At 58.6% G+C, this 115343-nt stretch carries 90 protein-coding genes (2 of these 90 running past the window's edge); 50 read left to right on the top strand and 40 right to left on the bottom strand.

What is annotated here, in order from left to right:
* Together Mal65_RS24330 and Mal65_RS24325 are read left to right on the top strand one after the other, a co-directional pair.
* Positions 1-610 carry the 3' portion of an Ig-like domain-containing protein gene (locus Mal65_RS24330; protein ID WP_145303808.1) on the top strand. Its footprint begins 542 nt before the window's first position, so only the last 610 of its 1152 coding nucleotides appear in the window; the start codon falls outside the window, past its left edge; its stop codon occupies positions 608-610.
* A 713-nt stretch (positions 611-1323) separates the two neighbouring features.
* Positions 1324-1728: a hypothetical protein gene (locus tag Mal65_RS24325; RefSeq protein ID WP_145303805.1), complete on the top strand. Its 405-nt coding sequence runs from the start codon at positions 1324-1326 to the stop codon at positions 1726-1728.
* Here Mal65_RS24325 and Mal65_RS24320 read toward each other — a convergent pair.
* A protein-coding gene (locus Mal65_RS24320; protein WP_145303803.1) for an IS3 family transposase occupies positions 1723-2909 on the bottom strand; the annotation gives its coding sequence in 2 pieces (ribosomal slippage) (positions 1723-2639 and positions 2639-2909; 1188 coding nt in all). The two genes, Mal65_RS24325 and Mal65_RS24320, sit on opposite strands and share 6 nt — an antisense overlap.
* Before the next feature lie 565 nt (positions 2910-3474).
* On the opposite strand from Mal65_RS24320, the gene Mal65_RS24315 reads away from it, so the two are divergent.
* Entirely contained in the window at positions 3475-3669 is a 195-nt protein-coding gene (locus tag Mal65_RS24315) for a hypothetical protein (RefSeq protein ID WP_145303801.1), read from the top strand.
* A 180-nt stretch (positions 3670-3849) separates the two neighbouring features.
* On the opposite strand, the gene ruvC is transcribed toward Mal65_RS24315, so the two are convergent.
* Both ruvC and cysS read right to left on the bottom strand, forming a co-directional pair.
* Positions 3850-4353 carry a crossover junction endodeoxyribonuclease RuvC gene (gene ruvC, locus Mal65_RS24310; protein WP_196784416.1) on the bottom strand — a complete coding sequence of 168 codons (504 nt, stop codon included), beginning with the start codon at positions 4351-4353 and terminating at the stop codon, positions 3850-3852.
* 15 nt (positions 4354-4368) lie between these two features.
* Positions 4369-5964, bottom strand: a complete 1596-nt coding sequence (gene cysS / locus Mal65_RS24305) for a cysteine--tRNA ligase (protein WP_145303798.1) — start codon at positions 5962-5964, stop codon at positions 4369-4371.
* Positions 5965-6234: 270 nt separating this feature from the next.
* On the opposite strand from cysS, the gene Mal65_RS27255 reads away from it, so the two are divergent.
* From Mal65_RS27255 to Mal65_RS24290, 4 genes are all read left to right on the top strand, one after another.
* Entirely contained in the window at positions 6235-8922 is a 2688-nt protein-coding gene (locus Mal65_RS27255; RefSeq protein WP_231131239.1) for a hypothetical protein, read from the top strand.
* A gap of 97 nt (positions 8923-9019) precedes the next feature.
* Complete coding sequence (locus Mal65_RS24300) at positions 9020-10060, top strand: ABC transporter ATP-binding protein (protein WP_231131238.1); 1041 nt, start codon at positions 9020-9022, stop codon at positions 10058-10060.
* The gene (locus Mal65_RS24295) at positions 10060-11742 is read left to right on the top strand and encodes an ABC transporter permease (protein ID WP_145303795.1); all 1683 of its coding nucleotides are present in this window, start codon (positions 10060-10062) and stop codon (positions 11740-11742) included. The genes Mal65_RS24300 and Mal65_RS24295 overlap by 1 nt, the downstream gene beginning before the upstream one ends.
* Positions 11743-11747: 5 nt before the next feature.
* On the top strand, positions 11748-13628 hold the full coding sequence (locus Mal65_RS24290; protein ID WP_145303792.1) for a HEAT repeat domain-containing protein: 1881 nt from the start codon (positions 11748-11750) through the stop codon (positions 13626-13628).
* Here Mal65_RS24290 and ispF read toward each other — a convergent pair.
* The gene (gene ispF, locus Mal65_RS24285) at positions 13617-14120 is read right to left on the bottom strand and encodes a 2-C-methyl-D-erythritol 2,4-cyclodiphosphate synthase (protein ID WP_145303790.1); all 504 of its coding nucleotides are present in this window, start codon (positions 14118-14120) and stop codon (positions 13617-13619) included. The genes Mal65_RS24290 and ispF overlap by 12 nt on opposite strands.
* Positions 14121-14331: 211 nt before the next feature.
* On the opposite strand from ispF, the gene Mal65_RS24280 reads away from it, so the two are divergent.
* On the top strand, positions 14332-15318 hold the full coding sequence (locus Mal65_RS24280; protein ID WP_145303787.1) for an ABC transporter ATP-binding protein: 987 nt from the start codon (positions 14332-14334) through the stop codon (positions 15316-15318).
* 54 nt (positions 15319-15372) lie between these two features.
* Positions 15373-17223 (top strand): ATP-binding cassette domain-containing protein, encoded by a 1851-nt coding sequence (locus Mal65_RS24275; protein WP_145303784.1) that lies wholly within the window; start codon positions 15373-15375, stop codon positions 17221-17223.
* Here Mal65_RS24275 and Mal65_RS24270 read toward each other — a convergent pair.
* The 5 genes from Mal65_RS24270 to Mal65_RS24250 form a co-directional block, all read right to left on the bottom strand.
* Positions 17196-18692 carry a hypothetical protein gene (locus Mal65_RS24270; protein WP_145303781.1) on the bottom strand — a complete coding sequence of 499 codons (1497 nt, stop codon included), beginning with the start codon at positions 18690-18692 and terminating at the stop codon, positions 17196-17198. The two genes, Mal65_RS24275 and Mal65_RS24270, sit on opposite strands and share 28 nt — an antisense overlap.
* A gap of 149 nt (positions 18693-18841) precedes the next feature.
* The gene (locus tag Mal65_RS24265) at positions 18842-22366 is read right to left on the bottom strand and encodes an efflux RND transporter permease subunit (RefSeq protein ID WP_145303778.1); all 3525 of its coding nucleotides are present in this window, start codon (positions 22364-22366) and stop codon (positions 18842-18844) included.
* A 72-nt stretch (positions 22367-22438) separates the two neighbouring features.
* Positions 22439-23749 (bottom strand): efflux RND transporter periplasmic adaptor subunit, encoded by a 1311-nt coding sequence (locus Mal65_RS24260; protein ID WP_145303775.1) that lies wholly within the window; start codon positions 23747-23749, stop codon positions 22439-22441.
* A 248-nt stretch (positions 23750-23997) separates the two neighbouring features.
* Positions 23998-25824: a Gfo/Idh/MocA family protein gene (locus tag Mal65_RS24255; RefSeq protein ID WP_145303773.1), complete on the bottom strand. Its 1827-nt coding sequence runs from the start codon at positions 25822-25824 to the stop codon at positions 23998-24000.
* 152 nt (positions 25825-25976) lie between these two features.
* Positions 25977-26915, bottom strand: coding sequence for a TQO small subunit DoxD (locus tag Mal65_RS24250; protein WP_145303770.1), 939 nt, complete (start codon positions 26913-26915; stop codon positions 25977-25979).
* Positions 26916-27391: 476 nt separating this feature from the next.
* Here Mal65_RS24250 and Mal65_RS24245 point away from each other — a divergent pair, with 476 nt between their 5' ends.
* The 17 genes from Mal65_RS24245 to proS all read left to right on the top strand — a co-directional run bounded on the left by Mal65_RS24245 (position 27392) and on the right by proS (position 46590).
* Complete coding sequence (locus Mal65_RS24245; protein WP_145303767.1) at positions 27392-30202, top strand: hypothetical protein; 2811 nt, start codon at positions 27392-27394, stop codon at positions 30200-30202.
* 76 nt (positions 30203-30278) lie between these two features.
* Positions 30279-30764 carry a hypothetical protein gene (locus Mal65_RS24240; protein WP_145303765.1) on the top strand — a complete coding sequence of 162 codons (486 nt, stop codon included), beginning with the start codon at positions 30279-30281 and terminating at the stop codon, positions 30762-30764.
* A 209-nt stretch (positions 30765-30973) separates the two neighbouring features.
* On the top strand, positions 30974-31939 hold the full coding sequence (locus Mal65_RS24235) for a hypothetical protein (protein ID WP_145303762.1): 966 nt from the start codon (positions 30974-30976) through the stop codon (positions 31937-31939).
* 155 nt (positions 31940-32094) lie between these two features.
* Positions 32095-32541, top strand: a complete 447-nt coding sequence (locus Mal65_RS24230) for a histidine kinase (protein WP_145303759.1) — start codon at positions 32095-32097, stop codon at positions 32539-32541.
* 42 nt (positions 32542-32583) lie between these two features.
* Positions 32584-32988: a flagellar basal body rod protein FlgB gene (locus Mal65_RS24225; RefSeq protein ID WP_145303756.1), complete on the top strand. Its 405-nt coding sequence runs from the start codon at positions 32584-32586 to the stop codon at positions 32986-32988.
* Between the two features lie 37 nt (positions 32989-33025).
* On the top strand, positions 33026-33448 hold the full coding sequence (gene flgC / locus Mal65_RS24220) for a flagellar basal body rod protein FlgC (protein WP_145303753.1): 423 nt from the start codon (positions 33026-33028) through the stop codon (positions 33446-33448).
* A gap of 51 nt (positions 33449-33499) precedes the next feature.
* Positions 33500-33802 carry a flagellar hook-basal body complex protein FliE gene (gene fliE / locus Mal65_RS24215; protein WP_145303750.1) on the top strand — a complete coding sequence of 101 codons (303 nt, stop codon included), beginning with the start codon at positions 33500-33502 and terminating at the stop codon, positions 33800-33802.
* Positions 33803-33874: 72 nt separating this feature from the next.
* Positions 33875-35509, top strand: coding sequence for a beta-cystathionase (locus Mal65_RS24210; RefSeq protein ID WP_145303748.1), 1635 nt, complete (start codon positions 33875-33877; stop codon positions 35507-35509).
* Between the two features lie 147 nt (positions 35510-35656).
* On the top strand, positions 35657-36760 hold the full coding sequence (locus Mal65_RS24205) for a FliG C-terminal domain-containing protein (protein ID WP_145303746.1): 1104 nt from the start codon (positions 35657-35659) through the stop codon (positions 36758-36760).
* 97 nt (positions 36761-36857) lie between these two features.
* Positions 36858-37544, top strand: coding sequence for a FliH/SctL family protein (locus Mal65_RS24200; RefSeq protein ID WP_145303743.1), 687 nt, complete (start codon positions 36858-36860; stop codon positions 37542-37544).
* Complete coding sequence (locus Mal65_RS24195) at positions 37541-38932, top strand: FliI/YscN family ATPase (protein WP_145303740.1); 1392 nt, start codon at positions 37541-37543, stop codon at positions 38930-38932. The genes Mal65_RS24200 and Mal65_RS24195 overlap by 4 nt, the downstream gene beginning before the upstream one ends.
* A 56-nt stretch (positions 38933-38988) precedes the next feature.
* On the top strand, positions 38989-39474 hold the full coding sequence (fliJ, locus tag Mal65_RS24190) for a flagellar export protein FliJ (protein WP_145303738.1): 486 nt from the start codon (positions 38989-38991) through the stop codon (positions 39472-39474).
* Between the two features lie 19 nt (positions 39475-39493).
* The gene (locus Mal65_RS24185; RefSeq protein ID WP_196784415.1) at positions 39494-40144 is read left to right on the top strand and encodes a hypothetical protein; all 651 of its coding nucleotides are present in this window, start codon (positions 39494-39496) and stop codon (positions 40142-40144) included.
* A gap of 78 nt (positions 40145-40222) precedes the next feature.
* Entirely contained in the window at positions 40223-41800 is a 1578-nt protein-coding gene (locus Mal65_RS24175) for a flagellar hook-length control protein FliK (protein WP_165701503.1), read from the top strand.
* Between the two features lie 158 nt (positions 41801-41958).
* Positions 41959-42405: a flagellar hook assembly protein FlgD gene (locus Mal65_RS24170; RefSeq protein WP_145303729.1), complete on the top strand. Its 447-nt coding sequence runs from the start codon at positions 41959-41961 to the stop codon at positions 42403-42405.
* Between the two features lie 101 nt (positions 42406-42506).
* Positions 42507-44945 carry a flagellar hook-basal body complex protein gene (locus Mal65_RS24165; RefSeq protein WP_145303726.1) on the top strand — a complete coding sequence of 813 codons (2439 nt, stop codon included), beginning with the start codon at positions 42507-42509 and terminating at the stop codon, positions 44943-44945.
* 142 nt (positions 44946-45087) lie between these two features.
* Positions 45088-46590, top strand: coding sequence for a proline--tRNA ligase (gene proS / locus Mal65_RS24160; RefSeq protein WP_145303723.1), 1503 nt, complete (start codon positions 45088-45090; stop codon positions 46588-46590).
* A gap of 25 nt (positions 46591-46615) precedes the next feature.
* On the opposite strand, the gene Mal65_RS24155 is transcribed toward proS, so the two are convergent.
* Complete coding sequence (locus Mal65_RS24155; protein ID WP_145303720.1) at positions 46616-47449, bottom strand: amidohydrolase family protein; 834 nt, start codon at positions 47447-47449, stop codon at positions 46616-46618.
* 175 nt (positions 47450-47624) lie between these two features.
* On the opposite strand from Mal65_RS24155, the gene lpxK reads away from it, so the two are divergent.
* Entirely contained in the window at positions 47625-48695 is a 1071-nt protein-coding gene (gene lpxK / locus Mal65_RS24150) for a tetraacyldisaccharide 4'-kinase (protein WP_145303717.1), read from the top strand.
* A 48-nt stretch (positions 48696-48743) separates the two neighbouring features.
* On the opposite strand, the gene Mal65_RS24145 is transcribed toward lpxK, so the two are convergent.
* Positions 48744-48944 carry a hypothetical protein gene (locus Mal65_RS24145; protein WP_145303714.1) on the bottom strand — a complete coding sequence of 67 codons (201 nt, stop codon included), beginning with the start codon at positions 48942-48944 and terminating at the stop codon, positions 48744-48746.
* Between the two features lie 47 nt (positions 48945-48991).
* Between Mal65_RS24145 and Mal65_RS26725 the strand changes: the two genes are divergently transcribed.
* The 6 genes from Mal65_RS26725 (at position 48992) to Mal65_RS24120 (ending at position 54497) form a co-directional block, all read left to right on the top strand.
* Complete coding sequence (locus Mal65_RS26725) at positions 48992-49129, top strand: hypothetical protein (RefSeq protein ID WP_165701502.1); 138 nt, start codon at positions 48992-48994, stop codon at positions 49127-49129.
* 175 nt (positions 49130-49304) lie between these two features.
* Complete coding sequence (locus Mal65_RS24140; RefSeq protein WP_145303711.1) at positions 49305-49709, top strand: hypothetical protein; 405 nt, start codon at positions 49305-49307, stop codon at positions 49707-49709.
* A 121-nt stretch (positions 49710-49830) separates the two neighbouring features.
* The gene (locus tag Mal65_RS24135; RefSeq protein WP_196784414.1) at positions 49831-50898 is read left to right on the top strand and encodes a hypothetical protein; all 1068 of its coding nucleotides are present in this window, start codon (positions 49831-49833) and stop codon (positions 50896-50898) included.
* Positions 50899-50983: 85 nt separating this feature from the next.
* A complete protein-coding gene (locus Mal65_RS24130) occupies positions 50984-51226 on the top strand; it encodes a hypothetical protein (RefSeq protein ID WP_145303708.1) in 243 nt (80 codons plus the stop codon).
* A 36-nt stretch (positions 51227-51262) separates the two neighbouring features.
* Positions 51263-52168: a tyrosine recombinase XerC gene (gene xerC, locus Mal65_RS24125; RefSeq protein ID WP_145303706.1), complete on the top strand. Its 906-nt coding sequence runs from the start codon at positions 51263-51265 to the stop codon at positions 52166-52168.
* A gap of 154 nt (positions 52169-52322) precedes the next feature.
* The gene (locus Mal65_RS24120) at positions 52323-54497 is read left to right on the top strand and encodes an FAD-dependent oxidoreductase (RefSeq protein ID WP_231131237.1); all 2175 of its coding nucleotides are present in this window, start codon (positions 52323-52325) and stop codon (positions 54495-54497) included.
* A gap of 1 nt (position 54498) precedes the next feature.
* On the opposite strand, the gene Mal65_RS24115 is transcribed toward Mal65_RS24120, so the two are convergent.
* From Mal65_RS24115 to Mal65_RS27045, 4 genes are all read right to left on the bottom strand, one after another.
* Complete coding sequence (locus tag Mal65_RS24115; RefSeq protein ID WP_145303703.1) at positions 54499-55179, bottom strand: TIGR04283 family arsenosugar biosynthesis glycosyltransferase; 681 nt, start codon at positions 55177-55179, stop codon at positions 54499-54501.
* 51 nt (positions 55180-55230) lie between these two features.
* Complete coding sequence (locus Mal65_RS24110; protein WP_145303700.1) at positions 55231-56370, bottom strand: LptF/LptG family permease; 1140 nt, start codon at positions 56368-56370, stop codon at positions 55231-55233.
* Between the two features lie 120 nt (positions 56371-56490).
* Positions 56491-57264 carry a 2-phosphosulfolactate phosphatase gene (locus Mal65_RS24105; protein ID WP_165701501.1) on the bottom strand — a complete coding sequence of 258 codons (774 nt, stop codon included), beginning with the start codon at positions 57262-57264 and terminating at the stop codon, positions 56491-56493.
* Positions 57265-57273: 9 nt separating this feature from the next.
* Positions 57274-57483: a zinc ribbon domain-containing protein gene (locus Mal65_RS27045; RefSeq protein ID WP_231131236.1), complete on the bottom strand. Its 210-nt coding sequence runs from the start codon at positions 57481-57483 to the stop codon at positions 57274-57276.
* Positions 57484-57547: 64 nt separating this feature from the next.
* Between Mal65_RS27045 and Mal65_RS24095 the strand changes: the two genes are divergently transcribed.
* The 6 genes from Mal65_RS24095 to Mal65_RS24070 all read left to right on the top strand — a co-directional run bounded on the left by Mal65_RS24095 (position 57548) and on the right by Mal65_RS24070 (position 66535).
* Positions 57548-58720: a leucine-rich repeat domain-containing protein gene (locus Mal65_RS24095; protein WP_165700972.1), complete on the top strand. Its 1173-nt coding sequence runs from the start codon at positions 57548-57550 to the stop codon at positions 58718-58720.
* Positions 58720-61611: an ATP-dependent DNA helicase RecQ gene (locus tag Mal65_RS24090; protein ID WP_145303689.1), complete on the top strand. Its 2892-nt coding sequence runs from the start codon at positions 58720-58722 to the stop codon at positions 61609-61611. The genes Mal65_RS24095 and Mal65_RS24090 overlap by 1 nt, the downstream gene beginning before the upstream one ends.
* A gap of 188 nt (positions 61612-61799) precedes the next feature.
* Positions 61800-63839: an ATP-dependent zinc metalloprotease FtsH gene (gene ftsH, locus Mal65_RS24085; protein WP_145303687.1), complete on the top strand. Its 2040-nt coding sequence runs from the start codon at positions 61800-61802 to the stop codon at positions 63837-63839.
* A gap of 42 nt (positions 63840-63881) precedes the next feature.
* A complete protein-coding gene (gene rsgA, locus Mal65_RS24080) occupies positions 63882-65027 on the top strand; it encodes a ribosome small subunit-dependent GTPase A (protein ID WP_145303684.1) in 1146 nt (381 codons plus the stop codon).
* Positions 65024-65281: a hypothetical protein gene (locus Mal65_RS24075; RefSeq protein ID WP_145303681.1), complete on the top strand. Its 258-nt coding sequence runs from the start codon at positions 65024-65026 to the stop codon at positions 65279-65281. Before rsgA ends, Mal65_RS24075 begins: the two co-directional genes overlap by 4 nt.
* Before the next feature lie 111 nt (positions 65282-65392).
* On the top strand, positions 65393-66535 hold the full coding sequence (locus Mal65_RS24070; RefSeq protein ID WP_145303678.1) for a lactonase family protein: 1143 nt from the start codon (positions 65393-65395) through the stop codon (positions 66533-66535).
* A gap of 13 nt (positions 66536-66548) precedes the next feature.
* Here Mal65_RS24070 and dnaE read toward each other — a convergent pair whose 3' ends face one another.
* The 3 genes from dnaE to Mal65_RS24055 all read right to left on the bottom strand — a co-directional run bounded on the left by dnaE (position 66549) and on the right by Mal65_RS24055 (position 72017).
* Positions 66549-70097 carry a DNA polymerase III subunit alpha gene (gene dnaE / locus Mal65_RS24065; RefSeq protein ID WP_145303676.1) on the bottom strand — a complete coding sequence of 1183 codons (3549 nt, stop codon included), beginning with the start codon at positions 70095-70097 and terminating at the stop codon, positions 66549-66551.
* A 388-nt stretch (positions 70098-70485) separates the two neighbouring features.
* Positions 70486-71637 carry a DUF1559 domain-containing protein gene (locus Mal65_RS24060; RefSeq protein WP_145303673.1) on the bottom strand — a complete coding sequence of 384 codons (1152 nt, stop codon included), beginning with the start codon at positions 71635-71637 and terminating at the stop codon, positions 70486-70488.
* 161 nt (positions 71638-71798) lie between these two features.
* Positions 71799-72017 carry a hypothetical protein gene (locus tag Mal65_RS24055; protein ID WP_145303670.1) on the bottom strand — a complete coding sequence of 73 codons (219 nt, stop codon included), beginning with the start codon at positions 72015-72017 and terminating at the stop codon, positions 71799-71801.
* Positions 72018-72312: 295 nt separating this feature from the next.
* On the opposite strand from Mal65_RS24055, the gene Mal65_RS24050 reads away from it, so the two are divergent.
* Complete coding sequence (locus tag Mal65_RS24050; protein WP_145303667.1) at positions 72313-73068, top strand: tetratricopeptide repeat protein; 756 nt, start codon at positions 72313-72315, stop codon at positions 73066-73068.
* A gap of 71 nt (positions 73069-73139) precedes the next feature.
* Here Mal65_RS24050 and acnA read toward each other — a convergent pair whose 3' ends face one another.
* Positions 73140-75848, bottom strand: a complete 2709-nt coding sequence (gene acnA, locus Mal65_RS24045) for an aconitate hydratase AcnA (RefSeq protein WP_145303664.1) — start codon at positions 75846-75848, stop codon at positions 73140-73142.
* A gap of 355 nt (positions 75849-76203) precedes the next feature.
* Between acnA and Mal65_RS24040 the strand changes: the two genes are divergently transcribed.
* On the top strand, positions 76204-76980 hold the full coding sequence (locus Mal65_RS24040) for a hypothetical protein (protein ID WP_145303661.1): 777 nt from the start codon (positions 76204-76206) through the stop codon (positions 76978-76980).
* Between the two features lie 35 nt (positions 76981-77015).
* Here the strand turns inward: Mal65_RS24040 and Mal65_RS24035 are convergent, their stop codons facing one another.
* The 6 genes from Mal65_RS24035 to Mal65_RS27040 form a co-directional block, all read right to left on the bottom strand.
* Entirely contained in the window at positions 77016-78140 is a 1125-nt protein-coding gene (locus Mal65_RS24035) for a glycosyltransferase (RefSeq protein ID WP_145303659.1), read from the bottom strand.
* 1 nt (position 78141) lies between these two features.
* Positions 78142-79011 (bottom strand): dihydropteroate synthase, encoded by an 870-nt coding sequence (gene folP / locus Mal65_RS24030; protein ID WP_231131235.1) that lies wholly within the window; start codon positions 79009-79011, stop codon positions 78142-78144.
* A gap of 39 nt (positions 79012-79050) precedes the next feature.
* On the bottom strand, positions 79051-79542 hold the full coding sequence (gene lptE, locus Mal65_RS24025; protein ID WP_145303656.1) for an LPS assembly lipoprotein LptE: 492 nt from the start codon (positions 79540-79542) through the stop codon (positions 79051-79053).
* A 98-nt stretch (positions 79543-79640) separates the two neighbouring features.
* Positions 79641-80972 carry a tetratricopeptide repeat protein gene (locus tag Mal65_RS24020; protein WP_165701500.1) on the bottom strand — a complete coding sequence of 444 codons (1332 nt, stop codon included), beginning with the start codon at positions 80970-80972 and terminating at the stop codon, positions 79641-79643.
* The gene (gene recO, locus Mal65_RS24015; RefSeq protein WP_145303653.1) at positions 80969-81751 is read right to left on the bottom strand and encodes a DNA repair protein RecO; all 783 of its coding nucleotides are present in this window, start codon (positions 81749-81751) and stop codon (positions 80969-80971) included. The genes Mal65_RS24020 and recO overlap by 4 nt, the downstream gene beginning before the upstream one ends.
* Positions 81752-81754: 3 nt before the next feature.
* A complete protein-coding gene (locus Mal65_RS27040) occupies positions 81755-82315 on the bottom strand; it encodes a hypothetical protein (protein WP_196784413.1) in 561 nt (186 codons plus the stop codon).
* Between Mal65_RS27040 and Mal65_RS24005 the strand changes: the two genes are divergently transcribed.
* A complete protein-coding gene (locus Mal65_RS24005) occupies positions 82302-85262 on the top strand; it encodes a DUF11 domain-containing protein (protein WP_165701499.1) in 2961 nt (986 codons plus the stop codon). The two genes, Mal65_RS27040 and Mal65_RS24005, sit on opposite strands and share 14 nt — an antisense overlap.
* 88 nt (positions 85263-85350) lie before the next feature.
* Here Mal65_RS24005 and Mal65_RS24000 read toward each other — a convergent pair whose 3' ends face one another.
* A complete protein-coding gene (locus Mal65_RS24000) occupies positions 85351-86532 on the bottom strand; it encodes a ribonuclease D (protein ID WP_145303645.1) in 1182 nt (393 codons plus the stop codon).
* 209 nt (positions 86533-86741) lie between these two features.
* Here Mal65_RS24000 and Mal65_RS23995 point away from each other — a divergent pair, with 209 nt between their 5' ends.
* Entirely contained in the window at positions 86742-87521 is a 780-nt protein-coding gene (locus Mal65_RS23995; RefSeq protein WP_145303643.1) for a (5-formylfuran-3-yl)methyl phosphate synthase, read from the top strand.
* 28 nt (positions 87522-87549) lie between these two features.
* On the opposite strand, the gene Mal65_RS23990 is transcribed toward Mal65_RS23995, so the two are convergent.
* Positions 87550-87777, bottom strand: coding sequence for a hypothetical protein (locus tag Mal65_RS23990; protein ID WP_145303641.1), 228 nt, complete (start codon positions 87775-87777; stop codon positions 87550-87552).
* 519 nt (positions 87778-88296) lie between these two features.
* On the opposite strand from Mal65_RS23990, the gene Mal65_RS23985 reads away from it, so the two are divergent.
* A complete protein-coding gene (locus Mal65_RS23985) occupies positions 88297-88704 on the top strand; it encodes a hypothetical protein (protein WP_196784412.1) in 408 nt (135 codons plus the stop codon).
* Positions 88705-88761: 57 nt separating this feature from the next.
* Here the strand turns inward: Mal65_RS23985 and Mal65_RS23980 are convergent, their stop codons facing one another.
* The 6 genes from Mal65_RS23980 to Mal65_RS23955 all read right to left on the bottom strand — a co-directional run bounded on the left by Mal65_RS23980 (position 88762) and on the right by Mal65_RS23955 (position 98824).
* Complete coding sequence (locus Mal65_RS23980; protein WP_145303638.1) at positions 88762-89589, bottom strand: sugar phosphate isomerase/epimerase family protein; 828 nt, start codon at positions 89587-89589, stop codon at positions 88762-88764.
* Positions 89590-89814: 225 nt separating this feature from the next.
* Positions 89815-93936 (bottom strand): hypothetical protein, encoded by a 4122-nt coding sequence (locus Mal65_RS23975; protein WP_145303637.1) that lies wholly within the window; start codon positions 93934-93936, stop codon positions 89815-89817.
* Positions 93937-94060: 124 nt separating this feature from the next.
* Positions 94061-94300 (bottom strand): hypothetical protein, encoded by a 240-nt coding sequence (locus tag Mal65_RS23970; RefSeq protein WP_145303634.1) that lies wholly within the window; start codon positions 94298-94300, stop codon positions 94061-94063.
* Between the two features lie 402 nt (positions 94301-94702).
* Positions 94703-96382, bottom strand: coding sequence for an energy-dependent translational throttle protein EttA (gene ettA, locus Mal65_RS23965; RefSeq protein WP_145303631.1), 1680 nt, complete (start codon positions 96380-96382; stop codon positions 94703-94705).
* A 147-nt stretch (positions 96383-96529) separates the two neighbouring features.
* Positions 96530-98125, bottom strand: coding sequence for a glutamine-hydrolyzing GMP synthase (guaA, locus tag Mal65_RS23960; protein ID WP_145303628.1), 1596 nt, complete (start codon positions 98123-98125; stop codon positions 96530-96532).
* A 108-nt stretch (positions 98126-98233) separates the two neighbouring features.
* Complete coding sequence (locus Mal65_RS23955; RefSeq protein WP_145303626.1) at positions 98234-98824, bottom strand: RNA polymerase sigma factor; 591 nt, start codon at positions 98822-98824, stop codon at positions 98234-98236.
* 471 nt (positions 98825-99295) lie between these two features.
* Here Mal65_RS23955 and Mal65_RS23950 point away from each other — a divergent pair, with 471 nt between their 5' ends.
* Entirely contained in the window at positions 99296-101557 is a 2262-nt protein-coding gene (locus Mal65_RS23950; RefSeq protein WP_145303623.1) for a sensor domain-containing diguanylate cyclase/phosphohydrolase, read from the top strand.
* A 160-nt stretch (positions 101558-101717) separates the two neighbouring features.
* Positions 101718-102341: a superoxide dismutase gene (locus Mal65_RS23945; protein ID WP_145303620.1), complete on the top strand. Its 624-nt coding sequence runs from the start codon at positions 101718-101720 to the stop codon at positions 102339-102341.
* 92 nt (positions 102342-102433) lie between these two features.
* Here the strand turns inward: Mal65_RS23945 and Mal65_RS23940 are convergent, their stop codons facing one another.
* Together Mal65_RS23940 and Mal65_RS23935 are read right to left on the bottom strand one after the other, a co-directional pair.
* The gene (locus Mal65_RS23940) at positions 102434-104665 is read right to left on the bottom strand and encodes an NADP-dependent isocitrate dehydrogenase (RefSeq protein WP_145303617.1); all 2232 of its coding nucleotides are present in this window, start codon (positions 104663-104665) and stop codon (positions 102434-102436) included.
* Between the two features lie 195 nt (positions 104666-104860).
* A complete protein-coding gene (locus tag Mal65_RS23935) occupies positions 104861-106660 on the bottom strand; it encodes a 30S ribosomal protein S1 (protein ID WP_145303614.1) in 1800 nt (599 codons plus the stop codon).
* Between the two features lie 377 nt (positions 106661-107037).
* Between Mal65_RS23935 and rpiB the strand changes: the two genes are divergently transcribed.
* Positions 107038-107511, top strand: coding sequence for a ribose 5-phosphate isomerase B (gene rpiB, locus Mal65_RS23930; RefSeq protein WP_145303611.1), 474 nt, complete (start codon positions 107038-107040; stop codon positions 107509-107511).
* 39 nt (positions 107512-107550) lie between these two features.
* Here rpiB and Mal65_RS23925 read toward each other — a convergent pair whose 3' ends face one another.
* Both Mal65_RS23925 and Mal65_RS23920 read right to left on the bottom strand, forming a co-directional pair.
* Positions 107551-107988: an AP2/ERF family transcription factor gene (locus Mal65_RS23925; protein ID WP_145303609.1), complete on the bottom strand. Its 438-nt coding sequence runs from the start codon at positions 107986-107988 to the stop codon at positions 107551-107553.
* A gap of 379 nt (positions 107989-108367) precedes the next feature.
* The gene (locus tag Mal65_RS23920) at positions 108368-109372 is read right to left on the bottom strand and encodes a hypothetical protein (RefSeq protein WP_145303606.1); all 1005 of its coding nucleotides are present in this window, start codon (positions 109370-109372) and stop codon (positions 108368-108370) included.
* Positions 109373-109704: 332 nt separating this feature from the next.
* Between Mal65_RS23920 and Mal65_RS23915 the strand changes: the two genes are divergently transcribed.
* Positions 109705-110283, top strand: coding sequence for a hypothetical protein (locus Mal65_RS23915; protein WP_145303605.1), 579 nt, complete (start codon positions 109705-109707; stop codon positions 110281-110283).
* Between the two features lie 130 nt (positions 110284-110413).
* On the opposite strand, the gene Mal65_RS23910 is transcribed toward Mal65_RS23915, so the two are convergent.
* Positions 110414-111613: a S1 family peptidase gene (locus Mal65_RS23910; protein ID WP_145303602.1), complete on the bottom strand. Its 1200-nt coding sequence runs from the start codon at positions 111611-111613 to the stop codon at positions 110414-110416.
* Between the two features lie 155 nt (positions 111614-111768).
* A complete protein-coding gene (locus Mal65_RS23905; protein WP_145303599.1) occupies positions 111769-112386 on the bottom strand; it encodes a hypothetical protein in 618 nt (205 codons plus the stop codon).
* 392 nt (positions 112387-112778) lie between these two features.
* On the opposite strand from Mal65_RS23905, the gene Mal65_RS23900 reads away from it, so the two are divergent.
* A complete protein-coding gene (locus Mal65_RS23900; protein ID WP_165701498.1) occupies positions 112779-113159 on the top strand; it encodes a hypothetical protein in 381 nt (126 codons plus the stop codon).
* A gap of 160 nt (positions 113160-113319) precedes the next feature.
* Positions 113320-114216, top strand: a complete 897-nt coding sequence (locus Mal65_RS23895; RefSeq protein ID WP_145303596.1) for a hypothetical protein — start codon at positions 113320-113322, stop codon at positions 114214-114216.
* 129 nt (positions 114217-114345) lie between these two features.
* On the opposite strand, the gene Mal65_RS23890 is transcribed toward Mal65_RS23895, so the two are convergent.
* On the bottom strand, positions 114346-115343 hold the 3' portion of the coding sequence (locus Mal65_RS23890) for a chorismate synthase (protein WP_145303593.1). It continues 253 nt past the right edge of the window; only the last 998 of its 1251 coding nucleotides appear in the window; the start codon falls outside the window, past its right edge; the stop codon is at positions 114346-114348.

Genomic DNA, 115343 nt, shown 5'->3' with positions numbered 1-115343 from the left:
GGAATTGTCGTTCTTCGCCGACCGTTCGTCGGTTGTGGATCTTATCGATTTCGGATTCGCTAGAAAAACGGACTCCACTGACCAGATAGACGTCAGCATCGACGAACACGAAAAAAAGCTTCGGTTGAAGATTCCGGAGTCGGTTCTTCAGCGAGGCGCTGTGTTTAATGAGCTATTCATCAAGAACATCGAAACGGGGCACATCAGCACTTTGCCTGTCACCATAAGCAAGAGGTCGGCAATCTCCAAATTTCCGAAAAAGCTAAGGTTCATTCGGCATGGTGATGAGACGGCGAACCAAGACGACATCGTATCGGCCGCTGTGATGGTGCTCGATCTCAACCAAAAACAATCCGCCGAAGAAGGAGGGCCAGCATTGTTGAAAGTAAGTTATTGTGATCAGCCTTTAAAAACAGTGATTGTAGGCCGAAACGGGCAGTTGACTCATTACAGCGTTGATTTGCCTATGGAATTGGTGCGATCTGCGCCGGCAGACAGACGGTTTGAATGTCGCTGTGAGATCAGCGGCGTCAAAAACAGAAGGGTAGTGACGCTACCTGTTTCTCAGGACGTGGTTCGGTATATTTCGGAAGTAGAAGGGGATTTGTGATGCGTTGTTTTCTTTTTTTGCTAGTGTCTCTAATGCTTGTGGCTTGCGGTCACTCTGCGGTAGCGCAGTGTTATGTCGTTGAATACGAGGACTGTGAGGACTGGGTTGATGAAGACCAAGGGTGTGAGCAAACCGAGTGTGAGGATGTCTACGGCTATTTTGGTGAACGGTATAGGTGTCCCGAAAATACTGTCGGAATAGAGGTCTGGTACAATGACTTTCAGTTTCCGAACGACATCTTGAGTACTTCCAATCCCAATGTGGGACGAGATGACTGGCAAAGCAAGCAGTCTCCATCTAGCGGCGTGTATTGTGCGTTAATTTATGATTGCGATACGTTGTCTGGCTGCTATCAGATTGATGGCCTGGTGTGCCAGAATGGTACTCAAAGCAACTATATCTACATGTCGGATATTGAGCTTGTCGGAGCTCTATGTGACTCCGGTGGTCCGCTGTGATAAGTAGGCCCAGTTAGTCGAGGTGATGACGGTGTTGGTTGCGTTTCATGTTCAAGTTTTTGAAAGATGTTTGTGCACATCAGTCGTCACTAGTGTCGAATCGTATGGGACGTGCGGACGAAGTTAAGGTAATTGAGAGAGATCGCTTGGCATTCTGAAACGTTGCTACACGCGTGTCTTGTGCTGGCAATTGGTGTGTGTTTTGTGTCATTCTCGATGCGATAACGGTGCGTATTGACGATGTTGTGCGTTCCGTTGGCCTGGAGCGTCGATGAGAAGCCTAGTTGGCTTTCGTTCAGTCGATATGCTGAGGGTAAAAAAGCAAAGTTCTGGTATCTGCTGCTGGGGTGTAAGATGAGGTTCGCTTTATTTGCTTTGTTCGTACTGGGGGTGTGTTGTGCATCGGTTGCGACGGCACAGGACGAAGCTGGTGCGAGATTGGAGGCTCAAGGGTACTTTGATGCCGTCGCCATTCGGATGGCGAATTTTCAAGAATATGACTTGCTGGTACGAGTCGATAACTCCATCGTCGTCAACGATGTGGTTGCACCAGTGTCGACCACCCGATGGCGAATTCGGATGGACAAAGATGAAAACTTTTGCTGCTTCGTTGCGTTGGAGGAAAGTGGAATGCCCCCATTTCCTGATCCACGGTTATGAGAGTACGGGTTGGTTAAACGATTCCACAGTGGGCTGCTTCCGCGAAGGGAGCGCAGCGAACGAAGCGGAAGTAGCCCACTGTGAAGCAAAATCCGCTGGGGCCATTCCACCGATGCCGCTGTGCGGACGTCGATGGTTGTACGTTTGACGCCATGACTCAATGATCGACTGTGCCTCGGACAAGCTGCTGAACAGCTCGCACGATAAACACTCATCGCGAAGCCTGCTGTGGAAGCTTTCGACGTTGCCGTTCTGCCAGGGACTGCCCGGTTCGATGTAGGAAGTCCCCACCTCAATGAAGTCCAGAAAGGAGCGGACCGCCTTGCTGATGAACTCCGGGCCATTGTCGCTGCGGATGAACGACGGGATGCCGCGGCTGACGAATAAGTCGCTCAACAGCGCCACCAAATCGTCGCCGGTGAACTTTCGACCCACTTCCAGTGCAATGCACTCACGAGTGAACTCGTCGATCAGAGAGAGGATCTTCAACGAGCGACCGTCTTCGGTTCGATCAAAGATGAAGTCGACCGACCAAACGTGATTGGGGTACTCGGCCGATCGACGAATGACGCCGCCTTCGGAGTTGCCCAATCGTCGCTTTTTCGCCTTTTTGACCGGCACCTTGAGACCTTGTTGTTTCCAGAGTCGGTGGATCCGTTTGAAGTTTACACACCAGCCTTCCTGCCGCAAAAGACGAGTGATGCGTCGATAGCCATAGCGAGGAAACTCGCCGACGAGTTCCAGTATTCGAGCAATCAGACGTGGTTCGTCTTCTTTGGTGTTTGGCCGGTATCGTTGGCTACTGCGCGATTGGCCGAGCGTCCTGCAAGCCCGACGCTCCGAGACGCCGAAGCAACTCTGCAACTTGCAGGCTGCTTCACGGCGACGCGTCGGGCTTAGAAGTTTCCCTCGGCGATCACCTTGAGCATTCGCTTATCGAGTTCTGCTTCGGCCAGCAGTTCTTTGAGCTTCTGGTTCTCGATTTCGAGTTCGCGAAGCCGTCGAGCCTCATCGGACTTCATGCCGCCGTACTGCTTCTTCCATCGCATCCAGGTCGATTCAACAATCCCAAGCTTCTGGTACACCTCCGCCAGGCTCTTGCCGGCGGCCAACATGGCTTCACCCTCGGCGATCGCCTTGACGATCTGTTCGGGCTTACGTCGCTTTCGTGCTTGTTTCATCTCGAGAGTCTCCTTGGCCGTTATTGGCCGGTACACTCTCATAACTCATGGACCAGTTTTTGGGGAGCACGCCAAAAGTGTTGATCCAGAGAGTGCGATGGTCGGGAAGCTCGACAAGATGAAGCTGGGGTGGAAAGCGACCATTGTTGACGGCACGGAATTGCGGACGCAGATCGCAGGAAGAGGGCGAGGATCGCAAGCGTATCGGGATTTCGACGAGGCTTTGAGTCACGCGAGGTGTCCGAATCTGAGCTTCATCGGAACGGGAGATTTTTTGTCGACATGCCTGGATTCGAAACGGTATCGCCTGCGTTTGGGGCGAGCTTTCGGCACGGCTACCAAGTTGCGTGTTTCTTCGTCACCGGCAGAATCGCAATGCAACATCAACGTGGTTTTTCAAAATGCAAAAAGCATTGAATCTCATCTTTGGCAGTTCGGATTGCATTCCCTGTCTCCTGAACGATACATCACGCGAATGAGTCGGCCGGGAAATCGCAAGACCAGAGTCATGTTTGACCAACGTCTTGATTGGGAGAATCATTCGGCATTGGGTTGGGTCCCCGTCATGTCTGAATCCACGGAAGAGATTCACTTGAAGTCAGAGGGAGAAGACGGACAGCGAAAGTACACACTTGCGAAGAAACTTAGCGATGCGCAGCTCTATTGGAAAAAGCCCGATAACTACACGGACTTGGCCGAGTTTCGAAAGATGGAGTTTTCGTTCGCGGAGATTCAAAAACTCGTCGACGCCAAGGAGTGATCGTGAACTTGAACGCTCTGTTTCAGCGGTGAATGTCGCCAGGGTCGGAGGCGAGATTCGGCACGAAAGCCAAGTCGGATGTTGTGGTCAAGGGAAAACCTGGCGTGGAGGTTTTCCGGTCGGGAGGGTGTGGAGGATGGTAGCTGATCTTCGGAATCCATCCTTCTTTTCTAGGTTCCCTTAACGTTCGGCCAACGACCCTGAACCCAGATAGTGACCACACAGCGACAAGGCCATGGCATCGGCGACGTCAGCCGGTTCGGGCACCGCGGTCAGGTTCAATTGAAGTTTGACGGCTTGTTGGATCTGTGATTTTGGTGCGCGACCGTTGCCCGTGATCACCTTCTTCACCCGTGTGGGTTCAAAGTGCGTGACGGGAATCCCCGCTTGGCTGGCGGCCAAACAGATCACGCCGCGGGCATGTCCCATCAGGATGGCGGTGCGTGGGCGTTCATAGTGTGAAAACAGCTGTTCCAGTGCCATCAAGTCGACGCGATGGGCCTGCAGCACTTCCGAGACACCGGCGTGCAATTCGGCCAGCCGCGTTTCCATCGGGTCACGTTGGCGGCTGCGGATCACGCCGGCTTCGCACAGGCGCATGGTGGCCCCGTCCAATCGCCGGATGACCGCATAACCGGTGGTGTTCAGCCCGGGGTCGATCCCCAGAATCAGCTTGCCATCCATGTCGGCGCCGCGGGGTTATTTCTTTTCCCAGGTCGTGCCGTCTTTGCTGTCCAGCAAAGCGACGCCGATTTCGCCCAGGCGGTCACGGATCGCGTCGCCCATCGCATAATCTTTGTTCGCGCGGGCTTCCTTGCGTAGGTCGATCAGCAGCCCGATGACGTGGTCCAACAGTTCGGCGTCACCGTCGTCGCCGCCTGCCGACGCGGCGACGGGTTTCAGGAACAGGCCCAGGACGGAGGTCAGTTCACGCAGCACGGTTGCCGCGGATGTCAGCGTTTCCAAGGCGGGGCTTGCCGGTGCGGCCGTGCCCAGTTTTTGAGTGTCGATGTGACGGTTCAGCAACCGCAGCAGATCGAACAACTGGCTGATCGCGGCGCCGGTGTTGAAGTCATCGTCCATCGCGGCCAGATATTTCGACCGCAACTGGGCGACGTCTTTCAACAGTGCATCGTCTTTGGGATTGGCGACACCGCCATCGAAGCGGGTTCGGGCGGCGGGCAGATCATAGAACGATGATCCGGTGATTTGTTCATAGCGATCAAAGAAGCGGTAGAAGCCTTCCAATGCCGTGCCGGCTTCTTGCAGCCCGTCTTCGCCGAAGACGATCGTGCTGCGGTAGTGCGTTCGCAACAGGAAGAATCGAATGCGTTCGCCGGTGTGGCGTCGGATCAATTCGGCCAGCCCGCCGGCGCCTTTGCTGCGGCTGATCTTGCCCTGTGCATCATCGGCGGTGGATTCACGATCGCTGCGTCCGCCGACTTTGCCTTTTTCGCCGGCCCGCATCAGGCCGTTGTGCATCCAGTACTTCACCATCGGTGCGCCGTGACAGCAACTGCTTTGGGCGCGTTCGTTTTCGTGGTGGGGGAAGACCAAGTCCAAGCCACCACCGTGGATGTCAAAGGTTTCGCCCAGGATTTCGTGGCTCATCGCCGAACATTCGATGTGCCATCCCGGTCGGCCGGCGCCCCACGGGCTATCCCAACTGGGTTCGTCCGATTTGGCGGACTTCCAAAGGGCGAAGTCGCCGGGGGACCGTTTCTTGGCGGCGGCATCACCGCCTTCGCCTTGCTGGCTGTCGACGCTGCGGTTGGACAGCTGGCCGTAACTGGGGTCTTTCATGACGTCAAAGAAGACGTCGCCGTCGACGGCATAGGCGTGCCCTTTCGCTTCCAACGTTTGAATGAAAGCGATGATTTGCGGCATGTGGTCGGTGGCGCGTGGCAGATGATTGATTTGGTTGACGCCCAGTTCTTTCAAGTTCGCCAGATAATCGGCGGTCATTTCCACCGCGATCTGGCTCATCGGGATCCCGCGTTCCCGGCTTTTGGCGATCAGTTTGTCATCGACATCGGTGATGTTGACGACCCAGGTCACGTCGTAACCGCTGTAGGTCAAAAAACGTTTGACGCAGTCAAAGATCACCGGACCGACCATGTGGCCGATGTGGGCTTCGGCATAGACGGTCGGGCCGCACAGGTACATACCGACGCTGGGCGGACGCAGCGGCTGGAACGCTTCCTTGGTCTTGCTCAGCGTGTTGTAGATGCGGATTTCGGGCTTCTCGGCGGGCGTCGTCGGGGTCGAAGCGTCGCTGGCGGTCGCAGTGCTCATCGAAAACGGTCTTCCAGGGCGTCCGTGGTCTGTACGTTCGTTTTTGGCGAAGTGAAGTTTTGCGGATTATAGGGGCGTTTGGCTGATCTGGAGAGGCCGATTCTGGGGGGAAAAACGGCGGCGGTCTCTCCGGGCAGCACAGGGAATTCTGCGACTCCTTTGAACATCGCCCTCGGGCGTTGGGTTATCGTGGCCCATCGATTCGGGCCACCACGCACAGGATGTCGATGCAACGCCCGTCCGCTTGTCCGCCTTGCCGATCGGTCTGTCATGCCGGGATTCCGTCTTCAGCGTTTTGCGTGTTTGATCCGCCCGGCGTCCGTTTGCTTGGTCGCAATCGTGATCGCGGGGATGGTTCGGGGCGATTCGGACGTCGATCCGTCCCGCGTTCCCGATTCGTTCGAGGCGGTCAATGAAAGCGGCGGTTTGAAGTTGGCTCCGGTGACCGCCACATCACCCACGCCACCGATGCCGGGCCATTGGTGGCCGATGCCCGTTTTGATCAGCAATTCGGCGCCAAAGGCCAAGACGGCCATCGTGACGGTTCGTCTGATCGGACATGGTGACGTCACCTATCGATTGGTGCGGCGTATCGAATCCGGATTCACCGCCCGCGACGAAGTGTGGGTGCAATTGCCCGATCTGGCCGGTGGCACTCATGTCAATCTTTCGATCGCCTTGGCCGAAGTCGTCGACGGCGTCGAAGTCCCGCTGAAGCATGATTCCCAGCGGGCGGTTCAAGACCTGCGTCTGTTGTTAAGCCAAGACATCGTTGCGACGGCGGTGTTGGCCAAGCTGGCACCGAAACCGGCCGAGGACTGGCAGTGGCGACGGGACCAGTTGGATCATGAATACAACCTGATGATCGCCTGTCGTGAATTGGACCAGCAAAGCCGCTTGGTCTTGGACCTGGAACGTTTGCCCAGAGATTTTCGTCGCTGGGATGCGATCGACAACTTGTTCATTCATGACGCTTCGGGACTGAACGATCCTCATGGCGTCGCCGTGTTGCGTCGCTGGCTGGCCGATGGTGGAAAGGCGTGGGTGTCCCTGGACCGCATCAGCGTGCCGGCGATAGCACCATTGATTGGTGATCTGTGGCAGGCCACCGACATGGGAACGGTCCAGCGGAACGATTTTGACTTTCGCACCAAACTGCGGCCCGACATGGACACGCATCCGCTGCGGGTTCAGCGTTACCATCCGATGACCCTGCGCAAGATTCATCAATCCGGCGGCGAAGTCACGCATTGGATCGATGATTGGCCGGCGGCCGTTCGGGTCCGTGTGGGACGGGGCGAAGTTTGGCTGACGATGGCCGACGCATCCGCCTGGTATGAACCGTATCCACCAAACTACGACATCGCGTACAACCCGCCGTTTCAGCCCAACGCCGCAGCGATTCCCATCGTCAGTCTGTTTCAACAGCCACGCAATCGTCAGCCACCGCCGTCGGTTTCGCCCACGGCCGCCGCGATCCACGTCGGTTACCCGGTGGCATCGCGGTGGGCGGTCTTGGCATCGCTGGCAACGTTCATCGTTGGTGGTTGGTGTGTGACCCGTTACTGGGCCCGCCAGGGGGTTGCCGAGCGATCGTTGTGGAGCCTGCCGCTGACGGCGGTGATCGCCAGCGCACCGCTGGCAATCGCGTCGATGTCGATGCGGAAAAGCGTGCCGGACACCTTAGCACATGCTCAGTTCGCGATGCTGCAACCGGACCGCGACCAAGCCATCGTGGATCAATCCAGTGTGCTGTACTTTCGCGACGGCGGCAGCGTGGATCGGGCGGTCGACGGCGACGAAAGTTTGCGGCCGTTCAGCGACCAGTCGACACAGTCGCCGGTGGTTTGGACCGACATGACGCACCAACGCCGGCTAAGCATCGCCGATTGGCCGACCGGTCTGCAGTCGATCGGTGCCAGTCTTTCGATCTCGGCCGGATCCGGCCAAGCAATCGGAAAGCTGACCCGGCGGGGCCTGGAAATTCGCTTGCCCGATGGCTTGCCGGGCCCCGGTGATGACGCCGCCATTGTCTTGCCGCCCGCTCGGGTGCATGCATTGGTTCGTGATGCGGAAGCGGACGACGTTTGGGTGTTGCCCGCCGATGCGGACGCCCCGCAGCAGTTCCGACTGGCATCGGGATTGCTGAATCAGACTCAGCAGAGTCACCAAGAAACTTACCGAACGCTGATCCGCGAGCGTGATCGGACCATTTTCGGCGACGGTGAAACGCCACGCATCACGCCGCTGGTGCTGGCTTGGACGCCGCCGTGGGAACAACCGATGAACGACGGCGTCGACGCTAGGATCACCGGCGAAGCTTTGTGTGCGATGTCGATGCGGTGGTTGCCCGCGTCGCCGGGCGATCAGGTGCGGTTGCCGCCATCGACAATCAAGGTCGAATCCGTCGAATCGGGATGGGGCACATCGCTTACGAAAATCATGGCCGACGGTGAAAGCCATGCGCCCGAAGAAGATCCGATGACTTGGCAACTGCGTTGGCAAATCCCAAGGGTTGTGCTGCCGTTGGATCTGACATCAGCACAATTCCATATGGACCTCGATGCACCGATGCGTGACGTGACAGTGACGATGTTGGATCCCGATGGAAAACGAAAACAAATTGCAAAACTGGATTCACCCAGCGGCATGGTGAAGATCGATGTCGGGGCCGGCGACTTGGTTTACCATCCCGGTGTCGGCGAACTGCGTTTGGAATTCGACGTGTCACCCGCCAAGCATCCACCGTCGAACGACGAACCCGATGCCCTGCCTGGCAATGCCGTCATCGGCGACGATTCGGCCGGCGAAGACGACCCGGCTTGGCAGATCCGCCGACCGCAGTGGTGGCTGCGGGGTGTCGTCCAGGATTCCGGCACGCGGGGCGATCCTGAGACACGATCACAATCAGGACTCGAAACGAAACCTGCCGACGCGATCAGCGACGACGCTCGGTGACGCCGTTGCTGTCAGCCCCATTCGACTGGCCCGGACGACCGCAAGCGTCTTGCCCAGCAGAAAACGATTCACTTGCTTTTCAAATGAAGGTCACCCATTGAATTCGACAACACAGGCGGTTGCGCCGGAGCCGGCGGGAGTGCACGCCGCCGGGAGTTCGGCGGTCGTCCAAACGGATGAATTGACCAAGCGTTTTGGTGACTTTGTGGCCCTGGATCGACTTTCGATCTCCGTGGACCGCGGACAAATCCTGGGCTTCATTGGTCCCAACGGTGCTGGCAAGACGACCACGATTCGTATCTTGGTGGGGCTTTCCAAACCCACGTCGGGACACGCCACGATTTCGGGCATCGATTGCACCGGGCAATCAAAAAAGATCAAACGCGCCGTCGGCTACATGCCTGATAAATTCGGCGTGTACGACAACATGCGTGTCCGTGAATACTTGGACTTCTTTGCCGCGGTCTATGGGTTGCCGCCACGCCAACGGAAGCAACGCATCGCCGAGGTGATGGACACGACCAACTGCACCTACATGCAGGACAAATTCGTCGAATCGCTTAGCCATGGCATGCAACAACGCGTGGGGATCGCGCGAATCATGTTGCACGATCCCGAGGTCCTGATCTTGGACGAACCGGCCAACGGCTTGGATCCACAAGCGCGAATCGAGATGCGCGAGATTCTGTTGAACTTGGCCGCGATGGGGAAAACGCTGATCGTGACCAGCCACATTTTGCCCGAACTGTCACGCATCTGTAACACCGTGGCGATCCTGACCGGTGGGAAGTTGCGAGCGTTCGGGTCACTGGATTCGGTGATGAAGGAATTGTGTCCGCGGCAAACCTTCGAAGTCCAGTTGCTGGACCAGGCCCAGGCACAACAGGCGGCCGATTGGATCGAAGGATGGAAAGACGACGACGAAATCGTCACGGTCATGCCCGGTCAATCTTTGATGCGTTTGGAAACGAACCGTACTGAACGAGCATTGGCGGATTTGTTGCGAGAACTGATCACCCGCGACATCCACGTGGCCCAGTTCCGCGAAGTCCCCAGCGATTTGGAAGATGCATTCGTCAGCGTGACACGCGCGGGCGATGATGATTCGGCGGCTGACGATGCAAAGGCGGCCAGCTGATGTTGGGTGGACCGGTGTTGGTTCGCGAAGTTCGCGGACAATTTCGTTCGGGAAAGACCTTGGCAGCGGCGATGGCGATCGCGTTTTTTACCGGCGGTCTGGTCCTGCTGCGTTGGCCATCGGCCGGATCAGCCGACATGATGAGCCAACGTTCGTTCGAAGTGTTTCGTCCGTTGGCGTATGCGATGTTGACGGCAACCTTATTGGCCGTGCCCGCGTTTCCGGCAACCTCCATCGTTCGCGAATGGCGTCAGGGAACATTGGCGATGCTGTTGCATTCACCGATTCGTGTGGCGGACATCTATTTTGGCAAGTTTTGGGCCAACGTCGTGGTGGCGGTCGTATTGTTGACCGCCACGTTGCCGGCGTTAACCGCCAGCTACGCGATGGGCGGCGTTTCGCTGGTCCAGCACATCGCACCGTTGTTGGCGACGTTGTTCGGCGTCGTGGTGTTGTATACGGCGGTGTCGTTGTGGATCAGCAGTCGGACCCGGACCAGCGATGCAAGTCTGCGCGGCAGTTATGCGGCCATGGTGTTGATCGCCATCGGATCGGTGATCATCGGTGCCGTGTTGTCCCGTCTGCCCGGGACGATCGGTACGATCGGCTGGTGGATTCGTTCGATCAGTCCGATCCCGTTGATCGGCCAGATTGTCGGCGACCGGTATGCGGTCGGTGCGATGGACGTGTCGGTGGGCGACGCGACCGGGACGATTGCCAGCGTGGTCGTGCGATACTTGGTTTTGTGTCTGGCCGGTGCGGCGGTGTTTTCGTTGTTGACGATTTTGCGTTTGGGATCGTCGGCGGTCGATCGATCGCGGGCGACGGGGACCGTGACCGATGATCAATCGCGGTGGGTTCGCATCATTCGACGATTCGCTTTCTTGGTGGATCCCAATCGACGCAGCAGCGGGATTCCCCGGTGGCTGAATCCGGTGATGGTCAAAGAATTTCGCACCCGCCGATTCGGCCGTATGCACTGGTTGTTGCGATTGGTTTCGGTGTGCGCCGTGCTGTCGATGACGTTGGCCGTGGTGGCCACCACGGGAACGGTCAGTTGGGGCGTCGAAAGGGTGGCCACCGTCATGGTGATCGTCCAGATGGCGTTGCTGGTATTGATCGGCCCCAGTTTGGCCAGCAGCCAGATTGCCGGCGAACTGGAAAGTGGCGGCTGGGACATCTTGCGCACCACGCCGATGTCGATGGTGCGGATCCTTAGCGGGAAGGTCTTCAGTGTGGTTTGGACGTTGCTGTTGATTTTGATGGCGACGTTGCCCGGCTACCTGGTGATGATCATGATCCAGCCCACGCTGGTGCCACAGGTTCAGCGTGTTTTGGTCTGTCTGGGAATCACCGCGTTGGTGGTCTTGTCGATCAGCCTTTGCGTCAGTGCGATGAATCGTCGGACCGCCACCGCGACGGCGATCAATTACTTGGTCTTGCTGTTGGTCTTTGCCGGAACGTTGTTGGTTTGGTCGGCGCAAGACCGTCCGTTCGGACACGGATTTGTCCAAGCCGTCCTTTCGATCAATCCGGCGGCCGCGGCGTTGGCAGAAATTCAAACACCCGGGTTTGAGGATTATCAATTGGTCCCCACGGCGTGGATCGTTGGACTTGGTGTGACCGTGATCGCCGGCGGTTTGGTTTGGCTCCGGTGCGTCCGTTTGACACGTATGGATTAACGGTAATGAAGATGATCGCAAAGCGGCAGGGCAACCCCCTGTCCGCCATGCTTTGGATTCCGTTGGCCGGATGGATCGTGTCGGCGGTTGTTTTTTCGCGGTCTTTGCCAGCGCAGGATGATGTGTCGGCATCCGTCGCGGAGGTCACGTTTGATGTGTTGAATGATTTGCCGGTCCAAGTCCCTTTGCCCGTACCCGATTATCCGAACACGCGTTCGTTTCCCGATGACGCCGTTCTGGACCAGTGGGATCAGTTGCCGGCTGAACAGCGTGAAAGTTTGCGACAGCGGATGTTGCAGGTCATTCGCGAAGAAGAATACCTGGGGCTGCAGGATCCGGAACGGGGCCAGTGGTTGCCAGCGTCGGTGACGCGTTTGGCCCTTCGACGCGCGGCGGCGAACCGGACGCATTCGCTGGCCCAACGCCAATGGATGGGCATCGCGATGCACGGTGCGTTGGATCAGACACAAGCCACGCAAATGTGGGAAATCGCGGTCAAAGATCCCTACCTTTCCAGTCAAGCACAACAGAAACTGATTCAAACCGGCCAGTCTTGCGCAAGGTCCCACTGGCGCAGCGTTTTAGATTCGAATGACAGTCCGCCGGGACACGTCGTGGTAGCGCTGCAGGGCATTGCCGCCCTTGGGGTGTCTGATGATGCACGGCGAATCCGTCCTTGGCTGGATCGAAAACAGCCGGATGCGGTTCGCTTGCAGGCGGCAACTGCGCTGGCGGCGGTGCAACCGAACGGACATACCGATCGTGTCGATCTGCTGTTGGATCCGCAGCTTGGGGCGGGAACCGTCGTTGACCAGAACGTCGCGGCACTATTGTTGCGCGGCGATGCGTCGGAGGGAGCGGCCCGACAGCGTCGCCAAATTTTCGATGCCGATGTTCGTGGGGCTTCGACCATCGCATTGCAAGGCATGGCGGATCACGAAACCGACGTTGCCAGACAGTTGGCTGCCGATGCGATCGCGTTCCATCAAGACGGCGGTCGGCGTGAGACTGATTTGCGTCGGCTGTGTCTGCGACTGTTGCGTGATCCGGTGGATGAATCATCGATCAGTGCCGTTGTATCGGCTCTGGCCGATCCGGTGCCGCAAATCCGGCAGGACGCATTGCGACATTTGGTCGATACCGCATCTGACGAAAATTGGCGATCGAGCATTATCGATGCGTTATCGCAGCAGTTGCAATCACCACACTGGCAGGCGGCCGAACAATCGATTTTGGGACTGGTCAGCTTGGGGCACCGACCCGCGGTTGCCCAATACATCATGCTGCTGGAACATCCGGTACCCAGTGTCTACGTCACCGCGGCGTGGGCGATCAAACAGTCCGGCGGCAGCGATTCGGACTGTCAGCAAGTTGCCGCGTACATGGATGCGTTTCGCCAGAAAATGCTGCCGCAATCCGCAGCCCAATACCCTTATGACCAAGACCGCAGCAAGCAATTGTCACAGTTGGCCGAAGTTTTCGGACAGCATCGTTACGAGCCGGGAACGGATTTGTTGTTGTTTTTCGTTCGACGCGGCTATCACCCGATGGTCCGGGCGTCGTCGATGTGGGCGTTGGGGAAAATCTATGAAGACCAACCGGTCCCCGACGCGGTGATGGCACAGGTCCGACAATCGATGGCCCAAATTCGTGCCGTCGACCCCGACCATCCCTTGATGATTTTTGCATCGGCGGTGACCGTCGGCCGTTTGCGGGATCAACAGTCTTTACCGTTGGTCGAGTTCGGTGTGGGCGAAATCTGGCAGCGCGTCCCCATCGATGCCGCGTGTCGCTGGGCGATTGAGCGAATCAAGAGCGAACCAGAATCCATTAGTATCCGGCAACCGACGATACCCGATGCGAATGATGCCGATTCAGCCGACTGATGTTCGTGTTTGGATCATGACGACGCAGCGGGCTGCGATTGCCGCGCCCTGACCGATCACGCCCACGGTTTCCCCCGTCTTCGCTTTCAAGCCCACTCCGTCGGTCGGCAAGTCCAGCATGCGTCCGATGGTCTGACGCAGATCATCGATGTGCGGCGCCATTTTGGGGCGTTCGGCCAAAATCACCGCATCGATGTTGACCAATTCGTAGCCGGCCGATCGGACCCGATGCATTGCTTCGGCGACAAAATCGGCGCTGTTGCGTCCACGATTTTCCGTGCCGTTGTCGGGAAACAAGCGTCCAATGTCCGGCGCGGCCACCGAGCCCAGCAATGCATCGGTGATCGCGTGCAACAGGACGTCCGCATCGCTGTGGCCGATCGCGTGGACTTCCGCGGGAATGTCCATTCCGCCGATCCGCAGGGGGCCGCCGTTGCCCAGTCGGTGGCTGTCATATCCCAAACCGACGCGAAACGGGGGGCGGGGGCTCATGGGGGGACCGTGATTGCGGATCGTGGACAAGAAACAGGGGGGCGGACGTTCCGGGCGTCGCGATGGCGAATCGACGATCGGTGGGGAACATGATAAAGAAATGGCCATTGAATCGTCAGTCGGGCGTCATTGTTGACCCCCTTTGCCGCAATCCATCCTGACGGTCCGGCCGTCGTCCACCGGATCTCCAACACAAGTTGCCAGCCCGCCAATGCCCATCATCGAAGTCTCGGGACTGACGAAATCGTACCGCGTTTATCGCAAACGCGAGGGGCTGCGCGAAAGCATGAAAGGGCTGTTCCGCCGCGAGTACACGGAAGTCGAAGCGGTCCGCGGGATCGACTTGACGGTCCCCCAGGGCGAGTTCGTTGCCTTTCTGGGACCAAACGGTGCGGGCAAGACAACGACGCTGAAGTTGCTAAGCGGTGTGATCAATCCAACGTCCGGTACGGCAACGGTCATGGGCCACGTCCCATGGAAACGCGAAAACGATTATCGGCGACGCTTCGCTTTGGTCATGGGCCAAAAGAATCAGCTGTGGTGGGATTTGCCGGCCCAAGAATCCTATCGGCTTCATCAACAGATCTATGGCATCCCCGACGACCAATTCCGAACCACGTTGGATGAATTGACCGAATTGTTGGACGTTCGTCGTTTGCTGGGGAATCCCGTTCGGGAACTTTCGCTGGGCGAACGGATGAAGATGGAATTGATCGCCGCCTTGTTGCACAGCCCCGAAGTGTTGTTTCTGGATGAACCGACGATCGGTCTGGACGTCATCGCCCAACACAACATTCAACAGTTCTTGCGGTTCTATCAAGAGAAACGCAAGATCACGATTCTATTGACCAGTCACTACATGAAGGACGTCGCGGCGCTTTGCAAGCGGGTCGTGGTGATCGCCAAGGGAACCATTCAATATGATGGTTCGCTGTCCGGCATCATTGACAAATTCAGCGGGCGAAAGATCGTGACGCTGCAGTTCCCCGAAGGCCACCAGCCGACGATGTTGTCCAAATTTGGCGAGGTCTTGGATTGCAATTGGCCCAAGGTGCGATTGCGAATGCCGCGGGCCGAAGTCCCCAAGGTGCTGGCCCAGGCCTTGGCCGAACATCCGGTGGAGGACGTCGCGGTGGAAGACCCGCCATTGGAAGACGTCATTGCCGGCCTATTTCGCGAATCGATGGACCAAGAATAGTCCGTCCCAGTTCGTCTTCTTTCGACTATCGACGCTTACCGACCGATCGCGTTCATGGCATTACTTTCCTTTGCGGATCTTTCCATCGGATACCGAGGCCCCTTGTTGCTGGACCAGGTGTCCGCACGCATCGAAGCGGACCAGCGGATCGGACTGCTGGGACGCAACGGCGCCGGAAAAACCACGTTGCTGAAGATTCTGGAAGGATCGGTCACACCCGATTCGGGCGATATCATGCGTCAGCCGAATTTGAAAGTCACTCGGTTGGTTCAAGACGTCCCATCACAATTGCGGGGCACCGTCCACGATGTGGTCGTTGATCGCGTCCGCCAGGAATTGAAGCAGGCCGATGCCGGGGTTGATGCCTGGGACGGGGAAAATCAGTGGCGGTGGGAACATGAAATCGAACGCACGTTGACCGAAACCCAACTGGATGGCCAACAGGAATTTGCGACGCTGTCCAGCGGGATGAAACGTCGTGTTTTGTTGGCGGCGGCGATTGCAAGTCGGCCGGACATTTTGCTGTTGGACGAACCGACCAACCATTTGGACATTCCGTCGATCTTGTGGTTGGAACAGTTCTTAAAACGATGGTCGGGCACGCTTATCTTCATCACGCACGACCGGACGTTCCTGCAAAACCTGGCGACCCGAATTTGGGAAATCGATCGCGGCCAACTGTTTGATTGGTCGTGTGACTATGCGACGTTCTTGAAACGGAAAGAAGCCGCGATCGAGGCCCAAGAAAAACAGGATGCGTTGTTCGACAAAAAGTTGGCGGAGGAAGAAGCTTGGATCCGCCAAGGCATCAAAGCACGTCGGACTCGCAACGAAGGCCGCGTTCGCGCCCTGAAGGCCATGCGTTTGCAACGTCAACAGCGTCGCAAAGCCGAGGGCACCGCCAAGCTGAACCTTCAGCAAGGTGACAAGTCGGGCGCGTTGGTCGCGGAGGTCAAAAAGGTCGGGTTCGCCTACGACGATCGCACAATCCTGAAGGACTTTAGTACGACCATCATGCGGGGCGACAAGGTCGGAATCATCGGACGCAACGGCGCGGGAAAGACGACGTTGTTGCGTCTCTTGTTAGGACAGTTGCCGCCTGATGAGGGCAACGTGCGATTGGGAACCAATCTGCAGGTCGCCTATTTCGATCAACTGCGGGATACGTTGGATCCCGAAAAGACCGTCCAGGAAAACGTGGGGGAGGGCAGCGATCGCATCCGATTGGGCGAAAACACCAAACACGTTTTGGGTTACTTGCAGGATTTCTTGTTCACCCCGGAACGGGCGCGAACGCAGGTTAAATTCCTGTCCGGCGGCGAACGGAATCGGGCATTGCTTGCCAAGCTGATGACACGTCCCGCCAATGTCTTGGTCATGGACGAACCGACCAATGATTTGGATAGCGAGACATTGGAGTTGCTGGAAGAACAGTTGGCGGATTTCGCCGGAACGCTTTTGATGGTCAGCCACGACCGGTCGTTTTTGAACAACGTTGTGACCAGCACGATCGTGTTTGAAGACGACGGCGTTCGCGAATATGTCGGCGGTTATGACGATTGGCAGGACGCGGTCGCGCGACGCACCGTTGCATCGACCTCCGAATCGAAAACGTCATCGGGTAAATCAGAAACCAAGTCAAACAACAAGTCGAAACAAGAGACTTCGTCGGCAAGTCCCGATGCGCCCCGCAAGTTGTCCTACAAAGAAAAGCGAGAACTGGAACAGTTGCCAGAACGAATCGAAACGCTGGAGGGGCAGATCGAACAACTGCACCAGGCAATGGCGGATGCGGACTATTACAAAAAGAATCCTGACGAGCTCGCGCAGGATTCGGAGAATTTGAGACAGTGGCAATCGGAGCTGGAACAGGCGTTTCAGCGTTGGGAGTTTTTGGATTCTTGACGTTGAATCGATAGGCAGGTGTCTGTTTGGAAGTCGTTCAGTTTCAGGGATGTTTCCCGATCCTTCACGCGAAGCTGTGATTCGCTTAGAAGCTTGGCCGTCTTGGGATCCCATTGCCGCACGCGGTAGTCGCCGTTTGGCAAACGAAGATTCAGGGTTAAATCGCTGATGGTTTGCTTGAAATCGCCCAAAGGCTGGTCTTTGATTTTGCCCGGCAGTTTGACGTGGGCGTAGACCAGATAGGCGTTGGCCGCTTTGCCGATGGCCGACACCAAGATGTCATCACGCCGGCACGCGGCGAATTTGGCGTCTTGCGGTTGGATATCGGGCACCGGAAGTTCCATCAGCCGAGACTTCAAAAAACCAAGCTGCATTCGCAGACGTTCGCTGCCGCCACCGGGTGATTGATAATCCGTCAGGGTTCCGCCGGGATGGCTGACCGTGAAGGAGTAATCCAGGTTGTTGTATGTGGCGCCACCGGCAAGCAAAAAGTCCCATCCTTCGGTGCGGTACAGCAAATCGGCCTGTCCGCGGAACCCGGTTTCGTTTTCACCGATCACTCCGTGAAGATGTGCGTTTTCGGCGACCACGACCGGTGGATGGCAGTAATGGAAGTTGAAGATTGAAACGTTTGGATGCGGGTCGGTTACTTTTTTGGTCTTGTTGGCAACGTTGACGGAGATCAGATGACGTGCCGATAGTTTCCGCAACTTTTTCGCGATCACATCGGCCATCATGTTCTGCCAGCGATCGGTGATGCCGCCGAAATAGGGTTCGTTGCAGACTTCGATATAGACATTGTCAAAGGGAACGACCGCTTCGACCAAACGTTCGGCGACCTTCTGTTGAACCTTGAACAGTTCTTTGTCTTCGCCCGTGTAGACCTGCTTCGAACCACAATCGCCGACGTTGTTGACGTTATTTCGCACGTTCATCGGATTGACGTCCCATAAAATGGGGCGATACATCGGACAGAAAATGCAAAATTCGACGACGATGCCGTGTTTGGAAGCCGATTGCATCATGCGATGTAAACGATCGAAGTACCCGGCATCCCATTTGGATAAATCGAAGATTGGTGAACCATCGCCGTGGCTTTTGGCAGTCCGCTGCCACGGACACGAATAGTCCTCATGGGTCGGTGCCAGCGGATTCTCGGTAATCCCAAAAGATTCGGGGACTTCGCGATAGATGCCGCTGAAGACGCGGGTGTGATTCAAACCATGCCGCTGCAGTTCTTTGAAGTAGGCCTCGTAGTCGAACGCCTTGTTCAGCAAAAGACCGTAGTGTTCACCGCTGGTGACCAAGACGGTTGGCTGACCGCGAAATTGAAAGTAGCGGTCGTTGTCGGGATGCAGCGAAAGTGGATCGGTCGCCGGTGACGCGGCGATCACGCTGTTCGCAACACTCCACGCGATGAACCCGACGCACGAGAGAAACAAGAAGATGTTTGGCGTGATTCCCTTCACGGCGATTCGGAAACCGAAAGACTTCGTTGCCCATGACCGCGTGGTTGATGACAGGGACGATGAACACGACATGACAGGTCTTCGGTTGGCGGTTTGCGGGGCGGGGAACCGCAACAGAATAACGCGCCCGGTGCCACGTCGTCCGATGTTCAGGCGACTTGGGCCGTCGGCTTCTTTGACGCACCTTCTGTCGCCTCGTTGGCCAGGCCGATCGGGGCAACTGCGTCGCGAAGGTCCATGAAGATTCGGAACAACGTTGGGACGAAGACCAACGTGAACACGGTGCTGATCACCAGCCCGCCCAGCAGGACGCTGCCAAGGCCTCGGTAAAGTTCGCTTCCCGCACCGGGAAACAACACCAACGGGCACAGTCCCAGTACGGTGGTCGCGGTCGTCATGAAGATGGGGCGAATGCGGGTTCGCACACTTTCTAAAATCGCGGCGTGCGAATCATAGCCTTGGTCACGCATCAAGTTCAGCGATTGGTGAACGATCAGGATGGCGTTGTTGACCACCGTGCCGATCAGGATGACGAAACCCAGCATCGTCAACACGTCCAGGGCTTGAGGTGGTTGGCCTTGCCATTGCAGGTAGTAACCCAAGACCTTTAGCCCCAGCAGACCACCAACGGCCCCCAACGGAACGCTAAGGATAATGACCAGCGGATAGATCCAACTTTCGAACAAGGCGGCCATCAACAGATACGTGATCAACAACGCAAGCAGCACGTTGTATCGCAGGGCCAACCATGTGTCGCGCAGTTTATCGGCGGTGCCCGAAAGGCCGATTCGGTAACCTCCGTCCAGTTGTCCCGAGGCTTCGATTGGATCAATGATCTGGGTGGCGATACGGTTCAATGCGTCTTCGAGTGCCATTTCCGGCGGCGGCGAAACTTCGATCGTGATGGCCCGCTGACGTTCGCGGTGATTGACTTGTTCCGGACCGCTGGACAACGTGATGTCCGCCAAGGATGACAGCGGGACCAATTGGCCGCCGGGGGTGGCAATGGGCAGGGCCGCCAAGTCCTGGGATCGACTGGCACGTTCGGGGCTGCCCATCAGCGTCAGGTCGATCTTGTCGCCCCCAACGAAATAATCGGCGGCAAAAGCCCCATCAACCAATGCGTTGACGCTGTATCCGAGCGCGGTCGCATCGACGCCCATTTGTTGAGCCTGGATCAGCTTGGGACGAATGTGGACCTCGGGGTTGTTCAAGTCCAAGCTGGGTACCGGGCGAGCCTGGGCGTTGGGAATGACCGGATCATTCGGGTTCATCACTTGGCCCATGATTTGGCCGCCGATGCCGACCAGGTGTTCCAGTTCCGGACCGGTGATTTCCACATCGATTGTCCGGCCCGCGGTCAGACCTTGTTCAAACAAGCTGGACTGCTTGGCGACGACAAATGTGCCTGGCAACTTGGGGCCGACCGCTTGCATCAGCGGAACCAATTCGCCGGAACGCGTCGGGTCGACCGCCCGGATGCCGATGAACACGCTGCGACCGCGTGCGACGTAAAAAAAGTCATAGATCGCCGGAAACTCGCGATCTTGTTGGCCGATTGCGTCGTCATCGATATCCCAATAGGGACGCAGGTGGTCTTCGACGATTTCGCCCATCTGGCTTAGCTTGTCCAGGTTGTATCCGGGCGGTGGCATCACGATGCCGAAGACGAGGTTGCGGTTTCCGGTCGGCAGGTATTCGACTTTCGGCCACATGGAAATCGCCAAAACAACCACAGCGCCCAGCAAACCGACGACCAGAGCAATCCGGCGCAGCCACGTTCGCTGGATCCAGCGATTGATGGCCACGATGCCCGCCACGGCTCGGTCGGCCAATTGGGTAAGCGGATCCAATAGACGTCGACGACGTGACGGCGTGACCTTGTTTCCACCGGAAGATTCACTCGTCGCGTCTCGATCGCGGCGCAGCAGTCGTGCCGTTGCGGTGGGAATCAGTGTGATGCTGATGATCAACGATAGCCCGACCGCGGCGCTGATGGCCAATGCAATATCGCGGAACAGTTGTCCGGCCTGTTCTTGCACGAACAACACCGGCAAGAACACGGCTAGGGTCGTCAGCGTCGACGCCAGCACCGCGCCCCAGACTTCTTTGGTTCCGTTGACCGCGGCGACAAAGGGTGGTTCACCGTCCTGGAAATGCCGGTAGATGTTTTCCAGCACGACGACGGCGTTATCGACCAACATTCCGACGGCGAACGCCATGCCGGCCAGGCTGATCACGTTCAGCGACCGGCCCCAAAGGTTCAGCAGCAAAAATGTTCCGATGACGCTGATCGGAATTGCCAAGCCGACGACCAACGCACCGCGTGCGAACCAAAACCCGGTGATCACGATCAAGATCAGGGTCACAATAAAGAAACGCGGATCGATCGTCATTGCGGCAATACTGGTTGCCGCAATCAATGGTGCCAACAACAGCGTTCGAATTTGAAGGTGCAAGAACAGCATCAGCACGATCATCGTTAGGGTGCCGCCAACGATGATGTTTTGGTTGACCAATTGCACCGATGAATCGATGTATTCGGTTTCGTCATAGACTTGCGTTAGTTGCATCTGACGCGGATTCAGAACATCGCGATTCAGTTCGTCGATGGCTTGTCGAATTCCTGCCATCACGTCCATGATGTTCGCACCATTTTCTCGCAGCGCATTGCAGGCGATGCTGGATTCGCCGAATCGGCGAACCATGCCGTCGGGCTTTTTGAAACCCATGCGGACTTCGGCAACATCGCTGATGAATACCGGTGCCCCGTTTTGCATGTCCAAGACCTGGCTGGCGACTTGGTCAGGGCTGTCGAACTGATTCAGCGTTCGCACGACATAGCGACGCTTGCCTTCCCAGAAATCGCCGCCGGAGGTGTCTTGGTTTTGGTTTCGCAATACACGGCGAACGTCTTCGATGGTCAATCGGCGTGATGCCAATTTTTGTGGGTCGACGATCACCTGCAGTTCTTCTTCCAAGCCGCCCAGAACGTTGGCATTGGACACACCATCGACGCGTTCCAATCGGGCTTCGATGAAGTCTTCGGCGAACCGACGCATGCCGGGAATATTCAAATCCGGTGGCAGCAGTTCTTTCAGTGCCGGATGATCTTTGGCGGCCACACGCAATCGCATCAGCCGCAGTCCCGGAATGCTGGTCGCCAAAATATGGTCGACCGCGGGTTTAACGTCCGGGTGGTCGACGGCGGCTTGTCGAATTTGTGTTTCGGTCGGTTGAATCGCGGACAAGATCATCCAAGCGATTGGTCGGTCCGATGAACTGCTGGTGGAAATCACCGGCTCGTCGGCTTCTTCCGGGTATTCCGGGACCTGTTGAAGTCGACTGTTCACCTTCAACAGCGATTCTTCCATGTTCGTGCCGACCAGAAACTCCAGTCGAATCGTGCCGGACGAATCTGCCGATTCGCTGGTCATTTTGCGAACGCCTTCGACGCTTTTAAGTTGTTCTTCTTGTTCCTGAATGATTTCGCGTTCGATCTCTTGGGGACTGGCACCGGGCCAGCGTGTTTCGATCGTCAAAGTCGGTGTTTCGACTTCGGGGATCAACTGCATCGGCATGGTCAGCACGGCAATCACGCCGAACAGGATCAACAGCAACGCGCCGACGGCGACTTTCACGGGGTTGCGAACGCAGGCTTCGATCGGGTGCATGAACGATGGCGGGGGAAATTTGGTGGGGCGGGGCGGGCAGAATGCTGCTGCGGTTCGAAAAGCGTGGTCAGCTTACTGGGCCGGTTTGGTGGGCTCCCTGTCTTCTTTCTGCTCGGTGGCAACGACTTGTTGGCCGGGACGCAACCGTTCGTTGCCAATCACGACGACGGCATCCCCACTGGCTAGCTGGCCGGGCAACAGTGGATGAACGGCGATTTTGAATCCCTCCGCCATTCCGTATCGCACGGGGACGGGGACGGCACTGTTGTCGACGATCTTGAACACGATCGATTTGTCGCCATTGATCTGCAGCGCATCTTTGTGAACCATCAATTCGTTCTTGGGTTCGCTGATGGGCAAAGCGATGTGCGCCAACATGCCGGGCAGCAGTCGGTGCCGTCCGTTAATGGCGGGATTGGGGACGGATACGCGGACGGGGAATGATCGACTGCGGTCATCGGCAAGCGGAACGATTCGCGTCACGGTGCCTTGAAACTGTTCGTCCGGCAATGCGTCGATGCGGATCGTGACCGTGTCGCCGTCTTGAGTGAATCGAACTAGCGCTTCGGGGACGAAGACCTCAATTTCCACCGGATCGATTTCAACGACTTCGGCCACCGCGTCGCCTTGCCGAACCCAGGCGCCGGTTTCGGTCAGTTCGGCGACGACAAAGCCGTTGAAGGGCGATTTGACGGTGTACTTCTTTTTTCGATCTTCCAAGTTTGCCACGATCTCTTGTTGGACCGTCACGCGAGCGGCGGCCTGCTCGATGCGTTCCTGGCGTGTGCCTTGTTCAGCCAATGCCAGACTGGCGGCGGTTTGTTCGACGATGGCTTGGGCCGCCAAGGCCTCGGCTCGCGACGATTCGTATTCGTCACGAGACACGCCGGACGAAGATTTGAACAACGCCTCGAATCGTTTCAGCTTCGCTTGCGCGTAGGCATTGGCGGCGTTTGCGGCTCGCGACTTGGCGCGTTCCAACTGGATCTCTTCGTCACGCAAGCCGTTTTTCAGTTCCTGCAACTCAGCTTCGCGAAGCTTCAGTTCGGCTTTGGCCGCGGCGATCTCCAGGCTGATCGTTCGTGTGCGCAGCTGAGCCAATTCGTCACCCGCGGCGACCGGGTCACCGGCTTCGACCATGAACTGTTCGACGCGTCCATCAACGGCGCTGCCGATGACGCTGCGGCGGTTGGCTTTCACGCTGCCGACAAACTCTTGATACGGCGCGATCTTCTCTTCGGTGACCTTTTGGACGATCACGACGGCGGGGCCACCGGGCTGTGCATGGACGGCGGACATGCATCCCAGCGGGGCCAGGGTGAACCCGATCAAAGCAGCGACAAAAAGATCAATCAGCCGATCGAACTTGGGGCGGGGCAGCATGGCGTGGACGGACAGGATGAAGGTGGGGTGTGGGGATGAATCACCATCCTAGATGACCGGGCGGATCAAATTGAAGCTTTTTGGCGAAATTTCGGCTGCCTCGGCGACCGGGATGTTCGCTGTGTTTCGTCGGGTTGAACCACCTACGGGGTGTGGGGGGAAACAAAAACAGGCTTGTCCGGTGGTCCGGACAAGCCTGTGCGGGTGTTGGGAACGTTGCGATCCGTCCGAATGAAGCGGCGGCGGTATTAGGCCACAGGCTTCTTCATAAACTCGGTCGCTTCGGCGATGGTGCTGCCGTCGGGAACCGCGTCGTTGTCGACGTCGAACCAGTCTTCTTCAAATTCCAGGTAGCCGCCCTTGCCGGCCAAGTTGTTCTTGATGGCAACGTTGGTGGCCAAAGCGATGACGGCGTCGCCCATGGCGACGGCGGGGTAGCAACGCGGCTTGTTTTCCGGATCGGGATTCCGGATGCAGTAAGCCCAGTGCTCGATTTCCTCGCGGTAACCACGGCTGACCGGACCGCTGTCGGCGGCCTGGGCGACCGGCGCGGCGTAGTCACCCGAGGCACTGGTGTCCAAGGCATAGCCGCCTTCTTTCTTGGCGACGCCGACTTTGCTGCTGGTGTCGCTGTTGCGATATAGCAGAACGTCGGTTTCTTTGTCCAAGATCAACGTACCCTTGGTGCCCATGACGACTTCGCCCCAGCCGCCAAAGCCGTTGCCGTTGATGCTGCTGTAGGTGACCACGACCTTTTTGTTCGGGTCTTGGTCGTAGCCGGGGACCGCACCGTCAGGATAATTTTCGACGCGGTCGTAATAGCCGACGTCGAACTGTGCGGAGTATTCCGGCCCGGGGAATTCGAACGTGCAGTAAACGTGGTCGCCGACTTCGCGGTCCAGCGGCATGATGTGGCGACCGCCGACGGCATGGACCGACAACGGGTGAACCTTTTTGCCATCGTCACGCAGCGAGGACAAGAAGATGCTGACTGCATCCAGTTGGTGGCTGCCAAGTTCGGCCATCAATCCGGCGCCGGTGCGTTGGAACAAACGCCAACGGTGCAGTTCTTCGGCGGCGGTGAACAGCTTGTCGTTGACCTGGAAGTCTTCGTAACCGAACGCCTTCGGGTCGATGTTCTTGTCGGCATCCCAAGCGGCCCACTGGGCGATTTGTGCCTGCCACTTGGCGACTTCATCGGGATCGGTCGCTTCTTCCAATTTCTTGCGACGGTATTCCAAGTCCTTGGCGATGCGATCAAAGACTTTTCCGTCGGCGGTGCGTTCGCCGCCGGGGATGGGCATCGACCAGCTGTCGGCGCCCGGCAAGTTGCCGCGGTGCCACTGCGCCCGGATGTGGTGCAACTGTCCCAGCAAACCCCAGCGGATCAGGTTGACCGCATTGTCATACTTCACGTTGTAGTGACGTTGGTGACCGGTGGCCAAGTGAATCGGATTGCCCGCCTTGTCGGTCATCTCGTTGGCCATCCGTGCCATGACTTTGCACTGGGCCACGGTGCGGGCCATCAGTTTTTCGGTCAGCACGTGAAGTCCACGTTCCATCGCTTGTGCGGCGACCGGGGCGTGAAGCCATAGCGGCAACGCGATGATCACCGCTTCGATGTCCGGATCGTCCAAACACGCCATGATGCCGCCGTTGTCGGCGTCGTAAACCTTGACGTTCTTGCGGGCTTCGGCTTCGTCCTTGTATCCGGCGACTGAGATCAAACCGGGACGACGGCCCAGTGCCGACGGGCTGCTGCAGTCCCCGTGGAACGCACGGTGTTTGCTGAACGGGCGAATGTCACAGATTGCGCGGACATCGACGTAATCAGGGTTGCAGCCGCCGATCAAAACGTTGCCTTCGTCACCGGTACCGATCACGGCAACGCGGACCGGATCTTTGACCTTGCCGTAACCAAAGTAGGCGGCACCCAAACCGGCACCACTGACCGCACCGGCGGCGACGATCCCACGCAGGAAATCACGACGATTAACGTCGTAGTAGCTGCCGACCGCCGAGTAATAATTTTGTTTGCCGATGTCGCGTTGATCGGCCGAAAGCTTGTCTACCACGGTGGGCTCCTGGACCTAAGAAGGAGTTTGGTGTGTTTTGGATGGGTTGTTGTGGGGGGCGAACGGGCGAACACCCGTTCATTTTATGCCGTCGCTGCATCGTTGTGCCGAAAGATCCCGTAGGAGATCAACGAACGGCGATGCGGCCGAGTTCATTTTGGACCGGCGGTTTTCCGGGTGATCAGATGGAAAAAGTAGTCCAAGCCGGCGAAGCGTCCGGAGCCCGTCGCCGCCAAAACCAGACAGGCCATCGATTCGATCAGCTGGTACATCGTCGATGACGGACCAGTCGATGGTGGAAACTGGCTTAGAAAAACTGAACCGAGAAAACCGGCCGCAGCCAACGCCGCCAAGGGTGTCAGCAGACCCAGCATCAGCATCAGCCCGATGACCACGTCGAAATACGGCAGGATCAAATCGATCCGCGACGTGTCCATCAACGAAGTGGGTGGCGGCGCCATCGCCAGGGCGGCATGGCGTTCTTGTTGTTCTTCATTGGCGACGCGGTTTTGCGCCAACTCGTAATTCTCGGCGATCGCATCGATCTGGCTCAGCACCGGTGCGATCAGCTTTTGACGTTCTCTGCGGATCGTTTCGCGTTGTCCGCCCAAACTGTCGACGCCCCCGCGGGTCGGGTCTCGGTCCAGGGCGGCGATCCGGTCACGCCCCAGTTCGAATTCTTCGATGTCCGTTTGGTTCAGGGCGATGACGTAATCGTATTGCTCGACAGCTTTGATGTAGTTCGCTTGGGCCAGGGCCTGTTGTGCCTCGTCCAGACCGTAGTGCCGGATGATTCGTTCGCGAAAACGTGCCCATTCCAGCATGACGCGGTCACGATCCAGCCGGTAAACGCCCTCGGAATCCCAGACCATGTCGCGGTACATCGGGGCCAGTGGCCCGCGAGCGTTGGCGAAAAACGGCTCGGCCGTCCAACTGCCGCTGCGGACCTTTTCGACGCCTTCGCTGTAGAAATGCCATCCGATGGTCAATCGCAACAGCACCAACATCAACACGCCGATCCAGCCCAAGATTCGGGGACTGATTCCCCAACCGGTGGCCAGCCGCAGCGGTGCGTATAGAACTTTCAACACGAAACGAGAACTCCAAGCTCACTTGGGCAAAAAGACAGATGCATGGTGGGACGTGCGATGCCGGTGGCGGGCGAAAGATCGATCCGCAGCCGATCGGCTTGGATCAAGAAGCCGAAGGTACGACGCCCCCGAACCTGGCGACGTGCACATCTGTCAACGGTGGGTGGGTCGGCAGGCACGTGACCGCCCGCGTGACGCGGAAACGTCCCGGGTGGCGATGACGCCCTGATCGCTCAGTATGGTAATTCCACCCGCCTTCGCCAAGGAGAATCACCGCAAACAATTCCTGTGCCGCGACACTGCGTCCGTCTTCAGCCCGCTTGGCGGCACGTCGGTGGGCCGACGAACTGGCCACAGCAGGGGCCAGACACCACGCGGATCCGCCTTGTGCGTGAAACAGAAATCTTGGTAGGGATGCAGACCGTCGAAAACGGATCATCGACGAATTCTATGTCCACCGATGGGACCCTGCCGGGATGGCCGATACCCCCGACGCAACCGATGCCGCCGCACCCAAGTCAGGTTCTCCTTGGCCGGTCGTGTTCGTTGGGATCGCCGGCCTGAGCGCACTGATGGGATTCGCCGGAATCGCATCGATCTGGCTGGGCAGTGGGCCTCCGGACGACGGTCGACGTCTGCAACTGGCGATGGACCAGTACCTGCAGGGGCAACCGATCATCGCGGGAAAAATCGCCGAACAGGTCGAACTGGGAGAACTGGAATCCGAACTTCCGCCCGAAGGTGATTCCGGCGAACCCGTCGCCGAAGAACCAGCGGACACACCGGAGGATGCCGCGGAAACCGGCGACGCCGCAGCACCAGCGGTTGCACCGGAAACGAAAGCGGACGCCCGGTCGCTGCGGGCACTGCGTGCTTTTCTGATCGGTGCCGGAAAGATGGCGTTGTCCGAAAATGCCACCGGAACCGCGGCACGCCGCGAGATCCATTCCGACGCGGTGCCCGACCTGAAGGAAGCGTCGGAAAAAGGATTTCCCGATGGACGCGAAGCGGAAGGTAACCGTTTGTTGGGACTGGCTTTGCTGTCGACCGGCGAATACGCCGCGGCGGCTGACGCCCTGGACCAGGCGATCGAGCGGGACCAAACGATGCGGCGAGACCTGTTGCCGCTATTGGCCTCGGCACAATTGCGGCTGAAGATCGGCGGCGCGCAGAAGTCGCTGGAAACCATCAAGACATTTCTGTCCTTGCCGACGCTAAGCGAGGAACAGCAGCGCCAAGGCCAGTTGATTCGCACGCGTGCGTTGTTGGCAATGGCACGTTGGCAGGACGCCAAAGCAATCATCGATGGTGAATTTGCCAAATTCAATGCATCCGACTTGGCGACCCAAACACGATTGGCTTCCTTTCGCGACGAATTTCGTCTGCTGAACGCTCAGCGACAGATCGACCAAACGGTGGAAGATTTTGATCTGAACGAATCCATGGCCTCATCGGCCGGCGGCGCGACGGGATCGTCCGCTTGGACCAGCGGTCGTGATGAGGACCCACGAATCAAACAAGCGATCGCCAGTCGTTTTGAACCGGTGCTGGTCGAAATGAATCGGCTGCAACGCGAAGCCGAGCCCCGCATCGGATCCCAAGCCCGGTTGTTGGCCGCCCGCGCGTATCAATTGCAGGGCGATTTGGAACTGGCCATCGCCCAATTGACGTCCGTCCGACAGCAACGTCCCTTCGGCGCCGCCGCGCTGGTGGGTGGCATCCGTGAAATTGAACTGCTGGCCGATCAAGGCCGTGGTGAGGAAGTCGTCCAGACGACTCGTTACATGATGCACGAACTGGGCAGCACCGACCGATTCGATTCGTCGCTGATCACGAAAGACGAATTTCGAAAACGATTGAGCGCGGCGATCGAAGTTTTGCGACGCAAGAACGAATTCGAATCGGCCATCGAAACCGCCAGATCATTGTCACCGCTTTATTCCAGTAGCGAGTCCTTGGAAGAAGAAGGGCAAGGCTATTTGCAGTGGGCCCAGGCCACGCTGGCCGACGCCGCGGGCGGTGAAATCGATCGTTCCACCTTTCAAGTCGCTCGGCACCGATACCACTCCGCCGGCGATGCGTTTCATCAAGCGGCCAAGTTGCGTTTCAATGATCCGGAGTATTTGGATCTGCTGTGGTCGGCGATCCAGGCCTATCAGCAAGGTCGGCATTTTTCACGCAGCATCAACATGTTGCAGGACTATCTGCGATACGAACAACGGCGGCGCCAGCCGCGTGGTTTGATCGCTTTGGGACGAGCCTTGCTGGCCGAAGACCGACCCGAAGAAGCCATCGACGCGTTTGAGACTTGCATCGTCGAATTCGAACGTGATCCGTTGCGCTATGACGCCCGATTGATGGCCGCACTGGCGTCAATCGAATTGGCCAATCGCGAACAAAGACGGCGTCGTCGGCAGAACGAAGATTCCGAGGCGGTCACCGATATCGACGCGATCGATTATGTCCAGTTGGCCAAGGACTTTCTGCACGCCAACCTGCAAGACGGGGACCTGCGGCCGGACAGCCCTGCGTGGCGTGATTCGATGTATTCACTGGGTGAATTGCTGTACGAACAAATCACGGTGGCGGATCTGGAATCGTCGGACCTAAGCGATGCCGAAAAGATCGAACTGTATCGCCAGAACGATGAACTGTTGCAGGAAACCATTCGCGTGTTGGACGAAGCGGTCCAGAGATACTGGCCGGAACGTCGCGCCGAAACGACGGCATATCTGTTGGCACGGACTCATGCGTTTGCGGCTCGTTGGGCGGCCACCGAAGCGGATGACCCGTCGCTGTTGGACGCCGCACGCCGAACGTCGCGGCAACGCAGTGAGGCGGAATTGTTGGCGGCTCTGGAGGGATTCGCACAGCTGCGACAGCTGTATGAACGTCGCGAAGAAGAACAGCCTTTGTCGGCACGCGCCGACGTGATCTTGCGAAACTGTTTGATGTCCGAAGCCGACACGCTGTTGGAAATGGGACGATTGGATGAAGCGTCGACCGCGTATCGGGCGATTTCACTGCGATACATGAATCAGCCGCCGGCGCTGGAAGCAATCTTGGGACAGGCCCAGTGTGTTCGAAAAATGGGGCGAACCCGCGAAGCCGATCTGTTGATCAAGCAAGCCTTGTCGGTCCTGTCCAAAATCCCGCCGGAAATGGATTCGGAATTTGACCAAACGACCCGATTCGATCGCGGCGGTTGGCAACGTTACCTGCAGTGGATGGACAGCATGGCGGGGGGCACACGTTTGGGCGAATACCGTTTGGGCGTGACGGGTTAGGGCGGGGGTGGACCAGAGCAGGGCGGTGCACCGCAGACAGATTGGAAACAGAATTTTCAGGCACGGAGACAACTTCATGGAATCGGAAATCGTCCACGGCGATCAATTGGCCCTGTGGGTCCAGCGTCGGTCCGAATTGATCGACGAATTGTATGAATGGACCCGGCAACAGTCCGACGCGATCGACGGCGGTCGCATGTCCGAACTGATGAATGTGTTGGCCAAAAAACAACCGCCACTGCGGGAACTGTCGGACTTGTCCAACAAGGTCGCCACCCAGGCCGACGTCGATCCGGAACGACGATCTTGGAGTGACCCGACGCTGCGGCAGCGAACGATCAGGCTGCATAAGCAATCCGAAGAACGGTTGTTGGAGCTGATTCAGTTCGAAAAGGAATGCGAACAGCGACTGGCGGCCAGTCGTGACGACGTGCAGCGTCAGATGACGACCCAGCACAGCAAGCAGACAGCCGTCAATCGCTATGCCAGTGTGTCGGCGGGATACCAAACCCAGCAATTTTCGGGATCGTCCGGCGATTCTTTGGACCTGAGCAGCGACTGATTGCCCGCCCGAAAACCGCGGTTTTCACGCCGAATCCGGTGTCGATTCGTCGTCGCGGAAAATTCTCGACGAAAGTCTGTCACATCGGCGGTGGTTGCCCGCTTGGAAGGACGTTGGCCGATCGCTGCACCGCTCCTTGCGGTGAAAGCGATGTTCGCTTCGGCCAGGTTGCACGTTCTTTCACATTCGTCGTTCGGGGGAACCACGCCGTGTCATTTCGCAGCCCGATTTGCTCGCCTTTTTCGCACTTTCGCATCACCGCCACCGGTGCCCTGTTGTTGGCCAGCGTCACGCTGTTGGCCTGCGGCGGCGGTCTGGCATCGGCGGGAAACCCCGGCGGTCTGGGGCATGCCGGAAAACACCACCTTCATCACGATTCGGCCGATCGCTATGCGGCGAAGAAGTATGTCGTCGGGTACCGGCACGTCGGCTGTGGTTATCGTCCCTGGGGCGGCTATGCGTACGGGGTGTCGTCGCCGTACCGATCGGGATTGATCAACAGTTATGCCAATGTGTTGCACGGTCGTGCCGATGTGATTCGCAGTCTGGGCGTCGCCAACTTGAACCATGCCCACGCACAAACGCAGTGGGAAGTCGCCCGCAGTGCCGCGATGCAAAACGGCATCGACGCATTGGTCGCTCGCCAAGAACGCCAGCAAATCAATCGTGAATCGCGTTTCGGACGTGTCTACGACCGAGCGACGGCGCGCAAGGCCGCCGCGGCCATGGTTCCGCAGATTCCTGGTGGTTGGGAATTGCCCGAAGGCTTGGAATTAACCGGTCACTGGGGCGATGCGCCGATCGAACCGACCGCGGACGCCAACGGGATCGAAACGAAAGCGATGGGATTGTCTTCGCAGTATCTGGATCCGATTTCCGGTCGTCTGAATTGGCCGGCACTGTTGCAGCACGATCACTTTGCCAAGGCCCGCCGTCCGCTGGACGAACTGTTTGCCCGCCGTGCGGTCGAAGGCTGGATCGAAGACCGCCACTTGCCGTCACTGCGAGACTGGGTGGCCAAGATCGACCAAGAAGTGGATCGCCTGGACGTTCCCGAGCCCATTCGCAGCGAAGCCCATCGTTTCTTGGCCGGTCTGGTCGATGAAGCCCACACGCCGAATCAGCCGATCAACGACCCGGCGGGGATGCTGGAGCGTATCGCGGACAACCGCTGAACCGTCCTGGCGCGTGTTGGCCGATCCACCGCAGACCGCAACGGTTGGCACGATCGGGCTTGCCCCGGCCTTCTCGCAATTGCTATGGCTCGAACACGTCGCACTGTTACGGCGACGAATGACCACCAGCCATCGACGCAAGACGCGAGCGGATCATGTCACATCTTTCCATCGACCCAGGTGCCAGTGTTTCTTTAGCCCTTCTGGTCGAAACCGTCACGGCCCCCATGCTGATGGCGCATCCGGCGCCGGTTTGCCTGGAAGTCGACATCGACCCGTCGATTCCCGTCCCGGCCGATCCGGCACTGACCACTCGAGTGGTGCGTTCGATCGCGTCGCAGGTTTTGGCCGAATTGGATGCCGGCGGGGATTTGATGATCACCGCGTGTCAGACCGACTCGGCGGTGGAATTGGAAATCGCCGACGACGGTCCGGACATCGACAAGCGATCACGCAGCATTCCGATCGCGGTTGCCGAAGCCGGCGCGAAACTGAACTGGCAGAATTGTCCCCAGGGCGGGGCAGCGGTCACGATCGTCTTTCCACGGCGATCAGCGGCTTCGCAAAAGCCCGAGTCCCGTTCGGTTCGGCGCGCCGCCTGATTCGGGCAAGACCATCGACGTTCATCGGGTGAGGAAACACGCATGTTTGGCATCTTGAATTCGGGCACGCTGCCGGCGTTGCAAGAAACGCTGAACTTTGCCCAGAAACGACACGACCTGCTGGCCAGCAACATCGCCAACATGTCGACACCCGGATATCGCGCCCGCGACATCAGCGTTGATGACTTTCAACAAGCACTGTCGGATTCGATCGCCGGATACAACGATCGTCCCAGCGGATCGGTCACCCCCTTTACACGCGATGATGTGTTTTCCGGACCCCGCGCGGCCACCGAGCAAATCGTTTACCACGACGACAGCGACGTGTCGTTGGAACAGCAAGTCACCGAAATCGGCAAGAACCAGCACTTGCAAAGCATGGCCATCACGACGATGCGAAGCCAATTCGCGTTGCTGCGTGCCGCGATCACCGAACGCGCCACATGATCCCCCGTGTTTCGTCCCCATTGACCAGGAAGCTTTCATGATCAGTTCATTGGACATCAGCACATCGGCGCTGGTCGCCCAGCGTACTCGGCTCAATGCGATCTCGGGCAACATCGCCAACATGTCATCGCTGACCGACGAAACCGGCGCCGCCAATCCCTACAAGGCTCGCCAAGTCGTGTTCCAAACCGACGCGACCGTCAGCGACGACCAGGGGGTCGCGGGCGTGAAGGTCAAAGAAATCCTGCAGGACCAATCGGGGCCCCAGTACCGCTATCAGCCCAATCATCCGCTGGCGATTCAAGACGGCAAATGGAAAGGCTATGTCGCGTATCCCAACATTGATCTGACGACCCAGATGGTCGACGCATTGGAAACCACGCGGGCGTATGAAGCCAACGTCGGGGTAATCGAAATCTCCAAGAACATGGGCCGCGAACGGCTGACCATCCTGGCCTGAACGCTTTGTCCGCCTCTCGTTCCCCTGTCCCCCTAGGTTTTCTTGTCCGTCATGCCCGCGATCCCATCGCTGCGACCGCCGACACCGCCGCCCAATCCGATGGGTGCCGCGCCGGCGCGACCGACCGAATCGATGGGATCGTTCGCCGAGTTGCTGGGGGAAAAGGTCAGCGAAGTCAACCAAATGCAGCTAACCGCCGATGACAACGTTCACCAATTGCTGACCGGCGGTGATGTGAACGAAGCGGAGGTTTTGACCAGTGTTCAAAAGGCTGATTTGGCGTTTCGCATGCTGTTGCAGGTCCGGAACAAATTGATGGAAGCCTATCGCGAAGTTCAGCAGATCCAGATCTAAACGTCATCGCCCCAGCGGGCGAAAGCTTGCTCCGATTCAATCACCTGTTCGTTTTCATAGTCATTCAATCCCGTGCCATTCTTTCGTGACCTTTTCGATCAGGCTCGCCAGGTTTTCCTGGCCATGCCGATGCAGTCCCGCGTCATCGCGGTGCTGTTGGTGACGGCGATCGCCGTCAGTCTTGCGTTCTTGGTCAAGGGCGGCACCACCGACGAAACGGTGTACCTGTTCGGTGACACGGTGCACACCGAGTCGGAGCTGAACGCGATGGACGTCGCGTTTGGACAGGCGCAGCTTAGCGGATGGCGAACCGAAGGCCGTCGTGTGCGTGTTCCTGCGTCGCAAAGGCCGCAATTTCTGGCCGCATTGGAAGACGCGGCCAGTCTGCCACCAGGGCTGCGCAGCAACCTGGAAGCCATGATGGATTCGGCCGGACCGTTTGATTCCGATGTCATGGTGCGGACCAAGTTGATGGTCGGAAAACAGCAGGACATCGCCCGCAGCCTGGAACAAATGCATGACATTCGTTTCGCGGTGGTGACCTACACCCAGGGCGAACGGCGGCCTTTCCAGGCCAAACGCGACGAATCCGCTGCTGTCATGATCACCCCCGAAGGTTCGCTTCCGCTGGAACGCGGCCGGGTCAACACGATTCGTGAATACGTGGCCAAGGCGTTCGGATTGGACGTCAATGATGTCAACGTGACCGACGTGAATTCACCCGATTCTTCCTCGCTGGCTGATGAAGAAGACCCGTGGATTCGTCGTGAACGCGAAGTCGAAGAAGCCACGCGTCGCCAAATCATGAAGCAGCTGTCGTACATCGAAGGCGTGGTCGTCGAAGTTAACGCGGAAATCGATTCGACGCTGGACACCGAACAAACCCGTGTCCAGTACGACGCCCAGCCGACGACGGTCAGCGAAAAGACACGAAAGATTTCGCAGCAATCCAATCGGCCGCTGGTCGGAGGCGTTCCGGGCACCGAACCCAACGCGATCGGCAATCGCGCGCGGAACTTGGAAGACTTGGCACAAACGTCCACCATGAGCGACGACACGAAAGAGAGTGATCGCGTGGTCGGCCAGACCTTTGAAAAGTCGCGGACGTTGGGGCTGCTGCCCACGCGGGTGACGGCCACGATCACGCTGCCCACCAGCTATTACGACAAGTACTGGCTGGACCAACAGATGCGGGACAACCCGGATACGCCAGCCGAAGAGTTGCCCAAAGCCACGACGGCCGATCTGAACGTGTTGCGGGACACGATCGAGAAAGAAATTCAGGGGCTGGTCACGCCAATGTTGCCGCAAGTCGCCGCCGGCGAAGACGCACGACCGCTGGTCACCGTCGTCGATATGCCCGACTTGCGAACCCCCGTGGTGGAGGAAGCGGACACGGTCGGCCAGGCGCTGACGTGGTTGGCCGATTCGTGGAAAAGCATCGCCCTGTTGTTGTTGGGTGTGTTCGCCTTGTTCGTTGCACGATCGGCGGTTTCCGGTGGCGGCAAGGACACTCCGGCCGAGTTTACCGAGGGCTTTGGTTTGGAGTTGCCCGCCCCGCCGCCGCCCGAAGAAAAGAAACCCGAGGATGGCGAAAAAATGACCATCACCGGCGGTTCGTTACAGGATGAATTGGTCAACTTGGTCGAATCGAATCCTGAGGTCGCCGCCAACGTCATTCGCGGCTGGGTGGGCGAAGCCGCCTAGGTCGTGCGACGCGAGATCCGCGAATCCGGCGAGGCCCGGCAAACCGCCCGAAGCGATCTAGCCCCGGTCGACGCCGGACGCTAAAAGCGATGTTCGACGGCGTCGTGAAACCGTCACGGATTCCCCACCCAAGGAAAGGCTTTCAGGATGAATGCCGGGCGACAGGCCGCACAGAATCGCGAAGTGTCCTTGCGACGCGTTGCGATCGTGATGAGCAGTCTGCCCGGACCGTTGGCCAACCGATTGATGTCGCAGATGAGCGACACACAGCGGACGCAGTTGCGACGCACGATGACGGGGTTGGCCGACGTCGATCCGATGGAACGCAAACGAGCGTTGCAGGCGTTTTCCGGGTCGATTCAAAATCGTGTCGATGCACCCATCGTCGATGACGAGTTTCAAGTTTCTACCGCCGGTACCGCGGATCCGACAACCGCCGCACCCCAGGCGACACCCAAGCGGAATCATCCACTGGGATTCTTGGATTCGGTACCCGACGCCGAACTGACGCGAATCCTGGAAAGCGAGCACCCACAGATCGCCGCAATCGTGCTGGCCAGCATCGAACCGGAGAAAGCCGCCAAGCTGTTGTCGCGTTTGGATTCCTCCAGTCGACGCGACGTTGTGCGCCGGATCGGGCGATTGGAATCGATCGAACCGGACACGTTGAACGAAGTGTCCGAAATGCTGCGGGCAAAGTGTTTGGACATCGAATTGCCCGCTCAATCATCGGGCGGGGCTAGTGCCCTGCGGCAAATCATGGCGCGAATGCCCATGCCCGGTGACGATCCGGCCCCTTCACGATCACCGATCGATTCTCCGGGTTCACCGACACCGGCAAACCCACCGGCCCAACCCAACCCATCATCGTCGGTGACCGTGGGGTCGACAAACGGGACGCCGATGACGATCCCGCTTTCGGAAAGACAGGCGGATGCACCGGAGTCTTTCGCCGGTGGCCTGCCCATCGACGACGCGATGACACAGCAGATCCATCAAAGGCTGGAACGATCATCGCCCGCGGCGTTGTGCCAAGCTTTGGGAAAGGTTGAAACACGCGATGCCTTGCTGGCGTTGTGTGGCATTTCACGCAAACAAGCCGATCGCGCGATCGCAATGCTGCCCAAAGCGGCACAAAAAGAAACCCGTCGTGCTTTGGCGAACTTGGGGCCGCTAAAAATTTCGGATATCGACCAAGCCAAACAACGTGTGGCAGCTCAGTTGTCCACCGCGGTGGCGGCAGCCGCCTGATCGATCGGGTCGACGTATTCGTTGGGCTCGCATTCATCGGGCTCGCACAACCTTCAAGCACACCAGCAATCCAAACAGCGGAAATTCCTGAGGCGTCATGGCATTCGTTCTGAAATCCAAGTCCGAACAAGAGGCCGCCTCGGCGGCGCGGAAGGCGTCCAGCCTGGCCGGATTCAATTTGGATGACTTGGCCGGTCAGGGATTGGCACAGTTGGAACACGCCAAGACGGAAGCACAAAACGTCTTGCGGCAGGCGAAAGCCCAAGCCGAACAGGTTCTGCAACAGGCACGCCAGGACGGCCACGCCGAAGGCTTGAAACAGGCGGAAAAGGATGTCGACGCCCGCGTGAAGAAGGAGGCGTCGGCTTTGGCCACGCAGCAGGTTGCCGCGATGAAAAAGGCGACCAGCGAACTGCAACAGACCTATCAAGACTGGATGCAGCAGTACGCATCCGTCCTGCAGCAAACCATTCTGGCCGCCATTGAAAAGATCGTCGTCGCGCGTGTCGACAGCGAAAAGGAAGTCTTGCTGCGGTGGACCGCCGAAGCGTTGTCGAAAACGAGGGCGGCAACCGATCTGACCGTCGCGGTGCACCCCGAACTGTTGGCCGAACTAGGACAACAACTGGATGAACTGGTCGCCCAATCGGATTTACCCGAACGCACGACGGTGGTGCCCGATGAAAGCCTTTCGATGTCGGACGTCGTGATTCGACAAAGTGGCGGTGAAATCCGGGCCGGTTTGCAGGCACAACTGGACCGATTGGCGGAGCTGCTGCAATGACGACGACGACCATGCAAATCCCTGTGCTGCCGGATCCCGATGCCTATGCTTCGATGGTGCGTCAATCGCTTCCGCACGAGGTTCGTGGCAGTGTCGCGGCGATCACCGGGGAAACGATCGAAGTCAAAGGCATGACCGCGCCCCTGGGAGCGATTTGTCAGTTGAACTTCGACCGGCAGTCCTACGCCCCAGTGACTACACCGGATCACCATGTGGGGCCGGGCATGGGCACCGGATCGCTTGCGAAGGTGGTCGGGTTTCGCGGGGTGCGACCGCTGCTGGCACCACTGGAAACGTTGGGGGCGATTGCCGCCGGCGATCCCGTTCGGCTGTTGGACACGTCGCTGAAGGTTCGCGTCGGCGATTCGTTGTGTGGCCGTGTGTTGGATGCGTTTGGAAACCCGATTGACGGCAAGCCATTGCCGGACGATTTGATTCCGATCGACACCGACCGACAACCACCGTCGTCGCTGGAACGGCCCCCGATCGATACTCCGATGCAAACCGGCGTGCGCGCGATCGACGGCATGCTGACGTGTGGACTGGGTCAACGTTTGGGCATCTTCGCCGGCAGCGGCGTCGGCAAAAGTACTCTGTTGGGCATGTTGGCTCGTAATTCCGCCGCGGATCGCATCGTGATCGGCATGGTGGGCGAACGGGGCCGCGAGGTGCAGGACTTCATCACGCGTTGTCTGGGTCCCGCCGGGCTGGCACGCAGCGTGGTTGTTGTCGCAACCAGTGATCGTGTGGCGACCCAGCGGGTGGCCGCGGCATGGACCGCCACCGCAGTCGCCGAAAGCTTTCGCGACGCCGGACACAATGTGTTGTTGCTGCTGGACAGCGTGACACGGTTCGCGATGGCGGGACGCGAATTGGGTTTGGCCGCCGGGGAACCGCCGACGACGCGTGGATATCCGCCCAGCGTTTTCAACAGCTTGCCGCGATTGGTGGAACGAGCCGGTCGAACGAACACCGGATCGATCACCGCGTTTTACACCGTGTTGGTCGAAGGCGACGACAACAATGAACCGATCGCCGATGCGTTGCGGGGATTGTTGGACGGACACATCGTGCTGAATCGTGCGTTGACCGAGGAAGCGCACTATCCGCCGATCGATGTGCTGCAAAGTCTCAGCCGGCTGCAACCGGAATTGCTGGACGCGAAAACCCTGCAAGCGGTCTCCGGTGTCCGCCGATTGATGGCGGAATATCGCAAGAACGCGGATTTGATTTCCATCGGTGCCTACAAACAGGGTGCTGATCCCAAGGTCGACGCCGCGATCGCACGTCGCGATCCGATTCGCAGCTTCCTGATCCAACAAGCCCAGGACGCAACGCCGCTGAAAACCACCACTCAAATGCTAGTGAAGCTGGCCGCCGGGACATGAGTTCATTGATTGCTTTCCGACGCTTGAAACGCTGAACAAGCCAAACGGGGATACGGATGTCCTTTCAGTATCGCTTTGACATTCTGCTGAGACTTCGCGAGCGAGAGCGTGACGAGGCCGGTGCCGCTGTGGGACAGGCCAACGCGGCGATTGCCAAGATCGATCAGCAGATGCAGGAGGTCGAACAAACTCGTGTCGGTCTAAAGCAGGCGATGTCGGGAGAATCACTGACCGGGAACGTTTCGGTTGACCGCATGCTGCAGGGAGGCCGCTATGACCTACAGTTGCAGGGGGATCTGCAAAGTCTGGCTGACACCCGTGGAAAGCTGGTCCAGGAACTGCAACGCCGCCAAGAAGTGCTGAAAACGGCACAGATCGAAGTCAAACGCTGGGAAAAACTGAAAGAGATTGACCAGCAACGCTATCGCGAACAACAAAATCACCGCGAACAGTTGGAATTGGACGAAGCCGCATCTCGGAATTTCCAGCGTGCCGCCGCAACGGGCCACGACACGGAAACATTGGATGACGGCCGCGACTGATCGACGACGGAGGCCATGAATGATGAAATTGATCCTGCGCGTCTTCACGGCGTTTTGCATCGGCACGGTCATCACCCAGATGATCATGTTGGGCTATTTCGCGTCCACCGGATCGCTCAGCCATGAAACTGGCGTGAAAGTCGTTGCGTTGATGAACGGCATTGATATCAGTGGGAACCGATTGCAAAAAATCTTGCGTGACGCGGAAGAACGCGAACAGCCTGATTTCGAAGAAATCTTGGAGGCCCGGCGTCTGGAAGGCATGAACATGGACTTGCGATTGCGAAGCCAAAAGCGTGCCCGCGACGAACTGAGCGAGCAAATGGCGGTGCTGGTGGAAGAAACCCAGGTGTTCGACGGACGGATCCAATCGATCAACGATGAAATCGCGCGGGTCAAAGCGGGGATCCGAGATCAGGGGGCGATCGAACGTCAGCAGACGATCCAATCGCTGGAAGCCGACGCGGCAAAGGACCAGCTTTTGAGAATTTATGACGATGAGAAAATTGATGAGGTCGTCGGTATCATTAAAGCCATGCCAATTGATAAACGATCAGAGATATTGGCAGAGTTCGAAACCGAAGACGAAAAAGATAAGCTTCACGAGATCATTCGTCGGATCGGTGACGGACAGCCGGAGACCACTGCGATCGAACAAGCCGGCCGTTGATCGGATCGGTTAAAGACTTCTCAGTCGCGGTGGTCGTCCTTTCGATCGTTACGCCAAAGGACTGGGGGGTCGGTTGGCATGTCGGTGATCCAACAAAGCGACGCGGCGCACCAAGCGTCGTCGTCGGCGGTTTCACGTCGGTCCAGGACCGTCTTGAACGCGAATCGTTTGACCGCGGAAACGGGGCTGGTCGATCCGTTCGCCGAAATCTTTGCCGCGATGTCCGTCGCGCAGCCCGTGGTCCAGCAGACCGACGCCACCAGCGAACCTGACACGTCGCTGACGGATTTGGGTCCCACTGAAGCGTCGGATTCGTCCGACAACGATTCCAACGACGATTCGTCTGCAGAATCAACGACGCAGAAACAAACTGTTTCGGGCGATGCCGACGTCGACGCAACGTCCGCCCAGTGGACGACAGCGGTGGAAACCGAACACGGACCGGCGGAACAATCGGTCGACGTGAAACAGGAATCTGCCGACGCCGTGACGATCGAGGCGGCGGAGATCGAAGCGACGGAAGTCGCCCAAGCTGAAACCAACACCGGTGAAATCAAAGTCGAAGCGGAAACCGTGGTCGCGGCGGAAGGCTATGGGCGACGTCGGTCCAAGGCGTCTGACACGAAACAAGTCGATGCACCGGTGTCCGCCGGCCAGTCGGACTTGGACACAGCGGGTGGTCAAGACGAATCCGTCGCGGCGAACCCGACCAATGACCCATCAGCAACCACCGGCGACGATCCGGCGTCGGCCGACTTTGAATCCTGGACGGCGGCCCAAACCGATGCCGGTGAAGGTCGGCGGCGTCGCGATCCCAGGGAGCGGCGTGCCGAATCCTCCGCACCACAGGGCGAACCGGTCGGAAACGGCGCGGGCGCTGGATCCTCGGCGGCACCCAGTTCATCAAAGATCACACCCGTTCCGGACGGCGAACCTGCGGCAACGGTATCTGCGGAAGCGGTGACCAAAGTGGAAGCGGGCCAGACGCGGCCGGTCGTTGCAGCGGCCAACGCGTCGTCGGCCGTTTCCGCAGTGTCCAAAGCGGCAAGCGAATCGGCTGCCCGCGGTGGCAACGCCAGCGGAAAAGTCGATTCGGTCACCGAATCGATCCAGCAGGCGAAAGGGGCAAGCGATACCGCATCGGCATCGAAGTCCAAGTCAGCACAACCGCGAAATCCGGCTGACGCTGTGACGCGCGCCCGGCTGGTGCAGCGGGTCAGCAAGGCGTTTCAACACTTCGGCAGCGAAGGCGGCAGCATTCGTTTGAAACTGGCCCCCGCCGAACTGGGCAGCGTGCGGGTGGAAATGCAGGTCCGTGACAAGAAGATCCAGGCACGGGTGGTCGCCGATTCGGAAACTGCGGCGGAAATGCTGCGGCAACAATTGCCCGAGTTGCGTACGCGTTTGGAAGCCCAGGGCATGCAAGTGGATCGGTTGAGCGTCGAACAGGAATCGTCCGCGGAGGGTGAAAACGGTTTCCACGATCACCAGCAAACCAGGGACGAATCGCAGCAAGACGCCGGGCGTCACCGTCGTCGGTACCAGGGTGGGGAAACCGCACCGTCGCCGGCCAACCCATCCGTTTCCGGGGCCGCACCTGCGAAACCGCCCGCAACCGCGGCGACACCGGGCGGCGGCATCGATTTTCGGCATTGATCTCGCCTCGCGGCCGTCTGGTTTCCTATCACCACCACTGGTTTTCCCTACCGCCGGGACACCGGACGGCGGCAAAACGCGGTCATCCGGCGGGACACTTCGCCCGTACGCCAACGCGTCTACTGTTTCACGGCATCTTCTAGCAACGGTCAAACAACATGTCAGCGATCTCAGGCACCGGCGGCGCGGATTTTTCGTCGGCCGAAGCGGCGGGCCAATTCGGCGGGTCCGACCAAAGCTTCAACGACATGGGCAGTACCGACTTCCTGACGTTGCTGATGGAAGAACTGCAAAACCAGGATCCGCTGAATCCGATGGACAATTCGGAAATGATCCAGCAGATCGGGCTGATCCGTGAAATCGGGGCGACGGACTCGCTGAGCGAAACGCTGTCCGATTTCTCACACAGCCAAGAATTGGTGACCGCTAGCAATTTGATCGGCCAGACCGTTCGGGGGTTGGCCGATGACACTTCCGACGTCGAAGGCACGGTCGATCGCGTCACAGTTTCAACAGATCCGAATTCTGGATCACGTTCGGTCAAAGTTCATGTGGGTGAACGGACGATGGATGTAAAGAACATTCGCGAAATTCAAACTGGGTGAACTTTACCGGTTGCGACGCCCGGCGGCTTTGACTGAGCCGTCGGTGGCCCGATCGATCGGTGGTTGACCTGGTTCGCCTACGATAACCGGGGACACCGACCATGGGTCTGCAATCCGCTTTGACCACTGCGCTGACGGGATTAAGTGCAGCGGAAACTCAAATCGACGTGATCGGTAACAACCTGGCCAACGCACAAACGGTTGGGTTCAAATCATCCGATGTCGTCTTTGCCGACCAGTTTCTGCAGACGTTGACCCTGGGATCCAGCCCCACCGGCAGCAACGGTGGTACCAACCCACGCCAGATTGGCTTGGGGGTTCAGATCGCTGAAATCGCTGCGAACCACAACCAGGGGACGATCGAAATCAGCAGTTCGTCGTCGGACTTGGCGATCCAGGGCGATGGATTCTTCGTTGTCCAAGGCGACGCCGGCGAAACGTTGTATTCGCGAAACGGGATCTTCAAGCTCAACAGTGATGCCGAACTGGTCAATGCAACCGGTCAGCGTTTGTTGGGCTACGGCGTTGACGAACAGTTCAGCTTGGACAAATCCAGCTTGGTGCCGCTGCAAGTTCCGCTGGGAACCGAAAGTGTTGCCAAAGCGACCGAGATCGTGAACTTCGAGGGCACGCTGACCCCCGAAGGTGAAGTGTCCAGCGCCGCCCAGGTGATCGAAAGCGCGGTTTTGGGTGACGCCCAAACACCACGTCCCGATGCGTCGGGCGTATCGCTTAGCACCGCGCCGTTTTCCGACAGTTCGTCGATCGGCGTCAGCACCGCCGGCGTGGGGACGCTTGCCCCAGGAACGTATCAGTACCGAGTCGCCCTGGTCGACGCCAACGGACGCGAATCGACGCCCAGTGGTGCGATTTCGGCGACCGTCGGTGTGGGAGGAAACATCGAACTGACGAATCTGCCGACGGATTCCACCGGTGGCGATTACCCCAACGTCAACATCTATCGAACGTCACCCGACGGCAGCGATTTCTTCTTTCTGGGGACGACGACCGCCGGCGGAACCTTCACCGACGACGGGACAACCGCGCTGTCGGCCAACGCCTTGGATGATTCAACGCTGACGGGCAACTACACGTACATGATCACGTATCACCGCAACGGTGAAGTCGAATCGCGACCAAGTGTGTTGATTGGTCCGCAAAGCGTGGTCAATGGTCGTTTGACGTTGGACGATTTTCCGGTACCACCGACGCCGCCGGTGTCGGGTGGTTTTCCCGCCTATGATGAAATCCGGATCTATCGCAACTTGGCCGGTGACCAAAACAACTTCTATTTGGTCGACAGCGTCGCGCCGGGGGAAACGTACACGGACACCAAGACCGATGCACAGATCGCGGACTTGGACACCGCCGGCAATCAGTTGTTGAACATGGACGGCCCGACGATCAACAGCAACACGTTGTTGACCGACGTGTTGAAGCGTGATGGCTTGACGTACGAACAAGTCTTCCAAGAAGGAACGCTCAGTTACAGCGGCCGCAAAGGTGGGCGATCACTGGGCGAACAGACTTTCGAAGTGACCAACACGACAACCGTTCAAGACTTCTTGGATTTCGTCGTTGATTCGTCAGGGATTCAAACGTCACAAGTTGATTCACAGAACCCGATCCCGCTTAGCGAGAACAATATCCCGGGTGAATCCGCGGATCTGGCGCCGGGAGCCTACATCAACAACGGCACGATTCGAATCGTCAGTAACAACGGTGAACTAAACGCCTTGGACATTGACCTCAGTGCGTTTCGGATCACCGATTCGGTCGGCACCGTGACCACACCCAACTTGGCGTTCGGTGTCTCCCAAGACGCGGTCGGCCAAAGTGCCGCCAGTGATTTCATCGTTTACGATTCACTGGGGGTTCCGATCAACGTGCGTGTGACCGCCGTCTTGGAAAGCCGTACCGATCAATCGACCGTGTACCGCTGGTACGCCGACAGCCCGGAAAACCAACCGGGCGATGGAACGGAGATTGCCGTCGGTACCGGGCTGATCACGTTCGATGGCAACGGTAATTTTGTCGATGCCACCAACGAGACCATTGCCATCGGCCGGAACGGTGTTCCCAGTGTTTCGCCACTGCAGTTTGAGATGGATTTTTCGTTGGTGTCCGGTTTGGCGACCCAAGAGGCTTCGTTGGCCGCGACACGGCAGGACGGTAGCGAACCTGGGGTGCTGAATAGTTTTGTGGTCGGCGAAGACGGTACGATCCGCGGTGTATTCAGCAACGGGATCACGCGGGACCTGGGCCAATTGCAATTGGCTCGCTTTGCCAACCCGGCCGGTTTGGAGGCCAAGGGACTGAACCTGTACGCCGAAGGGATCAACACGGGGCTTCCCGTCCAAGGGGCACCCGGCGAAAACGGGATCGGCAAGGTCATCGGGGGTGCGTTGGAACTGTCCAACACCGATATCGGAAAAGACTTGGTCGATCTGGTGTTGGCCAGCACGATGTATCGGGGCAACAGCCGGGTGATCACGACCAGCCAGCAATTGATCGACGAATTGCTGAACATCCGGCGATAGGCCGTCGCCGGTTTGGCCGCCGGGCGCGGTCTTATTCTGATCCGGCGGCTTCGGTACGATGCCGCTTTCGTTCGACGCGTGTGGGCCTGGTTCGCACGCGTTTTCTTGATGTTCTGACGCCTCGAACTTTTGCATCACCGCCATGGCCAAAACCGCCATCACGCCGACTCGCGCCGAAGACTATCCGGAATGGTTTCAACAGGTCGTCCGTGCAGCCGACATGGCGGAAACGTCGGCGGTCCGCGGCTGCATCGTGATCAAACCGTGGGGATACCGGTTGTGGGAAAACATGCAGCGATCCCTGGACGACATGTTCAAGGCGACCGGGCACCAGAACGCCTATTTCCCGCTGTTCATTCCCATGAGCTTTCTGGAAAAGGAAGCCGAACATGTCGAAGGGTTCGCCAAGGAATGTGCCGTCGTCACCCACCACCGTCTGGAACCGGATCCCGACGGCGGGCTGCGGCCGGCGGGCAAGTTGGAAGAACCGCTGATCGTTCGGCCGACCAGCGAAACGATCATCGGCGCGACCTATGCAAAGTGGGTTCAGAGCTATCGTGATCTGCCGATCCTGATCAACCAGTGGGCCAATGTGGTTCGCTGGGAAATGCGGACGCGGATGTTTTTGCGGACCGCTGAATTTTTGTGGCAGGAAGGTCACACGGTTCATGCGACCGCCGAAGAAGCGGTCGAAGAAACCGAGCGGATGATCGACGTCTATGCCGATTTTGCCGAAAACTGGATGGCCATGCCGGTGATCGTCGGCAGCAAGACCGACAGCGAACGCTTTCCCGGTGCCGTCGAAACGCTGTCCATCGAAGCGATGATGCAAGATCGCAAGGCACTGCAGGCCGGTACCAGTCACTTCCTTGGGCAAAACTTTTCCAAAGCCCAGGAGATCAAGTTTCAAAGCGAAACCGGTGACATCCAGTACGCTTGGACCACCAGCTGGGGCGTTTCCACACGGTTGGTCGGCGCATTGGTGATGACCCACAGTGACGACGATGGCTTGGTCTTGCCGCCACGTTTGGCACCCATCCAAATCGTGATCCAACCGATATACAAAGGCGACGATCAACGCGGCCAGATTTTGCAATACGTCAACGAGCTTCGTGATCAGATCGCCGCCCAAGAATACGACAACCAACCGATCCGTATTGAAATCGATGACCGCGACATTCGCGGCGGTGAAAAGAAGTGGTACCACGTCAAACGGGGCGTTCCGATTCGATTGGAAGTCGGTCCGAAAGACATGGCCGCCGACAGCGTCTTTGTCGGCCGTCGTGATCAGCCCAAAAGTATCGGCATGGACAAAGCCGAATTTGTCGCCAAGGTGAGCGACCTGTTGGCCCAGATTCAAACGGGTTTGTTTGAACGCGCCCTGGCAATGCGCAACGACAACACCGTCACGATCGACAACGAAGCCGATTTCCGTTCGTTCTTCACACCGGCCAATGCCAAGAATCCGGAGATTCATGGGGGCTTTGCGAAGTGTCACTTTGCCAGCGAAGCAGACTTGGCCGATTTGTTGAAAGAACTGAAAGTCACCCCGCGGTGCATTCCGCGTGGCGACAACCATCCGGGCAAATGCTTTTTGACCGGCAAGCCGGCGGAGCATTACGCCATCTTTGCCAAGTCGTATTGATCGGATTCCTTTCCGGCGATCGGAATCACTTCAAGCCGTAGGCGTCGATCGCGGTCTGGGCAAAGAACTGCGCCTTTTCAGAATCGCTCAGCGGTTCGGTCAGCTGCCGAACTGTGTCCAGCCACCGCGTGTATTGCGAACGAAGCAAGCACACCGGCCAATCGCTGCCGAACATCAATCGATCCGCGCCGAATGCTTCCAACGCGATGTCAAAGTACGGACGGATCGTGTCGATCGTCCATTGTTCGTCACGGACCTCGGTCACAACGCCGCTGAACTTGCAAACGACATTGGAACGCTTGGCCAACTGGCGGAAATTGGTCATCCAATTCGCGTTGACGTGGTCGCCGTCGATCGCCGGTTTGGCGATATGGTCCAAGACAAACTTTTGGTCGGGATGTCGGTCGACGAATTCCAGTGCCGCCGGCAACTGTCGCCCGAAAATCAAAATGTCATAGACGAAACCAAATTCACGCAGCCGGCCGACACCGCGATTGAAGTCTTCCCGCAACAGGAAACGGTTATCGGGTTCGTCTTGCACCACGTGCCGAAATCCCACCACCCGCGGTTGATCCGCATAACGGTGCAAGTGCTTGTCGACATCCGGATCGACCAAGGGCACCCAGCCGACGATGCCGCGGATGCGTGATTCCTGTTCGGCGATTTCCAGCAAGGCATCGGTCTCTTCGATGCACTGGCGGGCCTGGACGCTGACGAAGCCATCAACCGAATGGTCATCGGCGATTTGTGCTAATTGAGGTGCCAGAAAATCGTTCTTCAGCACCGACATGGAATCGTCAATCCAGCCATAGTCGTCGACGCTGTATTTCCAAAGATGGTGATGACTATCGATCAGCATGGGGGCAGCCGGTAAGAAGTGTGGGGCGGTAAAAAATGTGGGCGACAGTGACGGCAAAGCAGGGTGACAGCCCGGACGTCGGGGCGCTATTCTGGACCCAGAAAAACAGTGTCGCGATTGTTGGGAATCGCGACGGCACCAGTTCCAGGAATCGTCGACACGTAGTGGCCGGGTGATGGATTATCGCGAAATCATGTCGGGACGGAAACGCGGTGTGCCGGCGGGATTGTTGCGTGCGGCCTTGGGGGCCGGCAGCCTGGCTTACGGATTGGGCGTTCGTCATCGAAATCGGCGTTTCGATCGCGATCCCCAGGCGGTGATCGATTGTGGCGTTCCGGTCATTAGCGTTGGCAATTTGACGACCGGTGGGACTGGTAAGACGCCGATCGTTGCCGCTCTAGCCCGACAGATCCGCGATGCCGGGTACCGTGTGGCATTGGTCAGCCGAGGTTACGGGCGTGGGGACGCCGACCAAAACGACGAGGCCGATGAGTTGTACGCGCGATTGCCCGATGTGCCGCATTTGCAGGATCCCGATCGGGTGGCGGCCGCCAAAATCGCGGTCGATGAATTGGAAGCCGAAGTGATCTTGATGGACGACGGTTTCCAGCATCGCCGCTTGCATCGCGATCTGGACATTGTCGTGATCGATGCGACATGTCCGTTCGGGTACGGTCACCTGTTGCCACGTGGGTTGCTGCGCGAACCGGTGACCGGAATCCGACGTGCCGATCTGGTGATCCTCAGCCGGTGCGGCCAAGTCAATGCCGACACGGTGGATGCGATCCAGCAACGCTTGGCTGAGGTGGACGGACGGATCGGCGATCAGATACCGCTGATCACCAGCGACCACCAACCGTCACGCTTGATCAATGATGCCGACCCGAACCGGCCGATCCGTGATCTGGAAAACCGCCGGATCGCGACTTTGTGTGCGATCGGAAATCCAGATTCTTTCGAATCAACGGTGCGGCAGTGCGGCGCGACCATGGTCGATTCTTTTCGTTTGCCCGACCACGACCGGTACGAACCCGACACGGTCCAGCGGATACGCCAATGGATCGGCGGGCTGGATGGCCGCGTCGACGAAGTGGTCTGTACCCACAAGGATCTTGTGAAACTGAAGACCTCGCGACTGGGCGGACTGCCGTTGTCCGCGGTTCAGGTCGATTGGGTGGTCTTGTCCGGCGAAGCGGCATTAAAAAAGGCCGTCCAATCGGTGATTGAACGGCCCAAAGACTTCTAGGGCAACGGCGGGAAATCTCAGCCAAACGCAACGGCGGTGGGCCGTCAATCAGGGAGTTTCGCCGGCGGGCGTTTCGCTGCCGGTGGTGACGTTGCTGCCCGGGGTTTCAACACCGGTGGTGGTGTTGGAGGTTTCCGTTTCGGTGACGGTGGTGTCGGTCGAAACGTCCACGTCTTCGGCCGGCGGGGTGCATCCGACGGTGAAGCAGCACAACAGGGCGGCGGCAACCAAGGAGATCAATTTGTTCATAGGTCTGTTCAGCGGGCAGGACGGTTGAAAAACGGAACGGTTCGTCGATGAACGATTCGCAAAGGGGGGGCGACGCACCGTCGGATCACGAACGTCGTATGCGTCTGACGATTCATCTTAGCCGGCGCTTCGCCGACGAAAAGGGCGTCATCCGCGACAACGCCGTCTGGGCGGTCGCCGCATAAACACCCTAATCGATACAGTTGCCCAGATCCGTCCGCATAACCCGTTTGTGGGCGTCTGATTCACCCTTGTTTCGTTCGCACGCCTAAGCGCCGCTTCGGTCAATCGCCGATACCAAGGGCAGGGCTATCAACCCAGAAATCTGGCCAAACACCTTCCGGCGTACGAGCGGGTGAAATGAAAAAGACGTTGCTGTTGTCCGCTTTCGCGGTTTGTGTGTTTTCCGCCGGTGCCGCTGTGGCGCAAGACAGTGCGACCGATGCGGCCGCGCCGATGTTCGATCGTCTGCCGCTATACGGCAGCCCCGCCGAATCGGCCGAGCCGAGCGCAACGCAGCAGCCGGCTGTGACCGAAAATCCGTCGCTGGACCGTCGTCGCGCCGAACAGGCGTACGACAAAAAGCTGCGGACCGCGATGCTTCGTCAGGAACGAGCGCTTTACTGGATGAAGCATCGTATGGCGCGGATGGAACGCGACGCTTGGCTGGGACATTCGCCGTTGCGGCCTCGCTTCCACGCGATCCCAACGGCGGCCAGCCGCTACAACCAGCCGACCGTGCTGGTGCCGGTGTACGTTCGCTGATGCGGATCGCCAGCGGGAAAAAATGCTGGGATTTAAATCAAGTCGGCCGCGATGCGTGCCGATTCAAGAGAGCTAGGGACGGAGGCAACGCGGGACTCATTGCGCGCCGGCCCGAGTAAACGTGAAACACGCCACCCGTCATCTGCCCGCGATTCTGCTGACGATCGCTTTGTGCCCGATTTGGGGCGGCTGTTCGCTGTTTCCCGAAACGCGGTACCGTCAACGGCTTCACAACCCGTTCCCGCAGCTCAAGCGGGTGGCGGTGTTGCCGTTTTACAACCAAAGCCAATCGCCGACGCTGGACACCGAACAGGTGGCCGAGGCCTATTATGCGGCGCTGCAAGCGGTTCCCGGGTTTGAGGTTTTGCCGGTCGGCGTGACCAAAGCACAGTGGCACGCCTATGCGATGCAGTTCGGCGAACCCACGACCGGACAACAGTTTCAGAATCTGGCCCGGTTCATGAACGTGGAAGCGGTCGTGGTCGGTTCGGTCACCGATTACGAATCGTATTACCCGCCCCGCATGGCCATGACCGTTCACTGGTATGCGGCCAACGAAGGCTTCCACGAAATTCCGCCCGGTTATGGTTTGCCGTGGGGAACCGAGGCGGAAGAAGGCATTCCCAGTCGAATTGTCCAGGAAGCCGAATTCGAACTTGCCCGCAGCCAACTGGCCACCCAATCGCCGACCGTTGCCCAGCAACAACCCGACGGCCACCAAGGCCCCGACAGCCAAGCGACGGTCCAAGCGGGCTATGTCGAAGGCGAAAACGTCATCGGCGATGTCATGTTGCAAGACCCCGTGGATGGTTCGGTCGTCACCTTGGATGCGGAATCGTGGACCGCCGACGGAGCGATGCACGAAAGCTTGCCGCCCAATTTCCCCGGCCCGGTCGACTTGATCCCCGATCCGCCGGCTCCGGTGCGACCGGTTGCAACGCCCACTCATAAGCCGGTCTTGGCACAAACGCGGATGTATCGCGGGGACGACCCTTACTTTACGGCAAGGCTTGCCGATTACGTTGAAACGGGCGATGACGCGCGCGGGATGGGTTGGCAAGGATATCTGAAACGTAGCGATGATTTCGTACGTTTCTGTTGTCACCTTCACATCGCCGAAATGCTGGAGTCTCGCGGGGGTGCGGACCAAAGCGACCTCATCCTGCGTTGGCCGCTCAGCCGATACTGATGTTCGTCAGCGTGGCACACCGGGCGGCAAATTGTCGGCTCGGTCCAAGGCCACGGGCGTTCAACGGACCATCGGGAACAATCGAATGGATGCGGAAATCAACGTACTGGCGTTGGTCAAAGGTGAAGAGAAGTTTCTCTTTTTGTTCGACGATCAGAACCGCGACGAAACGTTGCGTCAGCTGGCCCGATTCGCCGCCAATCCGGAAATCGATTTCAGCTGGTACGACGCCGCGATGCTGAGCCGAAAGATCCGTGACGCCGTGCCCGATGAAGCCTGTGATTATTACGAAGCGGAGTTGGACAGTCTGTCATCGGACGAATTTTAGGCGTCCGCTTCCAAACGTTTCGGGCTCTTTTGGGCAATGCAACAAGCGATCACCTCGTTTCTGCGATACTTGGCCACCGAACGCAATGCGTCCGACTTGACGATCAAGTCGTATCGCGAAGATCTGTTCGGATTGTTGGAATGGTTGCAAGCGACCACCGGCGGCACGCCCAAGCCGGATGATCTGTCGCCACAACAGCTGCGCACCTTCCAGGCGGCTTTGACCGAAGCCGGATACGCACGCGCGACCATTTCCCGAAAGTTGGCATCGCTGCGCAGTTTCTATCGCTTTGCCATGCGAGAGGGGATGGCGACCAGCAATCCCGCCAAGCCGCTGCGTAACCCACGCCGACAGCGAAAGCTGCCGCACGTGTTAAGCACCGATGAGGTCGGACGGCTGTTGTTGGCACCGCCCGATGCCGATCCGGCGGGACTGAGAGACCGGGCGATTCTGGAAACGATGTACTCCGCAGGGCTTCGCGTCAGCGAACTGGTCGGGATCCGCGACGGCGACGTCGACCCGCACGAACAGATCGTTCGCGTGCGCGGGAAAGGTCGCAAGGAACGAATCAGTCCGCTGGGATCATTCGCGCTGCGGGCGATCGATCGCTATGCGCGGGTGCGGGTTCGCGATCCCAAGGTCGAACAACTCGGCCGCGAAGCCCCGGTCTTTGTCAATCGATTCGGCCGAAACCTGACCACACGTAGCGTCGGACGGATGTTGGAAAAATACATCGGTCTGGCTGATCTGGATTCACGGACCAGTCCACACACGCTGCGACACAGTTTTGCCACGCACTTGCTGGACCGCGGAGCCGATATTCGCAGCGTTCAAGAACTGCTGGGCCACAAGAGTCTGTCGACCACACAGATCTACACGCACGTTAGCGCCGCGGGGCTACGGCAGATTTACGAAAAGGCGCACCCACGCGCCGCCGGCTGATCGGGATCGGCGTTTGTGCCCACGGCAACAGGGCAGGGCAGTATGCTGTGGCGTCAGCTGGCCCGGGTTGCATCATCGACGCATCGGTTGATCGCGACCGACGGTGGCAGGTTTCTTCCCGCCTTTTGACTCGCTTCCCCAGCGTGTGTGCCCCATGACTGTTCGACAAGCCTTCGCCATCGCTCTGATGGTGATCTGTGTGCAACCGGTGTTCGCTGCCGATGCCAATGAAAGCCAGACTCAAGAACAAAGCCAAGAGGAACCGGTCCGTGTGCGTCGCGATCTGGTCATTTATGGCGGTACATCAGCGGCGATTTCCGCAGCGGTTCAAGCGAAACGCGATGGCCTGTCGGTCGTCATCGTATCGCCGGACAAGCACTTGGGTGGATTGACCAGCGGCGGTTTGGGGTGGACCGACACGGGGAACAAAGCGGTCATCGGCGGGATCGCCCGAGAATTCTATGCCCGCGTTTACGACCACTATCAAACCGACCAGGCCTGGCAATGGCAGCCACGTTCGGATTACGGAAATCGCGGCCAGGGAACCCCGGCGATCGATGGCGATCGACGCACGATGTGGATCTTTGAACCGCACGTGGCCGAAGCCATCTTTGACAGTTGGGTCGACGAAAACCAGATCGTTGTGCACCGCGACCGGTGGCTGAATCGTGAAAACGGTGTCACCGTGGTCGATGGACGTATCACACAGTTCACCACGCTAGATGGCAGTGTCTATCAAGGCAAAATGTTCATCGACGCGACTTATGAAGGTGATCTGATGGCGGCCGCGGGTGTCAGCTATCACGTCGGTCGCGAATCCATGGATACGTACGGTGAACAATGGAACGGTATTCAAACCGGCGTTTATCATCACCGCCATCATTTCAAAGCCGTCGATTCGCCGATCGATCCTTATGTGGTCCCTGGTGACCCGTCCAGCGGCGTGATCGCAAAAGTCAGCGATGATCCGCCCGGCGAATATGGTGCCGCGGACCACCGGATCCAAGCTTATTGTTTTCGCATGTGTCTGACGGATCATCCCGATAACCGGGTCCCCTTTGCAAAGCCCGATGGCTACGATCCGGCCGACTACGAATTGCTGGGCCGTGTCTATCAAGCCGGTTGGACTGACACGTTTCGAAAGTTTGATCCGATTCCCAATCGAAAGACCGACACGAACAACCATGGTCCGATGAGTACCGACAACATCGGCATGAACTACGAATATCCCGAAGCCAGCTACCAGCGACGTCGCGAAATCATCGCCGAACACGAGCGCTATCAGAAAGGCTGGCTGTACTTCATCTGCACCGACCCGCGTGTACCACAGGCGACACGCGATCGAATGAACCAATGGGGCTTGGCGGCGGACGAGTTTCAAGACAACGGCAATTGGCCGCATCAGATTTACGTCCGCGAAGCCCGCCGAATGATGGGCGAAATGGTGATGACCGAAAACCATCTGTTGAAGCGAACGGAAACGCCCTGTTCGGTGGGCATGGGCAGCTATGCGATGGATTCACACAACGTCCAGCGGTACGTCGATGACCATGGTCATGTGCAAAACGAAGGCGATATCGGTGTGTCGACACGGGGCCCGTATCAGATCGCCTATCAAGCGTTGGTACCGAAGAAGGCCGAGTGCGAAAATCTGTTGGTGCCCGTCTGTGTGTCCAGCTCTCACATCGCTTTTGGTTCGATTCGTATGGAACCCGTGTTCATGATCCTGGGACAATCCGCGTCGACCGCCGCCGCCATTGCAATTGATCACGACGTCGCGGTTCAGGATGTTTCATACGCGGAATTGCGCAAGGAGTTGTTGGACGACGAACAAGTGCTGGAAACACCGGCGGATGTCTTGAATGCCGTCTCGAATCGATCGCAATCAATTCCTGTGAAGTCGATTGATGGCTTGGTCGTTGACAACACGAAAGCACAGACCACGGGCAATTGGCAATCCAGTCATTCTGCGCCCAGCCATGTCGGTTACGACTATCTGCACGATGGGAATGCGGGAGACGGCAAATCGACCGCGACCTTTACGATCACCGTTGACGACGGCGGGGAATACGATTTGCGGCTGGCATACACACCGCATTCCAATCGGGCAACCAATGTGCCGGTTCTGATTCGGTGGGGGGAAAACCAAGTGGCCGCCACCGTCAACCAGAAAGAAAGCCCTACATTGGATGGCTGTTTCGTTTCCCTGGGCAAATACTCGCTATCGGCCGGACAGTCGGTCACCGTTCGAATCAGTAATCGGGGGACCGATGGGCATGTCATTGCCGACGCGATCGCCTTGGTCCCGCTCGCGTCGGCAAAGCCGTAGATCACTTGCCGCGATACCAATCGGCCAAGGTCTCCGGTGCAACACCAAGTTTGTAAGCGATCTGGATTCGCCAGTTCAGCAGCGTCTGGCGGACCGGTCCCCGGTTTTGCCAGCGGCGCGCGCTGGTGATGACCGGGCCATCAATCAGTTTTGGCCGGCCGCGACTTCGCAGCCTTTTGGATAGTTCGACGTCTTCCATCAGTGGTGATTCGCTGAACCCGCCAACGGACTTAAAGACGTCGCGGCGGACGAAAATGGCTTGGTCGCCGAACGCCATCGACATCCAGCGGACTCTTGCCGCGTTGCCCGATTCGATCCAGCGATAGATACGTTCGGAAGATTCGATGCGTTGGCGGCACGCGCCCCAGACCCATTCGTCGTCCAAGCGACAGATCTGGTCCAAGGTGTCTTTGCCTAGACGACTGTCGGCGTGCAGGAACAGAATGGCTTTGCCACGGGCGAAAACCGACCCCGAATTCATTTGAATACCGCGTCCGGGAAGGCTACGGATGACGTGCCCGGCACCAGAGTTTTGTGCGATCGAAGCGGTTGCGTCGGTGCTGCCGCCGTCGCTGACGATGATCTCGGTTGCCCCCGACGCCAAGGCCGAATCAATGCACGGGGCGATGTGATCCGCTTCGTTCAACGCGGGAATGACAATCGAAATTTCGTCGGGCTTCACGTGCCGTGACCGTTGCAGATGGGAACGGCGACACGCGGATGCGACGCCGATTCAAACCGTTTGGACGAAGCGGTACCGGACGTACGCGACCGGACCGATCACCAACAGTGGGATCCAAGCGGCCATCGCGGGTGACAACACATAGCCACTGCCCGCCATTCCGCCGGCCACCGTTTTTAGCCCAAAGAAGAAAACGACGATACCGATCGCCGCCCCAATACAGACGAACAAGTTCTGTTGACGACGATTGACCACCAACGGCAACACCAACAGCACCAAAGCCATGTCCAAGGGAACACGGACGACTCGCTCGTGCAGATAGACCCGCAACGCGTCGCTGCTGTGGACGGCTGGATTGCAGACGCGACCGACTAGTTCCAGAACCGATGCCTGTTTGGTGGCGGTGGAATTGGACTGCAGCAAATCGATGCCGATCCGGGTGGCGACGAAGCACTCGTCAGGATTCAGCCAATCTTGGTCAGTGGCCGTCATCAGAATCGGTCGTCCATCGAAATAGACCGTGGGGACTTGCGAAACGGACTCGGGACGCTGGACGTCTTGGACCAGGAAACCATCGGGGTGCTTGTCGCTGGCGGCCAACCAGACGGCGTCGGTGCCGGTCAGCAGATCGCCAAAACCGTCGAAGTCGCCGTACAACAAAAAGCTGGGTTCGGTGATGCGATTTTCAGTAGCAACCAGCGAACTGCCGTCGATCAGGATGCCGTTGATTCGGTCGTAACGCGACGTCACCGGTTGCGCCGCGTTGACGTCCAAGTCTTTCGATTTCATCGTCAGGCTATCGCGAAAATGCGGCAGCACCAGTTCGCGATTGGCCAACTGGACCATGATGATGGCGGCACTGGCCATCACCATCGGCCGCAAGATTCGGCCGTGGGAGATTCCCGCCGACAATGTTGCGGTCAGTTCCCCCGTGTGCCGCAGCCAACCGGCGGTGAACAGAAACGCCATCAACGTAATGATCGCGCCGGTCCAGTCGAAAAGCAGCAACAGCAACGGGCCGTACGAACTGATCAGCGTCGGAAACCAACCGCCACTGGATTCGGCCCGTCGCGTCAATTCGTCCATGCTGTGAAACGCATGAAACACGACAAAGACGCCACCCAGCGAAAAAAACGTGATCAATACGGTGCGCAGAAACAGCACCAAGATGTAGCGATCAATGCGTGTCACGTTCCAAACGTCTGGGGATACAGGTGGAAGGTCGATCGGTTCGCAGCCAACAGTCCGTCCGCGTTATCTCCTGAATGGCCCCGTCGTCACAAGGTCAATCGTTACGACGATGACGATTGCTTAGCGTGCATCGGCAAACGCCGTCCCGTTGGTTTCGGCGTCGAATCGGATTCGCGTCGGAACGACCTGACAGTTGTCAATTAGGGCGCATCGCAGAACATCACCTGCGTAGCCGCGATTCACCAAATTGCGTCCGCCGCGGCCCAGTCGTAGGCCACCGGCCAGGTCGTTCGCCGCCAACGACCGGACGGGTGCGGAAAACTGCTGACGCCACGTCGCCCGCGCGATTTCGGCGGAATCGTCGGCGACGGTCGCGGCATCGCTGGTGACGGCATCTTCGATGATTGCGCCGGCCAGCAAGACGTCTTCCAAGGTGATCTCGCCGTCGGTGCCCGCACAGACAAGCAATACGTTTTCATGACCCGACATCGCGTTTCGGATCGCGGAAAAGTTCACGAAGGAACCCAGAATCACCTGACGCACATCACCGACCGCGGCGACGGCGGCGGTTCCATTGGTGGTCGTCAAAACCAAGTCGCGTCCGGAAACGACCGACGGCCCATATTCGGCCGGCGAATTGCCCAGATCAAATCCTTCGATCCGGTGGCATTGCCGCTCGCCGCACAGCAGCGGTGGGGTTGGGGTGGCCGCGGCGATTCGTTCGGACAATTTTCGCGACGCATCGATGCCGGGGCACGTCCACAAAATTCCGGCGCCATTGCCCAGGGCAGTGGACGCGACCGTGGTCGCCCGCAGAACGTCAATCACGATGGCCAAGTCCGCCGAAAAATCGGCCGACCGCAGCGACGGCAATAAGCAGGTACTGATGCGCACGACGCGGATTCAGAAACGGTCTTGTTCGGCGTCGGCGGACACGAAAACTTCGCCATCACGGACGTCGACATGGATGTGATTGGGACGACAGCACACCGGACAGTCTTCGACATAATCTTGCCGGGAACCTTCGGTGACGTCGATCGGAATCACGATCTCTTCGCCACATCCGTCACACACATAGGTGGATTCGTCGTTCAATTCGCGGTCTTCGTCCATGTCTATGTCCTCGACTGATCGCTTCACTGGTGGGCCGGACGGTCCGGCAATTCGGATCAGGCTGGTGCACAAGCGCCGTTGGTTGCCTGTTCCCGTCGGCCCGGTCATCCCGCACAATAGCATCTTTGTCGACGCTTGCTGCCGATTCCTGCGGTGGGCCGCAGCGGCGACCTTTGCATCGGGGCCAATGGAGGACATCGACGTGCTAGGCAGATTGCAATCCCGACGCCGGAAAATCCGAGCGTTTTCCCTGATCGTTTTGGGGGTCGGTGTCATTTTGGTTGCCGGTTGTGGCCGAGACGCACGCAAAGACGCACCCGAGGTTGGTCCGGACGATGCGGCGAACACGGTGGATTCATCACCCGAAATCCAGCGGCTCGGTGGCGAAGTTCATTGGACCAAAGGCAACGAACGATGCGCGGTGTATTTGAATGACATCGCGGCGGACGATTTGCCCGTGGTCGTGGCGGCCACGCTTTCACTGCCCGGTGTGGAAGAGGTTCGGATGACTGGGGCACAGGTTGGTGATACGGCGGCGCTGCCCATTGTCGGTATCCCGACGCTGCGCCGTCTGCGGCTGACGGATACTTCGATCACCGACGCGACGATTGCCAAGGTGTCTCAGCAAGGCAACCTGCAACTATTGCATTTGCACGGGGCGCCCGACGTGACGTCCGAAGGCATGTCGGCGATCGAATCACTGACCGCGATGAAAGACTTAAGCTTATCCGGCAAGAACTTCGACGATCGTGTATTGCCCGCTCTAACGGCGATGAGCCAACTCAAGAAGTTACGTTTGCGGGGCAGCGGCGTTACCGGAGACTCCTTTGAATCCATCGCAACGTTGCCGGTGGTCGATTTGGAATTGGCCGAAACCGATTTCGGGAACCAGGGGATGCCTTGGATCGCCAAGATGCCAAAACTGACCAAGCTGAACTTGTGGCTTTGCAAGGTGGACGATGCCGGTGTCAAAGCATTGGATGGGATGACGCAGTTGACCTCGTTGAATCTGGACAACCTTCCCGGTGTCACTGATGCGTCCATCGACACCATTGTCGGGCTTTCCGAATTGACATTTTTGCATCTTGGGAAAACCAGTGTTTCACCCGAGGGCGTGGCTCGGCTGACGAAGTTACAAGAACTGGAAACCTTGCACGTGACCAACTTGGACGTTCCCGATGACGTGCTGGAAACGCTGCGTGAAGAGATGCCGAACTTGAAAAGCCTGGTGAATTGATGGCGGATGTGAAGGTCGCACATCAGGTTCCCGGAACGGGCAACCCCGAATCGCTGCTGGATCGGTTCGGGTTGCAATCGTTTCGCCCGGGGCAGCGAGACGTCATTGATGCGGTCGCCGATGGTCGCGATTGTTTGTGCATCATGCCGACCGGGGGCGGCAAGAGTCTGTGTTATCAATTGCCGGCCTTGTCCCGCGAGGGAACAACCATTGTCGTGTCGCCATTGATCGCGCTGATGAAAGACCAGGTCGATGCGTTGCAGGCCCGCGGCATTGACGCGCGGCTGTTGAACAGCAGCCTGACAATGGTCGAACACGATGCAACGATCGAAGCGATGGCATCGGGCCAAGTGAAACTGGTTTACATCGCGCCGGAAAGATTGCGGAATGGACGGTTCCTGGAAGCGATCCGCAGGGTGAAGGTGTCGTTGTTGGCGATTGACGAAGCCCATTGTGTCAGTGAGTGGGGGCACGACTTTCGACCCGACTATGCGCGTCTGGGGGCGTTTCGTCAGCGTTACCTGAACAATGTGCAAACGATTGCCCTGACGGCAACGGCAACTCCGACGGTCCGTGACGATATCTGTGGTTTGTTGAATCTGGACCAACCGTCGGTCTTCGTCACCGGATTTGCCAGAACGAATTTGCGTTTTACGGTCGATCATTTTCAAGGCGATTCGTCCAAAGACGAACGTCTGGCCCAGCACGTCGCACAGACGGACGGAACGGGAATCATCTATGCCGCCACGCGGAAACGTTGTGAAGCGATCGGTGACTGGTTGCCCGATCGCAGTGGTAAACGAGTCGGGGTTTACCATGCGGGGTTGGATCCGGCACAGCGACACCAGGTTCAAGAAGCCTTCATGTCGGGCAAGCTTGCCGCGATTGTCGCCACCAACGCGTTCGGAATGGGGATCGACAAATCCGATATCCGGTACGTGATTCACTACAACATGCCGGGCAGCCTGGAAGCCTATTACCAGGAAGCCGGACGGGCCGGTCGTGACGGCAAAATGAGCGGCTGTCGGTTGATGTTTTCCTACCAAGACCGCTACATCCAAGAATTCTTTATCGAGAATCGTTATCCGTCGCGGGAAACGGTTCAAAAGGTTTACCAGTATCTGTGTTCACTGGACGACGACCCGATCGAACTGACCTTGGATCAAGTCCGACAGGCGATCGATGTCAAAGACAGCGCTGAAGCGATCGGAACCGCGGAAACGCTGTTGGCCAAAGCCGGGGTGTTGCGGCGATTGGACAGCAGCAGCAACCACGCGGTGGTTCGGATCGATGACGAAACACCCACGTTGCTGGATTACCTGCCGCGCGAAGCCAAGTTGCGACGCAAAGTGATGACGGCCATCGAAAAAGTGGTGGGGCGTCGACGCGGCGAAGACGTGTATGTGCGGCCGTCACGCTTGGCCGAATTGGCGGGGGTGGACCGTGAACAGCTGTCACGAACACTGCGCGAACTACAGAAACTGCGTTCGTTCGACTACGTCCCGCCGTTTCGCGGCCGGGCGATTCACTTCACACGCCGCGACGTTCGCTTTGACGACTTAGCGATCGACTTTGACGAATTGCAACGGCGCAAGGACGCGGAGTATCAAAAACTGGATGCGGTGATCGACTTTGCGCGTACGTCTGGCTGTCGTCAGCGAGTCGTTTTGCGGTACTTCGGTGACCCGAATGCAAACGACTGTGGATTATGCGATCGGTGTGATCCGACCGGACAACGCTCCGGTGCAGATGCTGGTGTCGTGTCGGCAGCAAAGATGACTGCGACGCCGTCATCGGGCGTGTCCAAGATCGATCCGGTGCTGTTGCAACGCGGCGTCCAAGTGGTGTTGAGCGGCGTCACCCGCACGCACGGACGATTCGGCAAAACATTGGTGGCACAGATGTTGTGCGGCAGCAAAAGCAAAAAGCTGCAGCAATGGAAATTGAATCGGCTTAGCACCTACGGTCTGCTGGACAAGCTTCGTCAAACCGAGGTCGTCCAAGTGATGGATGAACTGATTGCTGCGGGACTGCTGAAACAGGTCGAGGTCGATCAGCGACGTCCCACGGTGCATTTGACCGATGACGGGCGCGACGTGATGCATGCCAAAGCGTCGGTTCCCGAAAGTTTCCAGCCCGCCTATCCGCTTGCACGAAAATTGGCCGCCGCCGTTCGATCGTTGGAAAAGGCGGACGTCACCGCCGCGGCCAAGACCGAGCCGGATGCTCCACCGCCCCCGAAACCACCGAATCCGCCGGAGACATCGAATCCGGGTTCGACACCGCCAGCGTCGGAAACCACCCTGCGGATCGACACCAACCCGGGGCGGGCCCCCGAGGCGCCCGCCGGCACGCCAGCGGCGGGCAAGCAATCCGCCGAAGCCGACTTGGTCGCTTCATCAGTTGCCATCAGTCCCGATGAACAGTTGCGTAGCGATCTGGAAGAACGATTGAAGCGGTTTCGACGCAAACGCGCCGCTGCCATGGCGGTTCCCGCCCACCAGATCGTTTCTGCCGCAACGCTTCAGCGAATCGCCCGCCGGCAACCCCAGACGACGACGCAATTGGAATCGGTCGAAGGTGTGTCGGCGGAACTGATTGAGTCGGCGGGGCATGATTTGGTCCAAATCGTGCTGGACTGTCTGGCCGACGCTCCCCAGGCTGGCGATTTGGCAGTCGGCGGCCAGGACGATGATTCCTCAGAACCGTCCGGGACCGCCGCGGCGTACTACTGGACCTGGAAGCTTCGCCGCGATGGTTACACCTGCAGCCAGATCCAGGAGATCCGTGGTTTATCTGCCGACGTCGTTCGCGGTCATTTGATCCGTGCCGATGGCGAGGGGTATCCCGTCGATCCCCAGTGGTTGTCCGGTCAACCGTCCGGCGACTAGGACGCCGGCACGTCTGTACCGTTGGTCGCCGCGGCCTGATTTGCGTCGATTGACCGTCGCACAGTGGGGTCGGACGTTTGGGGGTGTCAGTGCTAGACTGGTGTTCGACCGCCTACGATGACGTCGTCGGCTTAAACAAATTTTGAACGTTCGGAGCGTCCCGCCCGGGGGCTCGGGAAAGGTATTCGATGGAAAATCGTCCGGAGGAGAAGACCGATTCGGCCGCCGATGGTCGCAAGCGGGGAAACAATTCGTTTTTGATCGCCCTCGTGGTGGCCGGGCTGATCGCGATGTTGTTTTTCAATCGTGGCGAAGAACGCGACCGGGTCACCGCCAGCTTTTTCCAGAACGAACTGGCCGGCGATAATATCGAAAGTGTCGTCATCACCGATGAAACCATCCGCGGAAAATTCAAAACCCGGCCCAACAAGCCGGCGTCCGAACAATCCGCCGATGCCGACACGGTCCAGAAATACCGCAAAGAGTTCTACGTCACTCGCAACCGTGACGCCGGTGCCACCATCGAACTGGAAGACCAGTTGCGTGAGGCCGAGGTGCCTTATGAGTTCGCCGAACGCGACCGTACCGGCGAAATTCTCAGTCTGCTGATCATGGTCGGGCTGCCGCTGGCGATCATCGCATTCCTATTTGTGATGATTCGTCGGACACGCAGTGACATCATGGGCGGCGGGTTTTTGTCGGGATTCAGCAAGAGTCCCGCCAAGCGTTTCGAGGCGAATGAAAAGGCCATCAAGTTCACCGACGTCGCGGGGTTGGAAGGCGTCAAAGCCGACCTGCAGGAAATTGTCGACTACCTGAAGACGCCCGAGAAGTTTCAAAAACTGGGTGGCTTTGTTCCCAAAGGTGTGCTGCTAAACGGGCCTCCGGGAACGGGAAAAACGTTGTTGGCACGCGCCATCGCGGGCGAAGCGGACGTGCCCTTCTTCAGCGTCAACGGCAGCGAATTCATTCAAATGTTCGTCGGCGTCGGTGCCAGTCGTGTCCGCGATCTGTTCCGCACGGCGAAGGAACAAGCGCCTTCGATCATTTTCATCGACGAAATCGACGCCGTTGGTCGCCAACGCGGTGCGGGCCTGGGCGGCGGACACGATGAACGTGAACAAACGTTGAACCAAATCCTGGGTGAAATGGACGGCTTCAGCGGCAGCCAAGCGGTGATCGTTGTCGCCGCGACCAACCGACCGGATGTTTTGGACCCGGCGTTGCTGCGCCCCGGCCGCTTTGACCGTCACATCACCGTCGGGCGTCCGACGATGAAAGGCCGCGAAGAAATCTTCAAGGTCCACGTTCGCGACGTTCCACTGGGCGACGATGTTGATCTGAAGCGTTTGGCGGCTGGTACGGTGGGTTTGACCGGTGCGGACATTCGCAACATGGTCAACGAAGCGGCACTGTGGGCGGCACGTCAGGACAAAAAGCTGGTCGAAATGGAAGATTTCGATTACGCCCGTGACAAGATCCTGATGGGGGCCAAACGCGAAGAGGTGCTGCAGGAAAGTGAAAAGGAAAAGACCGCTTATCACGAAGCGGGGCACACCCTGACCGCTTGGCATTTGGACGGTTCGCACATCGTGCACAAGGTGACGATCATTCCCCGTGGCCGTGCATTGGGGGTCACCCAGTATGTGCCCAATGAGGATCGGCTGAGCATCAGCAAGCGTGAATTGGAACACCAATTGATCGTTTTGCTGGGGGGGCGTGCTGCCGAAAAGATCATCTACAGCGAAACCTGTGTCGGTGCCGAAAACGATTTGGAACGCGCCACCAGTATCGCGCGACGCATGGTCACGCACTGGGGCATGAGTTCGAAAATCGGTCCGGTCAGCTACAAAACCAGCGATGAAGACCCGTTCTTGGGACGCGAAATCCACCAGTCACGACAGTTCAGCGAACACACGCAGGAGTTAATCGACGAAGAAGTCGCGCGGATTTTGCTGGAGGCCGATCAAAAGGCGGAACAACTGTTGCGCGAACATCGCGAAGAACTGGAATCCATCACCAGGGCGTTGTTGGAAAAGGAAGAACTGTCGGAATTGGAACTGACCGACCTGATCGGGCCGTCGATTCATCAGCGCAACGGGACCAAGAAAGATAAGGTCGAACAGACGCTTGCACCCGAGAGTGCCCAGGAACACAGTCCCGGCGCACCCATCCAGCGCGACGGCGATTCGCGGGATGCCGCCAACCCGATCAATGGCGAAACCTGATCCGTTTCGCGATTCGCATGCGGTGACCCGGGCGGCGGTCAGATGCCAAAGAAAAAACACAACAAGCTTCGTGCCGATTTTCGCAAGAAACACCAGGGACGTGTCCGCGATTCAGATCTGACCCGCCGCTTTCAAACCGGGGATCAAGACAGTTTGGCCGATGCCGTCCAGTCCGAACGGTTGACCGGCAAAGGAGACCTGACGCGCAAGCGAACGGTCATCGGTGCCGATTCCAATCCGGATCAGGCGGCCGGTCTGAATGTCAAATTGGACACCGATTCCGATTTGATTCGTGGCCGGGTTGTCAGCGTTCACGGGCTGAAGGTTCGTGTGATCGGTGACGATGGACGACGGTATGAGTGCGCCGTGCGGCAGTTGTTGAAGTCACTGTCCACCGACCAGCGACATGTCGTGGTGGCCGGTGATCGCGTGATGCTGCGTGCGGAATCACCGCAAGACGGAATGATCGAAAGTGTATTGCCGCGGCGTGGCGTGTTGTCACGGACCAGTCGCGGAAAACAGCATGTGATTGTCGCCAATGTCGACTATGTGCTGATCATTGCCAGCGTGGCTAGGCCATCGCTGAAGCCCGCATTGATCGATCGGTTTTTGTTGACGGCGGCTCAATGCGAAATTCAGCCGATCATCGTTTTTAATAAATGCGATTTGATCGACCCGATGCGGATTCAGCCCATGGTGGGTGTTTACGCGTCGATGGGATATCGAACGCTGATGGTATCCGCCGAAACGGAATGGAACATCGATCCACTGCGTGCGTTGCTTACCGGCAAACAGGCGGTTCTGGCAGGGCAAAGCGGTGTGGGGAAAAGCAGTTTGCTGAACCGGATCCAACCGGGGTTGGGGCTGGCCGTGGGCGAAGTCAGTGACGACAACGACAAGGGGCGTCACACCACGACCGCGTCGCGATTGATTCCCACCGACGGCGGTGGTGCCGTCTTTGATACGCCCGGGATCCGCCAGTTTCAATTATGGAATATCGAGGCCAATGAGGTTGGCGGTTTGATGCCCGATTTCCGACCCTATGTCAGCAGTTGTCGGTATCCGGATTGTCTGCATTTGACCGAGACGGATTGTGCTGTGAAGGATGCCGTCGCCGATGCCCGCATCGATGCGCGACGGTATGACGCCTATTGCCACTTGCTGGAAGAGGATTTGCTGCCGCAATGAGGTCACTGTCACGCCGCTGGGCCGTTGGCCTGATTGTTATCAGTTCGCTGATCTTCACCGCTGCCTTGGTCTTGTTCTGCTTGGCTTTGGGATTGGACTTGCGGAACGAAGGCTGGTCGGGGCCCAAGTCAGATTTGCTGCAGTCAGGTCGTTCGATCGCCATGGTGGTCGCGTCGGCGGTGATGTTGGCCGTTGCCATTGTGATGTTCTTCGTGGGCTTGCATCGAATCAGCAAGCCGGACGATCTTCGCTGAACGCGGCGCTTGCCCCTGAGGTGTTTGGCGCAAACCGGATGCATGGCGGCTTGTTACGATGGTGCCGTTGAAATACGCACCCCAACCAAGTTTCGCTTTCCGGAGGTTTCCATGCGTTCACGTCGTTTGACCGTTGCGGTCGGGTTCAGTTTGTTTGCGGCGACATTGGGTCAAGCCGCTACGTCGGCGGTCTTTTTCGGAACGACGACCCCACGAGGCGGCACCAGCCAGGGGATTTACCAGGGCCAGTTTGATTCCGACAGTGGCAAGTTGACGAACATCGCTTTGGCCGCTGAATTGTCCAACCCCGGATTTGTCGCCAAACACCCGACCCTGGACATTTTGTACAGCACGGGGTCCATCGATGGTCAGGCGGTGGTGGCCGCGTACAAGATCGATCGTGGCGCCGATGGCAGTTGGTTGACACCGGTGGGGCACCAAGAAATCGGTGACGGTGGTGCAGCGCATCTGTCGACCGATCGCAGCGGAAAGGTTTTGATGTCGGCCCAATATGGTGGCGGCAGCGTTGCCGTGTTCCCGCTGGCCGACGATGGCACGATCCAGCCGCGTAGCGATTTGCAAAAACACAGTGGCGGCAGCGGTGTCGTGGACCGACGTCAAGACAAACCGCACGCCCATTGGGTGGGGACATCGCCGGACAATCGCTTCGTGTTTGTTCCCGATTTGGGATTGGACCGTGTCGTGATTTATCGTTTGGATGCTGAAAATGCCAAGCTGACGCCGCATGGTGAAGGCGTTTGCCCGCCCGGCGGTGGTCCGCGGCACATGAAGTTCAGCCCCGACGGGGACAAAGCCTATGTGTTGAATGAACTGGCCCTTTCGGTCACCGCGTTCGAATATGACGCCAAGGCCGGCACGATGGCTCCGGTGCAAACCATTGAAACTCTTTCCCAGGACACCAAGGCAAAAGAGACTTTCAACAGTGCCGCGGAGATCCGTGTTCATCCCAGCGGAAAGTTTGTCTACACCAGCAATCGCGGTCACGATTCGATCAGCGCGTTCCGGGTGGACGATGAATCAGGAAAGCTGTCGGTGATCGAAGTCGAACCTATTCGCGGCGGGTGGCCGCGGAATTTCAACCTGGATCCCAGCGGCCGCTATTTGTTGGCCGCCGGACGCGACAGCAATACCGTCACGGTGTTCGCCATCGATTCGGAATCCGGCGAATTGACTTACACGCGGAACATGGCCGTTGTGCCGACACCGATCTGCGTTGAATTTGCGTCCAATTGAACTTGATCGTGGTTCAGCGTCCGGCCGGTTTGCTCATTAGCAGTTTGTAGTGGCCGCTGCCCATCAAATCGTCCAAGCGATTCCGTAATTCAGGGGTTACGTCGACGCGGAAACGATCGCTTTTCAGGTGAACCGTTTCTCCGTCACGTAGCCCGATGGTGATCAACAGTTCTTTGGAACCGGGATACCCGCGGATGATTTCGCGGACACTGTTCATCGTATTGGTGTCGTGTTCGATTTCGTCAAAGCGAATACGGATGCCGTGGGTGTACCGGTTGTCCAGTTCATCCAGCGGGACCAGGTCGTCGATGATCAAGTTGACTTCGTCGCCACCGCCCCGCCGATCGACTTTACCTTTGGCCAAGACCACCGCGTCGGGTTGAACGCGTTCGCCGCATTCGGCGAAACCGCGTGGCCAGACGATACAGCGGACGTTGCCGCCCATGTCTTCCAAATCAAAGTTGGCGTACTTCGACGGCTGACCGGGTTTGCTGTTCTTGGTGTGGGCCAACTTGATGCTGCTGATCATGCCGCCAAGGATGACTTCCGCACGATCCTTGACGTCGCCCAGTTTGTCGGTGGTGTGCGTTCGAAAGGTCGCCAGCTTGTTTTCGTATTCGGCCAGCGGATGGCTGTCCAAATAAAAACCCAGCACTTCTTTCTCATTCAACAGCTTTTCACGATCGGGCCATTCTTCAATATCGGGCAGGGGGATCGACGGTGCGTCGGCTTCCGGTTCATCGTCGAACGCACCGAATAGATTGGCTTGCCCGCTTTTCTTGTCTTTCTGAACCGCGGCACCGGCTTGCAGGGCCCGGTCGACGATCGACATTAGCTGACTGCGATGGGCACCGAAGCAGTCCATCGCACCGGCTTTGATCAATGATTCGATTGATGAACGGTTACAGTCATGCGGGTCGACTCGTTCACAGAAATCGAAAATGTCTTTGAACGGACCGTTTTTGGTGCGTTCACGTTCGATCGACGTCGCCGTGCTGCCACCACAGCCTTTGATTGCGGATAGAGCAAACTGGACCTTTCCGTTGTTGACCGAAAAGTCGGCGGCGCTGCGATTGACACACGGATGCTCGATCTCGATCTGCATCCGGTCGCAATCTTCCATGTGCTCGACCAGCGAATCCTTTCGCTTGAAGTTCCGACCGTCGATGTCACTGGACAGCAACGCTGCCATGAATTCCATCGGATGGTGAGCTTTCAGGTACGCCGTTTGGTAGGCCACCAGTGCATAGGCGGTACTGTGAGACTTGTTAAAGCCGTAGCCCGCAAATTTGACGATCAGATTCCAGATGTCTTCGGCGTCTTTGTTGGCCAGCCCGTTTTCGACGGAACCTTCGATGAAGGCCTTGTAGTTGGCCGCGATCAAAGCTTCCTTTTTCTTACTGATCGCCTTGATACACGTGTACGCTTTGGCCAACGGAATCTTGCCCAAGCGGTTCAAGATCCGCATGACCTGTTCTTGATAAACCATGATGGAGTTGGTTTCTTCAAGAACTTCCTTCAGCACGGGGTGCTTGTATTCGGGTTCTTGGCGGCCGTGCTTGATGTTGACGTAATCGTCGACCATCCCGCCTTCCAGCGGTCCGGGGCGGTAAAGCGCGGCGGTTGCGATGATGTCGCTGAAACAGTCGGGCTTCATCCGCTGCAGCAAGTCCCGGATACCTCCCGATTCCAGCTGAAAGACGCCCTTGGTTTCGCCGCGTTGCAGCAGGGCATAGGATTCCTTGTCATCCAAGGGGAATTTCAGCGGGTCGATCTCCGTGCCGGTGGTTTGCTGGACCAGCTGAACCGTCCGGGACAGGATGGTCAGGTTTCGCAGCCCCAGGAAATCCATCTTCAACAGGCCCGACGCTTCCACGTCGTTCATCGACCACTGGGTGATGACATCCTGTTTGCCGGGCACCCGCGTCAGCGGCACGTATTCGGTCAAGGGTTTGTCGGAAATCACCACCGCGGCGGCGTGTGTTCCGACGTTTCGGGCCAGACCTTCGATCTTCATCGCCAGGTCGATCAGTTCCCGGATTTCGGGATCATTGTCGTATGTGTTTTTCAGGTCGGCGCTTTTTTCGAGCGCCTTGGGCAGGGTGATCTTCAACTCATCCGGCACCATTTCGGTGACCTGATTGACCCGGCTTAGCGGGACACCCAGGGCGCGACCGGTGTCTTTGATCGCGGCGCGCGCGGCCAGGGTTCCGAACGTACCAATTTGGCAGACCATTTCGCTGCCGTACCGCTTTTTCACATAGTCGATGACTTCGCCGCGGCGTTCCTTTTCAAAGTCGATATCGATATCCGGCGGTTCGGTTCGACTTTCATCCAGGAATCGTTCGAACAGCAGGTCGTATCGCAGCGGACAGACGTGAGACAGGTACAGCGCATAGCAAACGATCGCGCCGACGCCGCTGCCCCGTGCTGTTGCGTTGATACCAATGCTGCGGGCGTGATTGACGAAATCCCAGACGATCAGGAAATAGGTCGGGTATCCCAGCTTTTCGATAACGCCCAGTTCTCGATCCAAGCGAGCATTGACTTCATCGGACAGTTCGCCATCGACCAACCGTTCGGGATCGTCCTCGTATCGTTCCTTCAGACCTTTGACGCACAATTCCCGCAGGTAGTCGATCGGCTTTTGTTCGTTCGGGCATTCGAAACGAGGGAAAAAGTGTTTGCCGAATTCCAGATCGATGTCCACGCTGTCGGCGATTTCTTGGCTGCGTGATACCGCGTCTTCCATGCCCGGAAAACAGTCGTACATCTGTTCGGGGCTGCGCAAGAAGAACTGGTCGTTCTCCATTTTCATCCGCGATTGATCGGTCCGGAATCGTCCCGTGTTGATGCACAGCATGATGTCTTGGGCTTCGGCGTCTTCCCGATCGACATAGTGCGTGTCGCTGGTGGTGACGACGGGCAGTCCCAAGCGGTCGGCGATTTCAACGGCGCCCTGCAGTTGTTGACGTTGGATGTCGACGCCGTTGTTCATCACTTCGATGAAGTACCGATCGCCGAAAACGTTGTGAAACCACCCGGCGATGTCTCTGGCCTCTTTTTCGTGCTCGGCGGTGTCGATCCCCTTCAAGATGGCACGGCTGAATTCACTGCTGACGCAACCAGACAGACAGATGATGCCTTCGTTGTAGGTTTGCAGGATTTCCTTATCGATCCGCGGTTTGAAATAGAATCCTTCCAGCGACGCGGCGCTGGCCATCTTGATCAAGTTTTTGAAGCCGGTTCGGTTTTTGGCCAACAGGGTCAGGTGGTAACTGGCCGCTTTGCTGCTGGACGCTCCGCCCTTGTCGAATCGGCTGCCCGGGGCAATGTAGGCTTCGTAACCGATGATCGGATTGATGCCCGCGTCTTTGGCTTTTCGATAAAACTCCAATGCCCCGTGCAGATTGCCGTGGTCGGTCAACGCCAGGGCGTTCATCCCGTGATCGACCGTCCGCTTGACCAATTTGCTGATATCGCTGGCGCCGTCCAGCAGGCTGTAGTGGCTGTGGCAATGAAGGTGCACAAACGGACGCGATGCGGCGGTGGTTTCGGACACGCGATCGGATTCCTTGTCGACGCGGGGATCACGGGATCTGCCCCAGGGTGGGGCTGGATTGGCCACGTCTGGATGACGGCATCATCGCAGATCGGCGCGGGCACAGACGGTGGATGCCATCGCATCGGTCGTCCGGACCGGTGCATCTTAGGAAATCCGTCCCGCGTGGTCGATTCAGATGATCGGATCGGCCGGACCACAAACGCAAGTGCCGGCCGATGTGTGCCGAAAAAAACAGGGCAAAAAGAATTGTCCAACCCACGAAAAACGGCGACCTGACGGACAGGTCGCCGCTGGTGGAATCGATTGCGACGGCCGCGAAGGAGCCGTCGGAGATGGACACACCGCGACCGCCGCAAGGATGGCGACCGGGTGCACCCATCCGCGGTTAGGGAACTTCGACGGATTCACGCATCGCGCGTGTCCCCAAAGCACCCCAGACACCGTACGGGCTGGCGGATCCCGGCGGAGTGCCAGGATTGCCGGTCGGCCAGTTCGGCGAAGGAGCCGTCTTGTCGCCCGCGTCGATGGATTCGGAAATGAATCGCACCGCACCGTCACCCAGCACGACATGGCATCCACCGGGGTGATAGCTGCCGGCCGAGTTCATGGTGTCCGAGCCGTCACCGGACCAGGCGCAGCTGACGCCGTTGGGCGGCATGATCGTGGTGACGCTGCCCAAGACGGGGCGTCCGTCGGTCCAACGCATCCCTTTGCGCTGCGACGAGCTCCAGTTATTGGCGTTGGTGCCCGCCAAGTGATATTGCGGGCGTGTCGGATCGATGGTGTCTTCGCAAACCGACGGATCGGTGAAGAACGCGGCGTCTTGGCCGCGGTTCACGCAAGTCGCGCGGACTTCCAAGTTGCCATTGTCGACACAGATCTCGGTACACGCGATGGTGTTGCTTAGCCCGTCGATCATGTCGCGAAATTTGGTCGTGATGCGGGTTTCAAAGAATCCGCGATCGAATGCGCCCTTTCGTGCCGTACACCAGCCACGGATCGAACCGTCATCGTTGATGCATGAGTGATTGTTGCTGGCGATTCCATCACCGATGCAAGCAGCGATGTTGGTGTAGCCTTCAGTGTTTGCACGTGGCACGCTGGGATCGCTGGGACAGCGATAGGTACCGACTTGCGTCAACCACGGTGTGTAATTCCGATTCCAAACTTCCGGACCCATCGACGGGAACGGTGGGCTTTGTGGTTGTCCGTTATGACGAACCGCGATCGGATTGGAAATCTGGTCCCACAACGGTTGCTGTTCCATGAACGGCAAAATGGGAACCAAGAAATTCAACATGTGGCGGTTGCCCGGATTGTTGGTCCCGCCACTTTGCTTCGGAAGCTGTTTGAATGCCGAATGATAGTTGTGCAATGCCAAGCCGACTTGCTTGAAGTTATTGCTGCAACTCATTCGACGTGCCGCTTCACGAGCGGACTGAACGGCCGGCAACAGCAAGCCGACCAAAACCCCGATGATCGCAATGACGACCAATAGCTCCACGAGCGTGAAGCCGATGCGTTTCTTGTGGTTCATAAAAGAAAGTCCAAAACGAAAAACAAATAACAAACGATTCGAAACGAATCGAAATCGACGTTCCCCGGGCATCGCCCCCGCGTCCTGCATTTCAGCCCGTTGCCCCCGTAAGGTGCATCGATCCAATGATGCACGTATCAATGACGGTCAAGCCAAGGGTGTCAGTGGCTTCCCGCGTCCGACTCATACTGTGCTTCCATGTCGGCCAAATCTTCCTCGCTGCGAAGCGCACTGTCGTCGACGCCGGAAACGGTCGTGGAGTTGTCCGGGCCGCAGCCGACCACGGTGAAGGTTCCGGCCAACGCACAAGCCAGCACGGTTGCTTTGGCGATACGCTGGAGTGCGAATGCAAACTTGGATTCGGTGTTGTTCTTGGTCATGAGAGTTCTTTGAGTCCTCAATGATGTTGGCTGGAGTGAAAGAATGAAGAAAGCGACGGCTAGCATAAGCGGCTTGCGCTCGGGCCTTCGATCGAATTGAGCGTGATTCGCCGTTGGGCCGTGTTGTTTTTTGTTGACATGTATGTGCCCACCCATTGCGGGTGGCGTGCTCGCGCTATTGCTGTGGTGTTTCTACTGACAACAGGTGCGCCGGGCGCAAAACCGTGTCGAACGCGTGTCGTGAACGGTTTTCGTAGGGTCGAATCTAGTGATGAGTTTTCGGGTGAGTTGATCGATGAATGCTTTGTTCCAACGACGCGGTTGTAAGGTTGTCCGGGATGCGTTTCGGCGGCCGATGCTGATGGCATTGCTATTGCTGGTTGTTTGTCACGTTCACGTTAGTTCAGACGATGGCGTGCATGCATCGCGCATTCGCGCTAGCTTGTCTTTGGCCGAGACAAAAGTGCGTGAGGCGGGTGATTCGGCACGCGCGATTGATCACGTTCAACTTGGCGATGCTCAACTGCGGTTCGGTCGCGTGGAAGAATCGATCAACAGTTTTGAGAAGGCGATTGAGATGCGTCCGGAATGGGAACCAGAGCTATGGCAGTACGGGATCGCACTGGCCTTTGCACAACGTTACCGAGATGGCCGCGAGCTTTTTGAGAGGCATCGTCGCGTGAATCCGCACGATGTTGAAAACGCGGCTTGGCATTTTTTATGCGTCGCGAAAGACGCCGACCTTGCGACCGCGCGTCAGCTTTTGTTGCCGGCACCGTCCGACCCGCGTCCACCGATGAAGCAAGTGTTGCGGCGGCTGGCCGGTGGTGATGATGCGATCGTGGTCACCGCGGTGACCGACAATGCGTCGAAGCGCGAACGTGATTCGGCGCAGTTCTTTGCGGACCTGTATCTAGGCTTGATCGCCGATGCCGAAGGAAATCCCGCCAAAGCCGAACAATACATGCAGGCGGCAGCAAAGACAGAGCTGGGGCACTACATGGCGGATGTGGCAAGAGTTTATGCCAAGCGTCTGGCGCGGGGACGGTAAAAAAATAGGCGTGTCGGCCGGACCGACACGCCTGATTCAGCGGGCAAAGTGATCAACAGCGTTTGGGTCGATCACTTGGCTGTCAAGTTTCGCAACACCGTGGGCAGGATGCCACCGTTGCGATAGTACTGCAGTTCAACTGGCGTATCGATCCGCACCACGCAAGGAAACGACTTGGCATTTCCGTTGACGTCGGTCGCGGTGACCGTGATCGTGCTGCGGGGTTCCAGGTCGTTGGACAGATCGGGAATGTCGATCGATTCTTCACCGGTCAGTCCCAGCGATTGCCATGTCGCGCCGTCGGCGAATTCCAGTGGCAACACGCCCATGCCGACCAGGTTGCTCCGGTGAATTCGTTCGTAACTGGCTGCGATCACGGCTTTGACGCCCAGCATCATCGTGCCTTTGGCGGCCCAGTCACGGCTGCTGCCCGTGCCGTATTCGCTGCCGGCCAAGACGACCAAAGGAGTGCCGTCGGCTTGGTACTTCATCGATGCGTCGTAGATCGACATCGTTTCACCGGTGGGCAGGTATCGGGTCACGCCGCCTTCGGTGCCGGGAGCCAACTGATTGCGGATGCGAATGTTGGCGAACGTTCCACGGACCATCACACGGTCATTCCCGCGGCGTGATCCGAAGCTGTTGAAGTCCCGAATGCCCACACCCTTTTCTTGCAAGTACTTTCCTGCGGGGCCGTCCGAAGCGATCGCACCGGCGGGGGAAATATGGTCGGTGGTGACGCTGTCGGCCAGCAATGCCAAGACACGTGCGCCATGGATGGGGCTGACATCGGGAACGGTGTCGTCTTTGACCGCATCCAAGAACGGCGGGTGTTGGATATAGGTGCTGGAATCATCCCAGGGATAGATCGCACCGCCGGCCGCATCGATGGCGTTCCACAGGTCGTTGCCACCGACGGCGGCTTGATATTGTTCGGTGAACATGGACGGATCGATCGATGATCGGATCGCATCGGCGACTTCGTCGGCGGTGGGCCAAATGTCGGCCAGCATGACGGGCTGACCGTCTTTGTCGGTTCCGATCGGCTCGGTTGCCAAATCGATGTCGACGGTGCCGGCCAGTGCGTAAGCAACGACCAACGGCGGGCTGGCCAAGTAGTTGGCTTTGGTCAACGGATTGACGCGGCCTTCGAAGTTGCGGTTGCCCGACAGGACGGCCGACGCGATTAGGTCGCCACTGGTGATGGCTGCTGCGACCGGTTCGGGCAGCGGACCGCTGTTGCCGATGCAGGTCGTGCAGCCGTATCCGACGGTGTTGAATCCAAGGTTGTTCAGGCTTTCGGTCAGACCCGCTTTGTTCAAGTACTCAGTGACGACGCGGGATCCGGGGGCCAGGCTGGTCTTGACATAGTGCGGCACGGACAGGCCACGTTCGACGGCCTTTTGGGCCAGCAATCCGGCACCGACCATCACCGAAGGGTTGCTGGTGTTGGTGCATGACGTGATCGCAGCGATGACGACGGCACCGTGTTTGATCTCGGTGCTGTGCCCGTTGTCACTGACCTTTCCAATGCGGGCCAAGTCATCGCCACCCAGGCCGAACCCGGTCTTGCCGACCGGTGCGGTCAACGACGCTTCGAACGCGTCCTTCATTCGGTTCAGCGGGATGCGGTCTTGCGGACGCTTGGGGCCGGCCAGCGAAGGTTCGACGGTGGACAGGTCCAGCGACAATCGTTTGGTGTATTGCAACGTCGGGCCGTCGTCGGTCCGGAACAGGCCCTGTTCTTTGCAGTAACGTTCGACCAATTGAACGCCAGCATCGTCACGGCCGGTTTGACGCAGGTAATGCAGCGTCAGGTCGTCGACCGGAAAGAAGCCCATGGTCGCACCATATTCGGGCGCCATGTTGGCGATCGTCGCACGGTCGGCGACGCTCATTTCGTTCATGCCGGTGCCGAAGAATTCGACGAACTTGCCCACGACGCCTTCTTCGCGAAGGATTTCGACGACCCGCAGCACCATGTCGGTGGCGGTCGCGCCGCTGGGCAGAGCACCGGTCAATTCGAATCCGACGACCTCTGGCATCAACATGTACAGCGGTTGGCCCAGCATGTTGGCTTCGGCTTCGATCCCGCCGACGCCCCAGCCCAGGACGCCCAGGCCATTGATCATCGTCGTGTGGCTGTCGGTGCCGACCAAAGTGTCGGGAACGGCGACCGGACCATCGGGGGTGTCCTTCAGTGCGACGACGCTGGCCAGGTATTCCAGGTTGACCTGGTGGACGATGCCGACGTTGGGCGGGACGACGGAGAAGTTATTGAAGGCTTGTTGGCCCCACTTCAAGAATTCGTACCGTTCGCGGTTGCGTTGGAATTCGATTTCAACGTTGTGCTGCAGTGCCGTGGCGTCACCAAAGAAGTCGACTTGGACACTGTGGTCGATCACCAGGTCGACCGGGATCAATGGATTGATCTTTTCGGGATCACCACCGATTCGCTGCATCGCCGAACGCATGGCGGCCAAGTCAACGACGGCGGGAACGCCCGTGAAATCCTGCAGAACGACTCGGTAGGGCTTGAAAGGAACCTCGGCCTTGGCGGGTGCCGCCGCGTTCCAGCCGGCCAAGTTCTTGACGTCGTCCTCGGTGACCTGGAATCCGTCGCAGTTTCGCAGCACGGCTTCTAAAAGCACGCGGATGGAAAATGGCAACTGGCTGATTTTTCCCAGACCGGCGTCTTCCAGCCGGCTGAGACGATAAATGGTGGCGGAACCGTTGCCGGTATCGAAAGAATCACGAACGCCGAAAGGATCGAAAGTCACGGTCGAAGGTTCTCTGTCGTGCGAATCGGAAGGCTTCTAAACAACTGGCCCCGCAGTTTAACCGCGTCGTCGCGTTCTGTCTTGACACCCCGAGTCGGTGGCGTTCAGCCCAGTTTTGCCACGCCACGTGGGCGGAATCTTTGCCCCAGCAGGCGTGAATCGGCATTTTCTGGGCGAGTCATGCTCGCCGATCGGACCCCCGGCAACCGACGCCCCGTCGGACGGATCCGAGGCGACGCCGATGGTTCAAAACGGGCAGTTTGGGAAAGGCGTTCCGCTTCTGCCGATTCTCTTGTTCGTCCGGGTTCTGTCGCGTCGATAAGCCCTGCTGTCAAGACAGAGCCTGAGGAATGCCATGACCTTTCGATCCAGTTTCATCACCCGCCGCCAGCGTTTGGCCGCCGCCCTGATGTCGGTCACCGTCGGACTTTCGTCGATGATGATCGGCGGTTCCGCCATCGCGGGATCGGCGGACCACGGTTGCCAGTGCGGCCAATGCGCGACGGCGTCGATGGATTGTCCGTCGTGCGATTGTGGGTGTGAACCGACAGGCAAACGCAAGTTCAGCGTCGCACATACGCCGCTGTACAAGGCGCTGGACGCGTTGGCCGGCGGCATCGAACGGGCATTGTTTCTGGACCGTGACCACCACGGAAAAGTGACCCAGTGCGATGACATCACCGGATGTGACGACGCCTGCGACGCGGCGACTCTGCAAACGTTGCAGCAGTGGGAACAGTCGCCACCGCTGGCGGTGCCGCAACCGATTCCGATTGATGCAATGCCCAGCGATGCAATGCCAGTCCAGCCTTTGCCGCCGCCCGGATCGCAATACCAGCCGGCTCATCCCACGGCCCCACCGGCGGCGACGCCACAACCGATGCGTCGCATCACCACGCCGCCGCAACAAGCCGCACCACTGGATCGTTTGGATCCCCGCGCGAATCCCTTCGCCGACGACCCGATGACGTACGACCAACCGACCGGTAGTGGACTGAAACCCGTTCGCTTTGACAGTGACGTGCGGCTGAAGACCGTTCCGGTCCGACAGGCGTCACGGACCACCCATGTCAAAACCAGTGTTTCGGCATCGCGATCGACGAAGTCGCAACGCGGGGGGCGGTTGCGGTAACGCCTGCGATCATGCGGAATGATGTGTTTGGTCGGTTACCCGGTCTGTGATCGAGCAACAAGCAGGTCTTGGTAGACTTGGCGATAGTGTTCGATCATGCCAACGGTTGAGAATCGATCTTGAACCACGCGGCGGTTTTCATCGGAAAGTAATTGGCACAGGTCGTCGTCGCTCTGCATCCGCTGAATCAACCGTGCCATGGTGACGGAATCCTCCGGTGCAAATGTTTGTTCGTGATGCCGGTGTCCCAGCAGTTCTTCGCTGCCTTCGACGCGACTGCACACAACCGGAGTGCCCACGGCCATGGCTTCCAGGACCACGTTGGGCATCCCTTCGTAACGGCTGGGCAGAACCAACAACCTGGCCGCTTTCATCAGCGGTGCGACCTCGCTTTGCCACGGCAAAACCCGGACCCGGTCGTGCCCGACCGATTCTGACCAACGCACCAGGTCGTCTCGCAGTGGGCCATCGCCGACCAGGCAAAGCCGTTGGTGGGAACCGACGGGTGCGATGGTATCGATCTGGTCTTGCAGTAAATCCAGGCCCTTTTGCGGGTGCAGACGTCCGACAAACAGTGTGACCTGGCTATCCCTGGGCCATCCCCACGTCGACCAGTCGGCCGGTTGGACGTCTGCAAAGCTGGCAACATCGATGCCGTTAGGGATCACCCGCAACTGTGACGCTTTCGCACGCAGGTGCTCCGATGCGAAGGCCTGTGTTTGATTGCTGACGCAGACCAGCACGTCCATGCGACGCACCGCGGTTCGTTCCAGCCAGTTGCGCCAGCGAATCGGTTCGGCGACACGCAGGCCACCGATCCGCACCGTCGACGGCGTTGCGGCCGCCGATGCGTGAGTGCCTAGGACGTTGGCGTGGAATAGAAAGGTCTGGCAGATATCGGCGGGTCGCGCCGCCATCCATCGTTTCAAGGTTGTGTAAGCCTTGGCCGCGCCTCGCGGATGCGAGGTTCCCGCCGTGACGATGTCGATGCCGTGACCGGACAAGCGGTCAACGAATTTGGCTTGCGGCCCTTGGGGCAGGGGGGCGATGGAAAACACACGGACGTCGTCGCCGGATGCGTGAAGTCCGATGGCCAATTCGGTCAGGCATTTTTCGGCGCCTCCGACGAACAGTTCGGTGATGACGAAATCGATTCGCATGTCAGGCTTTTCGGCTGCCCAGACCGCCGGAGGCTTCAAACAGGGTCAATGCGTCCCGGGTGTTTTTCACGTCATGGACACGAATCACGTGTGCACCGGCGGCCGCGACGGCCAGACTGACGCCCAATGTTCCCGCGGTGCGATCGGCCTGTTTGTCACCGATCAGTTTGCCGATGAAGCCTTTTCGTGAATGCCCGATCATCACCGGTGATCCCAAGGCCACGAATCGATCGGTGGCTTTTAAGAGTTGCAAGTTGTGTTCATGTGTCTTGCCGAAACCGATGCCCGGATCCAGACAGATTCTGGATTCGTCGATGCCCGCGGCGACCGTGTCCTGACGGCGCTCCGTCAGGTATTCCGCAATTTCGGCGACGACATCATCGTACGTCGGATCGTCTTGCATGGTTTGCGGAGTGCCCCGCATGTGCATGATGCAGACGCCGGCGTCGCACCGCAGGGCGACGTCCAGCATCTCGGGATCACCCTGCAATCCTGACACGTCGTTGATGATATCGGCACCCGCGGCGACCGCTTCTCGAGCGACCACGGCCTTTTGCGTGTCGATGCTGATCGGGATGTCCAAGTCCGCGGCCAATCGTTCGATCACGGGCAACACGCGTCGGCGTTCCTCGTCGGCGTCGACGGGATCGGCGTAGGGCCGCGTGCTTTCGCCACCGATGTCGATGATGTCGGCACCTTCGTCACGCATCCGTTTGGCGGCCGCCACCGCCAAGTTGATGGTGTTGAATTGCCCGCCATCGGAAAAACTGTCGGGGGTGACGTTCAGAATCCCCATGATGCGGGGAGCACCGGTCAAATCCAGCACGCGGCGTCCCAGATTCCAATGCGTGGCGGGGTCTTTCGATGTCATCGATTCGCGGGATCTCGTCATGGAAAGCGAACGCGTTGTCTACCAGCGACTTTCCATTTGAGACACGATTCGCGAAGCGATGAATTCGACATTTTCCAGGTTGGTGGTGTCGATCGACTGACCGGCTTCCGGGACCATTCGCGAATCGCTACTAAAAGTGATCCCCGAAAGCTTTTCCGGAATCACGCTGTCTTGCATCAACGCTACACCGCCACGACCGATCCAGTTTGCATTGACGACAACGGCCGCGTCCAGCGCGCGAGGATCGTCGCTGTCGGTTTCGGTCAGCACATGCTTGATTTCCGATTGGATCGTGCACACCAGCGTGCTGTCGGCCACCGAGCTGTCGGTGACTTTGTATGGCGTCCGCATTTCGATTTCACGGACGAGTGCTTCGTGCAGCTGTGGTCCGAGTTCATGACGAAACGTTTCGTTGCGGACCGACGGCACGTGAACGGTGCGAATGCCGGATGGAAACAAACCTGCGTTGCCGAACTGATAGGGGGCACACCCGGCACTGCCGACCGTCATCACGATCAACGCCGAGGCCCACCACAAACTAGTAGCGGGACGGAGGTGAAGACGGGCGGGCTGAATCAAAAAGCACACGACAAAGCTTGCTTGCGGAATTAGCGCAGAATGGTTTCGTAGGTCGGTTCCAGCGGTGGCTTGTTGTTGCCACGATCGGGGAACAGGTTTTGCAACCACGACAAACGCTTGGCCGGACGCACTGGTTGATCATTGACCGCTTGCAATCGTTCGCGGGCGGTTTCGGCAAACGGCGTGTCGGGATAATTGTCCAAGATCCGTTGATAGTAGCCGGCCGCGGCGCCGAAGTATTTTTGCTTGTCACGATACTGGGCGCGTTTGAACAGCTTTTCGGCTTTCAAGTAATCGATTTCTGCGGCCGCACGTGCGACCATGTCGGCGTACTTTTGGTCCCGCATTTTGTCGGGGAAGCGGGTCCGCGTTTGTTTGACCAGTTTGTCGGCTTCGTCCAACAGCAGGGCGCTGTAGTGCGGGCCGGCGTAAACTTCCAGCTTGCACCGGATGCCCATCAGGTGGGCCAAGAACAGGTGTTCGCTGTCGGGAAACGATTCTCGTAGGTCGGTCAAGAATTCATCCGCCATTTCGAATTTACCTTGGCGAATGTATTCGGCGGCAGCGGCCATCGTCGCATCGTCGGCCAGCCGTCCGGTCGGGTCGTCGTAGCGGATTTGGTCCAGGACGCGGACGGCATTTCCGTCGGCATCCAAACGCGGCTTGGTGCGATCAAAAAGGTCGAGCGTGAACCAGTCGTCTTCGGTCGCCCTTTCAACATCGATCCAGTAACGGCTGATCGAAAACAGTCGCGCGGCGACACGGTCGTTATGACGGTTGCGGGGAAAGTCTTTTTGCAGCGTTTGATAGACGTCGACCGCGTCGGGCAATCGATCGGCAAAGAACAGACTTTCGCCACGCATCATCATGGCGTCTTGTTCGATCGCGGTGCCCGGTGCGGCTTCGGCCGCACGTTTGAACAGTTTGGCTGCGCCCAGAAAAGCGTCTTGCGCTTCCTGGCGATCCATGCCGCTGGCACGTCGGAATTCCGCGTCACCCTGCTGATACAGGTCTTTGGCTTTCGAATGGTCGACCTGTTCGCGTCCGGTGACGAAGTTCATCACGCTGGTCGCCTGGTCTTGGGTGGTTTCCCACGTGGTCTTGTCGGCGGCGGTCGCTTCGATGTCACTTTCGGTCGTGTGACTGACTTGGGAAATCAGGTTTTCACGTGCCGGCGGCTCGTCTACTGCGTTCACCGATTCATCGGGGCGGCCAAAGATTTCGCCGAACCCTGTTGGCGTCCCCGGGATCGATTGGCATCCGGTGACGCAAGCCAATGCGACCAACGACCAGGTCGTGGTCAATGCGTTTCGGCATCGCCGGGACGACGAGATCGGACTTGGTTGGGGGGCTGATTTCATTTCACGCCTCGACCGTTGAATTCCGTTTCCAGTTGGTTGGGCAGGTACGGCATCATCCGTGGCGATTTGCCCAGCAGCGATTGCAAGTATCGGTTGATCAGCGTCCGAATCGGACCGTAATGCCGGGAAGCAAACGGATCCGCTTGGGGGACGTCCAAGGGCAAGCCGAACAGCCCGCGCAGAATGTCGACCGTTTCGCGACCCAGTGAGATCACCTGTTGCTGTCGCGATCGACAGGTTTGGCAGACCAATCCACCGGCGTCCAAGGCGAACGACAAACGTGATTCCGGCTGGATCGACGAACCACAATGCGTACAGCGATCCAGGCCGGGGGCATTGCCCAGCAGTTTCAACGCCGCGGTGTCGAAACGCAGCAGCGCCATGGGGACGTTTCCGGTCCCGTCGATTTGCGTCAAGGTTTGGATCGTCAAGTCGTACAGTTCGGGCAGGGGATCGTGATCATCCGTCAGCAACCGCAACATTTCTGCGACGTAGTAGCCGGCGTAGGTCCGTTCCAGCGATTTTTCAGCCGCGCGGAACCGGCGATGCAGCTTGGCCTCGGTCAACAGATCGAGTCCCGCATGCGGTTTGCGAATGACGACTACACGACAGACCGACAACAGGTCAAGCGAACCTTCGAAAGGACCTTTCGGGCGACGGGCCCCTTTGGCCAGTGCCGACAAGCGTCCGAAGTCCCGACTGAGCATCGTGACGATCAAACTGGTTTCGCTGAATTCGACCGTCCGTAGCACCACGGCGATGGAAGTTTCACCGATCAAGTTTCACAGCTCGTCGGATTCGTCGGATTCACCCAAACGGCCCAGCGAAGCCAGCAACTCGCTCATTTCCGCCGCCGCATGGGCGTCATTCTGGGCCCGTGCTTGGTCGATCCCGTCACGCAAGAACGTGCGGGCTTCGTCGATACGTCCCAGGTCGGCCAATTGCTGTGCGGCCATGAAGAATGCCGGAACGTAGGGCGGTGTTTCACGCGACAGTTCACGCAGACCACGGATGCTGTCTTCGTGTCGGCCTTCGCGACGCAATTCCATCGCCAAGCTGTAACGCAAGAAAACGTCCTTGGGATCCTCCGCCAACATGGCTTCGATCTTTTCTTTGCGATTCATCGGGGCGGTTCCGTCGTCAAGGATTTCGGTGCTGATCCGCCGCATGCCGACCGTTGCGGCGCGGCGGCGCTGGGTGTCGTCAAAGTTTACGCGGTTGGAATTTTTGTTGCGAACCACCAATTTGGCTGAAAGGTCATAAGCTGAACAGCCGATAGCTTGGATGATGAACCAGATCTTCTTATGGACCTCCAAGCGAGATCGACGGATGCAACGCGGCACCCTTTCCCGTTACTTGATGCACGGCATGCTGGCCACCGCCAGCGTGTTTACTTTGGCCGTTCCAGCGATGGCTCAATCGGCGACGCAGGCACAGCCAGCGGTGACACACGCTGTCGGCGGCAATGCGGCACACGACGGATCAATGATTCGTCAGGTGATCGGCAAGCAGCCCAGCAGCCAGCCGCGCCGTGCCCTGAATATCTTCGGCGGACGCACGACGTCGTCGTCCAGCAGCAGTAGTAGCAGCAGCAGCGGTCGCGGGTTGTTGGACGGATTGTTCGGCAGCCGATCGTCGTCATCTTCGTCGGCCGGGACCGCTGCGGCACCGATCAATCCCGGCAGCGTGCCGGCGCCCGAACCGGCGGATTGGGACGGCATTCCCTATCACCAGGTGCAATCGTCCAACAGCCGCAATGTGCCACAGCCCATTCGGGATCCGTCGGCGACCGCGAACACCTCGCGACCGGCGCCCATGCCGCGTCCGGCACCGGCACCCCGGACAACGACGCCGCAACCGCAGTTGTCCAACGTTCCAAAGCCGCCCGCCGATGACACTCGCATCGTTCGTCGTCGCACCACCAGCACGATCGACGTCCCCACGGTCGACCAACCCGCCGTCGTCAGTCGTTCGACCAGCCCGCTGTCGGATCAGTCCAGCAGTCGCCGGTCGTCGCGTCTGTCCAGCCGTGATATGACCGAGGAAAAGCTGTCCGCCGTCGAAAGCATTCAGCAGCGTCGTCGCGAGATCCGAAGCGATGATTCCATCGACGATTTGGTGCCGCGTGTCGCTCGCCGAAAGTTGACGCCGACCGAAGAAACCAAGGCGAAGACGCAGGCAAAGACCAACGCCCCGGCATCGGCCGACGTCGCAGAATCGAAGCCCCAGACGAGCGGATCGTCACGTCGCCAAGCCGAAACACCGCAGTCGAAGAATACTGTCGCCAAAGCCGAAGCAAAGCCGGCACCGACGCCCAAACAGCCGGTGCCTTCGGCAGAAGTCACGACCATCGCCAAGACATCTGCCGCTCCGGTGCAACAAGATGTTGCGTTAACGCCGCCGGCCGACACGGCAACCGCGACCGAATCGGCAACGACACTGCAACCACCGACTTCGCAGCCCTACGCGGCATCCCAGCCGTCGCCCAGCTTGGCGATTCCGCCGGCTCCCAGCGACGCGCCCGCTGCGCCGACCGGCAACGCCACCACCAACGGACAATTGGCCGGTTATCCCAACAAAGACACCGTCAGCACGCCACCGGCGCTGCAGATGCCGCCCGCGGCTAGCAACCTGTCCAAAACCGAATCGACGAACAGTGCCGACAATTTCGCGGCCACCGATCCGTACGGCCAACGCGATGCCGCCGCCCTGTCGATGCCCGCGAACGCTGCATCGTCCACCGCGGCATCCGAACCGGCGACGACTGAAAAACAGTTGTCGGCCAGCGGTTCATCCGTGACCGAGGTCAACCAGGGCGGCATCCCCGCGATGTCGATCCCGGCGACCTCGGATCGGTCGACACGCCAGTTGAACGCCGGCGAGACAGCCGTTGCAACCGAATTGCCGTCCATCCGTGTGATCACGCAAGGCCCGGCGGAGATGATGATTCGCCAGACTCGTCCCTATGTCGTCCGCGTGGAAAACCGCGGCAGCATTGACGCCGAAGGCTTGTTGGTGCGTGCGTTGGTCCCGGACTGGGCCGAAGTCAAAGGCCAGCAAACGACCGACGGCAGCGTGGAAAGTGGCCCCGAGGATTCCGCCGAACGTTTGGTTTGGACGATCGATCGCTTGCCCGCCGGACACAGCGAAACGTTGACCATGCAGCTCAAAGCGATGCGTAGCGGCTTGTACGACGTCGATGTCGATTGGACGCTGGTGCCACAGCGCAGTGTCGCCAAGGTGCGTGTCCAGCAACCGAAGTTGGCTCTGTTCATCGACGGTCCCGACGAAGTCGTCTACGGCGAATCGGAATCCTACAAGGTTCGCGTGCTGAACCCCGGCGATGGGGTTGCCCCGAACGTCGTGTTCACGCTGTCACCAAATTCCGCGACGCCTCAATCGCAAAAGGTCGGTGACATTCCGGCCGGCAAGGAAGCACAGTTCGAAGTCGAACTGACGGCCCAGGACTTGGAAGACTTGCGTATTCACGGTTTGGCCGCGGGCGATCTGGAACTGCGTGCCGAAGCGGAAAAAGTCATCCGCGTCAGTGCCGCCAAGTTTGAAGCCGTGTTGAGCGGTCCCGAACTGAAGTACCAAAACAGCGAAGCGTCCTATCACTTGGACCTGCAAAACGTCGGCACCGCCGTCAGCAAGCACGTCGTAGCGACGCTGACTCTGCCGCCCGGTGTGAAGTACTTGGGTGGGCTGGACGGAGCCAGCGTCAATGGCAGTCAGTTGCGATGGAAGATCGATTCGCTGTCGCCCAAGGCAGGACGCAGCTATGACTTCCGCTGTCAGATGACGACGACCGGCGAACAAGTCTTTGCGTTCGATTGCCGCGGTACCGCCGCCGGCAAAGCGGAAGTCAGCTTGGGAACCGCAGTCGAAGCCATCGCCGACTTGGTGTTGTCGATCAACGACCCGCCGGCGCCCGCACCCGTCGACCAAGACGTGATGTACGAAATCGTTGTTCGCAACCGCGGCAGCAAGGAAGCACGTCAAGTGCGTGCCATCGCCCAGTTCAGTCACGGCATCGAACCGACCCGGATCACGGGACAAACCGGCGAAGTGTTGACCGGACAGGTCTTGTTCGACCCGATCGATCGTATCGCTCCGGGGCAAGAAATCCGGCTGCAGGTGGTCGCACGAGCCCAGAATGATGGTCATCACCGATTCCGGACTGAGATCCGCAGCGGTGACATCACGCTGATGGCCGAAGAAGCGACCCACTACATGAACCCGCGTAGTGATCGCGTCAGCCGTCGCAGCACGGACGCCAGCAATCGCTGATTGTTCCGGCCGCAAGGCCCGCAGGCGGCGTTGATTGCCCGGTCGGATTGACCGGCCGGGCGTGTGGCGATCGATTCGTCGGGTCGGCCTAAGGGTCGACCGAGATGAATTCCAACGGCTGGGCTTCTTTGACGTCGGCGACTCGAATCGCCAGTTCACCGGCCAGCAACTGGCGGAATGATTTGCCGACGATTTCACCGCGCCAGCCTTTCAACAGGCTCGGCGTCGGGTCGCCCGGTTTGGGATCCAGTTCATAGCCCAGCAATTCACGTACGTCTTCGGCATTGCCGACGATCGATGGCGATAAACGATGTTGGCGACTGATACAGGCGATCGACGTCGACAGGAACTGGCTAAGCATCGGTGAAACGACGCGTCGTGATCCCTTGGCCTTTTGTGGCAACTGTTCGTCGGGAACGTCGATCGCTTTTTGAATCGCCGCGGCGATGTTTTCGTACTGTGATTGAAGGTTGCGACGTTCCATGCCGCGAATGCTGCGGATGCGTCGTAGGTCGGTGCTGCCGCGACGGGCGAGTTCGACGATCAGATCGTCCCGCAAGACACGCTTGGGAATCCGATCCCACTGTTGAGCGACGCTTTCGCGCCACAGCCACAGCTGTCGCACCATTTCCAGTTGTCGCGGACGCAGGCCCGACGAACCGCTGACGCGACGCCAGTTTTCCTGCGTTTCGGCGCGTATGATTTTTTCTTGAAAGACCTGCGTTTCTTCATCGACCCAGGCTTGGCGACCCAGCGTGTCGATCTTGCGACGGATCTTGTCGTACAACGCACGCAGGTCAGTGACATCTTGCAACGCGTAATCCAACTGTGCGTCGGAAAGCGGGCGTTCACGCCAATCAGTCCGGGTTTCCCCTTTGGGCAACTTTTTGTTCAACAACCGCTGAACGAGAGTCCCGAGGGAAGCCGGATATTCGATGCCGACAAAACCTGCGGACAATTGCGTGTCGAACAAGCCGGCGATCGGCCGTCCGGAGAAACGAAAACAGAAACGAGATTCTTCACGTGCCGCGTGGGCCAGGACCGTGCGGCCTTCTTCGGCCAATAGATTCCAAAACGGTGTGGTGTCACCCGCCATGTAGGGATCGATGACAGCCAAAACGTCATCGGCAGCCACTTGGATTAGACACAATTCCGGACGATAGCTGTCCTCGGAAACGAATTCCGTGTCAAATCCGATGACGTCACATTGGGCCAGTTGATCGCAAAGGCGATTCAACTGTTCGGGGGTCTTGATGGCTTGGTATTGCAAGGTCGACGATGGCGTTTGAAAACGTGGTCGGCTGGATGCGATGAATGTAGTGCACGCGGAGCCGATGGCCTATCCGACAACCCCGCACCACGGAATCGAAGTTGATCCGCGAACCCAGGCCTAGTGTGATCCGGTGCAGTGTCGCCCGGTACGGTGTTTCCAGGCACAGCCCCTGCGGGCTCGGTAACACTCGACGCACGACCGCTGCGATGATGCAATCGGCGACCGGTGAGGTCGACGACGCAGGCGGCAATAACGTCCCTCAATTGTTGGTCAGCGTGCAAGATTGGCCAGAAGCGATTGCGGCGATCGATGCTAACGTGGATCTATTGGACTTCAAATCGCCTTCACGCGGTCCATTGGCACCAGTATCGCCGACCCTGTGGCAAAGGGCTGCGTGTCAAATGGGGACAGGCACCCACGCAGGATCGTCCAACGTTCCGCGATTGTCCGCCGCCCTAGGAGAAACGGACCAGGCACGTGACGTGGCGGCGTCGGTCCCGTCCGAGTTCGCCTACGCCAAGGTTGGCCCATCGGGTTGCGGTTCTCGAGCCGAATTGATCCGGCTTTGGGACCAGATTCGGAACGATCTTTCGCCACACACGCAACTGGTTGCGGTTGCGTATGCGGATCACCAAGCCGCGAGATGTCTTCCCTGGGACCAGGTGCTGATGGCGGCGCTGCACGCGGGGATGACTCGGTTTTTGGTCGACACTTTCGATAAAACGTCCGCGTCATCCATCCAGTTGTTGGGGTGGCACGGCATGGCCCGTTTGCACCAGCGTTCGCGTCAGGCGGGTATCCGCTGGATGGCCGCCGGGCGTCTGAAGCTGACCGATGTGATGGGATTCGCCAGGCATGATTGTTTGCCTGACGGTTTTGGCGTGCGTGGTGATGTGTGCGGGGGCAACCGAGTTCGCCCCATCGATCGCCAACGTGTGGATCGTTGGCGTCGTCAGGTCGCGTTGTGTCGGAACGAAAATCCGTGAAACAAGACCTATGAAAAAGGGCGCGATGTCAGGCCCAATCCAGACCGGTCAGACGTCGCAAACGTTCTTCGAAATTTCCCAGCAATCCGCCCACCAAGACCCAGCCATCGGCGCGACGCAATTCGATTTCGCCGTATTTGTTGATGCGGACGATGGAATCACCGGTCACGCCGGCTTGATGCAACTCCTTGAAGTCGATTTCGCCTTCGTTCACAACGTCAAGCAGCGTCTTGCCGGTCAGCTCGATGAATTGCATCGCGATGCATCCTGGGATTTCGATCGAGAAAGAATAGGAAAAGTGGGGAGACAGTGTTTGGGCCAGTCGATCGCGGCCGTCTGGGCATCCGCCACTCGGGCTGGAAAAGGTGTCGTCTGAGACAAGTTCGCGATCAACACCAAACACTGTCACGGTGCGTGGAGTCCGGCAATCAAAGCCGCGACCACCAATTTACACCGGTCGGCGCTTCTGGCGATATCGGGTGTCACCGCCCGACCGCCGTCGTCGAAGCGACCACGAGGCATTCTAGTTCGACAAAAAAACGGGACGTGAAAAAAACAAGGGACCCCATTTCCGCCTCAACGCGCATTGGCGTCGCCACGGGGGCCATGCGGAATTCACGCTATTTACGTCCGGTAATTATCTTTGGTATCTCCGCACCGATGGGCCGTGCGGAACGTCGGCGTTTCCTTGATTTGGAACGCGGCACCGGGCACCGGCCGACCGCCAGTGGTTGCCGGGCGATGGCCTTCCCCTGACACGTTGGGAGGCAAAAACATGTCATCGATCTTTACGGTCTATTTGATCGCCGCAGCCGGTCTGCAATCAGCTTCTTCGGCTCACCGCCAAGTGGCCCGCGTCGACTTGATTGAACTGAATCATTTCGTGGACGAAGAAGGCCGCGAAGTCTTTCGGCAACTGATCTTCTACGATTGGTCCGATCAACAGAACCGTTTCTTGGTGCGTTCATGGCGATTGATCAAGTCAGCCGATCATCTGCCCAAACGTTCGTGGAATCCGCGAGGCTATTTTGCGTCGTGGCGTGAAAACGGCAGCATTCGAAGAGTCGAAGCCAGCCAATTTCGCGAAACGTGGACACAGAAAGATCCGGAGAAACAAAACAGGCGTTGGCTGCCCGAGGATCAACGCAAAGCGTTGTGGCCCGAAACGCCGGCAAGCCGTTGATCTTGCCTGCAACCTGATAACGCTGCGAAACGTCGATCGGTGACGTGTGCCAATCGGTTAGGAAAGCGTCGCTCGGGTGGCATCCGGCAACACGCGATCCAAGAACCCTTTCGCGTGATCCAAGATGCAATCGTACTGAAGCGTTTCGACGTCTTCGCCGATGACTTCGACTTCGATCGGACCGCGATAGTTGTGCATCCGCAGCGTTTGCAACAATGTCGCGATCGGGACGTTGCCTTCGCCCAACAAGCAACGATTCATTTCGCCCAGCGGACAATGATGACCGTCGCCAAGCTGCACCAGACGCAGGTGCGGGATCACGTCCGGTAACCAACGGACGATGTCATCGTCCATCCCGACATGATACGTGTCCAACGTCACACCCAGGTTCGGGCTGCCCACCGCGTCGATGATTTCCAGGCAAGATTCCAAGTCGTTGATGAACGACCATTCGTAACCGCACCCGGGATGAATCGGTTCCAACGACAGGGTGACGCCGAATTCTTCGGCCACGCAACTGACGCGTCGCAGTGCTTCCAGCAAAGTGCGTCGCACGTGATTGCGGATGTGATTGTTGCGACCGCCTGCGAGAACGATCAGGGTGCCGGCACGTAAGTTCGCCGCTTCACGAATGGCGACCATGGCATCGTCAACGGCCTCGTCAAACCGACGGCCATCACTGCCGGTAAAACCGCCGGCCCAACTGAGCGACGTGGCGCTCAGCGACGATTCGGCCAATAGTTCAACCGTCCGGTCCAAGCCGAAGTCCTCCAGCTTGGGACGATAAATGCCGATGCCGCTGAAGCCTCGATTCGCATACGCCAGGGCGTCATCCTGCATGTCCCAGCGAAGCGTCGAAAGCTGATTGATCGCTAACGTGTTCATCCGTGCGAGTGTCGATCTCCCGTCGTCCGAGCTGAGTTTCTTTCCGGGGCGTGGCGACCGTTTACGGTTGCGTCCCTGGTTCGTCGTGCCGCTGATGTCAGCGGCAGGAGTATGCCTGTCGTCGCGATCATTGTAAAGATTTGTTTGGCGTCAAAACGACCGACGACCAAAGTTTCGGTGACAAGTTTTGCTGCAACAAACGGAATGATTCACCGGAGCGGCGTGCTATCGCCGGTGTGGCAATCGCCGGCCTTGCGTGCTGGCAACGGCCAACTGATTGTTCAATTCGTCCAACGATAAGGTAACGTAGCGGATCGTCATCAATGCTTGCGGATCGATCTCACTGGCCGCCGCTTGTTTTGCTAGCTTTTCAACTTCGTTTTCCAATGCGGTCAACCATGCCGGTGTGTCCAAGCCGACGCCGGCGGGCGTTTCGGCCAATTGTTCGGCTTCTTTTTCCAACAACTCGAACTCGGCGCACAACGAGTCATCTTCGGCGGCATCCAGCGATGGTGCGACCAAGGCACGCATGCGGTCGATCGTCATGGGACGCGCGAAGCGTTCGCTGATGCGGTCGGCGACCGTCGGCATTCGCATCGCGTATTCTTTTTGCAGCTTCTGTAATTTTTGAACGTAGACCTCGGCTTCGCTGCCGATCCGCTCGCTTAGCGATCGTCGCCAGATCATGGCGGCCTGATCCATTCCCGCGTGCACCAAGACCTCGTGCGCCCACATGACGGGTTTCAAATTCCACGCGATTCGTTCGTAGCGAGCCCGGAGTCGCAAGAAATCCAAGAACATGTAAATCAGTTCGCCGCGATCACTTTGCGTCGTGGTGCTGTTGTAGTCCAGGTATTCGGCATGGTGGTCGAACACCGATTCGTAGACCAGCGTGATCGCACGCGACGCCGCGTCGACGGTGGTTTGGCCAGACAACAGATCGTCGAACAACCGAGTGTCTTGCAGAGAATCGTCGCCTTCCTTGATCGCACGCTGCAACCACGACGAAACGCCCTGGTGCAACACCGCGCGGATGTTGCCCAGTTGCAAAAAGACTTGCGTGAACAACGGATCGCCGTATCGATCGATGAACGACACCAGCGAATCCCATTTCCGGGGATCGGTCACGGTTTCCAGCGGGGACAGTCGCAGCGTCTTGCTGTGTTCCAGCCAACTGCCCAGCATGATTTCGGTCAAGCGTTCCAGCGCTGGGATCAACTGTTCGGCCAGGCGGCGATCTTGTCCGATCGCTAAATCGCGTCGCGTCTTGACCGCTTGGTCATCGCCGTCGGTTCGTTCCGATGACGATGTTTGGTGAGCTTGACGTACCGAATGCACGACGGTGGAAACCAACGCGCGAAAACCGTCGGCGAACAAACCGTCAAACTCTGTGACCGCGCCGACGCCGATCGGGTGATGCTGTTCCATCAGCCGCGCCGTTTCGATCAAGCGGCACGTTTCAATGATCAGTCCGCGTCGCGGCAGCCAATGGACCAGGTGCCGCAAGACGCGTTGCCGCAATCGTGCGACATAGATTTTGACGGGATCACCACCACGCGATAGCGGAATGTACAGCAGGCTTTTGTTGTGGATGACATCCAGGAATTCAGGAAACAACAGCCTGGCGTTTTCTGAGTTTCCGGAAATCAGTGCTGCAAATAGCGCGACCGCTTGCGGATCATCCTCGGGAAACCGATCGGTGATCTCGCCGTCCGGTTTGCCCGACATCGCGTCAATTGCGGCGCACAACAAGCGACGTGTGTCACTCATTTCGACCGCCGTGCCGATCACTCGTTCCATCAAAGAATCACGTAACAACCGTGTCCGGTCATACGCTTTCATGGATTCTTTGTCGGTCCCGGCAGGTTTGATTTTGTAGTTGCGAATGTCATCCAACAGTTCCAGTAATCCGATGCGGTTTTCCCTTGCGCGGTCGGCCCAGGACGTCAGGTAGTCCAGGCTTTCCTCAGGTGCATCGTCTGGTTTGTTGGCGCGTCGGCTGATCAGCATGTCGGCGGCCAGCGCCCACATGCGTGCCAGCGATTGCAAGAAGGCCAAATGTTCGGTCAGCCGTTTGGATTCGCTTTGCAGTTCGGTCTGACTGCCGTTTTCTTCGCCGAACTCAAAGACGGCGCCTTCATTGCCGTCGTCGGTGGAATCTTCGTAGGTGACGTTCTCGTAGGCTGCGGCGTACGGGTTTTCTTCCTGGTCGTCTTCGTCCCATCCGTCCGCTTCGTTGGCTGCGGTCAGTTCCGCATTCCAGTCGACCGAGTCACGGGATTTGCGGTGGCCGTTGCTGCCCAGGTTGAATTCCGGCGCCGACCAATACTGTTCCGCGTTGGCTTCGTAATAGTCGAACAGTTTGCGAACCAATGCCCAGTCCGGCGGTGTCGAATCTTCCGCCGTGTCGGTGTCCGATCCATCGACGTCGGTCGTGGCCGTTTGTTGACCGCGGACGCGAAGCAGCCAGCGTTCGGACAACCGCGGAAGCGAACTGCCGCCCTGAGAGAGACCGATTTCGTCGGCGCGACCCAACCAGTGAACCAGCAACGCCATCGCGGGAACAAAGTCCATTCGTTCTAACAGCGCCGAGATGACCAACGTGTAAGCACGCGGTGAATCGAACAGGTCGGCGTGTGGCGCCCAAAATTTCACATCACCCGCCGCCGCACCGCCGCGGTGCCAAAGCCGCAAGGCACGCGAAACCAACTTAGCCGACTCGTACGATTCCAACGGGTCGGTCGCTTCGATCGAATCGATCGTGTGCGCGGCGAATTGACGCCACCATTCGGCGATCCGTCGATACAGTTTTTCCAGATGATCGTAGGCTTCGGTTTCGTCGCGTGCCGCCGCTTCGCTCCAGACACGCGCGATGTATCCGAAAAGCTGATCCATCACATACAGGATGTCATCGACCCGCCCGTCGTGGACCGAGTTTTCCGGGCCGGGGTACAGCGAAAAATTGCCACCGAAACCCAGAATGTCCCATGGGTCGATCAGGGCACCGCACTGAATGGCCCGCTGCAGACGTTGGAATGCGTCATCGACAACGTCGACCGCAACCGACAGTCGACCGGCACGCAGGGCTCGCAAACCCGCGGTGACCTCACAATCAATCTTGGACAGCAGCCGGGCCGACGGAACTGCCACGACATCGGATTGGCGTTTGGCGGCGTCGGGGTATCCCATGCGGGCATACAAACGTGCCAGTTGTGCATGCTGGACCTGCATCGCGCGGCGTTTGGCCAGCGAAGCATTCAAATACTGTCGTGCGGCGCCGAAAGGTTGGTGATGCGTTTGTTGTTCGGACACCAACCGCTGGGCATGGTCTGGGGCGATCTGGGTCAAGCGATCCTTGTAGAACGCATCGCGATATCCCGCGATGGGCTTCATCAGCGATCCCAATGTGATTTCGCTGCCGTAAGCGGCCGGCCCCCAACCGCTGATGCCGGAAGCCATCAGGATCGTGCCGGCCAGCACCGATGCCGATTCGACCAGCAATTCCTCGCGACTCAGTTCCGAAGACTCGTTGACCCGATCCAGCAACGCATTGAGTGTGACCTGCCGCAGCACGAAACGGTGAAAGCATCCGTCGTCCCCGACGCTGCGATCATCCCAACCGCCGAAGTGATAGTTGGGGCGTCGATTGACGGGATGATCAAAGTCATAGGCTCGCGGATCGAATGCCAATTCATCCAAACGATCCAGGTCCATGCCCGCGGCGCGACAAATTGATTCGTCGGTATCCCGTAGCGTTTGCAGGGTCAGTTCGATGATCGCCTGGTACGGACCAGCCGAAACACCGACGTCGCGCAGATACAGCGGGATCGGGCGGACGAATTCGTGGGGGTACGGTTCGCCGCGCCGGTTTTCCAACGTGGCGACCGGGCGATAACCCACATAGTCGTTCAGCCGATCGATCGATGCGGTGACCACATCGGCATCGTTGTCACGATCCAAATGGCACAGGATCGATTCAGCTGCCTTGGCCAGAAAGAACCCGTTGAACACGTCTTCGGGTTCTTGATGAAAGAGCAGGTCGCTGTGGAAATCCAAATAGGCCGGCAGCAATTCGCTCCAAAGCAACCGTACGACACGGTCGGCTTGTTGGTGATCGGCGAATGCGGCCTGGTTCTTCTTCAGCTGCCGCAGCGTGTTGCGAAGCCATTCCTTAAGCACCAGCCATCCGGGCATCCCGATCAAAGCGTTCTCACCGATCGCCTCACCGTAGACCGTGTTCCAAGCGGCCAGCGTTGCCAGGTCTGTCTTTCCCGAGGAAAAATTCAGGTACCCGGCAAGACGCTGCAGCGGATCACGAAGATTCTCCGGTACGGCGGGGAGCAACATGGGACGAAGGGGATCACCCGAGGTGATGGTTAGTGGCTGGGGGCAAGATTCAAGCCACGGGGGCAGGGGATCGTGGGGCGGGGCGGGACGATGCGGATGTGGTATCCGGGTGCACGGGCGTCGCTTACTTAGACGACTTGGACTTGCCGGCTTTCTTCTTCCCGGCCTTTTTCTTAGCCGACGCTTTGGCGGGTTGCGACTTGGCGGCCTTGGCCTTGGTGGCTTTCGGTTTAGCGGCCTTGGCCTTCTTGGTGGTCTTGGTCTTCTTCTTGCTCGACTTGGACGAGGTGCCGGTTTGGCCACCGAAGATCGCGTCCCAGCCGTCGCTGTACTTTTCGTTAGTGCCGACTCGCAAAATCGTCATGACTTCTTTGGGTTATTGATAGGGGTAGGGAAAAGGTGTTGGGGAAAGGAAGGGAGACGGGCGGACTTTGCCAGGCGGCCAATGCCAGGTGTATCGGGCCACCGGCGAGGTGTTTCGCTGATCAGGCCGACCGTGACGTGGAAAGCCGACGTCATGCGACTTGCTTTGCCCCCCAAATTTGCCAACGCGGTCGATCGGATCCGCCCCATCGCCGCGTTTGGTCTTCGGTTGGCGAAGGGGGGCATTCGAATCACAACGGCCTTCACGGGTCCCCCCGCCCACGGAAACGCCGACGTTGGGGGAACACGAATTGGTGGCAACACGAGGGAACGCCCACGATTACCAGGAATCGGGCGACGTCCGATCGGGAGGCCGTCGCGCCGAAGCGGTGGCAAGACTTCGTTAGGTCGCGTGGATGCTCTTGTAGCGAGACTTGCGGAATTCTTCTTCGCTGACCGATCCCAGTCGTTCGCGGAGGTTACGTTCGTAGTCGTCAAAATTCCCTTCGAACCAAGTCACGTTGCCATCGCCTTCAAATGACAGGATATGCGTGGCAAGCCGATCCAGGAACCAGCGGTCGTGGCTGGTGACCACCACACAACCGGCGAAACTGGCGATCGCTTCCTCCAAGGCGCGTAGGGTGTCGACGTCCAGGTCATTGGTCGGTTCGTCCAACAACAGCACGTTGCAACCTTTTCGCAGCAACGAGGCTAAGTGCACACGATTGCGTTCCCCGCCGGACAGGGTGCCGACCTTTTTCTCTTGGTCGGCCTTCTTGAAATTGAAACGCGAAACGTAGGCACGGGAATTCAGGTGGCGGCCGCCCATTTCCAGGCTGTCATAACCGCCGCTGATTTCCTGATACACCGTTTTGTCGGGATCCAATGCGTCACGGGATTGATCGACGTAGCCCAAGTCGACGGTTTCGCCCACGCGGATTGCCCCGTCGTCGGGTTCGTCCTGACCGGTCAACATGCGAAATAGGGTCGTTTTGCCCGCCCCGTTGGGTCCGATGACGCCGACGATGCCACCCGGGGGCAAGCGGAACGTAAGGTCTTTGATCAAGACCTTGTCGCCGAACGCCTTGCTGATGTTGTTGGCTTCAATGACGACTTCGCCCAGCGGTCGGCTGGCGGGGATCTGGATCTCCAGTTCGTCGGGACGGTCCTCGAACGCTTGGGCAGCCATTTGTTCGTACGACTTGATCCGCGCCTTGCTTTTGGCTTGGCGAGCCTTCGGACTCATGCGAATCCATTCCAGTTCGCGAGACAGCGTTTTTTCCCGCGCCTTCTGTTGACGTTCTTCCAAGGCCATCCGCTTGGCACGGTTCTCCAACCATGCGGTGTAGTTGCCCTCGAACGGGATCCCCTTGCCGCGGTCGATTTCCAGAATCCACTGGGCCACGTTATCCAAGAAGTACCGGTCGTGCGTCACCGCGACGACGGTTCCGGGGTATTTCGCCAAGTGTTGTTCCAGCCAGAACACCGATTCGGCGTCCAGGTGGTTGGTCGGTTCGTCCAGCAACAACAGATCGGGCTGGCGGATCAGCAATTGGCAGATCGCAACACGGCGTTTCTCGCCGCCCGACAACTTGGTCACGTCAGCGTCACTGGGCGGCAGGTTCATGACCTCCATCGCGACTTCGACCTGGCGGTCCAGTTCCCACAAGTTGTGCGTGTCGATGGTGTCTTGCAGCACCGCCATTTCATCGCACAGTTTTTGCATCTGGTCGTCGTCGGTGACTTCGCCCAGCAAACCGCCGATTTCGTTGTAGCGATCCAAGATGGCCTGGCGTTCGGCGACCGCTTCTTGAACGTTTTCAAAGACGTTCTTGTCCGGATTCAGCGGTGGTTCTTGCGGCAGATAGCCCGCGGTGAAACCTTTGCCCAACCGCGCGGTGCCATCGAATTCGTTGTCTTGGCCGGCCATGATCCGCAACAGCGTTGACTTACCGGCGCCGTTTGGACCCAAGACGCCGATCTTGGCACCCGGATAGAACGCCAAATGGACGTCGTCCAGAACGGTTCGCTGGCCATGCTTTTTGGTCAGACCTTCGATCTGATAAATGAACTGTGTACCCATAAGGAAGCTGTAAGCGATGAGCTACTAGCGACAATAAAGTGGTGAATCGGATGAAACACGTGACATCGGTTTGGTCACGGACGTTGGATCGTTTGAATCAACGGTTGGGGTTGCCTGGATAGGTTGATCGCCGCGATGCGCCGGTGATCATTCCCATTCGATGGTCGCCGGCGGCTTGCTGCTGATGTCGTAGCAAACGCGATTGATGCCTTTGACTTCGTTGATGATTCGCGTGCTGATCTTGGCCAGCAAATCGTACGGCAGGTGGCTCCAGTCGGCCGTCATGAAATCGTCCGTGTTGACGCATCGCACCGCGACGGCGCGGTCGTAGGTTCGGGCATCGCCCATCACACCGACGCTTTGCACGGGCAACAGAACGGCGAACGCTTGGCTGGTTTCTCGGTACAGCCCGGCGTCTTGGATTTCCTGGACGACGATGGCATCGGCTTCCCGCAGGATCGCCAATTTGTCTCGGGTGACTTCGCCCAGGCAACGGACAGCCAATCCGGGGCCGGGGAAAGGGTGTCGCCATACCAAGGATTCGGGCAACCCCAGTTCCAAGCCCAGACGCCTGACTTCGTCTTTGAACAAGTCACGCAGCGGTTCGATCAGTTCGAATCCCAGTTCGTCCGGCAAACCGCCGACGTTATGATGCAGTTTGATGGTGGCCGCCGGACCATCGGGGTCGGCACCACTTTCAATGACATCGGGGTACAGCGTTCCCTGGGCCAGGAAGTGGGCGTTTTCAATCTTTTCGGCTTCGTCCTTGAAGCATTCAATGAACGCGTGGCCGATGCGTCGACGTTTTTCTTGGGGTTCGGTGATGCCGGCCAAGTCGGCCAGGAATCGATCTTCGGCGTCGACCACATGCAGGTCGGTTTGGAAGTGATTGGAAAATTCGTCGATCACCAATGACTGTTCGTTTTTCCGCAGCAATCCGTTGTCGATCAAGATGCACGACAACTGATCGCCGATGGCACGATACAAGAGCGCCGCGACGACGGAGGAATCGACGCCGCCGCTGAGCCCACAAATCACACGTCGATCGCCAACAATTCCACGGATCCGCTGGATCGCTTCGTCGGCAAAGTCGGACAAACGCCACGAATCTTCGCAACCGCAGACGCCGCGGACAAAGTTCCGCAAGATCTGGCTGCCCAGCGGTGTGTGGGTGACTTCGGGGTGAAACTGCATGCCGAAGATCGGACGGCTGCGGTGACGGATGGCGGCGAACGGGCAGGTCGAGGTGGCCGCCAATGTTTCGAATTCGTCGGCGATCGCGCTGACTTGATCGCCATGGCTCATCCAAACTTCGATCGATTCGGGCAGTCCGGCGAACAGACCATCCGACACCTGCACGTTGCAGGACGCCCGGCCGTATTCGCGGCTGGGCGTGTGGTCGACCTTGCCGCCCAGTGCGGCACACGCCAATTGCATCCCGTAACAAATGCCAAGCACCGGGATGCCCAAGTCGAACAACGCCGGATCACATTGCGGGGCGCCGTCTTGGTAAACACTCGACGGACCGCCCGACAAAATGATGCCTTTGGGGCGAAGGGCGGCGATTCGCTGGGCCGTCAAATCGTGGCGAACGATCTGGCAGTAAACGTTTTGTTCGCGGACGCGACGCGCGATCAGTTGGGCATACTGGGATCCAAAATCCAGCACCAAGATCCGCTGATCGGTTAATTCTCCGGCGACCGAAACGTCCGCTGACGACGGCCGGGTTTCTGTCGAACTCATGCCCGTATATCCCGTGACTTGGCACTCTGGCTAATCCGGGATTCTAGGAAACGACGCGCGATGTCCCAAGGGGCAACATCACGCGGCATGCGGCAAACGTTCGGATGATCAGCCCGATTCGGTGGCCGTTCGGTCTCGCCGGTTCGAATCGTCGCGTAGCTTTTGACGGGCGCGACTGAGCAGCGATCCGATGCTGTTTTCCGACATGCCGACCGTCTGGCCGATTTCGCGGTACGACTTGCCTTCCAAGTGATACATCCGCACCGCGTCGGCTTCGCGGGGGTCCAAACGCAAAATCATTTGTTCCACCCGGTCGCGGTCGATCACCCGTTCGATCGAAGTGTCGGCGGCGGCTTGCCGATCCAACTGATCGCCGGCGACCGACGGCGGTTGCTTTTGAAGCGACACCAGACGGCGGACGATCACCCGGCGCGCGATCACGGCCAAATAAGTCGCCAGAGAACAATTCCGCCGAAAGCGACGCAGCACCGCGCGATCGTTCTGCAGCAGGACGACGAAGACTTCCCCGACCAAGTCCTTTTCCGTTTCGCGATCCAGCGTCAGCCCACGCGACTGCGCCGTGTGATGGGCGACGTGAATGACCAAACCCAGGAACCGGTCGACGAACTTGTCCCAGGCTTGCGGCGCACCGGCCAGGCAGCGTTCGAGCAGACGAAAATCGACTTCGGAAAGACTCACGGGGCGGTAACTTTGAAGAGAAGACGCTTCGATCCGTCGTCGTCGCAGGGATGATTTTGGAGGCGCGTGGCGATGGCGGGACACCGGCGACGGTGCGGCGCCGGGACGCCAATAACAATGATAGTCGCCTCGCCGCAGAAATCGCAGCGATCGCCCGCGGCTTGCCCGTCCTTTTTTCATCACCACCCGATCCCGCCCGATCGGGCGGCGGTGCGAAATTGGTGTGGTGATTTGTATACGTTGCCGTGGCTTTGTGCCTGCCGAAAGGGCGGTGTTTGAGCGTTTTTGGTCTTGTGGAGGGGTTTTGCGACGACAACGTCAGCTGGAGGTGACAGATTTCGGCAAAACGTCCGGATGCGGGCTTTTTGGGGGGCATTCTGACCTAGGTTTCATTCAGCGGGAGGGCCGAATGTCCAACAGCGGCGCCCGCGATCGACGGACCTACGCTCACAACTTGACCGACCAACCCCCATGTCCGACCTGAATCCATCGTGCCCTCTGGAATCTTCGGCGAACCCCGCATTTGCACCCGTGGTGGCCGCTTCGCCCGCCGCGTCCGGTCCAACGAATCGGCCGGTCGCACCGACGGAAATTCCGCCGGATTCACGCGTCGGTGATCTGCTGGCGGGACTGCGCGAAAACGCCTTAGCACCGGCCGATTCGGGGACCGCGGCGCAGGAAGCCAAATTCGAAAACCATTTGGCGATGGTTCGTCTGGGCATGGCGACATCGCTGTATTACGCCTTGCGCACGAAGCATGCGCCGACGGCCGCACACTGCTTGCGTGTCGCTTTGGCGTGTTCGGCCTGGGCCCAGCGTCTGGGATTCAATGACGAGGCACGCGATCGGATCGAAGTCGCCGCGCTGCTTCACGATTTGGGCAAAATCGGGATCCCCGATCGGATCCTGCGTAAGCCTGGAAAGCTTTCGGTCGACGAACAGTTGGCGATGGGCACTTGTCCGCAAATCGCCTGCGAAATCTTGCGTGGGTGCACCGCGGATACGGAATTGTTGGACATCATCCGCTACGCGGACACTTGGTACGACAGTCGCCGCCAGGACGAATCGATGCGTGGCGACGCGTTGCCGCTGGGATCGCGAATGCTGTCGATCGCCAGCGCTTTTGACGCGATGACGACCGACCAGGTTTATCGGCCGGCGCTCAGCCGTGAACGTGCGATCAGCGAACTGATCCGCGGCAGCGGCACGCAATTCGATCCGGAACTGAGTTTGGATTTCGGCGTGATGCTGGAACAGCGTCCCGAGTTGCTGCAGGGAGCCGTCGTCAATCGCTGGCTGCAGAAGCTGGGCCAAGATGTGGATCGTCCGATGATCGGCGGCGACGCCGCAGCGTTGCAGGTCAATACGCAGTCCACCCGCAAGTACGTCAAGCGTCGCGACGAGTTCTTCCTGGAACGTCTGTCGGATCACATGACCGAGGGAATGGTGTTCGCCGACGGCGAAGGCACGGTCGAACGCTGGAATCACGCGATGACTCGCATGACGGGCATCGCCGCCGACGCGATCATTGGCCAGCGTTGGAAGGACGAAACCCTGCGTTTGCGGGACACCGATGGCACGCGATCGGGATGCCCCGTGACGGATTGTCTGGGCGGCGGAGCCCAGGTTTCCAAGAAGATGATGATCGAGCGTCCGGGCAAAGATCCGTTGCCGGTGCACATTCAAGTTTCGCCTGTGATGGGCAGCGAGCCTGGATTGCAGGGCGTCGTGGTCATCCTTCACGACTTGTCGGACAAAGCCGACCTGGAACAGCGTCTGGAAAAACTGAACAACAAGGTCACCCGTGATCCGTTGACCGGAGTGGCCAACCGTGCCGAATTCGATCGGCAATTGTTGGAACTGACCGAGTCGGCTAAATCCGGGGAAGCAACGTTCAGCTTGGTCATTTGCGACATCGACCATTTCAAACAAGTCAACGACGTGCACGGTCACCCGGCCGGCGACGATGCTTTGGTGCAGTTCGCCCGGTTGCTGGAATCGCACAGCCGCGACGACGATTTGGTGGCCCGTTATGGCGGCGAAGAATTTCTGTTGTTGACCGCCAACTGTGACAACGCCACGGCGACTCGGCGTGCCGAAGCGGTTCGCCAAGCTTTGGAAGTGATGCCGCTGAAAAGCATCGGCAACGACTGTATCACGGCCAGCTTTGGCGTCACGGAATTTCAATCCGGCGACACCAGCCAAACCATTTTGGCACGAGCCGATCGCGCCCTATTGCAAGCCAAATCCAATGGCCGAAACCGCGTGATCCAACTGGGCAGCGGCCGGGCCACCGACGCCAGCGAATCGGTCGGTAAACGATCCGGTTGGCTGGGCTGGCTGGACGGAAACCGCAAGGCGGCCAAGGAAGAGTTCGTCGTGCTGACGACGGTTCCGCTGGAATTGGCCGTGGAAAAACTGCGCGGCTTCATCGCCGACCATCACGCGGAAATCATCCAGGTCAAAGCCGACCAGCTGGAATTGCGGGTCAACGCCCTGTGCAGCAGCGGCGGCCGACGCGTGGCCGACCAACAGATCTCGCTGCAGGTCCTGTTGACCCTGAGTGATCAGATGAGCGGGTCACGCGTGCGTCAGACACGTGTGCACGCCCATATCCGCCCGGTCCGCAACCGTGACCGTCGTCGTCGCGAATTGCACGCCTGTGTTTCGCAGGTCATCAGCAGTTTGAACTGCTATCTAATGGGCCAGGTGCAATCGGCCGAGGAAGCCTAGGCCCGCCGCCACGGCTGGTCTGTCAACGTCCGGGGACCCCGCCGCCGTTGGTTGCGGTCGTGGCCCCCCGTTTCGCCAACGCTGGGCGAACCGCTATGGTTTTGTAGGTTTTGTGTCCTTTCACGCTTCAAAACTTCTTAACCCGAGTACGGACAGCGACATGGCTTACACCCTTCCCGATTTGCCCTACGCATACGACGCGCTGGAACCCCACATCGACGCGCGGACGATGGAGATCCACCACACCAAGCACCACAACGCCTACATCACCAAAGTCAACGCGGCGATCGAAGGCACCGATCTGGAAAAGCTGAGCATCGAAGACCTGGTCAGCAATCTGGGTAACGTCCCAGCCGACAAGCTGGGGGCGGTTCGCAACAACGGCGGCGGACACGCCAACCACAGCCTGTTTTGGACCGTGATGGGCCCGGGCAAAGGCGGCCAGCCCAGCGGCGATTTGGCCGATGCGATCAACAAAGCCTGTGGATCGTTTGACGGTTTCAAAGAAGCCTTCAGCAACGCCGCAGCCACCCGATTCGGCAGCGGTTGGGCTTGGTTGTACGTCGACGGTGGCGAACTGAAAGTGGGCAGCACGGCCAACCAAGACAGCCCGTTGATGGGTGCCGATATCGCCGGCATCTCGGGCACGCCGATTCTGGGATTGGACGTCTGGGAACACGCGTACTATCTGAACTATCAAAACCGTCGTCCCGACTACATCAGCGCGTTCTTCAACGTCGTGAATTGGGACGCCGTCGCCGAACGCTACGCCGCCGCGAAGTGATCAAGCGGTTCGCAGCCCACTGAAAAAAAAGCCTCGCCGGTGATGGTTCGCCGGCGAGGCTTTTTTGTGGCATCATCATGGTTCGCCGGCGGTTACGCCAGCTTTTCAATGATCGCGTTCAGGGTCGGACTGGGCCGCATCGCCGCCGATGTCTTCTCGCAATCCGGCAGATAGTATCCGCCGATGTCGACCGCCGCGCCCTGGGCGGCGTTCAGTTCATCGACGATCGTCGATTCTTCCTTCTTCATCGCCGCGGCGATCGGTGCGAACGTTTCTGCGATGTCCGCGTCTTTGTCTTGGTTGGCCAATGCATCGGCCCAGTACATCGCCATGTAAAAGTGGCTTCCACGGGTGTCCAGTTCACCGACACGCCGCGAAGGCGATTTGTTTTCTGACAGGAACGTTTCAGTGGCCTGGTCCAAACACTGGGCCAACAACGCGATCTTGGCGTCGTTGCGTTTGCGTCCCAAGTCGTCCAGCGAAGCGGCCAGCGCCAAAAATTCGCCCAGCGAATCCCAACGCAGGTGGCCTTCTTCGACAAACTGTTGCACGTGTTTGGGGGCCGAACCGCCCGCACCGGTTTCGAACAATCCGCCGCCGGCCAGCAACGGGACGATCGACAACATCTTGGCACTGGTGCCCAGTTCCAAGATCGGGAACAAGTCGGTCAGATAATCCCGCAGGACGTTACCCGTCACGCTAATCGTGTTCTCGTTCTTGGCGGCCCGCTGGCAGGCATGCAGCGTTGCATCGACCGGTGCCAAGATTTGGATGTCCAGCCCGTCGGTATCGTGATCCTGTAGGTATTGCTGGACCTTTTCGATCAGGTTGGCGTCGTGGGCTCGGTTCTTGTCCAACCAGAACACGGCGGGCCAAGACGTCACGCGGGATCGTTCGACGGCCAATCGCACCCAATCCACAACGGCCACGTCTTTGGTTTGGCACATCCGCCAGATGTCGCCCTTTTCGACCGTGTGTTCGAAGATCAGGTTGCCACTGTTGTCGGTGACCTTGACGGTGCCGTCGGCGGGGATTTCGAATGTCTTGTCGTGCGAACCGTATTCTTCCGCTTTCTTGGCCATCAAGCCGACGTTGTTGACCGTGCCCATCTTCGTCACGTCGAAAGCGCCGTTGTCGCGACAGAAATCGATCGTCGCCTGATAGACGCCGGCGTAACAACGATCAGGAATGATTGCTTTGGTGTCGTGCAATTTTCCGTCGGGTCCCCACATCTTGCCGCCACTGCGGATCGCCGCCGGCATCGACGCATCGATGATGATGTCGCTGGGCACGTGCAGGTTGGTGATGCCGCGATCCGAATCAACCATCGCCAAGGCAGGACGTTGAGAATACGTCTGCTGGATGTCGGCGTTGATTTGTTTCTGTTGTTCTTCCGGCAGCGATTGGATCTTGTTTTCCAAACCGCCCATGCCGTTGTTCGGATTCACGCCCAGTGATTCCAAGGTTTCGGCGTGCTTGGCAAAGACGTCCTCGAAGAAAACGCTGACCGCGTGTCCGAAGATGATTGGGTCGGACACCTTCATCATCGTCGCTTTCAGGTGCAGCGACAGCAGGATGCCTTCACGCCGGGCCGCATCGATTTGCTCGGCCAGGAATGCCCGCAGTTTCTTTACGCTCATCACGCTGGCGTCGACGATTTCGTTGTCATCCACGGCGACGGCTTCTTTCAAAGTGACCGTTTGACCGTCGGTGGTGTCCAAGCTGATTTTCAGGCTGCCAGCCTTTTCGATCACCGCCGATTTTTCGCTGCCGTAAAAGTCACCGTCGGACATGTGGGCGACGTGTGCATCGGAATCGGCGGCCCAATCACCCATGGAGTGCGGATGAGCCTGGGCGTATTTCTTGACAGGCGCGGCGACACGGCGGTCGCTGTTGCCTTCCCGTAGGACGGGATTGACCGCGCTGCCCAAAACCTTGGCGTAGGTCGCGCGGATTTGTTCTTCCTCGGGGGTGGATGGTTCGGCGGGATAGTCCGGCACACGGTATCCCTTGGACTGCAATTCCGCGATCGCCGCGTTTAGCTGAGGGATCGATGCGCTGATGTTGGGCAGTTTGATGATGTTTGCATCGGGCGTTTTGGCCGCTTTGCCAAGCTGTGCCAACGCGTCGGGATACGCGCCGCCTTCGGGCATGCTGTCGGGAAACGCCGACAGTATTCGTCCGGACAGAGAAATGTCTTTGGTTTCGAACCGAATGCCCGCGGCGTTGCCGATCGCTTGAACGATGGGCAGCCACGAAAACGTCGCCAATGCGGGAGCTTCGTCGGTGTGGGTGTAGGCGATGGTCGGTGTGGTTTCAGACATGCTGGCCTGTCGAGTTCGGGGCGAAATGACTTTGAAAAGCCTGCGTTTGGCAGCAAAAATTGTCAATGCGTGGTGGACGGCTGACCGCTGGTCCCGCGGGGAGGATCCGTCCATGAAAAAAGCCGTGGTGCGGGTAGCACCACGGCTTGCGATTTCACGACCGACGACGTCACGTCGGCCTGGGCACGGGCACGATTACTCGTCGCCGCCGGTCGGGATCAGCGGACCTGCGCTGCCCAAACCACCCTTCAGATCTTCGTCGCTGACGCTGCTGCTCGGGACGCCACTCTCGGCGGCTTCCTGTGCGGCGGCACTCTTTTCTTGTTCCTCGCTCCAGTCGACTCGCTTCAGCGACAAGCCGATCTTGCGTTCGTCGGTGTCCACACGCAGGACCTTGACCTCGATTTCGTCGCCGACTTTGACGACTTCTTCGGGGTCTTCGACCTTGTGTTCGGCCAATTCGCTAATGTGCAGCAAGCCTTCCAGGCCGTCTTCGAGTCCGATGAAGACGCCGAAGTTGGTGATCTTGGTGACCTTGCCCTTGATCAGTTGGCCCGGTTGATACTTGTCCGGAATGTCGCCATCCCACGGGTCGTTGTCCAGTTGCTTCAGACCCAATGCGATCCGGCGGCGTTGTTCGTCGACGCTCAGCACGCGGCAGGCCAGTTCCTGGCCCTTTTCCAGCATTTCGCTGGGGTGGCTGATCTTTCGGGTCCACGACATGTCGCTGACGTGCAGCAAGCCGTCGATGCCTTCTTCCAATTCGATGAAGGCACCGTAATTGGTCAGGTTGCGGACCTTGCCGTTGACATCGGTACCTTCGGGGTAACGATCCAGGACGTCGTCCCACGGGTTCTTTTGGGTCTGCTTCATGCCCAGCGACAGTTGCTGGCCTTCCGGATCGACGCCCAAGATCATCACATCGATCTTGTCGCCGATGTTGACCAGTTCGCTGGGGTGATTGACCCGTTTGGTCCACGACATTTCGCTGATGTGGACCAGGCCTTCGATGCCCGGTTCCAGTTTGACGAACGCCCCGTAGGACATGACGTTGACGACTTCGCCGGGGTGAACCGAATCGACCGGGTACTTCTCTTCGATGTTTTCCCAGGGGTTGCGGTCTTTTTGCTTCAGACCCAACGCGATCTTTTGCTTCTCGCGGTCGATGTGCAGCACTTTGACTTCGATCTCTTGGTCGATCGAAACCATTTCGGTCGGGTGGCCGATGCGTTCCCAAGCCATGTCGGTGATGTGCAGCAGGCCGTCGATGCCGCCCAGGTCCACGAAGGCACCGAAGTCGGCGATGTTCTTGACGATCCCCTTGCGGATCTGGCCGACTTCCAATTCCTGCATCAGGTACGCGCGGTCTTCTTCGCGTTGACGTTCGATCAGGCTTCGGCGGCTGATGACGATGTTGCGACGAGTGTCGTCGATCTTCAGCACTTCGGCTTGGATCACGCGGCCGATGAAATCGCCGATGTCGCCCGGGCGTCGGATATCGACTTGGCTGCCCGGCAGGAAGACGTTGACGCCGATGTCGACCAACAGGCCGCCCTTGATCTTGCGAATCACGGTACCGGTGACCACTTGGCCCTCGGCAACCGATTCCATCATCTTTTCCCACTCGATGATCTTTTCGGCTTTGCGCTTGCTCAGCGCGATCATGCCGTACGGGTCATCGGCGGCGCCCAGCTCGTCCTCCATTTCCTCGATCAGGACACGCACGGTGTCGCCGACCTTCGGCGGGTCTTCGTCGGCACCCCATTCGTCCAGCCCGACGGTGCCTTCGCTCTTGAATCCGACGTCGATCAATGCCCATTCGTCATTGAGTTCGACGATGCGGCCGTCGACGATTTTGCCTTGGGCGTAATCTTGTTGCTCGGCGGCGATCGCATCGAGCAGCCAATCTTCCGCCTCTTCCTCCGGAGCCAGCACGGCCAGTTCGTTGAGGATGTCGTCGTCTTCGAGGTTGCGAATGAGGTTACGGTTGACCATGAAAAATTCCGGGGACGCAGGCGGTCGGTCTCAAGAAGAAATTGCGTGACCGCGCTGGTGGGGTTGGAGGAACGGGAAATCGATCGCCCGGCCGGGGAAAACCCGCAAAGAAGGCCGGTCGGCGGATCGGCGCATGGGGACACGTTCCATGCACAGGGTCTGGGAGGGTAACAAAGCCCCGCGGTGATCACAACGTCTATCGGCCGACAATTCACGGCTTTGCACGACTGGCACGATGAATTCCCCCACGTCTAGCCACGAATCCGATGCGGGGTTATGAAAGTCGGCCTTCCCAAGCGGCTCGGCCCCTGTTTCCCCCCGCCCGTTTCACGATCTTTCTTTCCCCCCCACCACGATATTTCGTCCAGATCTCGATCATGTCCAAGAACTTTGATGTCCGTCTTGCCCTGGGGGGCGATCACGCCGGCTTCACCCTGAAATCCGATGTCGCCCAACGATATGCCGACCAAGTCGTTTCGCTGGTCGATTGTGGGACGGACACAGCGGAAAGCTGTGACTATCCCGATTTCGCGGTCGCGGTGTCGAAAGAATTGTTGGCCGGACGCGCCGACAAAGGCTTGCTGATTTGTGGCAGCGGCGTCGGGGTCAGTGTCGCGGCGAACAAGATCCCGGGGATCCGCGCGGCGATCTGCCACGACACCTATTCCGCACGCCAGGGTGTGGAGCACGATGACATGAATGTCCTGTGCATCGGTGGCCGGATCATCGGCAGCGAATTGGCGTTCGAGATCATTGACGCGTTTTTGAACGCCACCTACGCACCGCAGCCGCGGCATCAGCGGCGGCTGGACAAGGTGCTGGAGATTGAAAAGAAGGGCATCCAGGCCTGATCGACCACGGCAACGCATCGGGTGTTGCCGTCAATCTGGCTAGCGGTCTTCCATTTCGGCGACGCCCTTCTTGCGCGCTTGGACCGCCATTTTGTAGGCCTTGTCTTCGCCATACTTTTCAACACTGAACCGCTTGGTACGGCGAATTCCCTTTTGCGGACTCCACTGGGCCACCCAGTATCGGTAGGTCGGTTGTGAAGGCCAACGTGGGTCCTTTTCTTCGACCAAGCGAACGCCGACGACGCCGGAGGTGTTATTGCTGCGCTGCTTCTTGGCCAACTGTTTGGCGCTATAGCCGGCCAATCCGCCTTCCAGTTCATCGCGGTACTCTTTCGCCGCGGCCAAAGCCTTTCGTTTGCTGCCGTACTCCTTGTCGCTGAAGTACCAGGACGTCAATTCGCCGCGCCGCATGACACGGACCAGATAGCCGCCGGTGGTTTTGCGGTCGATACGGGTGATGTTTCGGTTGGCTCGCATGGATCTTCAGCCCCGTGGGGCGGGGCTCTGGCAAGAGGATGTGGGGATGGGGCGGGGCAGGGTCGTCCGTGGGGATGTCGTTCATCCATGCTTGTCCGATCAGGGCGATCGGGCCGCCAAGAGAACATCGATCCTAATCGATGCGATTGCTTCTATCGGGTGCATCGATTGGAAACCGAATCAGCGATCCGGTGCATCGCGTGGTTCCCGAGGCGGACCCCCTATTCTAAACACATTCTCGGCGCGGCGAAACAAGCGGAGCAGTCGGATCGGGGCGGTGCTCGGATTGCGGCCAACCGATGTGATGGACTGCGCATCAAAGCGGCCGCCCGCGATCGAGTCCCAGGCGGCCTTGGTCGATCGATTCTTTTGGTCCGATTCAGCTGGCCCGATTGAACTTCAATCCGCCGTTGTTGGCACCGTCCAGGGTGAAGGTGAATTCGTCACCGCCGCCGACCCAGGTGCCCTGCATCTGTTGCAGATCGTTGGCTCGAACCAAAGTCAGCTGGTTGTCCTGCAGGCGATATTGTCCTTGAAAGGAATTCGTTTTTCCGCCCCGCGTCGCGGTCCAGACGAACTTTCCGTCGTCGTCCAAGGTCAAGCGGACCGATTGGTTGCCCGACAAATTGACCGACCAAGTGCCGACTTCGGCGCCGCCGACCGGCGATTCACTGGCCGCAGCGGAACTGAATTCCGGGATCGTTGCGGCGGGTTGCTCTTGGGCCGGTGCGGTGCGGGGCGACGGCGTGGCAGTTTCGGCCGGCTTGCTTTCCGTTGCCGAAAGCGATGCCAGGATCTGCAATGCGGACTGCTGAGCGTTCACGCTGGTTTTCGGTTCGGCCGATGAATTTTGCGTCGCGGGTTGTTGCGTCGCGGGGACAACATTTGGGGTCGGCTGGTTGGTTGCGACTTGTTTTTGCACCGGAGCTGGAGTCGTCGGAACGCTTGTGCTGTTTACGTTCGGTTGCACCGGAGCAATGCTCGTGGTCGACGGAGCAGCGGCCGCAGGTGCTGCGATGCGGCTTTGCGTGATCGTTTGCGTTGCTGGGATGCCTTGCGGTACGGCGGGTCGGATCGTCGACACGCCGGACGACTGCGGGTAAGTCGTTTGGGCGTGGTAGGTCGCGGGGGCCGCGTACGAATTCGGTGCCGGGTAATGGTTGGTGGTCGCAGGATGCGTGGAATAGGTCGCTTGGTGACGGGCGACTTGCTGGCGGCGAGTCATCACCGGTGGTGCACCGGTGGCAAATCCACGGCCGCGGAACGAACCCAAACGTGAACTGCTGAATCCGCCTCCGCCACAGGCTTCCGCGGCAGGTGTGCCGGCAACGGTGATCGCGGCGGTGACGGTCAGGACGAACAGCTTTTTGATGGAGCGTTTCATGGCAGTATTCCGGTTCAGGGCGGTGTGTGTTGCGGATCGTCGTGGCAAGCGATTTCGTTGCCTCGACAATGGACTCAGCGTGAACCTCACCGCGTTGTTACAGCGAAAATTTCTGGATTCTGAAAATTCAGACTTCTCCCGTAGCTGGACGCGCCAGCGTTCAGAGGCCATCGCATCCTGAGCCCTCCGCGGGCCCAGCTACGGATCTTGACGTGCTGGGGCCTGAGCCCTCCACGGGCCCAGCTACGGCTTGATTTGCAAAAGTTCGCGTTGCATTCAGCAGCCCTCTGCCATTTCGGGGCGATTCCAATTTCCTCGTAGATCACAAAGTCATGCCGCAGGACGACTACCTAAAGCGTCTCAGTCCGGGGGCTTATCAGGGCGAATCTTGGGTCCACGGGTCGTTGACGATGGGCGGGCGTGCCACCGGTTGGTTGGATCCTTGGTTTCTGTATCGATTTCGCGAGATCCTGACGCACACCGGATTCCGGCATCGGATCGCTTGCCTGGTGTATTGCCTGATGCCCGATCACGTCCACATGCTCTGGCATGGATTGGCCCATGACTCATATCAGCGGGTGGCGATGAGTTTCTTTCGCAAACAAACCAATCTATCGCTGAAGCGAATCGGTTTTCGGTGGCAATTGCAAGCGTACGATCGCGTCTTGCGCGACTCGGAGGTCGAACAGACCGAGCTGCAGGCGATTGTGGAATACATCGTTCGAAATCCCGAGCGGGCGGGCTTGATCGATCATGATGGGTTCGCGTCATACGCATATTCCGGCTGTCTACTGCCCGGTTTTCCCGACTTGCGGTTGTTTCAGGAAGACTCGTGGCCGCGTCTCTGGCGGGCGTTTTCCTATTTGAAACGAACGGATTTGTTTCATGTGGCTGATCCAAAGCGAGGCTGATGGGACCACGTTCCGAAGTAGCTGGACGCGCCAGCGTTCAGAGGCCATCGCGTCCTGAGCCCTCGGCGGGCCCAGCTACGGATCTTGATGTGCTGGGGCCTGAGCCCTTCGCGGGCCCAGCTACACTCGTTCAGTCGGCCAGCCACGATGCCAGGGTGGCGGCCGCCGATTTTTCCTTGGCGTCGGGGTTCAGTTCGCTGTTCATCGCCCCGGCGATCTTGGCGACGTATTCGATCGTTCCGCTGACGGCTTCGTCCGGGGAGGTCGCGTCCAGTTTGGCCATGTAGATCAACAAGAATTCGCCATTGTCGTTCTTTTCAACGGCCCAAGATCCGATCTTCGTGGCGGAACTTTGCCGCAACAACCGCATCATCAGCTCGGTCGATGGGGATTCCTTGGACACTTGGACCAGCGACCAAACACGTCGCACGTCGGCACGCTGGTAGTATTCGGTGTTCTTGGCGACGAAAACCTGCTGTTTCTTTCCCGTGGCATATTCGAAGTCCACGCGATAGTGGCCGGTCGAGTGTTTTTCGTGCTCGATGCCGGCGTTCTCCAGCAAAGTCTTGGTGGCGATGGGGGCCTGTTTCCAACCTTCTGCCATGAATTTCCGGATTTCCAAAACGTCCACGCAAAAGCTGACCAACGGGCTTTGAGGCGAAAATGATTGGGCGATCGCCACCAATTGGCCTTCGTCATTGACGACCGGGCCGCCGCTATCGCCGGGCTTAATTGGGCTCTGGGTCTCCACGGCGCGAAAATCGTGTTCGCCGTGGCTGGATTTGAATTTCTTGTCGTAAACACTGCGGACCCGGCCGGCGGTGTACACCCACAGCACGTCGCTGTCACCCGGGTTTCCGATCGTGTCGACCTTGGATCCCGGCGTGGTGCTGGTTTCGGCAATCGTGATCGCTTCGGCGTTTTCGGGGGCTTTGGGCAACTGAATCAGGGCCAAATCCCGACGCCGATCGATCGCCACGACTTTGCCGGGCTGGGCCAGTTTGACGACGTTGGTCAGGTAGTGTTTGCGTTCGACCCGCGGCAAGCCGTCCTTAATGTCGGGGAAGAAGACCACGGCCGAACGGCTGTCGCCGACCACATGCGCGTTGGTTAGCACCAGTCGCTTTTCCGCGTCGACATAGACGCCCGTTCCGGTGGACGTTTCGTCGTCGGCATCGCTGGTAATGATCCAAGCGGTACTCTTCAAGACACGGTTGTAATTCTCCGAATCGGCGCTCGCGTTCGTGCCGGTGCCGACGGCAATCACTGCCATCGCCAGGCCTAAGATGCACCGAATCAGGTTCCGGACGGATCGTTCAGACGTGTTCATGGGATTGTCTCGTGGTTGAGGCCCGCGATGAGCATCGCAAAGCCGGGCAGAAAAAAGGTTCTCGATGACGGTTTCATGAATCCAAGCGGCAAGTCTCAGCCGATGTAACACGCTTCTTTCCTGCTTCGGCGTGTTTTCGCGGTCGGCCAGCTGGATCACTTGGCCCGGTCGAAACGCAGCGTGGTCGTGCCAAGCGTCCAATCAAATCGATCGGCGGCGTCGATTTTCAGTTTGCCGCGAAGCGTCAGTTTGTCGTCGCCGACGAGCGTCAGAACGTCTTGGCCCCGCGTCGCTTTGCCCCGAGAGATGTTCGGTTTTTGTCCTTTCAAATGGACCAGCACGAAGCTCGCATCTTTGGCGAATTCGATCGCCATCGCGTCGCCATCCGGAAGCCGGGTCGACCAGCGTCCGACCAGCGATATCCGCGGTTTTGCGGATAATTTGGCTACCGAAGCCGGCGTGGGTTTCGTGGCATCAGCCGTCGACTTCTTCGGTTCCGTGGCCGCCGGCGATGATGCGACGTCTTTGGGCGATTCGGTTTCGACGGCCGAAAGTAGCTGTTTCAGTAACTCCGGGTTCTTACGAATCAGCCGGGTCAATTGCTGGAGGTCGTTTCCGTCCGAAGTGCTGTCCGAATCAGCCTCCTCGAACACCTCGCCCATCGAAAGTTTGGAAAACAGGTCTTGTTGTGCGTTGACGTCGGATGACCCGGCGGCAGCAAGAGTGAATGCGAACAGGGTCAGGCACAGGAATCGGCGGATCGAAGGAGTCATGGCACGGGCCTTTCGAAGTTTCAGGGGGGCAGTCCGCGACCGTAGTGTTGGTCGAATAGGACGCCACGCGTGTGTTCTTTCTTTCCCAAGCGGAATCCAGACGCATGCGTTACATCGTCGTTGACGAGCAGCTGGAGACGTGGCTGTACGGGGCCCGATCTCTACGTTGCTAAATGCGCCGGCATTCACGGTCCTGCTTTCCGTGCTGGCATCAGCATTCCGGATTCAACCTCGATTTCGGAGCCAGAAATGGAATTCTCGGATTTCCGTGTAACACATCCGTTTCGCTCTCGCTTGGCTCGTTAGTCACCTGACGAGCGAAAACGACGAGGCTTGGCAGACTCGCGATTTCGTCATTTGAAAAACTCGACTGCCTTCTAAGGAACGAAACGATGTTGAAGAAGATCCTGTTCGCTGTTGCTCCCATGGTCCTGTTCGCCGGCAACGTGATGGCTGACGACAACTTGTTGGAAATGGTCGCCAAATTGGAAGCGTCGCAAGACGATGCGAAGGTCGCCAGGGCTGACGATGACCTGCTGGGCCAAGCCGATGTGGATGCCCTGTTGGGTGAAGAAGGCGGCAACGATGAAGAAGCCATCGCGGCCTGCTACCGTCGCTATCGCAGCTACGGTCACTTCGGATACCGCAGCTATGGCTACCGCTACTACACCCCGGTTTACCGCAGCTACTGCTACCCCGTGGTTCGCCACTACACCCCGGTCACTTACAGCTACTACACGCCCGTCTACAGCAGCTACTGGGGTTGCTGGTGATTCAACCGGAGCTGCCAAGCCATCGTCGCGGCAGCACGACATAGCTTCCGCAGCCCGGTCGCCGCAACCATCGGCCGCCGGGCTTTTTTTGTGCCCTCGTTCAACAATTCAAAACCCGTCCAACCAAACATTCTTTGATCACATCAAGGTGAATGAAGCCATGAACTGTTCCAAAACCCGTCTGTTTTCCATGTTGTTGCTCGCGATCGCAGCGACATCTTTCTCACCCGCGTCCGCCCAGATCGTGCGAACCGATGATCTGCTGACTGCATCGCGATGCGATCACGTGATCGGGATGATGCACCGCTATGGCGTCAACAACAGCATCGATCGGTCGGCATCGTATTCCATGCTCCATCACGGCCCGTTCGGTGCGGCGGTCATTCCGGTCGGCGAACTTGGCGATCTATGTATCGCCAACATCAGCCGTGTTGCCGACGATAGCCCGGCATGCGGACCCAAGATCGCCGTCGATATCAAAAACCACAGCATTCGTGACGTTTGCGATTTTCATGTCACGGCCGTCGCCGTGCTGGGCCGCATCTTTCCGACCAGCCCCAACGTGACGGCGAAAGTCGACAAGATCTGCGCCGGCCAAACCGTCCAAATCCAATTGACCCTGCCGCTGGACGCACTGGCGATGGGCAACCGCAACGGTCAAGCCATCGGTTTTCAACGTTTGGTCGTTGCGATTGACAGTCACGACGTGTTGATGGAAACGAACGAAGCCAACAACTTGCGTGCGATGGATGTCACCGAGATTCCTTGGCTGACAACGGCCGTGACCACGGAAGTTAGTGCCACGGAGGTGGGCACCGTGGAAACGGGGGCGGGTACCGTTGTCCAGACGAACGCAGCCGGTACCCAAGCCCAGGCCGCAAACGTTGCACCGACAGCAACGGACACGACCGTGGCCACGCCACCCGCCTCGTCGGCCAACGGCGAAAGCCAAAGTCAGGCTGAATCGACCGTTCCGATGACGGATCTGCAGTCGGCGATCAAGCAGATGGGCCAGTCCACGGTCACGGCGGAAAAGGCGGCTTCCGACACGCTGTGATTCCCCCGCGTCGTAAGGAAAAGCGATCGAGATCACTTTCGGCTCGCCAATGAATCCGCGGTGAATCGATTGCCGCGGATTTTCGGCGAGCCTTCTTCGATTGATCCGATCGCCTGCTTAGGTCGCGCGCTAAAACAGAGGTTGAAATGGCTTGTCCAATAAGCCGGCTTGGTGGGAAAGGGCTGCGTTGATCACTTCGATCGCCATCCGCGATTCCAGGGTCACACCGGCACGAACGCCAACGCAGGGGTCGTGGCGACCTTTTTCCAATTGGAAATCGATCTCGTCCAAGTTCTTTCGGACGCTCTTCTGTGCCGAATGAATCGTCGACGTTGGTTTGAATCCAACCCGCATCACCAAGGGCATCCCGCTGGTCATGCCACCCAGTAATCCGCCATGGGTGTTGCCTTGATACCCGTCATGACGGATCGGATCGTTGTTGCGGCTGCCGACGCGGGCGACGACGTCGATGCCGTCACCGACTTCGCATGACTGAACGGCATTCAACCCGCCTAGCGTTCCCATCAGCCTGACTTTCAGGCTGTCATACAGCGGATCGCCCAGCAAAGGCGGGACATTGATCCCGATGACTTCCACCATCGCACCCAGTGAATCGCCCGCTTTGCGTGTCTGTTTGATCAGTTCGGCGGCATTGGCGGCAAACTCGTGGTCAATGGACGGGATCTCCGGTGCATTGACTTGATCTTCGATGCCGGTGATGGCTTCCGAATCCAACCGGACTCCCGGCTGGGATATCACCATTTCGTTGACCACCGATGCCAGGCTTGTCTTCGCGGCGATGGGACCGACGCGGCAGATCGATGACAGAAAAACCGTGCCAAAGGTTTGCTGCAAAAACAGCCTGGCGATCGACCCGCCGATGACATCGCTGATGGTGCTGCGATAGCTGGAACGACCGCCGCCGCGAACGTCGACGCGTCCCCGCGACTTGTGATACTTCAGCAGATCGGTGTGTCCCGGTCGGACTTCGCCGGTCGGCCCGGTGAATTGGCCGTAGTCGCCCGACTTTTTGCTGGTCGACAGAACCATCGCGGCGATCGGTTCGCCGGTGGTGTATCCGGCTTCGTAGCCCTCGGTCGAAAACTCGGCACCGTCGGCTTCGACCT

The organism is Crateriforma conspicua (assembly GCF_007752935.1).
GTDB classification, from domain to species: domain Bacteria; phylum Planctomycetota; class Planctomycetia; order Pirellulales; family Pirellulaceae; genus Crateriforma; species Crateriforma conspicua.
The sequence above is the reverse complement of the archived record's forward strand: the minus strand, read 5'-3'. Positions and strand labels throughout refer to the sequence as shown.

What these genes read in the sequence shown, in the direction of transcription:
- fliE (WP_145303750.1), top strand. Translation starts at nt 33,500, where the DNA reads ATGCCCGCGATCCCATCGCTGCGACCGCCGACACCGCCGCCCAATCCG.
- Mal65_RS24245 (WP_145303767.1), top strand. Translation starts at nt 27,392, where the DNA reads ATGGCCGATACCCCCGACGCAACCGATGCCGCCGCACCCAAGTCAGGT.
- Mal65_RS23900 (WP_165701498.1), top strand. Translation starts at nt 112,779, where the DNA reads ATGTTGAAGAAGATCCTGTTCGCTGTTGCTCCCATGGTCCTGTTCGCC.
- Mal65_RS23910 (WP_145303602.1), bottom strand. Translation starts at nt 111,613, where the DNA reads ATGAACACGTCTGAACGATCCGTCCGGAACCTGATTCGGTGCATCTTA.
- Mal65_RS23940 (WP_145303617.1), bottom strand. Translation starts at nt 104,665, where the DNA reads ATGTCTGAAACCACACCGACCATCGCCTACACCCACACCGACGAAGCT.
- ruvC (WP_196784416.1), bottom strand. Translation starts at nt 4,353, where the DNA reads ATGGATGGCAAGCTGATTCTGGGGATCGACCCCGGGCTGAACACCACC.
- rsgA (WP_145303684.1), top strand. Translation starts at nt 63,882, where the DNA reads ATGCCAAAGAAAAAACACAACAAGCTTCGTGCCGATTTTCGCAAGAAA.
- Mal65_RS23905 (WP_145303599.1), bottom strand. Translation starts at nt 112,386, where the DNA reads ATGACTCCTTCGATCCGCCGATTCCTGTGCCTGACCCTGTTCGCATTC.
- Mal65_RS24205 (WP_145303746.1), top strand. Translation starts at nt 35,657, where the DNA reads ATGAATGCCGGGCGACAGGCCGCACAGAATCGCGAAGTGTCCTTGCGA.
- Mal65_RS24200 (WP_145303743.1), top strand. Translation starts at nt 36,858, where the DNA reads ATGGCATTCGTTCTGAAATCCAAGTCCGAACAAGAGGCCGCCTCGGCG.
- Mal65_RS24290 (WP_145303792.1), top strand. Translation starts at nt 11,748, where the DNA reads ATGAAGATGATCGCAAAGCGGCAGGGCAACCCCCTGTCCGCCATGCTT.
- Mal65_RS24230 (WP_145303759.1), top strand. Translation starts at nt 32,095, where the DNA reads ATGTCACATCTTTCCATCGACCCAGGTGCCAGTGTTTCTTTAGCCCTT.
- Mal65_RS24260 (WP_145303775.1), bottom strand. Translation starts at nt 23,749, where the DNA reads ATGCTGCCCCGCCCCAAGTTCGATCGGCTGATTGATCTTTTTGTCGCT.
- Mal65_RS23945 (WP_145303620.1), top strand. Translation starts at nt 101,718, where the DNA reads ATGGCTTACACCCTTCCCGATTTGCCCTACGCATACGACGCGCTGGAA.
- Mal65_RS23925 (WP_145303609.1), bottom strand. Translation starts at nt 107,988, where the DNA reads ATGCGAGCCAACCGAAACATCACCCGTATCGACCGCAAAACCACCGGC.
- Mal65_RS24175 (WP_165701503.1), top strand. Translation starts at nt 40,223, where the DNA reads ATGTCGGTGATCCAACAAAGCGACGCGGCGCACCAAGCGTCGTCGTCG.
- Mal65_RS24225 (WP_145303756.1), top strand. Translation starts at nt 32,584, where the DNA reads ATGTTTGGCATCTTGAATTCGGGCACGCTGCCGGCGTTGCAAGAAACG.
- Mal65_RS23950 (WP_145303623.1), top strand. Translation starts at nt 99,296, where the DNA reads ATGTCCGACCTGAATCCATCGTGCCCTCTGGAATCTTCGGCGAACCCC.
- Mal65_RS27255 (WP_231131239.1), top strand. Translation starts at nt 6,235, where the DNA reads ATGCCGGGATTCCGTCTTCAGCGTTTTGCGTGTTTGATCCGCCCGGCG.
- Mal65_RS24005 (WP_165701499.1), top strand. Translation starts at nt 82,302, where the DNA reads ATGCAACGCGGCACCCTTTCCCGTTACTTGATGCACGGCATGCTGGCC.
- Mal65_RS24120 (WP_231131237.1), top strand. Translation starts at nt 52,323, where the DNA reads ATGACTGTTCGACAAGCCTTCGCCATCGCTCTGATGGTGATCTGTGTG.
- fliJ (WP_145303738.1), top strand. Translation starts at nt 38,989, where the DNA reads ATGTCCTTTCAGTATCGCTTTGACATTCTGCTGAGACTTCGCGAGCGA.
- proS (WP_145303723.1), top strand. Translation starts at nt 45,088, where the DNA reads ATGGCCAAAACCGCCATCACGCCGACTCGCGCCGAAGACTATCCGGAA.
- Mal65_RS24275 (WP_145303784.1), top strand. Translation starts at nt 15,373, where the DNA reads ATGGCATTACTTTCCTTTGCGGATCTTTCCATCGGATACCGAGGCCCC.
- Mal65_RS24140 (WP_145303711.1), top strand. Translation starts at nt 49,305, where the DNA reads ATGAAAAAGACGTTGCTGTTGTCCGCTTTCGCGGTTTGTGTGTTTTCC.
- Mal65_RS24170 (WP_145303729.1), top strand. Translation starts at nt 41,959, where the DNA reads ATGTCAGCGATCTCAGGCACCGGCGGCGCGGATTTTTCGTCGGCCGAA.
- Mal65_RS24240 (WP_145303765.1), top strand. Translation starts at nt 30,279, where the DNA reads ATGGAATCGGAAATCGTCCACGGCGATCAATTGGCCCTGTGGGTCCAG.
- flgC (WP_145303753.1), top strand. Translation starts at nt 33,026, where the DNA reads ATGATCAGTTCATTGGACATCAGCACATCGGCGCTGGTCGCCCAGCGT.
- Mal65_RS24195 (WP_145303740.1), top strand. Translation starts at nt 37,541, where the DNA reads ATGACGACGACGACCATGCAAATCCCTGTGCTGCCGGATCCCGATGCC.
- Mal65_RS24155 (WP_145303720.1), bottom strand. Translation starts at nt 47,449, where the DNA reads ATGCTGATCGATAGTCATCACCATCTTTGGAAATACAGCGTCGACGAC.
- ettA (WP_145303631.1), bottom strand. Translation starts at nt 96,382, where the DNA reads ATGGGTACACAGTTCATTTATCAGATCGAAGGTCTGACCAAAAAGCAT.
- rpiB (WP_145303611.1), top strand. Translation starts at nt 107,038, where the DNA reads ATGTCCAAGAACTTTGATGTCCGTCTTGCCCTGGGGGGCGATCACGCC.
- Mal65_RS27045 (WP_231131236.1), bottom strand. Translation starts at nt 57,483, where the DNA reads ATGGACGAAGACCGCGAATTGAACGACGAATCCACCTATGTGTGTGAC.
- guaA (WP_145303628.1), bottom strand. Translation starts at nt 98,125, where the DNA reads ATGAGTTCGACAGAAACCCGGCCGTCGTCAGCGGACGTTTCGGTCGCC.
- Mal65_RS23935 (WP_145303614.1), bottom strand. Translation starts at nt 106,660, where the DNA reads ATGGTCAACCGTAACCTCATTCGCAACCTCGAAGACGACGACATCCTC.
- Mal65_RS23990 (WP_145303641.1), bottom strand. Translation starts at nt 87,777, where the DNA reads ATGCAATTCATCGAGCTGACCGGCAAGACGCTGCTTGACGTTGTGAAC.
- Mal65_RS24070 (WP_145303678.1), top strand. Translation starts at nt 65,393, where the DNA reads ATGCGTTCACGTCGTTTGACCGTTGCGGTCGGGTTCAGTTTGTTTGCG.
- Mal65_RS24130 (WP_145303708.1), top strand. Translation starts at nt 50,984, where the DNA reads ATGGATGCGGAAATCAACGTACTGGCGTTGGTCAAAGGTGAAGAGAAG.
- lptE (WP_145303656.1), bottom strand. Translation starts at nt 79,542, where the DNA reads ATGACGGTCGGCAGTGCCGGGTGTGCCCCCTATCAGTTCGGCAACGCA.
- Mal65_RS23970 (WP_145303634.1), bottom strand. Translation starts at nt 94,300, where the DNA reads ATGACGATTTTGCGAGTCGGCACTAACGAAAAGTACAGCGACGGCTGG.
- ftsH (WP_145303687.1), top strand. Translation starts at nt 61,800, where the DNA reads ATGGAAAATCGTCCGGAGGAGAAGACCGATTCGGCCGCCGATGGTCGC.
- Mal65_RS24090 (WP_145303689.1), top strand. Translation starts at nt 58,720, where the DNA reads ATGGCGGATGTGAAGGTCGCACATCAGGTTCCCGGAACGGGCAACCCC.
- Mal65_RS24280 (WP_145303787.1), top strand. Translation starts at nt 14,332, where the DNA reads ATGCCCATCATCGAAGTCTCGGGACTGACGAAATCGTACCGCGTTTAT.
- Mal65_RS24035 (WP_145303659.1), bottom strand. Translation starts at nt 78,140, where the DNA reads ATGCGAATCGATTTCGTCATCACCGAACTGTTCGTCGGAGGCGCCGAA.
- Mal65_RS24050 (WP_145303667.1), top strand. Translation starts at nt 72,313, where the DNA reads ATGAATGCTTTGTTCCAACGACGCGGTTGTAAGGTTGTCCGGGATGCG.
- folP (WP_231131235.1), bottom strand. Translation starts at nt 79,011, where the DNA reads ATGACATCGAAAGACCCCGCCACGCATTGGAATCTGGGACGCCGCGTG.
- Mal65_RS24040 (WP_145303661.1), top strand. Translation starts at nt 76,204, where the DNA reads ATGACCTTTCGATCCAGTTTCATCACCCGCCGCCAGCGTTTGGCCGCC.
- Mal65_RS24060 (WP_145303673.1), bottom strand. Translation starts at nt 71,637, where the DNA reads ATGAACCACAAGAAACGCATCGGCTTCACGCTCGTGGAGCTATTGGTC.
- Mal65_RS23895 (WP_145303596.1), top strand. Translation starts at nt 113,320, where the DNA reads ATGAACTGTTCCAAAACCCGTCTGTTTTCCATGTTGTTGCTCGCGATC.
- Mal65_RS24075 (WP_145303681.1), top strand. Translation starts at nt 65,024, where the DNA reads ATGAGGTCACTGTCACGCCGCTGGGCCGTTGGCCTGATTGTTATCAGT.
- Mal65_RS23985 (WP_196784412.1), top strand. Translation starts at nt 88,297, where the DNA reads ATGTCATCGATCTTTACGGTCTATTTGATCGCCGCAGCCGGTCTGCAA.
- Mal65_RS23915 (WP_145303605.1), top strand. Translation starts at nt 109,705, where the DNA reads ATGCCGCAGGACGACTACCTAAAGCGTCTCAGTCCGGGGGCTTATCAG.
- Mal65_RS24055 (WP_145303670.1), bottom strand. Translation starts at nt 72,017, where the DNA reads ATGACCAAGAACAACACCGAATCCAAGTTTGCATTCGCACTCCAGCGT.
- Mal65_RS24185 (WP_196784415.1), top strand. Translation starts at nt 39,494, where the DNA reads ATGATGAAATTGATCCTGCGCGTCTTCACGGCGTTTTGCATCGGCACG.
- cysS (WP_145303798.1), bottom strand. Translation starts at nt 5,964, where the DNA reads ATGAGCACTGCGACCGCCAGCGACGCTTCGACCCCGACGACGCCCGCC.
- Mal65_RS24315 (WP_145303801.1), top strand. Translation starts at nt 3,475, where the DNA reads ATGTCTGAATCCACGGAAGAGATTCACTTGAAGTCAGAGGGAGAAGAC.
- Mal65_RS24165 (WP_145303726.1), top strand. Translation starts at nt 42,507, where the DNA reads ATGGGTCTGCAATCCGCTTTGACCACTGCGCTGACGGGATTAAGTGCA.
- lpxK (WP_145303717.1), top strand. Translation starts at nt 47,625, where the DNA reads ATGGATTATCGCGAAATCATGTCGGGACGGAAACGCGGTGTGCCGGCG.
- Mal65_RS24145 (WP_145303714.1), bottom strand. Translation starts at nt 48,944, where the DNA reads ATGAACAAATTGATCTCCTTGGTTGCCGCCGCCCTGTTGTGCTGCTTC.
- Mal65_RS23975 (WP_145303637.1), bottom strand. Translation starts at nt 93,936, where the DNA reads ATGTTGCTCCCCGCCGTACCGGAGAATCTTCGTGATCCGCTGCAGCGT.
- Mal65_RS24295 (WP_145303795.1), top strand. Translation starts at nt 10,060, where the DNA reads ATGTTGGGTGGACCGGTGTTGGTTCGCGAAGTTCGCGGACAATTTCGT.
- ispF (WP_145303790.1), bottom strand. Translation starts at nt 14,120, where the DNA reads ATGAGCCCCCGCCCCCCGTTTCGCGTCGGTTTGGGATATGACAGCCAC.
- xerC (WP_145303706.1), top strand. Translation starts at nt 51,263, where the DNA reads ATGCAACAAGCGATCACCTCGTTTCTGCGATACTTGGCCACCGAACGC.
- Mal65_RS23920 (WP_145303606.1), bottom strand. Translation starts at nt 109,372, where the DNA reads ATGAAACGCTCCATCAAAAAGCTGTTCGTCCTGACCGTCACCGCCGCG.
- Mal65_RS24020 (WP_165701500.1), bottom strand. Translation starts at nt 80,972, where the DNA reads ATGAAATCAGCCCCCCAACCAAGTCCGATCTCGTCGTCCCGGCGATGC.
- Mal65_RS26725 (WP_165701502.1), top strand. Translation starts at nt 48,992, where the DNA reads ATGAACGATTCGCAAAGGGGGGGCGACGCACCGTCGGATCACGAACGT.
- Mal65_RS23995 (WP_145303643.1), top strand. Translation starts at nt 86,742, where the DNA reads ATGATGCAATCGGCGACCGGTGAGGTCGACGACGCAGGCGGCAATAAC.
- Mal65_RS23980 (WP_145303638.1), bottom strand. Translation starts at nt 89,589, where the DNA reads ATGAACACGTTAGCGATCAATCAGCTTTCGACGCTTCGCTGGGACATG.
- Mal65_RS24265 (WP_145303778.1), bottom strand. Translation starts at nt 22,366, where the DNA reads ATGCACCCGATCGAAGCCTGCGTTCGCAACCCCGTGAAAGTCGCCGTC.